Source organism: Massilia sp. PWRC2 (genome assembly GCF_049896725.1).
GTDB lineage: Bacteria > Pseudomonadota > Gammaproteobacteria > Burkholderiales > Burkholderiaceae_D > JAFCUW01.
Genome location: NZ_JAFCUW010000005.1, coordinates 271448 through 366297 on the forward strand (window position 1 = coordinate 271448; position 94850 = coordinate 366297).

General features: G+C 66.0%; 89 protein-coding genes, 1 tRNA gene and 1 pseudogene (1 of these 91 cut by a window edge). 50 read left to right on the forward strand and 41 right to left on the reverse strand.

The window, feature by feature from the left end:
• Together ACP7BZ_RS12485 and ACP7BZ_RS12490 are read right to left on the reverse strand one after the other, a co-directional pair.
• Positions 1-2882 (reverse strand): annotated as a pseudogene (locus ACP7BZ_RS12485) (DEAD/DEAH box helicase) (its annotated part extends 1485 nt beyond the left edge of the window); the annotation flags it as partial.
• A 52-nt stretch (positions 2883-2934) separates the two neighbouring features.
• Positions 2935-3234, reverse strand: coding sequence for a putative quinol monooxygenase (locus ACP7BZ_RS12490; protein WP_426113547.1), 300 nt, complete (start codon positions 3232-3234; stop codon positions 2935-2937).
• A 97-nt stretch (positions 3235-3331) separates the two neighbouring features.
• Here ACP7BZ_RS12490 and ACP7BZ_RS12495 point away from each other — a divergent pair, with 97 nt between their 5' ends.
• Positions 3332-3664, forward strand: coding sequence for a low molecular weight protein tyrosine phosphatase family protein (locus ACP7BZ_RS12495; protein WP_426113726.1), 333 nt, complete (start codon positions 3332-3334; stop codon positions 3662-3664).
• Between the two features lie 4 nt (positions 3665-3668).
• Positions 3669-4184: a GNAT family N-acetyltransferase gene (locus ACP7BZ_RS12500; RefSeq protein WP_426113549.1), complete on the forward strand. Its 516-nt coding sequence runs from the start codon at positions 3669-3671 to the stop codon at positions 4182-4184.
• 412 nt (positions 4185-4596) lie between these two features.
• Here the strand turns inward: ACP7BZ_RS12500 and ACP7BZ_RS12505 are convergent, their stop codons facing one another.
• Positions 4597-5559, reverse strand: a complete 963-nt coding sequence (locus ACP7BZ_RS12505) for a D-2-hydroxyacid dehydrogenase (RefSeq protein ID WP_426113551.1) — start codon at positions 5557-5559, stop codon at positions 4597-4599.
• Between the two features lie 17 nt (positions 5560-5576).
• The gene (locus ACP7BZ_RS12510) at positions 5577-6512 is read right to left on the reverse strand and encodes a LysR substrate-binding domain-containing protein (protein ID WP_426113553.1); all 936 of its coding nucleotides are present in this window, start codon (positions 6510-6512) and stop codon (positions 5577-5579) included.
• 145 nt (positions 6513-6657) lie between these two features.
• Between ACP7BZ_RS12510 and ACP7BZ_RS12515 the strand changes: the two genes are divergently transcribed.
• The 5 genes from ACP7BZ_RS12515 to ACP7BZ_RS12535 all read left to right on the forward strand — a co-directional run bounded on the left by ACP7BZ_RS12515 (position 6658) and on the right by ACP7BZ_RS12535 (position 13843).
• Positions 6658-6876, forward strand: a complete 219-nt coding sequence (locus ACP7BZ_RS12515; protein WP_426113555.1) for a hypothetical protein — start codon at positions 6658-6660, stop codon at positions 6874-6876.
• Positions 6873-7775 (forward strand): alpha/beta hydrolase, encoded by a 903-nt coding sequence (locus ACP7BZ_RS12520; protein ID WP_426113557.1) that lies wholly within the window; start codon positions 6873-6875, stop codon positions 7773-7775. Before ACP7BZ_RS12515 ends, ACP7BZ_RS12520 begins: the two co-directional genes overlap by 4 nt.
• A 258-nt stretch (positions 7776-8033) precedes the next feature.
• A complete protein-coding gene (locus tag ACP7BZ_RS12525; protein WP_426113559.1) occupies positions 8034-9230 on the forward strand; it encodes an efflux RND transporter periplasmic adaptor subunit in 1197 nt (398 codons plus the stop codon).
• Positions 9231-9232: 2 nt separating this feature from the next.
• Positions 9233-12430 carry an efflux RND transporter permease subunit gene (locus ACP7BZ_RS12530; RefSeq protein ID WP_426113561.1) on the forward strand — a complete coding sequence of 1066 codons (3198 nt, stop codon included), beginning with the start codon at positions 9233-9235 and terminating at the stop codon, positions 12428-12430.
• Complete coding sequence (locus ACP7BZ_RS12535; protein ID WP_426113563.1) at positions 12431-13843, forward strand: efflux transporter outer membrane subunit; 1413 nt, start codon at positions 12431-12433, stop codon at positions 13841-13843.
• Between the two features lie 157 nt (positions 13844-14000).
• Here ACP7BZ_RS12535 and ACP7BZ_RS12540 read toward each other — a convergent pair whose 3' ends face one another.
• On the reverse strand, positions 14001-14312 hold the full coding sequence (locus ACP7BZ_RS12540; protein WP_426113565.1) for a hypothetical protein: 312 nt from the start codon (positions 14310-14312) through the stop codon (positions 14001-14003).
• Positions 14313-14492: 180 nt separating this feature from the next.
• Between ACP7BZ_RS12540 and ligD the strand changes: the two genes are divergently transcribed.
• A complete protein-coding gene (gene ligD, locus ACP7BZ_RS12545) occupies positions 14493-17036 on the forward strand; it encodes a DNA ligase D (protein ID WP_426113567.1) in 2544 nt (847 codons plus the stop codon).
• On the opposite strand, the gene ACP7BZ_RS12550 is transcribed toward ligD, so the two are convergent.
• From ACP7BZ_RS12550 to ACP7BZ_RS12560, 3 genes are read right to left on the reverse strand one after another with little or no spacing between them, the layout of a single operon-like run.
• Entirely contained in the window at positions 16981-17301 is a 321-nt protein-coding gene (locus ACP7BZ_RS12550) for a hypothetical protein (RefSeq protein ID WP_426113569.1), read from the reverse strand. The genes ligD and ACP7BZ_RS12550 overlap by 56 nt on opposite strands.
• Before the next feature lie 42 nt (positions 17302-17343).
• Entirely contained in the window at positions 17344-18261 is a 918-nt protein-coding gene (locus ACP7BZ_RS12555) for a Ku protein (protein ID WP_426113571.1), read from the reverse strand.
• 38 nt (positions 18262-18299) lie between these two features.
• On the reverse strand, positions 18300-19271 hold the full coding sequence (locus ACP7BZ_RS12560; protein ID WP_426113573.1) for an SDR family oxidoreductase: 972 nt from the start codon (positions 19269-19271) through the stop codon (positions 18300-18302).
• A gap of 211 nt (positions 19272-19482) precedes the next feature.
• Here ACP7BZ_RS12560 and ACP7BZ_RS12565 point away from each other — a divergent pair, with 211 nt between their 5' ends.
• From ACP7BZ_RS12565 to ureG, 9 genes are all read left to right on the forward strand, one after another.
• Entirely contained in the window at positions 19483-20949 is a 1467-nt protein-coding gene (locus ACP7BZ_RS12565; protein WP_426113575.1) for a diguanylate cyclase, read from the forward strand.
• A gap of 10 nt (positions 20950-20959) precedes the next feature.
• Positions 20960-22687 (forward strand): SulP family inorganic anion transporter, encoded by a 1728-nt coding sequence (locus ACP7BZ_RS12570; RefSeq protein WP_426113577.1) that lies wholly within the window; start codon positions 20960-20962, stop codon positions 22685-22687.
• 153 nt (positions 22688-22840) lie between these two features.
• On the forward strand, positions 22841-23698 hold the full coding sequence (locus tag ACP7BZ_RS12575; protein WP_426113579.1) for an urease accessory protein UreD: 858 nt from the start codon (positions 22841-22843) through the stop codon (positions 23696-23698).
• Between the two features lie 29 nt (positions 23699-23727).
• A complete protein-coding gene (locus tag ACP7BZ_RS12580; protein ID WP_426113581.1) occupies positions 23728-24030 on the forward strand; it encodes an urease subunit gamma in 303 nt (100 codons plus the stop codon).
• Positions 24031-24058: 28 nt separating this feature from the next.
• Positions 24059-24364 (forward strand): urease subunit beta, encoded by a 306-nt coding sequence (locus ACP7BZ_RS12585; protein ID WP_426113728.1) that lies wholly within the window; start codon positions 24059-24061, stop codon positions 24362-24364.
• Positions 24364-26064, forward strand: coding sequence for an urease subunit alpha (gene ureC, locus ACP7BZ_RS12590; protein WP_426113583.1), 1701 nt, complete (start codon positions 24364-24366; stop codon positions 26062-26064). The genes ACP7BZ_RS12585 and ureC overlap by 1 nt, the downstream gene beginning before the upstream one ends.
• A gap of 12 nt (positions 26065-26076) precedes the next feature.
• Entirely contained in the window at positions 26077-26589 is a 513-nt protein-coding gene (ureE, locus tag ACP7BZ_RS12595) for an urease accessory protein UreE (RefSeq protein WP_426113585.1), read from the forward strand.
• A complete protein-coding gene (locus ACP7BZ_RS12600) occupies positions 26586-27251 on the forward strand; it encodes an urease accessory protein UreF (protein WP_426113587.1) in 666 nt (221 codons plus the stop codon). Before ureE ends, ACP7BZ_RS12600 begins: the two co-directional genes overlap by 4 nt.
• Before the next feature lie 26 nt (positions 27252-27277).
• The gene (gene ureG / locus ACP7BZ_RS12605) at positions 27278-27898 is read left to right on the forward strand and encodes an urease accessory protein UreG (protein ID WP_426113589.1); all 621 of its coding nucleotides are present in this window, start codon (positions 27278-27280) and stop codon (positions 27896-27898) included.
• 4 nt (positions 27899-27902) lie between these two features.
• On the opposite strand, the gene ACP7BZ_RS12610 is transcribed toward ureG, so the two are convergent.
• Both ACP7BZ_RS12610 and ACP7BZ_RS12615 read right to left on the reverse strand, forming a co-directional pair.
• The gene (locus ACP7BZ_RS12610) at positions 27903-28508 is read right to left on the reverse strand and encodes a 1-acyl-sn-glycerol-3-phosphate acyltransferase (RefSeq protein WP_426113591.1); all 606 of its coding nucleotides are present in this window, start codon (positions 28506-28508) and stop codon (positions 27903-27905) included.
• A gap of 142 nt (positions 28509-28650) precedes the next feature.
• On the reverse strand, positions 28651-29853 hold the full coding sequence (locus ACP7BZ_RS12615; protein ID WP_426113593.1) for a DUF1565 domain-containing protein: 1203 nt from the start codon (positions 29851-29853) through the stop codon (positions 28651-28653).
• 215 nt (positions 29854-30068) lie between these two features.
• Between ACP7BZ_RS12615 and ACP7BZ_RS12620 the strand changes: the two genes are divergently transcribed.
• Positions 30069-30902 (forward strand): aldo/keto reductase, encoded by an 834-nt coding sequence (locus ACP7BZ_RS12620; protein WP_426113595.1) that lies wholly within the window; start codon positions 30069-30071, stop codon positions 30900-30902.
• On the opposite strand, the gene ACP7BZ_RS12625 is transcribed toward ACP7BZ_RS12620, so the two are convergent.
• From ACP7BZ_RS12625 to ACP7BZ_RS12645, 5 genes are all read right to left on the reverse strand, one after another.
• Positions 30899-31669 carry a hypothetical protein gene (locus tag ACP7BZ_RS12625; RefSeq protein WP_426113597.1) on the reverse strand — a complete coding sequence of 257 codons (771 nt, stop codon included), beginning with the start codon at positions 31667-31669 and terminating at the stop codon, positions 30899-30901. The two genes, ACP7BZ_RS12620 and ACP7BZ_RS12625, sit on opposite strands and share 4 nt — an antisense overlap.
• Positions 31666-34383 carry an aminopeptidase N gene (pepN, locus tag ACP7BZ_RS12630; RefSeq protein WP_426113598.1) on the reverse strand — a complete coding sequence of 906 codons (2718 nt, stop codon included), beginning with the start codon at positions 34381-34383 and terminating at the stop codon, positions 31666-31668. Before pepN ends, ACP7BZ_RS12625 begins: the two co-directional genes overlap by 4 nt.
• Before the next feature lie 139 nt (positions 34384-34522).
• A complete protein-coding gene (locus tag ACP7BZ_RS12635) occupies positions 34523-35581 on the reverse strand; it encodes an alkene reductase (protein ID WP_426113600.1) in 1059 nt (352 codons plus the stop codon).
• Positions 35582-35592: 11 nt separating this feature from the next.
• Positions 35593-35898 (reverse strand): ArsR/SmtB family transcription factor, encoded by a 306-nt coding sequence (locus ACP7BZ_RS12640; protein WP_426113602.1) that lies wholly within the window; start codon positions 35896-35898, stop codon positions 35593-35595.
• A gap of 96 nt (positions 35899-35994) precedes the next feature.
• Positions 35995-36906 carry an EamA family transporter gene (locus tag ACP7BZ_RS12645; protein ID WP_426113730.1) on the reverse strand — a complete coding sequence of 304 codons (912 nt, stop codon included), beginning with the start codon at positions 36904-36906 and terminating at the stop codon, positions 35995-35997.
• 169 nt (positions 36907-37075) lie between these two features.
• Between ACP7BZ_RS12645 and sugE the strand changes: the two genes are divergently transcribed.
• Positions 37076-37396: a quaternary ammonium compound efflux SMR transporter SugE gene (sugE, locus tag ACP7BZ_RS12650; RefSeq protein ID WP_426113604.1), complete on the forward strand. Its 321-nt coding sequence runs from the start codon at positions 37076-37078 to the stop codon at positions 37394-37396.
• A 22-nt stretch (positions 37397-37418) separates the two neighbouring features.
• Here sugE and ACP7BZ_RS12655 read toward each other — a convergent pair whose 3' ends face one another.
• Both ACP7BZ_RS12655 and ACP7BZ_RS12660 read right to left on the reverse strand, forming a co-directional pair.
• Positions 37419-38102: a substrate-binding periplasmic protein gene (locus ACP7BZ_RS12655; protein ID WP_426113606.1), complete on the reverse strand. Its 684-nt coding sequence runs from the start codon at positions 38100-38102 to the stop codon at positions 37419-37421.
• Positions 38103-38290: 188 nt separating this feature from the next.
• Positions 38291-39265 (reverse strand): succinylglutamate desuccinylase, encoded by a 975-nt coding sequence (locus ACP7BZ_RS12660; RefSeq protein WP_426113608.1) that lies wholly within the window; start codon positions 39263-39265, stop codon positions 38291-38293.
• 126 nt (positions 39266-39391) lie between these two features.
• Between ACP7BZ_RS12660 and ACP7BZ_RS12665 the strand changes: the two genes are divergently transcribed.
• The gene (locus ACP7BZ_RS12665; protein WP_426113610.1) at positions 39392-40549 is read left to right on the forward strand and encodes an acyltransferase family protein; all 1158 of its coding nucleotides are present in this window, start codon (positions 39392-39394) and stop codon (positions 40547-40549) included.
• Here ACP7BZ_RS12665 and ACP7BZ_RS12670 read toward each other — a convergent pair.
• The 3 genes from ACP7BZ_RS12670 to ACP7BZ_RS12680 all read right to left on the reverse strand — a co-directional run bounded on the left by ACP7BZ_RS12670 (position 40546) and on the right by ACP7BZ_RS12680 (position 42684).
• Positions 40546-41034: a hypothetical protein gene (locus tag ACP7BZ_RS12670; protein ID WP_426113612.1), complete on the reverse strand. Its 489-nt coding sequence runs from the start codon at positions 41032-41034 to the stop codon at positions 40546-40548. The two genes, ACP7BZ_RS12665 and ACP7BZ_RS12670, sit on opposite strands and share 4 nt — an antisense overlap.
• Before the next feature lie 49 nt (positions 41035-41083).
• Positions 41084-41893: a pirin family protein gene (locus tag ACP7BZ_RS12675; RefSeq protein WP_426113732.1), complete on the reverse strand. Its 810-nt coding sequence runs from the start codon at positions 41891-41893 to the stop codon at positions 41084-41086.
• 191 nt (positions 41894-42084) lie between these two features.
• Positions 42085-42684, reverse strand: a complete 600-nt coding sequence (locus tag ACP7BZ_RS12680) for an FMN-dependent NADH-azoreductase (RefSeq protein WP_426113614.1) — start codon at positions 42682-42684, stop codon at positions 42085-42087.
• Positions 42685-42803: 119 nt separating this feature from the next.
• Here ACP7BZ_RS12680 and ACP7BZ_RS12685 point away from each other — a divergent pair, with 119 nt between their 5' ends.
• Complete coding sequence (locus ACP7BZ_RS12685) at positions 42804-43718, forward strand: LysR substrate-binding domain-containing protein (RefSeq protein WP_426113616.1); 915 nt, start codon at positions 42804-42806, stop codon at positions 43716-43718.
• A gap of 5 nt (positions 43719-43723) precedes the next feature.
• Here the strand turns inward: ACP7BZ_RS12685 and asd are convergent, their stop codons facing one another.
• From asd to ACP7BZ_RS12705, 4 genes are all read right to left on the reverse strand, one after another.
• Positions 43724-44581 carry an archaetidylserine decarboxylase gene (gene asd / locus ACP7BZ_RS12690; RefSeq protein WP_426113618.1) on the reverse strand — a complete coding sequence of 286 codons (858 nt, stop codon included), beginning with the start codon at positions 44579-44581 and terminating at the stop codon, positions 43724-43726.
• A 268-nt stretch (positions 44582-44849) separates the two neighbouring features.
• The gene (locus ACP7BZ_RS12695) at positions 44850-45143 is read right to left on the reverse strand and encodes a hypothetical protein (RefSeq protein WP_426113620.1); all 294 of its coding nucleotides are present in this window, start codon (positions 45141-45143) and stop codon (positions 44850-44852) included.
• Positions 45144-45194: 51 nt separating this feature from the next.
• Positions 45195-45848, reverse strand: a complete 654-nt coding sequence (locus ACP7BZ_RS12700; RefSeq protein WP_426113622.1) for an HD domain-containing protein — start codon at positions 45846-45848, stop codon at positions 45195-45197.
• A complete protein-coding gene (locus ACP7BZ_RS12705; RefSeq protein WP_426113624.1) occupies positions 45841-46569 on the reverse strand; it encodes a ribonuclease HI family protein in 729 nt (242 codons plus the stop codon). The genes ACP7BZ_RS12700 and ACP7BZ_RS12705 overlap by 8 nt, the downstream gene beginning before the upstream one ends.
• Positions 46570-46591: 22 nt before the next feature.
• Here ACP7BZ_RS12705 and ACP7BZ_RS12710 point away from each other — a divergent pair, with 22 nt between their 5' ends.
• Positions 46592-46765 (forward strand): hypothetical protein, encoded by a 174-nt coding sequence (locus tag ACP7BZ_RS12710; protein ID WP_426113626.1) that lies wholly within the window; start codon positions 46592-46594, stop codon positions 46763-46765.
• Between the two features lie 97 nt (positions 46766-46862).
• Here ACP7BZ_RS12710 and ACP7BZ_RS12715 read toward each other — a convergent pair whose 3' ends face one another.
• Together ACP7BZ_RS12715 and ACP7BZ_RS12720 are read right to left on the reverse strand one after the other, a co-directional pair.
• Positions 46863-47630, reverse strand: a complete 768-nt coding sequence (locus ACP7BZ_RS12715; protein ID WP_426113628.1) for a hypothetical protein — start codon at positions 47628-47630, stop codon at positions 46863-46865.
• A 134-nt stretch (positions 47631-47764) separates the two neighbouring features.
• Entirely contained in the window at positions 47765-48049 is a 285-nt protein-coding gene (locus ACP7BZ_RS12720) for a hypothetical protein (protein WP_426113630.1), read from the reverse strand.
• Positions 48050-48405: 356 nt separating this feature from the next.
• Between ACP7BZ_RS12720 and ACP7BZ_RS12725 the strand changes: the two genes are divergently transcribed.
• From ACP7BZ_RS12725 to ACP7BZ_RS12760, 8 genes are all read left to right on the forward strand, one after another.
• Positions 48406-51681 carry a penicillin-binding transpeptidase domain-containing protein gene (locus ACP7BZ_RS12725; RefSeq protein WP_426113632.1) on the forward strand — a complete coding sequence of 1092 codons (3276 nt, stop codon included), beginning with the start codon at positions 48406-48408 and terminating at the stop codon, positions 51679-51681.
• 81 nt (positions 51682-51762) lie between these two features.
• The gene (locus ACP7BZ_RS12730; protein ID WP_426113634.1) at positions 51763-53094 is read left to right on the forward strand and encodes a hypothetical protein; all 1332 of its coding nucleotides are present in this window, start codon (positions 51763-51765) and stop codon (positions 53092-53094) included.
• Entirely contained in the window at positions 53091-53684 is a 594-nt protein-coding gene (locus ACP7BZ_RS12735; RefSeq protein WP_426113636.1) for a hypothetical protein, read from the forward strand. The genes ACP7BZ_RS12730 and ACP7BZ_RS12735 overlap by 4 nt, the downstream gene beginning before the upstream one ends.
• Positions 53588-54850: a hypothetical protein gene (locus ACP7BZ_RS12740; RefSeq protein ID WP_426113638.1), complete on the forward strand. Its 1263-nt coding sequence runs from the start codon at positions 53588-53590 to the stop codon at positions 54848-54850. The genes ACP7BZ_RS12735 and ACP7BZ_RS12740 overlap by 97 nt, the downstream gene beginning before the upstream one ends.
• Positions 54847-55878 carry a hypothetical protein gene (locus ACP7BZ_RS12745; protein ID WP_426113640.1) on the forward strand — a complete coding sequence of 344 codons (1032 nt, stop codon included), beginning with the start codon at positions 54847-54849 and terminating at the stop codon, positions 55876-55878. Before ACP7BZ_RS12740 ends, ACP7BZ_RS12745 begins: the two co-directional genes overlap by 4 nt.
• Before the next feature lie 106 nt (positions 55879-55984).
• Positions 55985-58150 carry an SPFH domain-containing protein gene (locus ACP7BZ_RS12750; protein WP_426113642.1) on the forward strand — a complete coding sequence of 722 codons (2166 nt, stop codon included), beginning with the start codon at positions 55985-55987 and terminating at the stop codon, positions 58148-58150.
• Between the two features lie 33 nt (positions 58151-58183).
• A complete protein-coding gene (locus ACP7BZ_RS12755) occupies positions 58184-60493 on the forward strand; it encodes an SUMF1/EgtB/PvdO family nonheme iron enzyme (RefSeq protein ID WP_426113644.1) in 2310 nt (769 codons plus the stop codon).
• 34 nt (positions 60494-60527) lie between these two features.
• The gene (locus ACP7BZ_RS12760; protein ID WP_426113645.1) at positions 60528-61427 is read left to right on the forward strand and encodes a pirin family protein; all 900 of its coding nucleotides are present in this window, start codon (positions 60528-60530) and stop codon (positions 61425-61427) included.
• 162 nt (positions 61428-61589) lie between these two features.
• Here the strand turns inward: ACP7BZ_RS12760 and ACP7BZ_RS12765 are convergent, their stop codons facing one another.
• The 8 genes from ACP7BZ_RS12765 to ACP7BZ_RS12800 form a co-directional block, all read right to left on the reverse strand.
• A complete protein-coding gene (locus tag ACP7BZ_RS12765; RefSeq protein ID WP_426113647.1) occupies positions 61590-63137 on the reverse strand; it encodes an FHA domain-containing protein in 1548 nt (515 codons plus the stop codon).
• 100 nt (positions 63138-63237) lie between these two features.
• Entirely contained in the window at positions 63238-64233 is a 996-nt protein-coding gene (locus tag ACP7BZ_RS12770; protein ID WP_426113649.1) for a PP2C family protein-serine/threonine phosphatase, read from the reverse strand.
• A gap of 61 nt (positions 64234-64294) precedes the next feature.
• Entirely contained in the window at positions 64295-65548 is a 1254-nt protein-coding gene (locus ACP7BZ_RS12775) for an MFS transporter (RefSeq protein WP_426113651.1), read from the reverse strand.
• Positions 65549-65723: 175 nt separating this feature from the next.
• Positions 65724-66197, reverse strand: coding sequence for an SH3 domain-containing protein (locus ACP7BZ_RS12780; RefSeq protein ID WP_426113653.1), 474 nt, complete (start codon positions 66195-66197; stop codon positions 65724-65726).
• 9 nt (positions 66198-66206) lie between these two features.
• Positions 66207-67820, reverse strand: coding sequence for a hypothetical protein (locus ACP7BZ_RS12785; RefSeq protein ID WP_426113655.1), 1614 nt, complete (start codon positions 67818-67820; stop codon positions 66207-66209).
• Positions 67790-70192, reverse strand: a complete 2403-nt coding sequence (locus tag ACP7BZ_RS12790) for an FtsW/RodA/SpoVE family cell cycle protein (RefSeq protein WP_426113657.1) — start codon at positions 70190-70192, stop codon at positions 67790-67792. The genes ACP7BZ_RS12785 and ACP7BZ_RS12790 overlap by 31 nt, the downstream gene beginning before the upstream one ends.
• Positions 70189-71172 (reverse strand): protein kinase domain-containing protein, encoded by a 984-nt coding sequence (locus ACP7BZ_RS12795; protein ID WP_426113659.1) that lies wholly within the window; start codon positions 71170-71172, stop codon positions 70189-70191. The genes ACP7BZ_RS12790 and ACP7BZ_RS12795 overlap by 4 nt, the downstream gene beginning before the upstream one ends.
• A gap of 149 nt (positions 71173-71321) precedes the next feature.
• Positions 71322-71789, reverse strand: a complete 468-nt coding sequence (locus tag ACP7BZ_RS12800; protein ID WP_426113661.1) for a glycine zipper 2TM domain-containing protein — start codon at positions 71787-71789, stop codon at positions 71322-71324.
• Between the two features lie 259 nt (positions 71790-72048).
• Here ACP7BZ_RS12800 and ACP7BZ_RS12805 point away from each other — a divergent pair, with 259 nt between their 5' ends.
• Together ACP7BZ_RS12805 and ACP7BZ_RS12810 are read left to right on the forward strand one after the other, a co-directional pair.
• Positions 72049-73182 (forward strand): metallophosphoesterase, encoded by a 1134-nt coding sequence (locus tag ACP7BZ_RS12805; protein WP_426113663.1) that lies wholly within the window; start codon positions 72049-72051, stop codon positions 73180-73182.
• 87 nt (positions 73183-73269) lie between these two features.
• A complete protein-coding gene (locus ACP7BZ_RS12810; RefSeq protein ID WP_426113665.1) occupies positions 73270-74703 on the forward strand; it encodes a M20/M25/M40 family metallo-hydrolase in 1434 nt (477 codons plus the stop codon).
• A 93-nt stretch (positions 74704-74796) separates the two neighbouring features.
• On the opposite strand, the gene ACP7BZ_RS12815 is transcribed toward ACP7BZ_RS12810, so the two are convergent.
• Together ACP7BZ_RS12815 and ACP7BZ_RS12820 are read right to left on the reverse strand one after the other, a co-directional pair.
• The gene (locus tag ACP7BZ_RS12815; protein ID WP_426113667.1) at positions 74797-74988 is read right to left on the reverse strand and encodes a Thivi_2564 family membrane protein; all 192 of its coding nucleotides are present in this window, start codon (positions 74986-74988) and stop codon (positions 74797-74799) included.
• A 122-nt stretch (positions 74989-75110) separates the two neighbouring features.
• A complete protein-coding gene (locus ACP7BZ_RS12820) occupies positions 75111-75509 on the reverse strand; it encodes a DUF1566 domain-containing protein (RefSeq protein ID WP_426113669.1) in 399 nt (132 codons plus the stop codon).
• A gap of 362 nt (positions 75510-75871) precedes the next feature.
• Here ACP7BZ_RS12820 and ACP7BZ_RS12825 point away from each other — a divergent pair, with 362 nt between their 5' ends.
• Positions 75872-77155 (forward strand): VanZ family protein, encoded by a 1284-nt coding sequence (locus tag ACP7BZ_RS12825; RefSeq protein ID WP_426113671.1) that lies wholly within the window; start codon positions 75872-75874, stop codon positions 77153-77155.
• On the opposite strand, the gene ACP7BZ_RS12830 is transcribed toward ACP7BZ_RS12825, so the two are convergent.
• The gene (locus tag ACP7BZ_RS12830) at positions 77133-79547 is read right to left on the reverse strand and encodes a PAS domain-containing protein (protein ID WP_426113673.1); all 2415 of its coding nucleotides are present in this window, start codon (positions 79545-79547) and stop codon (positions 77133-77135) included. The genes ACP7BZ_RS12825 and ACP7BZ_RS12830 overlap by 23 nt on opposite strands.
• A gap of 311 nt (positions 79548-79858) precedes the next feature.
• Here ACP7BZ_RS12830 and ACP7BZ_RS12835 point away from each other — a divergent pair, with 311 nt between their 5' ends.
• The 3 genes from ACP7BZ_RS12835 (at position 79859) to ACP7BZ_RS12845 (ending at position 81695) form a co-directional block, all read left to right on the forward strand.
• Positions 79859-80314, forward strand: a complete 456-nt coding sequence (locus ACP7BZ_RS12835; protein ID WP_426113675.1) for a hypothetical protein — start codon at positions 79859-79861, stop codon at positions 80312-80314.
• Positions 80315-80732: 418 nt separating this feature from the next.
• Positions 80733-81179, forward strand: a complete 447-nt coding sequence (locus ACP7BZ_RS12840) for an SRPBCC family protein (RefSeq protein ID WP_426113677.1) — start codon at positions 80733-80735, stop codon at positions 81177-81179.
• A gap of 30 nt (positions 81180-81209) precedes the next feature.
• Complete coding sequence (locus ACP7BZ_RS12845; RefSeq protein ID WP_426113679.1) at positions 81210-81695, forward strand: VOC family protein; 486 nt, start codon at positions 81210-81212, stop codon at positions 81693-81695.
• Positions 81696-81901: 206 nt separating this feature from the next.
• Here ACP7BZ_RS12845 and ACP7BZ_RS12850 read toward each other — a convergent pair whose 3' ends face one another.
• A complete protein-coding gene (locus ACP7BZ_RS12850) occupies positions 81902-82831 on the reverse strand; it encodes a diguanylate cyclase domain-containing protein (RefSeq protein ID WP_426113681.1) in 930 nt (309 codons plus the stop codon).
• A gap of 537 nt (positions 82832-83368) precedes the next feature.
• Entirely contained in the window at positions 83369-84199 is an 831-nt protein-coding gene (locus ACP7BZ_RS12855) for a universal stress protein (protein ID WP_426113682.1), read from the reverse strand.
• A 302-nt stretch (positions 84200-84501) separates the two neighbouring features.
• On the opposite strand from ACP7BZ_RS12855, the gene ACP7BZ_RS12860 reads away from it, so the two are divergent.
• Positions 84502-84954 carry an Hsp20/alpha crystallin family protein gene (locus ACP7BZ_RS12860; RefSeq protein WP_426113684.1) on the forward strand — a complete coding sequence of 151 codons (453 nt, stop codon included), beginning with the start codon at positions 84502-84504 and terminating at the stop codon, positions 84952-84954.
• An 84-nt stretch (positions 84955-85038) separates the two neighbouring features.
• A complete protein-coding gene (locus ACP7BZ_RS12865) occupies positions 85039-85446 on the forward strand; it encodes a TraR/DksA family transcriptional regulator (protein ID WP_426113686.1) in 408 nt (135 codons plus the stop codon).
• Positions 85447-85754: 308 nt separating this feature from the next.
• On the opposite strand, the gene ACP7BZ_RS12870 is transcribed toward ACP7BZ_RS12865, so the two are convergent.
• Complete coding sequence (locus ACP7BZ_RS12870) at positions 85755-86225, reverse strand: universal stress protein (protein WP_426113688.1); 471 nt, start codon at positions 86223-86225, stop codon at positions 85755-85757.
• Positions 86226-86708: 483 nt separating this feature from the next.
• Between ACP7BZ_RS12870 and ACP7BZ_RS12875 the strand changes: the two genes are divergently transcribed.
• The gene (locus tag ACP7BZ_RS12875; RefSeq protein WP_426113690.1) at positions 86709-87128 is read left to right on the forward strand and encodes a universal stress protein; all 420 of its coding nucleotides are present in this window, start codon (positions 86709-86711) and stop codon (positions 87126-87128) included.
• A gap of 390 nt (positions 87129-87518) precedes the next feature.
• On the opposite strand, the gene ACP7BZ_RS12880 is transcribed toward ACP7BZ_RS12875, so the two are convergent.
• Positions 87519-87956, reverse strand: coding sequence for a universal stress protein (locus ACP7BZ_RS12880; RefSeq protein WP_426113692.1), 438 nt, complete (start codon positions 87954-87956; stop codon positions 87519-87521).
• A 196-nt stretch (positions 87957-88152) separates the two neighbouring features.
• Here ACP7BZ_RS12880 and ACP7BZ_RS12885 point away from each other — a divergent pair.
• The 11 genes from ACP7BZ_RS12885 (at position 88153) to ACP7BZ_RS12935 (ending at position 94751) form a co-directional block, all read left to right on the forward strand.
• A tRNA-Leu gene (locus ACP7BZ_RS12885) sits at positions 88153-88239 on the forward strand.
• A gap of 174 nt (positions 88240-88413) precedes the next feature.
• A complete protein-coding gene (locus tag ACP7BZ_RS12890) occupies positions 88414-89622 on the forward strand; it encodes a tyrosine-type recombinase/integrase (protein WP_426113693.1) in 1209 nt (402 codons plus the stop codon).
• Complete coding sequence (locus ACP7BZ_RS12895; RefSeq protein WP_426113695.1) at positions 89615-90226, forward strand: hypothetical protein; 612 nt, start codon at positions 89615-89617, stop codon at positions 90224-90226. Before ACP7BZ_RS12890 ends, ACP7BZ_RS12895 begins: the two co-directional genes overlap by 8 nt.
• Before the next feature lie 130 nt (positions 90227-90356).
• Entirely contained in the window at positions 90357-90581 is a 225-nt protein-coding gene (locus ACP7BZ_RS12900) for a helix-turn-helix transcriptional regulator (RefSeq protein WP_426113697.1), read from the forward strand.
• Positions 90582-90861: 280 nt separating this feature from the next.
• The gene (locus ACP7BZ_RS12905) at positions 90862-91260 is read left to right on the forward strand and encodes a hypothetical protein (protein WP_426113700.1); all 399 of its coding nucleotides are present in this window, start codon (positions 90862-90864) and stop codon (positions 91258-91260) included.
• Complete coding sequence (locus ACP7BZ_RS12910) at positions 91257-91484, forward strand: hypothetical protein (RefSeq protein ID WP_426113702.1); 228 nt, start codon at positions 91257-91259, stop codon at positions 91482-91484. The genes ACP7BZ_RS12905 and ACP7BZ_RS12910 overlap by 4 nt, the downstream gene beginning before the upstream one ends.
• The gene (locus tag ACP7BZ_RS12915; protein ID WP_426113704.1) at positions 91481-91846 is read left to right on the forward strand and encodes a hypothetical protein; all 366 of its coding nucleotides are present in this window, start codon (positions 91481-91483) and stop codon (positions 91844-91846) included. The genes ACP7BZ_RS12910 and ACP7BZ_RS12915 overlap by 4 nt, the downstream gene beginning before the upstream one ends.
• Complete coding sequence (locus ACP7BZ_RS12920) at positions 91843-92163, forward strand: hypothetical protein (RefSeq protein ID WP_426113707.1); 321 nt, start codon at positions 91843-91845, stop codon at positions 92161-92163. The genes ACP7BZ_RS12915 and ACP7BZ_RS12920 overlap by 4 nt, the downstream gene beginning before the upstream one ends.
• Positions 92160-93731, forward strand: a complete 1572-nt coding sequence (locus ACP7BZ_RS12925; RefSeq protein ID WP_426113709.1) for a YfjI family protein — start codon at positions 92160-92162, stop codon at positions 93729-93731. Before ACP7BZ_RS12920 ends, ACP7BZ_RS12925 begins: the two co-directional genes overlap by 4 nt.
• Positions 93732-93733: 2 nt before the next feature.
• Positions 93734-94237 (forward strand): hypothetical protein, encoded by a 504-nt coding sequence (locus ACP7BZ_RS12930; protein ID WP_426113711.1) that lies wholly within the window; start codon positions 93734-93736, stop codon positions 94235-94237.
• A gap of 151 nt (positions 94238-94388) precedes the next feature.
• The gene (locus tag ACP7BZ_RS12935; protein ID WP_426113713.1) at positions 94389-94751 is read left to right on the forward strand and encodes a hypothetical protein; all 363 of its coding nucleotides are present in this window, start codon (positions 94389-94391) and stop codon (positions 94749-94751) included.
• The last annotated feature ends 99 nt before the right edge of the window (positions 94752-94850 follow it).

The following is a 94850-nucleotide window of genomic DNA, read 5'->3' on the forward strand; positions in this document are numbered from 1 at the left end:
CCGTTCGAGTGCCACCCAGCAGTCGACGCCTGCGGCCTGCAGGCGGGTGGCGCGGCCGCCATCGGCCAGTTCGGCCAGCATCGAGCGCCAGCCGTCATTGGCCGCCGCTTCAGCGGCCGTGATCAGCGCCAGCGACACCAGCGCTTCCTGCATCTCGTCGACGCTGGCCGGCTGCGGCCACCCTTCGGTGGCCACGGCCTCGATGGCGGCGCTGTCGAGCGCGCCCAGATCGTCGGTCGACGCCGGGTCCAGCCAGCCGCGCCGCATGACGGCCTGGGTGCGGCGCTCTTCCAGCGGGGCGTCGTCGAGAAAAGCATAGGGACGGGCGTCGAGAATTTCCAGCGCCAGCGGGGACGGCGCCGGCAGGTCGCGCGTGACCAGCCGCACCTGCCCGGTCTCGATGCGGCGCAGCAGCGCCAGCCAGCCTTCGCTGTCCATCGCCTGGTGCAGGCAATCGTCGATGGTTTGATCGACCAGCGGGTGCCGCGGCAGTTCGCGCTCGCCGACGATGTTTTCCAGGCACGCGGCCTGGTCGGGGAAGACGGCGGCCAGCAGGTCGTCGCTTTTCATGCGCTGCAGCTGCGGCGCCACCTTGCGTCCGCCCGTAAAGCGCGGCAGCGCCAGCGCGGTGGTGGCATTCCAGCGCCAGCGCACCTTGAGCAGCGGAGCGTCGAGCAGGGCCTCGATCAGCACCTGTTCGGCACTGCCCGATTGCAGGTAGCGCCACACGGCGTCGAGCGCAAAACTGTGGCTGGTCGAGAGCGACAGGATGATGGCGTCTTCCGTGGCTGCTGCCTGCAGCTCGACATTGAAATTGCGGCAAAAGCGCTTGCGCAGCGCCAGTCCCCAGGCGCGGTTGATGCGGCTGCCGAACGGCGCGTGCAGTACCAGCTGCATGCCGCCGCTCTGGTCGAAAAAACGCTCCATCACCAGGGTGTCCTGGGTCGGCAGGGCGCCCAGGGTGGCGCGTGCGCGCGCGAGGTAGTCGACGATCTGGCTGGCGGCGTCGGTCTGCAGGCCGAGGTGCTGGCGCAGCGAGCCGATGGCGCGGTCGATTGCCGCCGCACCGTCGCCATCGCCGTTGTCATCGCCGCCAGCAAGTGCGCGTTCAACGTCGGCGCGCAGGCGTGCCACCCCCAGCGATAACTCGTCGCTGCGGCCGGGCGCTTCACCGAGCCAGAGCGGGATATTCGGCGGCGCCCCGCGGGCGTCTTCGACGCGCATTTTGCCGGCGTCGATGTTGAGGATGCGGTAGGACGTGTTCCCCAGCTGGAAAACGTCGCCGCTTAAACTCTCGACGGCAAAATCCTCGTTGACGGTGCCGACCGCGTGGCCCTGCGGCTCGAGCAGCACGCTGTAGTCGGCATTGTCGGGGATGGTGCCGCCCGAGGTGATGGCGGCGAGTTGACTGCCGCGCCGGCCGCGCAGGCTGGCGCTGGCGGCGTCGCGGTGCAGATAGGATCCGCGCTGGCCGACGCGGGTGGCGTAACCATCGGCGAGCATGCGCAGCACGGCGTCGTACTGCGCGCGCGCCAGCCCGGCATACGGGGCGGCGCCGCGCAGCATCGCGAACAGGGCGTCTTCGGACCACTCGCGGTTGGCCACTTCGGCGACGATGTGCTGGGCCAGCACGTCGAGCGGGGCCGGCGGCACGTGCAGGATATCGAGTTCGTCGCGGCCGACGCAGTCGAGCAGGGCGGCGCATTCGACCAGGTCGTCGCGCGAGGTCGGAAACAGGCGGCCCTTGGGCACGCCGCCCACCTGGTGGCCGGCGCGGCCGACCCGCTGCAGGAAGGCGGCGATACTGCGCGGCGAGCCGACCTGGCACACCAGGTCGACGTCGCCGATGTCGATCCCCAGTTCCAGCGAGGCGGTGGCAACGAGCACTTGCAGCTGGCCGCTTTTCAGGCGCTGCTCGGCGTCGAGGCGATATTGCTTTGCCAGGCTGCCGTGGTGGGCCGCCACCAGGTGCGCACCGAGACGCTCGCCCAGGTGGCGCGCCAGCCGTTCGGCCATGCGCCGCGTGTTGACAAAAATGAGGGTGGTACGGTGCAGCACCGCCAGTTCGGCCATGCGGTCGTAGACGCGCTCCCACACTTCATTGGCCATCACCGCTTCGAGCGGCACCGGTGGCAGTTCCAGCGCCAGGTCGCGTGCACGCACGTGGCCGACGTCGACGATGGCGCAATCGCGCCCTGGCCCGCCACCGACCAGAAACTCGGCGACGCGCGCGAGCGGCTTCTGGGTGGCTGACAGGGCGATGCGCACGGGGGGATGGCGCACAGGCTGTCGAGCCGCTGCAGGCTCAGTGCCAGATGGCTGCCACGCTTGCTGCCGGCGACGGCGTGGATTTCGTCGACGATCACGGTGCGCACAGTGGCCAGCATGGTGCGGCCGCTGGCGGACCCCAGCAGCACATACAGCGACTCGGGGGTGGTGACGAGGATGTGCGGGGCGCGCCGCTTCATGGCGTTGCGCTCGGCGCTGCTGCTGTCGCCGGTGCGCACGGCGCTGCGGATGCCGTGCGCCCGCGCGCCCATGGCGGACAGCTGCGCGGCGATGCCGGCCAGCGGCGCCTCCAGGTTCAGGCGGATATCGTTCGACAGCGCTTTTAAGGGACAGATGTAGAGCACGCGGGTCTGGTCGGGCAGCGGTGCCACGCTGCTCTCGCGTACCAGCGCATCGATCGCTGCAAGCAAGGCGGTGAGCGTTTTGCCGGAGCCGGTAGGAGCGGCCACCAGGGTGGCGCGCCCTGCCTGGATCAGCGGCCAGGCGCGCAGCTGCGCTTCGGTGGCGGCGGCAAAGGTGGCATTGAACCACGCTGCCACTGCGGGGTGGAAGTCGTGGACGGCGCTGCCTGGGAGGGTGACTGGAGGTTTCACAACAGAGCAGGTGGGGCCGAATCGGCCGCAGGCAAGCGCCGCCTGCGACTGTTTAAAACCCCGTCAGCACTGGCTGGGTGTGGGTGACGGTGGGCGGGCCGGCAAAAAAACCACCGACCAGCGCGCGCCAGCTTTGAAAATCGGCGCTCTGACGGAAGTGCACTTCATGGTCTTCCAGGGTGGCCCAACCGACCATCAGGACATACATGTCCGGCTCTTCGACGCGCTGTTCAATGCGCATGAACTGGCAGCCGCGCGCACGGCGAAACAGGGGCGCCGCTTCGGCGACGGCGCGCAGAAAATCTTCGCTGGTGCCGGGCTGGATGCGGATTTCGGCAAATTCAGTGACCATGGTAAGCCTCGATGGAAGTGAAAAATACCAGCTTAACACTTACCCGCTGATAAGATTGCGCACCCGGCAATTCGCCGTAGATCGTTGGCCATGCCCGTTGAAACGCGCCCTGTTTATATGCACGCAAAACCGCCTGCGCAGCCCGACCGCCGAGAGGGTGTTCGCTGCCTGGCCGGGCGTCGATACAGATTCGGCCGGGCTCGGCAACGATGCCGACGTGCCCTTGTCGCGCGAACAGATCGAATGGGCAACCGTCATTTTTGTGATGGAAAAAGCGCACCGGCGACGGCTGGCCTCGCGCTTTCGCCCTTACCTGAACGGCAAGCAGGTGATCTGCCTGGATATTCCCGACGACTACACTTACATGCAGCCGGCGCTGATCGACGTGCTGACAGCGAAGGCCGGTCGCTTTTTGCGGCCGTCAATATGAAGATATGCTGATTCTGGAATTTCCAAACGAAAAACATCGCGCTGCTTACGACGACCTGGTCCGTGCGTGGCGCCAGGCCGAAACGCCGACCGCACCGGGCAGGCTTTTTGCGGGAACAGACTTCGATGAATTCCTCTCGATCGTCCAGCGCGACCTGACCGCGTCCGGCCCCGCGAGCGTGCCGGCGCACCTGTTTTTTCTGGCCGATACCGACAGGGCGACCCTGTTCGGCGCCATCCAGATTCGCCACCATATCGATCATCCGACCGTGCGCGAGAGCGGGGGCCACATCGGTTACGGTATCTGTCCGGGTCAAAGGCGCAAGGGCTATGCGACGACAATGCTGGCCCTGGCGATCGTTGAAGCGAAGAAGATCGGACTCGGCCGGCTCCTGGTCACTTGCAGGGACACGAACTGGGGATCGCGGAAGGTCATTGAATCGAATGGTGGCGTGTTTGAACGCACGACGATCGATGAGCGGCAACTGGCGCGGCGCTACTGGATAAGCAATAAGCAATAACCCGTCACACCCGCCAGGGACGCGCACATGACAGCGACAGAGCGTTTAAAAATCAGTTTGTATGAAGGTGGCGCAGTCGGGTTTGACGGCCTGCTGTTCGACTCGCCCCGTGCCGCCGAATCAACCCTGCGGCGCTATGCGCTGAAGCGGCCGCCGCCGGTGCAGCAGGCTTTTACACCGTCGCGCGATTTTGAAAGAATCGGCCAGTTGCTTTATATGGTCCAGCGCCTCGGCCCTGGCGCTCCGCCTGACCAATTCGATCCGCAACTGGCCGTCGACCGCAGACCTGCGCTGGTACCGAGCGCGCGCTTAAAACGCCTGACTTTCTGGGGCCGCGATGCCAACGACGATGCGCTGGTGCGCGCCGTCTCACCCTGCATTTCAGACTGGTCGAGGTATTTGACTGAGACGCTCAGCTCACCACATTCTTCGGCGTCCCCGCCACGAACGCTTCGATATTATCGACCAGCATATCGGCAAGAATCTGCATGGCGCCCGCACTGGCCCACGCCACGTGCGGCGTCAAAATGAAATTCGCCTGATCGAGTTCGAGCAAGGCATTGCCATCGGCGGGCGGCTCCTTGGTCAGCACGTCGAAGCCGGCGCCACCGATGACGCCATCGCGCAGCGCCTGCGCCAGCGCCGCTTCGTCGACCAGGCCACCACGCGCGGTGTTGATCAACAGTGCCGTCGGCTTCATGGTCGCCAGTTCCGCCGCACCGATCATGTGGCGTGTCTGCGCCGTCAACGGCAGGTGCAGGCTGATGACGTCGGCCGTTTGCAGCAGCTCGGCCAGCGGCACACTGGTCACGCCAGCATCGGTGACGGCCGAGCGCGAGTTCACCACCACCTTCATGCCGAAGGCGCGGCCGATCTGCGCCACGCGCTGGCCGAGGGCGCCGTAACCGACGATGCCCAGTGTGCTGCCAGCCAGGTCGGTGATGGGATGATCGAACAGGCAAAATTGAGTGGCCGTTTGCCATTTGCCGGCGGCGACATCGGCGGCGTACGCAAGCAGATTGCGGCGCAGCGCCAGGATCAAACTAAAACAGTGTTCGGGCACCGACACCAGCGAATAATCGCGGATGTTCGATACCACGATGCCGCGCGCGCGACAGGCGGCCAGGTCGACGATGTCGGTGCCGGTGGCAGCCACCGCGATCATTTGAAGGTCCGGCAGGCGCGCCAGATCGGCTTCGCGCAGCGGCACTTTGTTGGTGATGGCGATGGTGGCGCCGTGCAGCCGGGACGCAGCGTCGACGGCGTCGGTGGCGGCAAATTCGCGCCACTGGTGGGCGAATGCCGGCGGCCGCACGGTCGCTTGCAGGCTCTCGCGGTCGAGGAAAACGATATGGTGTTTGACGATCTCGAGCATGGTGTATCCAGTGATGATCAGGCAGCCTGGCGAAGCGGCGCCTTCAGTTGAAATCCGGGGTGCGACAGAAACAGATCGGCCACCCATTCGACGAACACGCGCACCTTGGCCGACAGGTGGCGGTTTTGAGGATATACCACATGCACCGGCAGCGGTGAACTGGTCCAGTCTTCCAGCAGCAGTTCGAGGCTGCCGTCGAGGACGTGCGGATCGGTCGAATAACTGGGTAGCTGGATGATGCCCAGCCCCGCCAGTCCGGCATTTTTATACGCGGTCGAATCGTTGACGGCCAGCTGGCCGGCGAGCTTGACCACCAGCGCGTCGTCGCCGCGCTGGAAGTCCCAGTCGTAGACCTTGCCCGTCTTCGATGAAAAATAATTGACACCGATGTGGCCCGCGGCCAGCTCGCTGGGGTGGGCCGGCCGGCCGTAGCGGGCAATGTAGGCCGGGGTGGCGGCGGTGACGAAGTGCAGCACGCCAACCCGGCGCGCGATCAGGGTGGAGTCGGGCAAGTCGCCGCCGCGGATGGCGCAGTCGACCCCTTCTTCGATCAGATCGACGGCGCGGTCGCCGCAACCGAGGTCGAGCATGATGTCGGGGTAGCGGGCGAAAAAGTCGGGCAGGGCGGGGATCAGGATTTCATTGGCAACGCCGCTGGCGACATCGATGCGCAGGCGGCCGCTGGGACTGGCGCGGTTGCGCGAGAGCGATTCCTCGGCGTCGCGCACGTCGCCGAGAATGCGCAGGCAGCGCTCGTAATAGACAGCGCCATCGGAGGTCACGCTGACATGGCGCGTGGTGCGGTGCAGCAGCTTGACCGCCAGGGCGTTTTCCAGCGCCAGCACCAGCGTCGATACGCTTGCCTTGGGCAGTTGCATCTGCTCGGCTGCCTTGGTGAAACTGCCCGTGTCGACCACCTGGACGAAGACTTCCATTGCCTGTAGTTTGTTCATTTATTCCTCGCATTGTTCAAAAGGCTGAACAATCAATTCGCTTCTGCCCTATTTATCGGATTGTAGTCGATGTCTATACTGGCTGCACTGGATCAAAAGACCCGGCAATGAATTTACTGGAACAGATCAACGGGGAGCCGCGATCATGCGTTTTAAAGATGCTTTTGTTACCGGCCTGGCCCTGGTGCTGAGCCTGTCCACCCTGACCGGCATGGCTTATACGGAGCAATTCCAGCAGGCTGCGCGCTTCGAGGTGGGTGGTTTTGATGCACTCGCACATGATCTGTTCGACCATACCCAGCTTGCCAGTGGCGAGCTCGCAGGAGGCGACGCCGCCGACCCGCGCGCCGTGAGCAAGCAATGAATACACCGTCCAATGTCGTGGATTTTCCACAAGTGACGGTGCGTAACATGCAGGTCGGCGGCGCCGACGGCCTGCTCGCAGCGCGGCTCTACAGTGGTGCAGCCGCGCGCGGACCTTCGGGCAAAGCCATCAAGCACGACACGCTGATGGTGTTTTTCCACGGTGGCGGCTTTGTCAGCGGCAGTCTGGACGAGGGCGATGTGTTTCTGCATCACCTGTCGGCCGATGCGCCGCATCAGCTGGTACTGTCGTCGAGCTACACCCTGGCCACCGTCAAGCCGTTCCCGGCGGCGGTGGAAGACGCTCACGCGGTGCTGCTGTGGGCGAAGAAAAACAAGGCCAGCCTGGGCTGGAACGGCAAGCGCCTGGTGGTGGCGGGAATCGAAGCGGGCGCCAATCTGGCCGCCGTCTGCGCGCTGATGTCGCGCGACCGTGGCGGCCCCGAGCTGGCCGGCCAGATTCTCATCATGCCGATGCTCGACCCGGCCCTGACCACCTGCTCGATGCGCCAGCTGGCCCCTGCCGACGGGATGGATGCGGTTGCCAGCACCTGCGCCGCCAGTTACCGGGGCTATCTGCCCAATCCGGCTGACCGTACCCACCCGTACGCCTCGCCCCTGCAATCGAGTCGCCTGAAAAACTTGCCGCCCGCGCTGGTGCTGTCGGCCGAAGACGACCCTTTGCGCGACGAAGCTGAACAATATGCCGCCAAGCTGGCGGCCAATGGCGTGGCGACCACGCTCAAGCGGCTCTCGCCCGCGCCCCTGCAAGAAGCGGGCGCGCGCAATGACTGTGCCTGCAAGGCGGCTGCCCTGAACGAAATTGGTCGCTTCATGGCAGCGCTCGACGTTGCTGACCCCCTCGAGGAGACCGGCATGGCTCCCAACCCTCCCAGCTAAATTGACGCGCGCCCTGCGGGGCTGGACGTCCATCGATTGACCGTTGTGCCGGGCGTCGCCTTCGATGCCCGCTGCCGACCGTTCGGTGACAGTTAATTGTTGTCATATAAGCAAACTTGGCTGTTGCGCCAAATCCCGTTTGCCATTTTTTCGTTGTTATTTTAGCCATAATTTATTTGCACGCCTTGTTCGCACTATTTATCAGCATCAGCAGTCGTATGTATGCAGGTCCATTTTTACCAAACTAGGGAAAACAACATGAAAACCCCACACCACTTCAGCCGCCTGGCCCTCACGCCGATCGCCGTCGCGCTGGCCCTCGCCGGCGCCGTCACCCTGTCGGGCTGCGGCCCCGACACTCAGGCCAAGGCGCCCGATGCCGCCGCCGCCGGTGGTCCGCCCGTCACCGCCGCCGTGGTGGTCGAGCGCCAGGTCAGCGAGACCCAGGAGTTTTCCGGCCGCCTCGAGGCGGTCGAACGGGTCGACATCCGCGCCCGCGCCAGCGGTTTCATCACCGCCATCCTGTTTGAGCCGGGCAGCCTGGTGAAAAAGGGCGACGTCCTGTTTACCATCGATGCGCGGCCGTTCCAGGCTGAAGCGGACCGCGCTGAGGCGAGCGCTGTATCGGCGCGCGCCAAGGCCGATCTGGCGCGCCTCGAACTCAAGCGCGCCGAAGTGCTGCTGGCGGACAAGGCGATCGCCCAGCGCGAAGTCGACGAAAAAAATTCCAGCCTGAAGGAACTCGACGCCAACGCCCGCGCCGCCCAGGCCCAGCTTGAAGCGGCTCGCCTGAACCTGGCGTATACAAAAGTGACGTCGCCGATCAGCGGACGGGTGTCGAAAGCGGAAATCACCACCGGCAACCTGGTCGATGGCAGCGCCATCCTCACCTCGGTGGTGTCCAACAAAGATATCTATGCCAGCTTCGATGGCGACGAAGACACCTATCTGCGGGTGGCACGGGTCGCGCAAAAAGGCACCCCGGTGGTGGTCAAGATCGGCCTGTCGAACGAAGAAGGCTTCCCCCACACGGGTAAATTGCAGTTCGTCGACAACCGCCTGGACGCCGCCACCGGCAGCGTGCGCATGCGCGCCACCTTCGCCAATGCCGACAATACCCTGGTGCCTGGCCTGTTCGCCCGCGTGCAGCTGTCGGGCGACCCGGCCGCCAATACGCGCGCCACCCTGATCGCCGACCGCGCCATCAGCACCGACCAGAACCGCAAATTTGTCTACGTCGTCAAGGCCGACAACACCGCCGAATACCGTCCCGTCACCCTCGGCCCCATGATCGACGGCCTGCGCGTGGTGCGCGAGGGCGTCAAGCCCGGTGAAAAAATCGTCGTCAACGGCTTGCAGCGGGTGCGCCCCGGTGCGCCTATTTCGGCGCAGATCGTGCCGATGCAGGGTGACGCCAAAGTAGCCGCTGCGGCAGTGAACACGTCCAAGGAATAAGCATGAATTTCTCCAAATTTTTCATCGACCGGCCGATTTTTGCCGCCGTCCTGTCGGTCATCATCTTCGTCGCCGGGCTGCTGTCGATTTTTGCCCTGCCGGTGTCCGAGTATCCGGACGTGGTGCCGCCATCGGTGGTGGTGCGCGCCCAGTACCCGGGCGCCAATCCGAAGGTGATCGCCGAAACCGTGGCGGCCCCGCTGGAAGAGCAGATCAACGGCACCGAGGGCATGCTGTACATGTCGTCGCAATCGACTTCCGACGGCGCGCTGGCGCTGACGGTGACGTTCAAGGTTGGCACGAATATCGAGCAGGCCGAAACGCAGATCCAGAACCGCATCGCGCGCGCGCTGCCACGCCTGCCCGAAGAGGTGCGCCAGATCGGCGTCACCGCCGTCAAGGCTTCGCCTAACCTGACCATGGTGGTCCACCTGGTGTCGCCGAATGGCCGCTATGACGACGTCTACCTGCGTAACTACGCGGTGTTGAATGTCAAGGACCAGCTCGCTCGCATCAACGGCATGGGCGACGTCCAGCTGTTCGGCGCGGGCGACTACGCCATGCGCGTCTGGCTCGATCCGCAAAAAGTGGCCGCACGCGGCATGACCGCCAACGATGTGGTCAACGCCATCCGCGAGCAGAACGTCCAGGTCGCCGCCGGCGTGGTGGGCGCTTCGCCCGCCAAGGACGCCGAGTTCCAGATGACCGTCAATACCCAGGGTCGCCTGTCGACCATCGAGGAATTCGGCGGCATCATCGTGCGCACCGGCAGCGAAGGGGCCATCACCCAGCTGAAAGACGTCGCCCGCATCGAACTCGGTTCGAACTCGTACGCCCTGCGCTCCCTGCTGAACAACAAGTCGGCCGCCGCCATCGTCATTTTCGAGGCTCCGGGTTCGAACGCGCTGCAGCTCTCCGCCGATGTGCGGGCCAAGATGGCCGAGCTGAAAAAAGACTTCCCCGAAGGCGTCGATTTCAGCGTGGTGTATGACCCCACCCAGTTCGTGCGCGAATCGATCCGCGCCGTCATCCACACCCTGCTCGAAGCGGTGGCGCTGGTGGTGCTGGTGGTGATCGTGTTCCTGCAAACCTGGCGCGCTTCCATCATCCCGCTGGTGGCAGTGCCGGTATCGATCATCGGTACCTTTGCGGTGATGCTCGGTTTCGGCTTTTCGATCAACACCCTGTCGCTGTTTGGACTGGTGCTGGCGATCGGTATCGTCGTCGATGACGCCATCGTGGTGGTGGAAAACGTCGAGCGCAATATCGAAGGCGGCCTGTCGCCGCGCGACGCCACCGTGCAGGCGATGAAGGAAGTCAGTGGCCCCATCATCGCCATCGCCCTGGTGCTGTGCGCGGTGTTCGTGCCGATCGCTTTTGTGTCCGGCCTGACCGGCCAGTTCTACCGCCAGTTTGCGCTGACCATTGCGATTTCGACGGTGATCTCGGCATTTAGTTCGCTCACGCTCTCGCCTGCGCTGGCCGCTGCCCTGCTGCGCCGCCACGACGCGCCGAAAGACGCCCTCACACGCGGCATGGACAAGCTGTTTGGCGGCTTCTTCGGCTGGTTCAACCGCTTTTTCGGCCGCACTTCGATCAAGTATGAGCGTGGCGTCAATGGTGTCCTCAAGCGCAAGACGCTGTCGGTGGCGGTGTACCTGCTGCTGGGCGTGGGCGCCGTCTTCATGTTCAAGGCAGTGCCGGCCGGCTTTGTGCCCGCCCAGGACAAGCAGTACCTGATCGGCTTTGCCCAGCTGCCCGACGCCGCCACCATCAGCCGCACCGACAAGGTGATTCGCCAAATGTCGGAGATCGCCGCCAAGGTGCCCGGCGTCGATTCGTCGATCGCTTTCCCCGGCCTGTCGATCAATGGCTTTACCAATGCGCCCAATGCCGGCGTGGTGTTCTACTCGCTCAAACCATTCGAGGAGCGCACCGGCAAGGGCATGGACGGGCCGTCGATTGCCGCTGAAATCAACAAGCGCCTGGGCGGCATCCAGGACGCTTTCATCATGGTGGTGCCTCCACCACCGGTCAACGGCCTCGGTACCACCGGCGGCTTCAAGATGATGGTGGAAGACCGCGGCAACGTCGGCAACGATGAAATGTACAAGGCGATCCAGGCACTGCAAGGCAAGGCGTGGATGGACAAGAGCCTGGCCGGGGTCTACTCGAGCTTCCAGATCAATGTGCCGCAACTGTTCGCCGATGTCGACCGCACCAAGGCCAAGCAGCTTGGCGTGCCACTGTCGACCATCTACCAGACCTTGCAGATCAACCTCGGTTCGCTGTACGTCAACGACTTTAACCAGTTCGGCCGCACCTACCAGGTACGGGTACAGGCCGATGCGGCGTTTCGCTCCAAGCCGGAAGACATCGCCCAGTTAAAGGTCCGTAGTGACAAGGGTGAGATGATCCCGCTGTCGTCGCTGATGCGCGTGAAAGACAGTTATGGTCCGGACCGCGTGCAGCGCTACAACGCCTATGTGTCGGCTGACATCAATGGCGGCGCCGCGCCCGGCGTGTCGTCCGGCCAGGCGCAGGCGGCGATGGCAAAAATCGCCCGCGACGTGCTGCCCAAGGGGATCAGCTTCGAGTGGACCGAACTGACCTACCAGGATATTTTGTCCGGTAACACCATGGTCTACGTGTTCCCCCTGTGCGTGCTGCTGGTGTTCCTGGTGCTGGCGGCCCAGTACGAAAGCTGGACCCTGCCGCTGGCGGTGATCCTGATCGTGCCGATGTCGATCCTGTGCGCGCTGGTCGGTGTCAAGCTGACGGGCGGTGATAACAATATCTTTACCCAGATCGCCCTGTTCGTGCTGGTCGGGCTGGCGTCGAAAAACGCCATCCTGATCGTCGAATTTGCCCGCGAACTGGAAGACCATGGCCGCAGCGTGGTCGCCGCCGCCCTGGAAGCGTGTCACCAGCGTCTGCGGCCGATCCTGATGACCTCGATCGCCTTCATCATGGGCGTGCTGCCACTGGTGTTTTCGCACGGTGCTGGCGCCGAGATGCGTCACGCGATGGGGGTGGCGGTGTTTGCCGGCATGCTGGGGGTGACCTTCTTCGGCCTGTTCCTCACGCCGGTGTTTTATGTCTTGCTGCGCACCCTTGCGAAGCGTTTTGAGAAGTCGCCCAAGGCGGCGCCGGCGCACGACATCGTGCCGCTGGCCCCGCGCATTGAAGGAGTGCTGTAAATGAAGCTCAAGTTAACCCTACTGGCACTGGCATTGGTGCTGGCCGGCTGCTCGACGACGCCGGCCCTGCAGGCGCCGATGGTGCCGATGCCGAGCGCCTTCAAGGAAGCGGCCACCCCGCTCACTGCCATCGATGGCAGCGCCTGGAAAGTGGCGCAGCCCGCTGAAAACGTCGAACGCGGCCAGTGGTGGCTGGCCTTTCATGACGCCACCCTGAACGACTTGATCGCCCAGGCCGGTGAAGCCAATGCCAGTCTGGCAGTGGCCGCAGCGCGCGTCAAACAGGCGCGTGCCATCGCCGGTACCGCCAGCGCCGACCGCAGCGTGCAGGTCGGTGCGAATGTCAGCGGCCAGCGCGCCAAGAGCCAGACCATCGCCGCGGCCACCACCTATCAGGGGCAGCTGACGGCCAGCTACGAGGTCGACCTGTTCGGCCGCGTCAGTGCCAATGTCAGCGCGGCGCAGGCCGACAGCCAGGCGCAGGAAGCGACCTACCGTTCGGTGCTGCTGTCGCTGCAGGCCGACGTCGCCCAGACCTACTATCGCCTGCGCTCGCTTGACGCCGAACTGGCCACGCTGGCGCGTGCCAGCGATTTGCGCGTGCAAAGCGTGACGATCAACCAGAGCCGCTTCGACCATGGCGACATCGGCGAATTCGACCTGGTGCGTGCCAAGACCGAACTGGCCGCGGCCCGCGCCGAAGAAATCGGCTTGCAGCGCCAGCGCGTCAACCTCGAGCATGCGCTGGCGGTGTTGCTGGGCAAACCGGTGGCGGCCTTCAGCGCCGTTGTCAATCCGCTGTTCGATGCCAGCGCCCTGCCGCTGATTCCGGCCGGTCTGCCGTCGCAGCTGCTCGAGCGCCGGCCGGATGTGACCGCCGCCCAGCGCGCCATGGTGGCATCGAACGCGCGCATCGGCGTGGCCCGTTCGGCCATGTTCCCGGCGCTGGGTTTGTCGGCCGCCGGTGGCGGCGAGTCGGTGGCGTTGTCGAATGTGCTCAAGCTGAGCGGCCAGTCATGGTTGCTGGGGGCCTTGCTGTCGATGCCGGTCATCGATGGCGGCCGCAATAAAGCCAATATCGCCCGCAGCGAAGCGGTGCTGGAAGAATCGGTGGCGGCGTACCGGCAAAACGTGCTGGTGGCGTTTGCCGAGGTCGAGGATAACCTGGCCGGCCTGCGCATCCTCGCCAGCCAGGCCGAACAGGTTGACGCCGGCGTGGTGTATGCGCGCCGTTCGGCCGAGCTGGCACAAAAGCTGTACCAGGCGGGCCGCTCGAGCTACCTCGATCTGCTCGACGCCCAGCGCAATCTGGCCTCGGCCGAGCGCAATGCGGCGCAGCTGCGTGGCAACCAGGCCATCACCACGGTGGCGCTGGTGCGCGCGCTCGGTGGTGGCTGGGGTAAGGTGGAGTAAAAAAGCCAGCAAAAAAAGCCCGGCGCACAGGCGCCGGGCGGCTTGAAGCAACGATGTAGCAACGGTTTATATCAAATTTTGCCCTTGCGGCATCGCACTCATGGAGCGCGATGCCGTTTTTTTTCGCCTGCTTATTTTGCCAATTTACTTGGCCGGTTTATTTTGCCACTGCGGGGGTAGCGTTCTTGTCGGCGGTCGCTGCTGCCTTGTCGGCTTTCGCTTCAGCTTTGGCCTTGGCGACTTTCTTGTGGGCTTTGGCTTTGGTCTTGGCAGCGTCAGCGTGTGCAACGGCTTTGTCAGCGCTGGCATCGGCGGCGACTTTTTCCACTTTTTCGTCAGCCTTGGCGACGGCTTTTTGCTCTTTGGCCTGGGCGGTGGTGACCTTGGCGGCCGGGGCTGTGGCCGGGGTCTGGGCGAACGCAGCGGTGGCAAACAGGGAAGCGATGACGGTGGCGATCAGTTTGTTCATGGTAGTTCCTTCTGTAGTGGTTGTCGCTGCGGCTAGTTCCGCAGTCCTGAGCATAGAACGCGGTGGCGGCGTGGGCCGATGACGTCAATTACATTCCCTTACAAAGGTTCGCCAGCGAACGGTCGGCGCGTTGAGCCGGCACTACGATGGTTGTTCACCATTGACGATGCCCACCAAGCCATGACCGACGCCCTCGCACAGTACAAGGCAAAACGCAATTTTTCGCTGACCAGCGAACCGGCCGCTACCCATGCCGATCGCGCCGACGGCGCGCCGCTGGCCTTTGTCATCCAGAAGCACTGGGCCAGCCACCTCCATTATGACTTGCGGCTGGAACTCGATGGCACCCTGAAAAGCTGGGCGGTGCCGAAGGGGCCCAGCTATGACAGCCACGACAAGCGCATGGCGGTGCAGGTGGAAGACCATCCGCTGGCGTATGCCAGCTTCGAAGGCCGCATTGCCGCCCACCAGTATGGCGCTGGCGAGGTGATCATCTGGGACCGGGGCCGCTGGACCCCGCTGGGCGATCCCCGTGCGGGCCTGGCGACGGGCAACCTGAAATTCGAACTGCACGGCCACAAAATGCAGGGCAAATGGGCGCTGATTCGCATGAAGGGCAAGGATGAGCACAAGCCGGTGTGGCTGCTGATGAAGGAAAAAGACGAATTCGTGCGGCCGGCAGCCGCGTATTCGGTGGTTGACGCACTGCCTGACAGCGTGGCCAGCCTGCCTGTCGCTGCCGCTGCCACGGACGCCGCCCAAGCGGCCAGCGCGCCGCCGGCCGGCGCCGTCGAGTCCAGCCTGCCCGCGCACTGCAAGCCGCAGCTGGCCACCCTGGTCGAACAGGCGCCGGCCAATGGCGCCGACTGGGTGTTTGAAATCAAGTTCGATGGCTACCGCATGCTTGCGCGGGTGGAAGGGGGCAGCATCAAATTAATCACCCGCAATGGCAACGACTGGACGGACAGGATGCCCGCCTTGCGCGCCGAACTGGCGCGCATGCAGTTGCCCGATGGTTGGTACGACGGCGAAATCGTCGTCCATGATGCGCACGGCAAGCCCGATTTTGGCTTGTTGCAGGCCGCCTTCGATGGCAGCGGCAGCGCCCGACTGCTGTATGTTCTGTTCGATGTGCCGTATTTGCACGGCCACGATTTGCGTGCCTGCACGCTGGTGCAGCGGCGCGCGGCGCTGCACAATGTGCTCGACCATCTGCCATCGGCGGTGGTGCGCTTTAGCGAAGAATTCGGCAACGATCCGCAGGCGCTGCTGGCCGCCGCCTGTCGCCTCGGCCTCGAAGGGGTGATCGGCAAGCGCCGCGACGGGCCGTATGTGCAGCGGCGCTCGGCCGACTGGATCAAGCTCAAGTGCGGCAAGCGGCAGCAATTCGTCATTGGCGGCTACACCGATCCGCACGGCGCGCGCGTGGGCCTGGGCGCTTTGCTGCTCGGCACCTATGACGCAGACGGGGTGCTGCAGTATGCGGGCAATGTGGGCAGCGGTTTTAGTAGGGCGCTGCTCACACAGCTCAAGGACAAGCTGGCTGCCTGGGCGACGGCAGACAGTCCGTTTCCAGCGGGGGCAGTGGCCGGACGGCAGCCCCACTGGGTCAAGCCGATCCTGGTGTGCGAGGTCAGCTTTGCCGAATGGACCAGTGGCGGCGCCGTGCGGCACGCGGTGTTTCACGGACTGCGTGAAGCCAAACCGGCGACGGCGCTTGTGCGCGAGAAGGCGCAGCCAGTGGAGAACGGGGTGAGCAATAAGGCGAGCAAGAAGGTGAATCGCAAAGTCAGCAGCAAGGTACCGACGACCGCCACGACCCTGCCCGCGGGACTGGTCATCAGCCACGCCGAGCGCGTCATCGACGCGCAGTCGGGCGCCACCAAGGGCGAACTGCTTGACTATTACGCCCAGGTGGGCAAACTGATGATGGCGCAACTGCGGCAGCGCCCCGTCGCGCTGGTGCGGGCGCCGGCCGGCGTCGGCGGCGCACTGTTTTTTCAAAAGCACGCCGATGTCGCCAGGCTGCCAGGCGTGCGGCAGTTGCCGCAGGAATTAGATCCCGACCATCCACCGATGCTGGAAATTGCCGAAGCGGGCGGCCTGCTGGCGGCGGCGCAGTGGAATGTGGTCGAATTTCACAGCCAAAACGCGCTCGCTGTCCACTACGACACGCCCGATCGCATGGTGTTCGACCTCGATCCCGGCGCCGGCGTCGCCTGGCCGACCATGCAAGAGGCCGGCCAATTGATCAAGGCTTTCCTCGAGCAGCTGGGCTTGACCGCGTTCGTCAAAACCAGCGGCGGCAAGGGCTTGCACGTGGTGGTGCCGCTGCGTCCCCATGCCGGCTGGGACGACATCAAACATTTCAGCCGACAGATTGTGCAGCACATGGCGCAGACCCTGCCCCAGCGCTTCGCCCTGAAAAGCGGGCCGGACAACCGGGTTGGCAAGATTTTTATCGATTACCTGCGCAATGGCCGCGGTGCCACCACGGCGGCGGCCTGGTCGCTGCGCACGCGGCCGGGGCTGGGCGTTTCCGTACCGATCGGCTGGGATGAGCTGGCGCAGGTGAGGGCCGGCGACCAGTGGAACATCCGCAACGTGCAGGCGCGTCTCGTAACCGGCAATGCGCCGTGGGCGGACTACGGCCGCAGTGCTTGTACCGTCAAACGGCTGACGGCGGCGATGGCGCAACTGGGATTGAAGGCGGCCCGCCAGTAGGTGGGACCGGCGCGGCAGCAGTGCTTGCCTGACCCTGTCCGCTCTTGCGGATGCCGCGCAGATTGGTCAGGAACAGGCCGGCCTGCAGGGCGATCAGGGCCCAGGCGCCGTCGTGCAAGCCCCAGCTGATCCACAACACATTGCTGACGACGAAGGCAGCAAAGCCGCCGATGCGGCGGCCCTGGTGGTTCGAGCCGACCAGGAAGGCGGCCAACAGCGTCACCGCCATGGCCGGCCATTGCAGCAGGTCGATCCAGTCAGCCATGGGCAAGGATGATGGTCTGCAAGTATGACGATCTGCCGCCGATCATGCCGCAACCTTGCGCCGGCTGGCTGGCCTGGCCGGGCTTTTTTTCGCTGGCGCCGGCGCGGCGCTGTTTGGCAGCGCCGCTGTGGTCGGCGCGCGCGTGCGCACCGCCTTGGCGGCCGGCCGTTTGCCCAGGCTCTGCTGCAACAAGGCGACCAGGTCCACCACCTTGCCGGACGGCGCCGCCGGCGCTGAGGTGTCTGCTGCGGTGATGGTCCGGGTTTGCTTGGCCTTGATTTTTTTCTGCACCAGCGCCAGTACATCCTCGCGGTAACTGTCGTGGTAATGCGCCGGCTGCCAGGCTTCGCTCATGCCCTCGACCAGCGCCATGGCCATCTTGACTTCCTTGTCCGTCAGCGCCGCTTTTTTGGACCCTGCGGCCGGCAGTGCGAGCGCGTCGGTGGCGCCGATTTCGTCGGCGTAGCGCAGGGTTTGCAGGACGATGGCGTCGTCGATGCACAGCAGGGCGGCCAGATGCTGCTTGACGCGGAGGACGACGGTGGCGATGGCGATCTTGCCGGTCTGGCGCAGCGTTGCGCGCAGCAGCGCATAGACCTTGTCGCCGCCCTTGCCGGGCACCAGGTAATACGGCGTGCCGTAATACAGCAGCGGTACCGCGCCGCCATCGACAAAGGCGTGGATGTCGATGGCCCCGGTTTTTTCCGGATTGGCTGCGCGCAAGTCTTCGTCCGACAGCACCACGTAGCTGCCATCGCTCACTTCATAGCCTTTGACGATATCGCCCCAGGCCACTTCCTTGTTGGTGCTCTTGTTGTAGCGCTTGAAACCGACCGGCGAAAAATCGCGCCGGTCGAGCATGGTCAGGTCGAGTGCATGTGCCGACGTCGCCGCCACTATTTCCACGGGAATATGTACCAGGCCGAAACTGATGGCCCCCTTCCACAGACTTCTGGCCATCGCCACTCCTTCGCTTGGGTTGTATGCGCTTTATTTATTCACTCGCCGACCGAACCCGTCACCGGCAACACCACCCCGGTGATATAGCTCGAGCACACCGACGAGGCCAGAAACACGTATGCGGGCGACAGTTCTTCCGGCTGCGCCGGGCGCCGGTACGAAGTGGCAGCGCCGAACTGGGCGATGTCTTCGGCGCTCTGGTCGGCCGGATTGAGCGGGGTCCACACGGGACCGGGGGCGACCGCATTGACGCGGATACCCTGGTCGAGCAGGTTCGCGGCCAGCGCCATGGTGAAGCCGTGGATGGCGCCCTTGGTGGTGGAATAGTCGAGCAGGTGCTTGGCGCCTTTGAGGCCGGTGACCGAGCCGGTATTGACGATGGCGGCGCCGCGCTTGAGATAGGGCAGGGCGGCCTTGGCCATGTGAAAGTAACCGTAGACATTGGTGCGCATGGTTTCATCGAAGCGCTCTTCGGTGAGATCGAGCAGCGAGCTGGCATGTTCCTGGAAGGCGGCGTTATTGACCAGCACGTCCAGACGGCCAAAGGTGGCCACCACGTTGTCTACCGCCTGCTGGCAAAACGCCATGTCCTTGACATCGCCGGCGATGGTGATACAGCGGCGCCCCTCTGCTTCAATGCACCGCCCGGTCTCGTGGGCGTCTTCGTGCTCGTTCAAGTACAACACGGCGACATCGGCCCCTTCGCGGGCAAACAGCACGGCAACGGCGCGGCCGATACCGGAGTCGGCCCCGGTGACAATCGCCACCTGGCCCTGCAGCTTGCCGCTGCCCTTGTAGTGCTCGGCCATGAAGCGGGGTTTGAGCGTCATCTGCGCTTCCAGGCCCGGTTTGCTCAGGTGCTGCGCTGGCAGCGGCAGGCCGGGCTGATCGACCGGCCCCGTTTGCACGGCGCCGTGCGGCGCGCTGGCGGCGGCTGCGGCGGCGTCACGCTGGTCTTGCCGGCTCTGGATGGCTTTTTGCGTCTCAGCGACATTGTCTTCAATTGCCATGGTGCGGTTTCTCCTGAATGGTTGACATGCTCGATGACTTGCAGTATCTGGTGGCCTTGGCCTTCATTCGGTGCGCGTTCACACATAAGCGCGCAGTGAAGCGGCCAAGCCGCGTTCTGCTGCATGGTATCTGCCTGAGGTTTATGGCAAACTACGGCACGCGCATGGGCCGTCGCCATGCGCCGCCCATCGAATCACTCCAGGAGAACGTATGTCGGACCCGGGCGCTACCCGCCCCACCAGCGTGGGGCTGTTTCTCAACCCGGTGCCCGCGCGCCGCGTGCAGTTTCAGGCCGACAGTGGCAGCCAGTTCGGTCACCTGTTCGTCGCTGCCGACGCCGACGAAGCGCGCCGCCTGCTGGCACAACAGGCGGTCGATCTGTTGATCGTCGATCTGCAGCGCTTTGACCGCGCTATCGATCTGGCCTGCCTCGGTGAGCTGGTGCGCCAGCGCGGCGGCGGCGCGGTGCTGCTGTTGTGCTGCTGGGCGAGTGCCAGCTGGCTGACCGCATTGCGGCATTTCGGCCCCGTCGACTATCTGCTTGCGCCGGTCGAGAACGCGCTGCTCAATCGCCGTCTGGCGACCCTGTGCGCCGGTGCGCCGGCCGGCGACCACGACGCTGCCGAAGCGGCCGGCCTGCGCCAGCTGCTGGCCGTGCGCAGCAGCTTGCTGCAGGCGCTCAGCGCGATCGACGATCCCGCCGAGCTGGCCCCCGCGGTGTGCGCGGCGCTGCTGTGCATACCCGGGGTGGTGCACGTCGCCCTGTTCGAGGCGGGTGCACGCGGTGAACTGGCGCTGGCGGCGCAGTCGCCGTCGGCCACCATCGACCTGGCCCGCCTGCTGCAGAACGCCACGGCGCTGCTCGAGTCGCCCCTGCGCCCGGCCTTGCCGGCCTTGATGGCCGCCTGCGACGGCGAGCTCGCTTTGCTCGACGACCCCGCCCGCAGCGCCGATCCGGCGTTGCGCGACGCGCTGCGTGGCTGGAGCGTGGCGATGGCCGTGGGGGTGCCGCTGCCGGGCCGCGGACCGGGTGCACCGCTCGGTGCACTGAGCCTGCTGTTCGCGCCTGCCCAGCATTTTTCAAGCGACCAGCTGGCCACCTTCGAGGCGCTGGCGCGCGAAGTGAGCCTGGGCCTGCGACTGGCTGAACTGACGCGCGACGGCGAGCTGCTGCTGGCGCGCCTGACCGATCTGGCCACCACCGACGCCTTGACCGGCGTCGCCAACCGCCGTCGCGGCGAAGCGCTGCTCGAGCAGGAAATCAAGCGCGCGCGCCGCTATGGCACGGCGCTGGCGCTGCTGACGCTCGACATCGACCATTTCAAGGCCATCAACGACCGCTACGGCCACCCGGTCGGCGACGCTGCCTTGCGCATGCTGGCGCACACCGTGCGCAACGAGCTGCGTGCCAGCGACTGGCTGGCGCGCTCGGGCGGCGACGAATTCCAGATCGTCGCCACCCACACCAACGCCATCGACGGCCTCAAAATGGCCGAGAAAATCCGCCTGGCGGTGGGCGCGACGGTGTTCCCCGGCTGCGACCACCTGACGGTGAGCGTCGCCGTGGCCCAGGCCGGACCGGAAGAGGGCGCCGACGCCCTGATGGTGCGCGCTGCCGCCGCGCTGGCGCGCGCCAAGCGGGCCGGCCGCAATTGCGTCGAACTGGCGATGCAGTGAAGGCGCGCGCTTGAGCTGGCTGCTTGGCTGGGCACGGCCGTATCAACGGCGCCTGCTCGCCGGTGATGTCAGCGCCGGCATCATCGTCGCCATGATGATGGTGCCGCAGGCGATGGCCTACGCCATGGTGGCGGGACTGCCGCCGGTGGCCGGCCTGTACGCCAGCATCATCCCGCCCCTTTTATATGCGCTGTTCGGCACCAGCATGACGCAGTCGGTGGGGCCGATGGCGATCATCTCGCTGATGACAGCGGCCAGCCTGGCGCCGCTGGCGGTGCCTGGTTCGACCCTGTACGGCGTGCTGGCAGCGCAGCTGGCGCTGATGGCCGGCGCCGTGCTGCTGCTCAGCGGCTTGCTGCGGGTGGGTTTTCTGGCGAATTTTTTCTCGCGTCCGGTGATGAGTGGCTTCACGCTGGGCTCGGCCCTGCTGATCGCCTGGGGGCAGCTGCCGGCGCTGCTGGGCGCCAATGCGGCTGCCGCCAGCACCACGTATGGCGGCGTCAAGCTGCATCCGGCCAGCATGGTGTTGGGGATCGGCGCGGCGCTGCTGCTGTTATGGGCGCGGCGCGCGCTGGCAGGGCTGCTGCGCCGCGCCGGCCTGCCAGCGGGGGCCTGCGCCAGCCTGGCGCGGCTGGCGCCCATGCTGGTGGTGGTGGTCGGGGCGGCCCTGGTGGCGGCCGGCTTCGGCGCCGGCGTTACCACCATCGGCGCGGTCCCCTCGGGGCTGCCGTCGCTGAACCTGGCAACCGCATCGTCCTACTGGGGCGCGCTGCTGCAACCGGCGCTGCTGACGGCGTTCATGGTGTTCCTCATTTCGATGTCGTCGGCGCAGGCGCTGGCGCAGGCGCAGTCAGGCCGGGGTGTTGGCCACGGCGGTGGCGTCGCGCACAAGCCGCGCGCCAACCTGGAACTGGTGGGGCTGGGCGTGGCCAACCTGGGCAGCGCGCTGTCGGGTGGTTTTGCCGTCACCGGCAGCATGTCGCGCGGCGCCGTCAACCACGCCGCCGGTGCCAACACGCCGCTGGCGAGCATCATCAGCGCGCTGCTGCTCACGCTCACGCTGGTGCTGCCGCATGCCAGCGTGGCACTGGCGCTGGTGCCGATGCCGGTGCTGGCGGCGACCATCATGGTGGCGGTGCTGGGCATGCTTGAACTGGACACCTGGCGCGTGGCGCTGCGCTACGACCGCAGCGATGCCCTGGCGCTGGCCGGCACCGCCGGCGGCGTGCTGGTCGCGGGTGTCGAAGCGGGCGTCGTCATTGGCGTGCTGCTATCGATGGGCACCCTGATCTGGCGCGCCAGCCGGCCGCACATCGCGGTGCTGGGGCGGATCGCCGGCAGCGAGCATTTCAGGAACGTCGAGCGCTACCCCGGCGGCACCACGCCGGCGCTGCTGCTGCTGCGGGTCGACGCCTTTCTTTTCTTTGGCAATATCGACGCCGTCGCCGCCCGCATCGACGACGAAGTGGCGGCGCGCCCGGCCCTGCGCCACCTGGTGCTGGTGCTCTCGGCGGTCAATGCCATCGACACCTCGGCGCTGTTTGGCCTGGCGGACCTCAATGGCCAGCTGCGCGCGCGCGGCGTGCTGCTGCATCTGGCTGAAGTCAAGGGGCCGGTGATGGACCGCCTGAAGACGGCCGATCTGATGACTGCACTGAGTGGCCAGGTGTTTCTGAGCGCTGCCAATGCGTGGGATGCGCTGACGGCGCCGGCGCCGGCCTCCTCCTCCCCCTTGTAAGCATGGTGTGGCGCGCGCCAGGCAAGGGCGACTGGCAGCGCAGGGGGGGCTGTCCCACAGGTGCATCACTGACCGCCATTAGCACCAAGTCAGTGCGTTAACCGGCACCGCCACCGCGTCTGCGCTGGCACGCAACGTGCTAAATTGACTGTTATGCCAGAGTGTACATTGCCCCCTTGCGCCATCGCCCCCCGCCCCGCCGCGTGGCAGGCCAGCCTGCGCCTGCGCTTCGTCCGCGATGGCGGCGTCACCCGCCTGGTCGAGCGGCGCCACATGGGGCCCTTGCGCGTGCAAAAGGCGCTGTATCCGGAAGGCGCGGCCATCTGCCACGCCATCGTCGTCCACCCGCCCGGCGGCGTGGTCGGCGGCGACACCCTGGCCATCGATGTCGAGCTGGGCCCGGCTGCCCACGTGCTGCTGACCACCCCGGGTGCCGGCAAGTGGTACCGCGCCAACGGCAGGATCTCGCGCCAGACGGTGCAGCTGCGCGCGGGTGCCGGCGCCGCCGTCGAGTGGCTGCCGCAGGACACCATTTTTTTCAACGACGCCACCGTTCACCTCGAACATCACGTCGAGCTGGCCGAGGGTGCGCGCTACATCGGCGCCGAGCTGCTGTGCTTTGGCCGGCGCGCGTCTGGCGAGACCTTCAGCACCGGCGTGGTGCGTCAGCGCACCGAGATTCGCAGCGGCGGCAAGCTGGTATGGTGGGAGCAGGGCGCCATCGACGCCAGCGACCCCGCCGCCACCATGCACAGCCCGATTGGCCTGGGCGGCGCCAGCGTCTGCGCCACCCTGATCGGCGTCGGTGCGCCGCTGCCGGCGGCGCTGCTGGCGCAGATCCGCGCGCTCGATGGACGCCTCGCTGCCAGCCAGGTCAAGACGGTGTTCGTCGCCCGCCTGCTCGGTGACGACAGCGAGTCTGCGCGACGCATCATGACGGCGGCCTGGCAGCTCTTGCGGCCGCACCTGCTGGGCTGCGCGGCGCCGCTGCCGCGCATCTGGCAGACCTGATTGATTTGATCTTTATTATTGGACCGCCCATGGACCTGACTCCCCGCGAAAAAGACAAGCTGCTCATTTTTACCGCCGGCCTGCTGGCCGAGCGCCGCCTCGCGCGCGGCCTGAAACTGAACTATCCCGAAGCGGTGGCCCTGATCAGTGCCGCCATCATGGAAGGGGCGCGCGACGGCAAGAGCGTGGCCCAGCTGATGGCCGACGGCGCCACCATCCTCACGCGCGCGCAGGTCATGGACGGCATCGCCGAGATGATCCCGGATATCCAGGTCGAGGCCACGTTCCCCGATGGCAGCAAGCTGGTCACCGTGCACCACCCGATCCCCTGAAAGGTCCCTGATGACTTCATCTGATGCCATGATCCCCGGCCAGTACCTGTTCGAAGCGGGTGACATCGAACTCAATGCCGGTCGCGCCAGCGTCAGCGTGGTGGTGGCCAACAGCGGCGACCGGCCGATCCAGGTCGGCTCGCATTTCCATTTTTTCGAGGTCAACGCGGCCCTGCTGTTCGATCGTGCAGCCGCCCGCGGCATGCGCTTGAACATCGCCGCCGGCACCGCCGTGCGCTTCGAGCCGGGCCAGCAGCGCACCGTCGAACTGCTGGCACTGGCCGGCGCCCGCAAGGTGTACGGTTTTAACGCGCTCGTGATGGGGGATCTGTAATGGCCCGCATCAGCCGCGCGGCCTACGCCGAGATGTACGGCCCCACCGTCGGTGACCGCATCCGCCTGGCCGACACTGAACTGTTCATCGAGATCGAACGCGATTACGCCACCTATGGCGAAGAAGTCAAATTCGGTGGCGGCAAGACCATCCGCGATGGCATGGGCCAGTCGCAGCGCGTGCACGCCGACGTCATGGACACCGTCATCACGAATGCCGTCATCATCGACCACTGGGGCATCGTCAAGGCCGACATCGGCCTGAAAAACGGCCTGATCGCCGCCATCGGCAAGGCCGGTAACCCCGACATCCAGCCGGATGTGACGATGGCCATTGGCGGCGCCACCGAGATCATCGCCGGTGAAGGATCGATCGTCACCGCCGGCGGCGTCGACACCCACATCCATTTCATTTGTCCGCAGCAGATCGAAGAAGCCTTGATGAGCGGCGTAACCACCATGATCGGCGGCGGTACCGGGCCGGCGGTGGGCACGGCGGCCACTACCTGCACACCGGGACCGTGGCATCTGCATGCCATGCTGGCGGCGGCCGACGCCTTCCCGATGAACCTGGGCTTTCTGGGCAAGGGCAATGTCAGCCTGCCGCAACCCCTGGTCGAACAGGTGCTGGCGGGCGCGATTGGCCTGAAACTGCATGAGGACTGGGGCAGCACGCCGGCCGCCATCGATAACTGCCTGGCGGTGGCCGAGGCGATGGATGTGCAGGTGGCGATCCATTCCGACACCCTCAACGAAGCGGGTTTTCTGGAGAACACCCTGGCCGCCTTCAAGGGCCGCACCATCCACACCTTTCACACCGAAGGCGCCGGCGGTGGCCATGCGCCCGACATCATCGCCGCCGTCGGCCAGTCGAATGTGCTGCCGTCGTCGACCAATCCGACCCGGCCGTTCACCGTCAACACGCTCGACGAGCACCTCGACATGCTGATGGTGTGCCACCACCTCGACCCGGCGATTGCCGAAGATGTGGCGTTCGCCGAATCGCGCATCCGCCGCGAAACCATCGCCGCCGAAGACATCCTGCACGACATGGGCGCCATCTCGATGATGTCGTCCGACTCGCAGGCCATGGGCAGGGTCGGTGAGACCATCATGCGTACCTGGCAGAGCGCCCATAAAATGAAGCTGCAGCGCGGCGCGCTGGCGCCCGATGGCGAGCGCAATGACAATTTTCGGGTCAAACGGTATATCGCCAAGTACACCATCAACCCTGCCATCACCCACGGCATCGCGCACGTGGTCGGCTCCATCGAGGTGGGCAAGATCGCCGACCTGGTGCTGTGGAAGCCGGCCTTTTTTGGCGTCAAGCCGTCGCTGATCGTCAAGGGCGGCATGATCGCCGCCGCCCAGATGGGCGACCCCAATGCCTCGATTCCCACGCCGCAGCCGGTACACTACCGCCTGATGTTCGGCGCCTATGCTGGCGGCCTGAAAAAGTCGTTCACCTTTGTGTCGCAGGCAGCCTTCGATGCCGGCATCGGCGAGCAGCTGGGGCTGAGCAAAACCGTCATTGCGGTCCACTCGACACGCGGCCTGAGCAAGGCCGACATGATCCACAACAGCGCCACCCCGCACATGCAGGTCGATCCGGAAACCTATGAAGTACGCGCCGATGGCGAGCTGCTGGTGTGCGAAGCGGCGGCCGTGCTGCCGATGGCCCAACGTTATTTTCTGTTTTAGGATGCGCCACCGATGCTGACCTTTCACAGCAAGATCAAGAGCGCTGCGGCGCTCTACGGCACGCTCGTTCTGCCCTACGACCAGCGCGAAAAATGCCGCCTGCGCGCGCGCCTCGAATCGGGCGAAGAAGTGGCCATTTTTACCGTGCGCGGCACGCTGCTGCGCGATGGCGACCTGCTCACCGGTGAGCACGGCCAGGTGGTGCAGGTGCTGGCGGCGCTCGAGCCGACTTACGCCGTCCATTGCGACAGCGAGCACGCGCTGGTGCGCTGCGCTTACCACCTGGGCAATCGCCACACCCAGGTGGCGATCAGCGCCGGCGTGCTGCGCATGCGGGTCGATCCCGTGCTCAAGGAAATGGTCGAGGGCCTCGGCGCGCGCGTGCTGGCCGAGCGCGCCGTATTCGAGCCGGAGGCGGGGGCCTACGCCGGCGCACATGCGGGCGCTGGCCACAGTCACGCCAGCGACCTGCTGGCGCCAGTACCGCTGCGCCAGCGCATCCACCGCCCGGGCGACCCCGCTTGAACGCTGCGGCCCTGCTGCATTTGCTGCAGTTTGCCAGCCCGGCGCTGCCGATCGGCGGGTACAGCTATTCGCAGGGATTGGAAACGGCCATCGAGCGCGGCCTGGTGGTCGACGCGGCCAGTGCGCGTGCCTGGATTGCCGCTTACCTGGCGCTGGTGATGGCGCGCTGGGATGGGCCGCTGCTGTGGCGCCTGATGCGCGCGTTTGCAGCCGGCGACATGGCCACGGTGGCCTTGTGGAGTGAACGTTTTATCGCCTCGCGCGACTGCGCCGAACTGCGCGCCGAAACAATCCAGATGGGTTATTCGCTGACCCGGCTGCTCGACGAACTGGCGCTGGGCGCGGTGGCGCGGCTCGGGGCCGAAGTATCGCTGCCGACCGCCTTCGCCTGCGCCGTCGACGCCCTCGCCATCGATCACGGCGACGCCCTGGTCGCTTCGCTGTTTGCCTGGGCCGAAAACCAGGTGCTGGTGTGCGTCAAATCGGTGCCGCTGGGGCAGGTGGCCGGCCAGCGCCTGCTGCTGTCGCTGGCCCCCGACATCGAAGCGGCCGCCGCCGTCGCGCGCTCGTTGGCGGACGAAGAGATGTCGAACTGGGCGCCCGGTTTATCTATCCTGTCGATGCAACACGAAGTGCAGCACGGTCGGCTGTACCGATCTTGATCAACCATGTAGACGAAAGCACCATCATGACTTCCAATCCCCTGCGCGTCGGTATCGGCGGCCCGGTCGGCTCCGGCAAGACCGCCCTGTGCGAGATGCTGTGCAAGGCCATGCGCGATCAGTACGACATGGCCGTCATCACCAACGATATTTATACGCGCGAAGACATGGATATATTGCTGCGTGCCGGCGCGCTGCCGGCTGAGCGCCTGATGGGGGTGGAGACGGGCGGTTGCCCGCACACGGCGATCCGCGAAGACGCCTCCATCAACCTCGAAGCGATCGCCCGCATGCAGGCCGATTTTCCCCACCTCGACCTGATCTTGATCGAGTCGGGCGGCGACAACCTGGCCGCCACCTTCAGCCCGGAACTGTCTGACCTGACCCTGTACGTGATCGATGTGGCCGGCGGTGAAAAGATTCCGCGCAAGGGCGGACCGGGCATCACCCGCTCCGACCTGTTGATCATCAATAAGACCGATCTGGCGCCGCACGTGGGCGCCGACCTGGCGGTGATGGCGCGCGACGCCGCCGCCCAGCGCGGCGCGGGGCCGTTCATCTTCACCAATTTGCGCAGCGGTGAGGGGGTGGCGGCGGTGGTGGCGTTTATTCGCGAGCAGGGCTTGCTGGAGCTCGCTGCTACATGAGTGTTCAGCGCTGGCGCGGCGGCGCCAGCACGATCGGCGCCTCGCATGCGGGAAAGCGGCCATGGCGGCCCGCATAGGCGCGCGCGATGGCGGCCATGTCGGCGGCCTGGTCGCCAGTGAGCAGCAGGCTGTCGACCAGCCCCAGTTCCTTGTTGGGATAATCGATGTACACCAGCAGCAGCGGCACGCGGGCGGCGCGGGCCAAATGATAAAAGCCGCTGCGCCAGTGCGGCTTGTAGCCGCGCGTCGCTTCCGGGGTGATGGCGACCCAGCACCATGGCGCTGCCCGCATGGCGGCGGCCAGCCGTTCGGTGGCGCCGCTGCTGGTGGAACGCTCGACCGCCATGCCGCCCCAGTGGCGCATCAGCACCCCCAGCGGTCCCTTGAACAGGCTGTCCTTGCCCAGCCAGCGAAACGGCAGGCCGATCGCCCACTTGGTGAGCAGGCCGACGATAAAATCCCAGTTCGAGGTGTGCGGATAGACCACCAGCAGGCCGTGCGGCCCCGGCAGGGGCTTGAAGCGCACCTGCCAGCCGGCCAGGTGCAACAGGCGCAAGGCCGCGCGCTGGCGCCAGCCGGGCAGGGTCGCACTGAGCAGGTAATCGTTCATCGTCTCTCCCCCGCAAGCACGCGCACTGAGTGCAACCGGCGCCCGTGCTATGTGTTTCGGATATTGCAAATGGGAGCGTATTTTAACGATTCGACTTGTTGCACGCAAGAATGTTTGGCCCTGCCGATGCTGTGTTCAAGCGTTAATTTTGCGCCGCATGCTGAAGGGCGCCGATGTCGACCCCGCCAGCGCTGCTGCGGCGCACGCCGTTGAAATCGACCGGATGGGCATGCCTGAATTCACCTTTGCCGATGGCCGCCGAGGCCGCCGCCAGGCGCAGGTCGGGCATGCCCTGGCGGCGGTAGTCGATGAAGCCGGGGTCGGCCGTGACCGTGCCGACGTCGCGCATGCCTTTGGCCAGGCTCCAGTTGTCGCCCGTGTTACTGAACACCAGGTTGTTGCGGTACACATTGTTGTTGCCGGTCTGGCCCCGTTCGACGATGCCATCGACGTTGTCGTAGACGATGTTGTTGCTGACGTCAGTGAAATCGTTGATCCCAGGCTTGCCATAAAAATCGCCGCCACCGACCAGGATGCCCGTATGGGCGCCGGTGATCGTGTTGTTGAGCACGCGTACATGGTGGGCGTCGTGCCACAGGAAAATGCCGACATTGCCGCTGCGAAAAACGAGATTGTTGGCCACCAGCGCCGTGGTGTGAATGGCGATGCCCTGCGGCGACGGGCAATCGCTGTTGCCGATGTCATAGATTTTATTGCCGATGACTTCGCCTTCAACTCCCTTGAAATAGCTCTCGATGGTGATGCCGGCGCCTTCGCTGGCGGCACAGGGGGCGCCGTTGGCGAGGTGGTGGACCAGGTTGTGGCGCAGCGAATCGAAGGCGCCGGCGCTGTACAGTCCATTGTGCCAGCGCACGCCGCCCTGGTGGGCGCTGCCATCGATGTCAAAGCCGACGATGTCGACATAGCTGCCGCGGTTGTCCCAGGCGGTGGCGTTGACCGATTGCGGCGGCGGCACGATGCGGGCATGGCCGGGACGGCTGGCGATGTAATAGATGCGCTCGCTGGCGGTGCCGCTGGCGGTGGTCTTGAAACCCCCTGCATAATTACCCGGTGCGACGTGGATGGTGGTGCCGGGAAAGGCCACCTGGGCGGCCCGCTCGATGCTCAAAAACGGCGCCGACTGGCTGCCCAGATTGCTGTCCGAGCCATTGCTGGCGACGTACAGGTGGTAGGCAGTCGGTGGTGCCAGCGGCATCTCGGGCCCGGCCTGCGAGGCTGCGCCGGGGCTGCAGGCGGCCAGGGCGAACAGGGTCAGCGGAGTGAGCAGAGTCAGCAGAGTCAGCAGAGTCAGCAGGAAGCAGCGGCGGGGTGGAAGGGTGAGCATGGCAATTTTCCTGGTCAAGGGACGAACCGCCCAAGTTTGAACCAATCCAAACGCCGCGCATTGCGACTGGCGCAAGCTTGCGTCTGATCGCTAAAAATGACGCTGCGCTTGCGTGTTGGCACAACATCAAGCGAACGTTTAGGCTAGCGCTTATTTCGCGACCATCAACCATCAACCATCAACCATCAACCATCACCGATCATGAAGGAGGCGCCATGCGCAGATTGAGCATGCCCGGTGGCCGCAGCATTGCCGTGCTGGGCCAGGGCACCTGGAATATGGGCGAAGATCCCACCGAACAACAGCGCGAAGCCAATGCCTTGCGGCTCGGTCTCGATCTGGGTCTGGGCTTGATCGACACTGCCGAAATGTATGGCGAAGGCGGCGCCGAGCAGGTGGTGGCAGCGGCCCTGGCCGGCCGCCGCGATGAGGCCTACATCGTCAGCAAGGTCTATCCACACAACGCCGGCCTGCGCGCGGTGCAGCAGGCGTGCGAGCGCAGTTTGCGGCGCCTGAATACCGACCGCATCGATTTATATTTGCTGCACTGGCGCGGCGACGTCCCGCTGGCCGAGACCTTTGCCGGTTTCGCCGCGCTCAAGGCGGCCGGCAAGATCGTCGATTATGGCGTCAGCAATTTCGACCGCGACGACCTGGTCGAGGCGCACGCCAGCGCCGGTGGCGCAGCGCTGGCGGTCAACCAGGTGCTCTATAACCTGGCGCGCCGCGGCATCGAGTGGGATGTGCTGCCATGGTGCCGCCAGCAGCGCATGCCGCTGATGGCGTACAGCCCCCTCGAGCAGGGCGGCATGCTGGGCCACGCCACCCTGCGCGCGATCGCCTCGCTGCGCGGCGCCACCCCGGCCCAGGTGGCGCTGGCCTGGCTGCTGCGCCAGGACGGGGTGGTCGCCATTCCCAAGGCGGTCGAGGCGCGCCATGTGCGCGAAAACGCTGCCGCCCTGCAACTGCAACTGGGCAGCGAAGACCTGGCCGCGCTCGACGCCGCCTTTGCGCCACCACGGCGGGCGACGCCGCTGGCGATGCGCTAACTGGCGTTGATCAGGCTTACCCGCTGGCCGATGAGATAGAGCGGATTGGAGACCATGGCGGCGCCGCTGTAGGTGGCGTCATGGCCGCACTGGCCGCAGGTATGGCGGCGGTGCGCGCGGACGGCGAACGGTCCCAGGTCCAGGTGCGGATAACCGCAGCGCGCGCAGTCGACGCAGCCATCGGCGTGGGCCATGGCGGCCAGCGCCGGCGGCGTGACGTTCAGACGGGTGATGGCACTCTGGCGGAACAGGCCAGCCACGGCCAGCGCCAGCGCCGGCACGCTGGCCTCCACCCCGGCGCCGCGCACGTCGATGACGTCGCCGCGCAATGTCAGGCACAAGCGCTGTTGTCCCCCGGCCTGCTCCGGCGGTAGCGCCAGCAGCAGCGGCCCGCGCACCAGCTGCAGCGGCAGCGCCGCCGCGTGGCAGCGATCGTCGGCGCGCGCCAGGTCGGCCTTGACGCCCCAGTAGGTCTGGTGTGACACGCACCACCAGCGTGCGGCGCCATGGCGAAATTTACCGGCCGCGGTCAGCCGGCAGTCGACCAGGCCGGCGTCCAGATGCCCGCGCAGGCGGTTGTCGGCGACGGCGATGTGGCCGACGGTGGCGCTGGCGGACCAGGCGATGGCGTCGGTTTCACGCTCACCCGCGCCGGCAGCGGTTTCACGCTCACCGGCGCCGGCAGCGGTTTCACGCTCACCGGCGCCGGCAGCGGTTTGATGGCCGCAGCGCGCTGGATCGCCGCACAGCCCTTGATCGCCGCTCAACTTTTCGGCGCCCCCGTCGTCATCGCCCGGCTGATGCTCACGCAGCGCTGGTCTTCTTCGCGCAGCGTGAGCAGGGCGCGGCGGGTGCCGGCCGACAGTTGCGCAAAGCTGGCGCTGGAGGCGGCGCTGTCGAGCCGCTTGACGCTGGCCGCACTGCAGGTGGCCGGGATCATCTCGGTGTAGCTGCGCATGAACACGGGACCGGCCACCTTGTCGAGCTCCGCCAGGCTGGCCAGGCGGGCCGCGGCGGTCGCTTCACTGAGCGCCTTCTGCTCGACCGGATAAAGGCTGTAGATGGCCACCCGCACCTTGGAGAATGGCAGCGCGGTTTTCTGGTCCTGCACCCGGGCCAGCCATTCCTGCTTGGTGGCCGCATCGGGCCGCGAGATGGTGGCGGCCAGCGCCTGCGCCTGGCCGGCGTCGGATTTGTCGCGCAGCCGTTCGGCTGTGACCAGTGCTTCACTGCCTGCATAGGCGAAGCGGTTCAGGCGCGTGATCAGGCTCCAGCGCTGGTCCTGGCCGATCTCCAGTCCGGCCACCTTGAGCGAGCCGTCGAGCAGTCCGGCCAGCCGCGCCAGCGCGGCGCGGCTGCTGGCGTTGTTCACATAAAAGCTGAACCAGCGGCGCTGAAAATTGCTGTTGTCGCTGTGTGCTTCGATGGCGCGCCAGCTGGTCTCTTCCAGCTGCGTGCCGATCGCATTGGCGTAGGCCGGGGCGGCCTGCATGGCGTCGAGGTAGTGCTTGGCGCTGCCCAGCATGCCCAGCTCACTGCCCAGCAGCGTGTAGTCGCGTTCCTGCGGCGCGTTGGCCAGGGCAGTTTTGATAAAGTCATTGAGCGGCAGCTGGCCATCGCGCACGCCATCCCACAGGCTTTGCCACAGCATCGCGCGCAGCAGCGGATCGTCGACGCCGGCGACGCTGGCCTGGGCGGTGGCGAACGATTTTTTATCCAGCTGTACCTTGGCGAAGCCCCAGTCCTGGTAGTTCGGGTAGACCAGGTCGGGACAGGCGCTGCCGATGAGTGCCGGCACGGCGCTGACGGCGCCGCTGTAGGTGACGGCGGTGACGGCGGCGACGGCGAGCTTGCCGCCGCTTTGGCGGAAGGTGGCGATCTGCACGCGCTGTTCGCGCAGGGCAGGCAGGCTGGCCTTGGCCGATTGGGTCAGGCTAAAGCTGCTCACCTTGCCGGCGTTGCAGCGGTAGCTGGCGGCGATGGTGTTCACGCCCGCCTGGTAGAGCCACTGGCGGGTCCACGGGGTCAGGTCGCGGCCGGCCGCGTCGCCCAGGCTGCCGATAAAATCGTCGAGGCGGGCGTTCTTAAACGCGTATTTTTGCAGGTAGTTGTGAACGCCCGTGCGGAATACCTCATCGCCCAGCAGGTGACGCAGCTGCATCAGGGTGGACGCGCCTTTGGCATAGGTGATGGCGTCGATATTGTCGAAGGCGTTGGCGGTCGATGGCACTGGCACTTCGATCGGATGGGTGGCCAGCGACTGGTCGGTGGCATACGCCCCCTGTTTGGCGCCGCTGTAGAAGGACAGCCAGGCGTGCTTGAATTCGGTCGCTTCGGCCACCGCCATGGTGCCCATGAAGGACGCAAAACTCTCGTTGAGCCACAGGCCATTCCACCACTTCATGGTCACCAGGTCGCCGAACCACTGGTGTGCCATCTCGTGCATGATGGTGCCGGCCAGCCCCTCGCGCTGGGCTTGGGTGGTGGGTGGCTGGTGCAGGAAGCCGCGCTCGCCGAAGGTGACGGCGCCGGCGTTTTCCATGGCGCCGTAGAGGAAGTCCGGCACCAGCAGCTGATCGTATTTTTCCCACTGATAGGGCACGCCAAAATACTGCTCGAAGAAGGTCAAACCAGCCTTGGTGAACTTGAACCAGTCGCCCGGTTCCACCTGCGCGGCGACCGACTGGCGGGCGAACAGGCGCATCGGATAGGGCCCGCTATGGTCTTCCCACACCTTGTAAGGCCCCGCGTGCAGCGAAAAATTGTAAGGGCTGAGGACCTTGGAGACGGGGAAGCTCCAGCGGCGCGTGGCGGCGCTGGGGCTGCCAGTGCTATTGTCAGTGACCGCGCTGATGCTGCTTTCGCGGCGGGTCGACACCACCACCCAGTCGGCCGGCGCCGTCACGGTCAGCTCAAAGGTTGCCTTCAGGTCGGGTTGGTCGAACAGGGCGAACATCTGGTGGGCAGCGGCCGGCTCGAAGTGCGAATAGGTGTAGACCCTGCCATCGGCGGGATCGACCATGCGGTGCAGGCCTTCGCCGTTGGTGCTGTGGGCACGCGTGTACTGCACCACCACGCTGTTGCGGCCGGCGACCAGGTCGGCGCCGGCAATGGTGATGAAAAACTGGTTGTAGTCGGCGGCGACGGCCTTGCCGTTGACGGTGACGGCAGTCAGATTGGCCTTGTCCAGATCGATCGTCAGCGGCGCGCTGGCGTCGGTCAGGTCGAAATCGATGCGGCTGGTGGCGGCGAAATCGGCCTTGCCCGTCAGCGTAAAGTCGAGCACGTAGGCCACGTGCGAGACGCGCGCAGCGCGGGCGGCGGCATCCTGCTCGGTCAGATAGGTATTGACGGCGCGGCTGCTCACGACAGGGGCGGTGGCGGCCATGGCGCTGGAGGTGCTGAAGGTGCTCAATGTGCCTAAAGTGCTCAAGGCACCGAAGACGGCAAGGACGGCGAGGCGGCGGGCAAATGGGATCACGATGTTCCTTCGGCTGATGGTGCCAAAAGAATAGCATGGCATATTGCCGATGCACATCGCGAATTGATATGCATGTCGGCGACCAATTAAAAAGGGCACAGAGCGGCTGCCGCTCTGTGCCCTCGGTCATGCCGACAACTTACGCCTGCAGGGCAGGGTAGTCGGTGTAACCTTCAGCGCCCGAACCGTAGAACAGCTGCGGCCGTTGTGGGTTCATGGGGGCATCTTCCTGCAGGCGGCGCGGCAAGTCTGGATTGGCAATAAACAGTTTGCCGAAGGCGACGGCGTCGGCCTTGCCCTCGTTAATCAATTGCTCGGCCGATGCGCGCGTCATCGATTCGTTGGCGATGTAGACGCCGCCGAATGTTTCCTTGAGCAGGGGACCCAGGCTGTCGGCGCCGATCGCTTCGCGGGCGCAGATGAAGGCGATGTTGCGCGCCTTGAGTTGACGGGCGACGTAGCTGAAGGTGGCGGCCGGGTTCGAGTCACCCATGTCGTGGGCATCGCGGCGCGGCGCCAGGTGCATGCCGACCTTGCCGGCGCCCCATACGTCGATACATGCATCGGTAATCTCGAGCATCAGGCGGGCGCGGTTTTCGATCGAGCCACCGTACTGGTCGGTGCGGGTGTTGGTGCTGTCTTGCAGGAACTGGTCGAGCAGGTAGCCATTCGCACCGTGAATTTCGACGCCGTCAAAGCCGGCCAGCTTGGCGTTTTCGGCGCCCTTGCGGAATGCCGCCACCACGCCGGCGACCTCGGCCGTTTCCAGCGCGCGCGGCAGCGGGTAGGCGCGCTCGGGGCGCAGCAGGCTGACGTGGCCAGCGGCGGCGATGGCGCTGGGCGCCACCGGTGCATCTCCGCCGAGCAGGCTGGGGTCGGAGATGCGGCCGACGTGCCACAGTTGCAGGAATATCAGGCTGCCGGCCGCGTGGACGGCGTCGGTCACCACTTTCCAGCCGGCCACCTGTTCATCGGACCAGATGCCGGGGGTGTTTTCGTAGCCGACCCCTTGTGCGACCACCGAGGTCGCTTCCGACAGGATCAGGCCGGCGCTGGCGCGCTGCACATAGTAGTCGGCCATCAGGGCGTTCGGCACGCGGGCGCCACCGACGGCGCGGGCGCGGGTGAGCGGCGCCATGACGACGCGGTTGCGTAAAGTAAAGTCGCCGACGACGAGGGGTTCGAAAAGAGTGGTCATGGGTACAGCTCCTAAAGTCCGTGATGCAGTTGATTGAGAAAGGTCGTAATGACCGCTTCGTTACGTTTGTAATAGACCCATTGGCCGACCCGGTGGGCGCTGATCAGGCCCGCCTTTTGCAGGCTGGCCAGGTGCGCCGACACGGTCGACTGCGACAGGCCGCTGCGCTGGTCGATCAGGCCGGCACACACGCCCATCTCCAGCCCATGCACCTGGTGCGAAAAATAATGCTGTGGCTCTTTCAGCCACAATAAGATTTGCCGCCGCACGGGATTGGCTAGTGCTTTGTGAATGGCGTCAATGGCGTCGATATCCATGAGGTTTCCTGTATCGGGTTTCTACGAACCTAATATCGTTATTTTACGATATGTCCAGATTTTTTGCTGGAGGTGGCGCGTTTTACGTCCAGCCCCTCAGCGGCGCAGCATGGCCCACCAGCGTTCGCCGAACTGGTTTAAGGCCAGCCCGCCCAGCACCAGCAGGCCGGCGCCTATGGCCCAGCCATGCAGTGTTTCGCCCAGGATCAGGGCGGCGCTGAGCATGCCGGCGACCGGCACCAGCAGGGAAAACGGGGCGATGGTGGCTGTCGGGTATTTGCGCATCAGCATCGACCAGATGCCAAACCCCAGCAAGGTATTCGGATAGGACTGAAACAGCACCGCGCCCAGCGTGCGCCAGCTAAAATTGTGCGCCGCCAGCCGCCACGCCGCTTCGCCTTCGACCAGCCAGGACGCCAGCAACAGCGGCGGCGTCGCCACCAGCGCCGCCCACACCATCAGCGCCAGCGCATTGACGGGCGCCGCCGCCGCGCCAGGGCGGCTGGCGCCAGCCTTGCCCATCTGCTTGCTGGCGATATTTGCCACCGCCCACGACAGCCCGGCCAGCACCACCAGGGCGAAGCCGATCAGGGTGGCGCGCGCCTGCAGGTTGGCCGCCACCACGCCCATCCCCGCCAGCGCCACCAGCGCGCCCAGCAGTTGCGCCGCGCGCGGCCGCTCGCCCAGCAGCAGCACGGCCAGGCCGATGGTAAAAAACGCTTGCAACTGGACCACCAGCGACGCCAGGCCCGCTGGCAGTCCCAGCTTGATGCCGGTGAACAGCAGGGTGAACTGGATGGCGAACTGGAACAGGCCGAAGATCAGTACCAGGTGCAGCGAGGTGCGCGGCGGCTTGATCACCAGCACCAGCGGCAGCGCGGCAAACAGGAAGCGCAGGGCGGAAAACAGGATGGGCGGCAAATCGCGCAAGCCCAGCTTGATGACCACGAAGTTGCCACCCCAAATGGTGACGACGGCCAGCGCCATGCCGATGTCGCCGGCGCTCATGCTGTGCTTCATGCGCTATCCTTATTATTGCCCGAAGAACATTGATTATGGCTGAGATCGGAATTCGCCGTGCACGCCTGGCCGGCGCCCGCTTGCCCGCATCGGCACCCCGTGCTACGGTCGGGCCTGTCACGCTTTTCGCATGGCGCATGATTTTTCAGGAGCGGGTATGAGCTGGTTGTTGCTGGTGGTGGCGGGATTGCTGGAAGTGGCGTGGGCGGTCGGCCTCAAATACACCGAAGGGTTCACCCGGCTGGTGCCGTCGGGCTTGACGCTGGCGGCGATGGCGGCCAGTGTCGGCTTGCTGGGGCTGGCCTTACGCCACTTGCCGCTGGGAACAGCGTACGCGGTCTGGACCGGCATCGGCACCGTCGGCACGGCGATTTTCGGCATGCTGGTGCTGGGCGAGTCGGCCGGTGCACTGCGCCTGCTGTCGATCGGCTTGATCGTCGCCGGCATCGCCGGCCTCAAACTGCTTACGCCTGCCTGAACGGCGCAGCGCACCGGCCGTGTTAGCGGGCACTGGTCCAGCGCCCGCAGATGCGCCCGAGTTCGCCGCTCGCCTTGAGCGTGGCCAGGGCCGCCTCGATGGCCGGCGCCAGTGCCGGGCTGGCGCGATGGCTCACCCAGAAATACAGGGAGCCGGTCCCGAAGCGGGTTGGCAGCAGCGTCAGATGCTGGTCGAGTCCGGCGGTGCGCATGTAATACAACATGCTCGCTTCGTTCAAATAGGTGTAGCGGCCATGGCCGTGGATAGTCTTGCGTAAATTGGTGACGCTGTCGCCCGTGCTGTCATCGATTTCCATGCCGAGCGCTTTGAGTTCGTCGATATAGCCGGAACCGCGCGGGGTGTTCACCAGCGTCTTGGCGCGCGCCAGCTCGGCCAGGCTGGTCACAGTGCCATCGTCGCCGGCGGCGGCGGCCAGCCGGTAGACGGCGTCGTACAGGGGCACGCTGATGCGCACGGCGATGCGGCGCCGACCCGGTGAATCGACCAGCGCGCAGGCGGCCCAGACATCGCCGCGCGCCAGGCTGCTTTCAATGACTGCCAGCGAGCGCACCTGCTGGTGGCCGACGAAGCGGATCGCCGGATCGAGCCGCTCGATGGCCGCCAGCAGGTCAGCACAGATACCCTGCGGCTTGCCTTCGCCCGGTATCCACTTGGGCGCCACACTTTCCTGGGCAATGATAGGCACCGTCAACCGCGCCCGCGCGGGGCAGCAAGCCAGGCCAAGCAACATCAATACGCAACAGGCGCCGTCAGCAAATCGCATAACCCACCAGTTAAATCAGATGTTCATGATCTTCTCATATTAAAGAGCGCAAAAGTGCAATATTTTAGACACATTATTGTCGGTCTTGCGACACATTGTGCCGTGCCCTGTCAGTCCTTGGCAAACGCCGGGTTGGCGGTGGTCAGGTAATACCATTCCTGGTTGGCGCCCGCATTCACGTCCGGAAACAGGATGCGGCCGTCGAGTTCCGACCGCACCGAAGTGCCATCGGCGCGCGTGCCGATCACGGTACCGACGCGTACTTCGTCGAAACTGCGCCAGGTGCGGGCGAAGCTGTCGGCCTTGTCGAGTTTGTCATGGACGACCACCATCGACAGCGCTTCGATGTCGGCGGCGGCAACGGCCGCTGGCGCTGGCGCATCGATCAGGCCCAGGTGGGCCAGCGTATTGATGATGGCGCGGTAGCCCACCGCGGGCGCCTGCGGGTCGCGGTGCTGGCCGCATTCGAGCGTCAAGGCGTAGCCGCCGGTGCTGCGCATGAATTCGGTGGTGCCGACGCCGTAGCGCAGCACCGTTTGCAATTGCGACGCATCGCTCAGGCGGCGCTGCACGCCGGCGCCGTAAGTGGCCAGCCAGCCGTCGACAAAGCGGCGCACGCCGAGCCGCTTGGCCAGTGCGCGCTCCTGGTCAGCGTGCGCGAACGGCTGCAGGGGGCCATCGTTATTCGGCGGGCCGACCATGACGAACGGTTCGCTGTCAGCATTGAACGAGTGCAGGTCGAGCAGCACATCGTGCCGGGCCAGCAGGGGACAGAGCCAGTTGGCGATCCGGTCTTCGAAGTCTTGCGGGTCGTCGTTGGGGAACAGGTTGCGGTTCAGGTTGCGCTGGCCCGAGCGCTGTTCGAGCCGGTACGCCAGCGGGTTGGTGACCGGGACGAAGGTCACGCTGCCGCGGGCAATCACCAGTTCGCCGCTATCGATCTGCGCCATCACCCGTTCGATGGCGCGGGTACCGCAGGTTTCATTGCCGTGCACGGCGCCGGTGACGATCAGGCGCGCGCCCTTGTCCAGTCCCGTGTAGTTGATCGATTTGAATTGGAGGTCGCGCGGGCTGGGCTGGGTCATTGCGGGTCAACTTTACGTGGTGAGCTAGATCGCATATTTTAGCGGGAATCGCCGGCGTCGACGAGCGCGCCGTGGTCGGCTACAATCGCAGCTCCCCATGACCAGGGTCCGCCACCCTGTTCGCCCATGCCGCCGTCGCCGTTTTCGCCCCCGCCTGCTCCGCCGCGCCTGCACGGCCTCGACACCCTGCGCGCGCTGGCGGTGACCCTGGTGGTGCTGCACCACTACGTCCTGTTCGTCAGCGAGCGCGCCACCTTCGGCTGGCTCGGCGAGATCGGCTGGGTCGGCGTCGACCTGTTTTTTGCCCTGTCCGGCTACCTGATCGGCAACCAGATCTTTGCCGCCCTGGCTGGCCCTGGCCACTTTTCACTAACGCGTTTTTATGGCCGCCGCCTGCTGCGCACACTGCCGAATTTTTACGTGGTGCTGGCCCTGTACTACCTGTGGCCGTGGTTTGCCGACGGCGCCCCGTTGCTGCCGCTGTGGCGGTTTATATCGTTTACCCAGAATATCCTGCTGGTGCCGGGCAGCGCTTTTTCGCATGCCTGGTCGCTGTGCATCGAAGAGCAGTTTTATGTGGTGCTGCCGGTGCTGGCACTGGCGTTGGCGGCGCAGCGGCGCAGCCTGGCGCTGGGCTGGGCGGCGCTGGCGGCGGCCGTGCTGGTGGGCCTGGTGGCGCGCGGCTGCTTGTGGCGTCTGCATGTCAATGTCGACGCCAATGTCGGCGTCGGCGGCGCCGGTGCCGTGCAGGCGCAAGCGGCCTACTTCACCTACATCTACTATGCCTCCGTGTGCCGGCTCGACGAGCTGCTCGCCGGCGTGGCGCTGGCGCTGCTGAAAAATTTTCACCCGCTTCTGTGGCAGCGACTGACCCGCCATGGCGAGCTGGCGCTGGCGCTGGGCGCTGCCGTGCTGGCGCTGGCGGCCTGCTGGTTTCTCGCTGACCGCTATGATTTTGCCGTCACCGTCTTCGGCTACCCGCTGCTGGCGCTGGGCTTCGGTTTGCTGCTGCTGGCAGCGCTCGATCCATCGGCGCGCCTGGCGGCACGGCGCGTGCCCGGCTGCCAGCGCCTGGCGCTGTGGTCGTATGCCATCTACCTGGTGCACCGGCAAATCAGCGTGCTGGCGGCGCGACCGCTGGCAGCGGCCGGCTTTGGCGCCGAATCGCCGCTGGCGATTGTCATGCTGATGGGCTTGTCGCTGCTGGGCGGGGCGCTGCTCTACACGCTGGTGGAAGCGCCCTGCATGGCCTTGCGCGCGCGTTACCTGCCCTTGAAACGCTAAGGCGCGGGCAGGCGCTGCTGGTCGATCATATCGATGACGCCGAACGGCGCCTGCATCTGCCCTAAAAATTCCAGCACGGCGAAAGCACGCATCGATGGATTGCCAGCGCGACTGTCTTCAATTGCCCGGCGCAGTCCCGGCACCGCTTCGATCGTGTGCGGTGCATCGTAGGCGGCAATCAGCAGGGTGACCAGCGCGGTGGGGTCGCCGCGCCGCATCACCGCCTCGATCACGGCGATTAACGCGCGCTGCATGGCGGGGGTAGGGTGGCTGATATGGGCAAACACCAGCGGGGTGTTGGTGATGGCGTCGGCCAGGATGCGCTCGATTTTTTCCGCTTTGGTGTCGGAGGCGATGTCGAAATACGCGCGGTTCCAGCGCGTACTGGCGTAGGGGTGGCCGGGCGGGAAGCCATCGATGGTGTCGAAGCCGCAGATGCGGGACAGGTGGGCGAGGCCAGCGGCGAGCGTGTCGAGAAGGGGCATGGCGGCAGTGTAGCGCAAACGACGGGGGCGCTGGCCGCCCCCGGTCGGCTCAGCTTTGCGCGAGGCCTTCGAAGCGGCCAGCGCGGAAGTCTTCGACCGCCTGCTGCAGCTCGGCCTGGGTGTTCATGACGAACGGCCCGTACTGGGCGATCGGTTCGCCCAGCGGCCGGCCGGCAATCAGCAGCACCCGCAAGTCGCTGGCGGCGTGGATGCGCACACCGTCGGCGCCGGCGGGGTTGGCCAGGATGGCCATGCGGGTCGCTGGCACCGCTTTGCCTTCGACCACCGCTTCGCCACGGAACACATAGATAAACGCGTTGTGCCCTGCTGGCAGCTGCTGCTCGAAGCTGGCGCCGGCCGGCAGTGCGATGTCGAGGTACACCGGCTCGCTGCCGTCGCGGGTGACGGCACCGGCGACGCCATGGCTGCTGCCGGCGATCACCCGGACCACTGCGCCGCCCTGTGTTGTCACCTGCGGCAGCTGCTCGGCCGGGATGTCGCGGTACCACGGTTTGCTCATCTTGTCGCGCGCCGGCAGGTTCAGCCACAACTGGAAACCTTCCATCAAGCCCTCGTTCTGCTCGGGCATTTCCGAGTGCACCACGCCGCGCCCGGCCGTCATCCACTGCACGCCGCCATCGGTGATCAAGCCTTCATGGCCGGCGCTGTCCTTGTGGCGCATGCGGCCATGGATCATGTAAGAGATGGTCTCGAAACCGCGGTGCGGATGCTCGGGGAAGCCGGCGATGTAGTCGCCCGGCTTGTCGCTGCCGAAGGCGTCGAGCATCAGGAAGGGATCGAGGCGACGCTGCAGCGACTGCGTCAGCACCCGGTTGATGCGCACGCCGGCGCCATCCATCACGAACTGGCCGGCGATGAGCCGCTCGACGCCGCGCGGGGCCCGCACGCTGTAGGCGTGGGTGGCGAGGGTGCCGTTGTTGACGGGGTTTTGCACGGGGTTTTCCAAGGGGGGTTCCAAATTCGGCTCCTGTTACATACAAAAAAGGCGCCGCATCGACTGACCGGCGCCTTGCTGCCAGACGGCGGCGCTTACGCCAGCACGGCGGCGATCTGGGCGTCAGCGTCAGCCTGCGCCTGGGCGACGGCGTCAGGACCCATGCCGAGGCCTTCGCTGTACAGGAACGTCACATCGGTCATGCCGAGAAAACCGAGGAAGGTGCTCAGGTGCGGCACTTGCGAGTCGCTGGCGCCATTGCGGTGCACGCCGCCACGCGACAGGTTGACGTAGACTTTTTTTCCCGTCAACAGGCCTTCGGGGCCGTTGGCGCCGTAGCGGAAGGTCACGCCGGCACGGGCGATGGCGTCGAACCAGGTCTTGAGCTGGCTGGTGATGCCAAAGTTGTACATGGGCGCGCCGATGACGATGACGTCGGCTGCCTGCAGCTGGGCGATCAGAGCATCGTCGAGGGCCACGCGCGCAGCCTGCGCCGGCGAGCGCTGATCGGCCGGGGTGAACAGGGCGCCCAGGGTCGCTTCGTCGATCACCGGATGGGGTTCGCTGGCGAGGTCGCGGCGCACTACCGACGCACCGGCATTCGCAGCGACCAGGCCGGCAACGAGTTTGTCGCCCATGCGGGTCGATTCGGAACCGCTGCTGCGGGCGCTGGAATTAATTTGCAGAATGTTCATATAGTTTTCCTCAGTCAATTGTAGTTGTGGTGGAATTTGATGTAGGCCACTGTAGCAGTTCCATTTGACTCAAGATAGGCCGTAAAATGGATAACATTATCTCGCCAATGGAACAATCCATGATCGATCCGAATGATTTGCTGCTGTTTGCCCGCATCGCTGACACTGGCAGTTTTAGCAAGGCGGCAGTGCGCCTCAACTTGCCCAAGTCAACCGTCTCGCGCCGCATCGCGCTGCTTGAAGCGACCCTGGGCGAGCGGCTGCTCCAGCGCACCACGCGGCGCCTGGTGCTGACCGAATTTGGCGACAGCCTGCTCGAACACGCGCGCCAGGTAGCCCAGCAGGTCGAAGCGGTGGCGGCGCTGGCCGAGCACCGTCAGCAGGAACCGAGCGGCAAACTGCGGCTGTCGATGCCGAGCGACTTTGCCAATCTGGGCTTATCGGGCCTGCTGGCAGCTTTCATGGTGCGCTATCCGGCCATCACGCTCGAGCTGGACCTGTCGCCGCGGCGGGTCGACCTGGTGGCGGAAAACTTCGATGTCGCCATTCGCATGGGCGACCTGCCGGACGACGCCACGCTGGCGGCGCGCCGCATCACCTTCGAGCGCATCGGCTTGTATGCGGCGCCTGCCTATCTGGCCATGCGCGGCTTGCCGGAGTCGCCCGACGACCTCGAGCAGCACGACCTGTTGTGTCTGTTGAGCCGCAATGGCGGCGCCCATCCGTGGCAGCTCACGCGCGGCAAGGTGCAGTGGTCGCGGCCACTGCCGGCCAAGCTGACCGCCAATTCGCCGGACCTGCTGGCGCGTATTGCCTGCGCCGGCGCCGGTATCGCTGCCAGCTCTGACCTGTTCGCCACGCCCTATCTGAAAAAAGGCGAGCTGGTACGGGTACTGCCTGAATGGGATTTGCCGGCGGTGACGGGGTGGGCCGTGTTTCCTGGCAGGCGGCTGATGCCGGCCAAGACGCGGGCGTTTCTCGACATGATGCAGTCGCTGTCGTGCGAGGAAGCCAGAGCCAGGCTGCTCGCCTGAGCGTCCTATGTGGCGGCTGGCTGTGACCCCATCATCTCGCCCAGCCGGATCGGGCGTTCCGGTCCCCATGCCGGATTAAAAGCGATGGTATCGGCCTGGAACAGCATGACGATGGTCGAGCCGAGCAGGAAGCGGCCAAACTCGTCACCCTGTTTCAGTTCGATTTGCTGGTCGTCGTAGGTCCATTCGCACAGCCGCCCCGGGCGGGTGGCGTTGACCACGCCATGCCACACCGTTTGCATGCTGCCGACAATGGTGGCGCCTACCAGCACCAGCACGAACTGGCCATGCGCCTTCGATTCGAACACGCAGACCACCCGCTCGTTGCGGGCGAACAGTCCGGGAATGCCGCGCGCGGTGGTGGGGTTGACCGAGAACAGTGCGCCCGGCACATAGATCATGCGGATCAGGCGGCCGTCGCACGGCATGTGCAGGCGGTGGTAATCCTTCGGGCTCAGATACAGGTTGGCGAAGCTGCCATGCTGGAAGTGCGATGCCAGGCGGGCGTCGCCGCCAACCAGTTCGGTGGTGCTAAAGCGGTGGCCCTTGGCCTGAAAAATCTGGTGGTCATCGATGGCGCCGATCTGGCTGATGGCGCCGTCGACCGGGCAGACGAAGGCAGCGGCGGCCAGCGGGCGCACGCCGGCGCGCAGGGGGCGGGTAAAAAATTCGTTGAAGCTGCTGTAGCTGGCAATGTCGGGATTGACGGCTTCGCTCATGTCGACGCCGTACTTGGTGACGAACCATTTGATCAGATTGGTCGTCCACGCGCCACCTTTGGCGCCGGCCACGCGGCCGGCAAAGCTGGTGAGCGCCTGCTTTGGCAGCAGGTACTGCGGCAATACCTTGAGACGGTCGGACACGATGTCGCCCTTTCAACTTAAATGAGGGGCAATTATAGCGGGGTGGCGCCAGCGCGGGTAGTCAGGCGGGCGCGGGTCATGCGGGCTCAGGCCAGGCGCATCAGCACGGCGCCGCCGGCGACCACGCTAGGCAAGCACGGATTCATTCATGACGGCGGACCGGGCATCCTGAAAAAGCGTCCGGCTGCGTTGCCAATACCCGCCATGCCCCGGCATTGCTGGCATTGCCGGCATGGCTGCGGTATTGCGCGCTGCTGGCTGCGTTTTCTTAAAAACGCTTTGGTGACCGATTCCATCGGCCATAATGAAGCAGCGCTTCCCTGAGGTGGCTAGTCGACCGCAGTCGAGGCAGCGATACATGACCAGCTGACCAGCTGGCCGGTACCGGCGATGCCAGCGAGGGCAGCAGCAGGGCAGCAATGACAGCGGCGGCGGTTGCCACGGCCATGGTCATGAAGACGGTCTCAGAGCGCGCCTTGACGTTGGCGTTCCAGCCGGCGTGGAGAAAAGCGCCAGCGAGGACGGCGCCGAAGACGACCGGGTTGACCAGCGCTGCACTCATGGTGCACTTATGGCGCACTCATGGCGCACTCATGGCGCACTCATGGTCCACTCACGGCGCACGGCCCCACTCGAGGGCAAATTCATCCCTGAACGCCAGCAGCCGCGCCAGTCGCTGTCCGGCCAGTGCGCGGCCGGCAGCGGTCTGCATCAGCGCCGGCAGCCTGGCCAGCTTGACGACGATGTGATCGAGTGCATAGGCGCGGTCGTCCAGCGCGTGCGCCAGCGCGCTGCCCATCTGGCCGGCGATATAAAACAGCCGCGCCAGGCCGATCGCGCCGAGGCCGTCGAGGCGGTCGGCGTCCTGCACCAGGCGCGCTTCGAGCGTGCGCGCCGGCAGCGCCGCCGAAAAACTGTGCGCTTCGATGGCATGGGCGACGGCCTGCAGGCGCGCAGCGGGAAAGCCGGCGGCCGCCAGCGCGGCGACGGCGCGGGCGGCTGACAGGCGCGACGCAGTGGCCCGTTCAGGGTGGTTTTTCGGCAGGTTGACCAGGTCGTGCAGATAGCAGGCGGCCATGACGATCAGGGGATCAGCATCAGCATCGGCACCTGAACCGGCAGCCATCAGCGCCTCGGCATTGGTCCATACACGGTGCAGGTGATGGAGGTCGTGGGCGCCGTCGTTGTCATTCACAGAAGCGGCGCTGGCGATGGCGATCAGGACCGGCTGCCAGGCGGCCAGCGAGGGGGCGACGGCGTCACGCATCGGTGGCCTGGTGTGGCACGCCGGTCAAGCGTCGCGCTTGCTGCGACAGGGCATCGGCGGCGCCGTTGCGGTGGCGTGGAATCCAGCGCAGCGTTACCTGCGGCAGACCGGCCAGCAGTGCCTGCGCCACCTGCCGCAGCGGCGCCAGCGAGGCTGCCTGCGCACTGGCCGGGGCGCCGACGTCGTCGATCACCACCTTGCTGTCGCCATACACGGTGAGGCGGTCGGCGCCTGCTTCCAGCGCTGTTTCCAGCAGTGCGATCAGGGCGCGGTATTCCGCTTCGCTGCTGTTGCCATGGCCGGCCGCGCGCGACAGCGAGAACTGCTGGCCATCCGGTCCGGTCAGCAGGGCGCCGATGCCGCAGCGGCCCGGATTGGGCCAGGCCGAGCCATCGAACCAGCCGCGCCACGGGGTCAGGGTGCCATCGTGGTGATGCTGGCGGCGCGCCAGCACGGTTGCGCGCTGTCGCACGCGGGCGGCCGTCTTGTCCAGTTGCGTCTGCAGCACGGCGGCGCGCTGCGCCAGCATTGCCGGCAGCCTGGCCGCGCCACCGGCGGCGCTGCACAGGGTCGCCTGCAACGCCGCCTCGTAACTGCAGCCGTCGCGGGCGGCCAGCCGGCGGCTGGCGCTGCGCTCCCTGCGATAGGCGAGGGCGGCAAGCGCAGCGCATTGGTCGGGCAGGGCAGGCGCAGGCAAGGGTAGCAACACAGGCAAAGACATGGGCGAACAGACGGAGGAAGACATGGATGAAGACATGGGCGAAGACATGGACGAAGACACGGACAAAAAAATGACAAAAACACGCACAAAGACACGCACAAAGACACGCACAAAAACACGCACGAAGGCACCGCCGAAGCATAGCATTGCTGTCTACATTGCTGCTCTGCCGGCGCAACATTTTTCCGTTCATTGACGACAAAAAGGCAGGCCGCCGATCGTGCTGATCGGCGGCCTGCCTTGACGGTGTTGTCTCGTTATTGTCTCGTTACTGTCTCGTTGTGGTCTGGCTGTTAGTTGCGGCGCGGATTGTCCGGCCGCGCATCGCGGTTGTTCGGCACACCGTCACCGTCGCGGTCGCGGTCGACGCGATTGGGGACGCCATCGTGGTCGTTGTCGCGGCGGCCATTGTGTTCGAGGCGGTCGGGAATGCCGTCGCGGTCACGGTCGCGGCCATGTTCGAAGCGGTCGGGCACACCGTCGTGGTCGCGGTCACGGCCATCGCGCGACGTCCAGCGCGGCTGATCGAAGACCCAGCGGCCACCGCGTTCGATCCACTGCGGACGCGAATAGACATAGCCGGGGCGGTCGGCCACCCAGACGCCCTGCACCCACTCGTAGCGGTTGCCGTGCCAGTCCCAGTAACCGGGTTGCCACAGATAGCCATTGCGGCCGCTGGGGGCGCGCTCAAAGCGCGGTGGTGGTGGTGCCACCCGCACCTCGTCATAGCGGGTCGCTGCCACCACCGGGTACCAGCCGCCCTGCTGCAGGCGGTAGCCGCCGCCGTCGCGGATCCATTCGTTGGCGCGGTATTGATGGCCTTCGCGGGCCGGCTCCCAGTGACCGGCCATCCAGACGTGGCGGTGGCCGTCCCAGTTCCAGTAGCCGGGCGCCCAGGCGTAGCCGCGGCGTGCGGCCGGCACGGTTTCAAAGCGCGGCGTCGGCGGCGCGGTGTTGATGATCAGGCTCACGCCCGACTGGGCCAGCGCCGGCAGTGGCAACCAGGCGGCGGCGCTGACGGCGATCAGGGCGGCGATACTGATACTGAGAGTGCGTTTCATGAGGTGTCTCCGAGGATGTGTTCCAACGGCCTCAATATAGCAATCTCCCTTTGGCTTGCGCAGCGTTGAAGCAGAAACTTACAACTGAAACAGCTCGGTGCAGGTCGCCGCAGGTGCGTGCACATGCCCGCTTTTTAACCGCGCGGCGCCGCTGCCGCCCGCGCCAGTGCCCGTTCATCTGCCAGCGAACGCATTTTTTGCGCGGGCGTCAGGCGCCGTGCCGCCACCTTGACCACCGCTACGTGTGACGGGGTGGCGACGGCGGTCGCGCGCGGGGTTGCTGCTGTAGCCGCGGCCGCAGCCGCGGCCGCGGCAGAGGCAGCGGCGTCGGCCGTGTGCTGCGGCAGCATGCTGGCGCTGCCCACTGCCAGCGCGGCGGCGAGGGTAAACACGGCTTCGGCATGGTGCAGGATGTTCATGGCTGGCCTCTCAAGGTGGTCGGTGGATGCTTCACTGTAGGCAGCTGACCGGCAGCGCGCCAGCGCCGTGCGACAGACGGCAGATCGGACGCGCCGGAATGCGCATGGCGGCGACCAAATGCGGCTGCTGTTTCAGCGCCCCTCCGCTAAGCCCGTGCAGGCAGCGCAGCTGGACCGGCGCGCTGTTTTTAGGCTGTTTAAACGCTGCTTTAACGCTGTTTTAACGCTGTTTTAATTGAGTCAACGGCACCCCACAGGACACCATGGCAGGCGCGATTCGAACTTTTTTGCAGGCGGTCCGGGCCCACCGCGTGGCCTGGCGGCGATCGCGCAACCTGCAGCGCAGGGGGCCAGCGGTGCGCCCTTCAGTCAAGGCCGCCGCCGCAGTGGCTACTGCTGCCGCGCTGCGCCCGGCGCGCCTGCCGGCTGGCAGTGCCGCGTGGTGGATCAGTATGGCCGGCGTGCTGGCCGCCAGCGTCGGCGCCGTCGTCATCGTCCGCCATGCACACAGCCTGGCGCGCGCGGTCGAGCTCACCAGCGCGCCGGCGGCGGGTGTCGTGCGCCCGCTAGCAGCATTTCAGACCCTGCTACCGGGCGCCGCCCTGACGGTGCCGGCCGATGGCAGCATCGAGGTGCTGCAGCGCGGCAGTGCCAGCGTGCTGGTGCTGGGCGCCGGCACCCGCGCCGCGCCGCTGCTGCGCATCGACCTGTGCCAGCAGCTTGGCAGCGCCAGCCCGGCGGCGCGGCTCCCCATGGTGCCGCTGCGGATCGGCTACCCGTTCGCTGACGTCGTCCGCTGGGCTGGCGCCGGCGCCGCCCCCGCGCTGCGCGCAGTGGTACTCGGCAGCGCCGACAGTGCGATGCCGAAGGTGCGCATCAGCGGCAATCCCGGCGTGACCGGCGAACCCCTGCAGCTGCGCTGGGAGGGCGCCAGCGCCGCTACCAGCTGGGTTGGTGCCGCTGCCGCTGCCGATGCCAATGCTGGCAACGCCGGCGGCGAGCACGGCGCAGTTGCCTTCCATGGCGACGGCTGGCTGGTCTGGGGCGCAGCCGCGATCCACTTTCAGCGCCAGGGACAAGCGCCATCGGCGCCGGGCGGCGGTCGCTGTGGCGCCGGCCAGTTGCTGCTGCAAGTGGTGCGCGGCGGCGCCACTGGCACCACTGGCACCACTGGCGGCACTGGCGTTGGCGGCGCGCGCGGGCAAATCACGGCATATGCGCGCGACAAGGCGTCGGCGTCGCTGTCGGCCTGGCTGGCGCCGGGCGATTACCAGGTCGCTGGCGCCGCCGCCGCCGATCTGGAAGACCACGCCTTGTTCACGCAATTGCGCGCGCGCGGCATGCTGCGGCTGGGCGCCGGCGGGCTGGCCGAACTGGCGCCACGCGACCTGCCGGCGTGGCGCGCCGCACCGGCGCCGGCGCGCGCGGCCGAACTGGCCAGCTGGGACGCGGTGCAGTTCGATGACGGCGCCCGCAGGCTCTACAAGCACCTGTACCGCATGGCCGATGGCGCCTACCTGCGCGAACAGCTACGTATTTTTAATGGTGAGCAGCATCTGCTGGCATGGCGCCTGCCAGCGTCGGCCGCAGCGTCGGCCTGGCAGGCCGAAGTCGCTGGCGAGCGCGCCAGCATCAGTACTGCCATGCCGGCGGCGGCGACGCGCCTGTTTGCCGGCGTCGCCCCGGGCTGGCAACCCTGGCAGCGCATCGAACGCTGGCCGGCCGCCGCCGCCGCCGGAGCGGTGCGGCTGACCCTGAACGTCACGCCGGCTGCCGTTAATGCACCGATTGAACTGATGCTGATCGGCCGCGCCAGCGCCGTCACTGGTGCCGTCATCCGCCAGCGCCGCGCCGTCTGCGATGGCCGCGCTTGCGCTGGGACTGCTGCTGGCACTGGCACTGGCGCCGACGCCGCCCAGCTGCTGCTGCTCGATGTGTTGCCGGGCGCGCGCAGCGTGTCGCTGGCGGTGGCGCCGCTGGACATGGCCGCGCTGGCGCAGCCGGCCGACCAGCAGTACCGCCACCTGCGGGTCACTGACGGCCAGCTTGACTGGCAGCCACTGGCGAGCGCCGCGCCGGTGTCGCCAGCTGCCAGCACCGCCGCTTCAGCCGGCCCCGCCGGCCCCGCCGGTCCCGCCGGCCCCATCGCGCTGGTCGACCGCAACGGCGTCTCCCTGTGGGCCGATGGCGCCCCCAGTGCCGCTGCCAGCGCTGCCGGCCTGGCGCCGTTGCTGGGCTTGGGCGCCGATCACACCAGCAGTGTGGCCGGCATGCTGGCGCGCCTGCCGCCACCGGCGCCGGGCGCCGGCCACCATGCCCGCCTGAGCCTCGATCTGGCCCTGCAGGCGGCCAGCAACGGCGCCGTCGACTGCATCGGCATGCGTCACGGCCGCTGGGATGGCGTCAGCTGCACAGGGGCCCAGCCGGTGCCGCCCGGCCGCCATGCGGGCATGGTCATCATCGACGCCGAAAACGGCGACATCCTGGCCGCCGCCGGCGCCGGGGGCGTGGCCGTCAATGCCGCCAACTGGCTCGAGGTGCGCAATTTCGACCGCAGCGATCCGGCCCGCAGCCCGCTGCGTCTGCCCGCCCTGCAGCACGATGGCGGCGCCCACGCCAGCCCTGGCTCGACCTTCAAGGTGATCAGCGCGCTGGGCCTGGAGCAGGCGGCGCAGGGCGATGCCCGCCTCGACGCCCTGCTGGCCGGCCAGCCGCTGGCCGACATCAATCGCCTGGCGCGCCAGCACGGCTTTGCGTTCGATACCAGTGCCGCCATCTATCCCATGCAAGAGCGCAGCGCCCACATCACCAACTACCAGCGGCAAAGCCTGGAGCGCCACGCCGCCAATGGCCGGCTGGGGCTGGCGCAGGCGCTGACCTTCAGCCAAAACACCTGGTTTGCCTGGCTCGCTGAACTGAGCGACGGCAGCCTGTTTGGCCGTGCCGATGGCGGCGTGCCCGACCTGCAGGCGCTCGAGCCGGGCGCCCTCGATGCCGTGCGGCCGATTGTCGGCATGGCGCGCCGGCTGGGCTTTGGCACGGCGCTGCGCCTCGATGGCGGCCTGTTGCCAGCCGATTTTCGCTGGGGCCAGTGGGATGCCCTGCAGGCGAGCGCATCGAACATCGACCCGGTGCACAGCCGCCACGAACTGCGGCAGATGGCGATCGGCCTGCGCATGCAGGTCACGCCGCTGCAGATGGCGCTGGCCGCCGCCGCCGTCGGCCAGGGCAGTGTGGTGGTACCGCGCCTGCTGCTGGCACTGGACCAGCGCGCGGCCAGGCCAGCGGCCGCGCAGGCGCTCGGCGTGCGCCTCGAGCGCATCCGCGCCGGCATGAAAGGGGTGGTCGATGTCGGCACCGCCGCCAGCGCCTTTGCCGATGTGCGCCTCGCTGGCGTGCGGCGCGGTCTGTTTGGCAAAACCGGTACCGCCCCCACCGGCGACGGCAGCGCCGCCACGGTCTGGTTCACCGGCTGGCTGGAAGCGGGCAGCCTGCCAGGGCAGACGCACCGGCTGGCGCTGGCGGCGTTTGTCAGCCACTCGGCGGGCAGCGGCGGCGAACATGCGGCGCCGATGATCGCTGCGGTGCTGGCGGCCAGCGCCGGCGAGAAGCCCAAACAGAGGGGTAAATAGGGGGCTGACGTGCGGCTGCCCGGGCGCCAATCTGTGGCATGATTTCCATGCGCCCGTCATGGGCATTGGAACGGGGAAGGTATGCGTCTGCCGGGAACACGGTATCAGGAACACGGCTGGGAACTGGTGCGAAAACTGTTGGGGCAGTGTTCGTTGCAGGCCTGCGCCGCTGGCCTGCCCGCACGGATTGTCAACGTCAACGTTAACAACAGCGCCAGCGCCGCGCTGGCGGACTGCCTGGACGACTACATCGAGCGTTGCAGCGGCGCCTTGCGCGCCAGCGCCCGCCAGCCACGCGCCGCCGCCGATGGCAACAGCTATGGCGAGAGCGTGCTGGAACTGGCGCTGGCGCTGCTGTGCGAGCTGCAGGCGCGGCCAGCCGACTGGCACGCCCTGGCGGCGGCGCTTGGCGCCGACGCGGCCCGTCTGGGCCATTTCTGGCAGCAGCCCGGCGGCGAGGCCATGCTGCGCAAAAAATTCAACGATATGTATGCGCTCCTGCGCGACAAGGTCGATTGCGACAATTACATCGTCGCCTGCGGCCGCCCGTGCAGCGCCAACCGCATGTACGCTTACCGCATGCTCGACACCGCATATGCCGACATTGCCCGCCTGTTCGACAGCTGGCGCGAGGCGCCCGAGCAGGTGGCGGCGATTCTAGGGCGCGCCGTCGATGCCGCTGCCGCCCCCATTGAAGTGCGCCAGATGAAGTCGATCGGCGACTGCCAGGCGGCGTGGCTGATCGCCTGGAGCGCCTCGCGCGAGCGCTTCACCGGTGCCGCTGGCCCGCTGCACACCCACTCGAAGCGTTTTGCCAATTTAAAAAACAGCCCCGATAAAATCGCCGCCATGCTGGCGGAAATCGGCGACTATGAACAACTGTCGGCCAACGGCGACGGCCCGTGGCAGCAGGATGCCGCCGACGCCAGCGCCTGGCTGGACGATCTGGCGCGGGTGTTGGACGACGCGGTCGATGATGACGGCGATGGCGGGCGCGTGCTGGCCCGGCCCGCCGCCGCCGCCGCTGCCGATGCCGATGCCGATGCCGATGGCGCCGACCACAGTGCAGCGCGCAGCGCACTTTCAGCGCCCCCCAGCTACGTTTCAGTGGCGCTGCTGGCCGGCGACGCTGCTCTCTGGGCGGCGCGGGCGATGGCCGGCTGTTCGCTGCCGGTGCAGCTGGCGGTCTATTTGAAGCTGGTCGGGGCACGCGACGACTGCTACCGGGCCGAATGGCTCGACGGCGTCAGCGGCGAGCTGCCCACCATGGCCCAGCTGGCGGCCCTCGACGGCGTCTCGCTGCCAACCCTGCGCAAGCGGCGCGACAGTGCCATCGCGGCGCTGCAGGCCGGTACGCAGGCCGGGCCGCGGCCGGGCGGCGGCACCGATGAACCAATCAGGAGAGCACAGTGAACAAGCGGGTAAGCGATTCATCCACCCTGGCGCGCAAGCTCGCTGGCGCGGCGCTGCTGGCGCGCCGCGTCGACGGTGATTATCTGGTGCTCAGTGACGCCACCTTGTGTGCGGCCATCGATGGCAGCTGCCCCTTGCGCAGCGCCGAAGCGCAGGCGCTGGCGGGCTCGCCGTTGACTTTGCGGCGCCTGCGCCTGCTGGCCGATGGCATGCGGGCGACGCCGTGGAGCGCCAGCGCCGGCATGCTGCGCGCTGCCGCCAGCGCTGACAGTTCGATGGCAGTCCTCGAGACCGACGACGGCCACTGGGCGCTGCACTTTGTTTTGCAGGATGGCCAGTGGCAGCTGGTGCTCAAGCTCGACGCCGCCGCGCCGTTTGCCGCCCGCCTGCTCGCTGGCGACGGCGCGCCCTTCATCGAAGTGCGCGACGGCGCCGGCGGCCTGCTGCTGCAGGGACGCCTCGATGGCGACGGCGAATGCGAACAGGCGTGGCCATGCGCGCTGGCGCCAGCCTTGCATTTCCAGCAGCACGGGGCGCGCTTTACGGTGACGCCGGTGACCCTGGTGGCGCCGGCGGGGCCGGCGCGATGATCGAGCTGGCCAGCCGCTGGTGGCAGCGCTCGCGCCGCGCCGCGCCGCCCGACAATGCAGCGCTGGGCGAGAGCGTGCTGGCCATCGCGGTGCCCGCTGCCAGCGTGCAGGGCAGCGCCTGCGATGCGGTGCTGATCGCCGGTGGCGGCCGCAGCCGCCGCAGCAGCGCTGCGGCGCCGCTGGCGCCCGAGCCGGACGAGACGGCCTGGCTGTTTCACCCCGGTCCCTACCACTGCGTGCTGCGGCCCTTTGCCGCCGCCCCCGAGCTGGGACTGCAGCTGTGCTTTGTCATCGATGGGTCTGACCCGCGGCTGGCGCAGCAGCGCTTTGACCTTTACCTGGCCAGCGAAGTGCAGGGCAGCGCGGTGGTTCTGGCGCTGGCGCCGTTTTGCGCCGCCCTCGAAGCGGCGCTGCAGCAGCAATTGACGCAAGGACAGCTGGAGCTGCCGCCTTGCACCAGCGTGGCCGAATGGAACCGCTTTCGCGCTGGCCTGAACCGCCTGCTGTACCAGCGCTTTGGCGTGACGCTCGACGATTGCCTGCCGGTCGATCTCGGTGACCGCATTGATTTTGCCGCCATGCTGGCCGCGCGCGTTGCCAGTGCACCAAAAGCGCAGCAGGATGCCGAAGTGGCGCCTGCAGCGGCGCCAGCACAATCACAATCACCAGCACCAGCACCAGCACCAGCACCAGCGCCGGCCGCCGTCGACGCCGCGGCCCTGCGCCGCCTGTTCCTCGAGCTGCCGTGCCTGACGGCCGCGCTGCGCGCCGCCGTGCTGCAAGATGAGACGATGGCGGCGAACACGGCGCAAACTGCGGCGCTCGATGGGTCCCCGCAATTCCGCCGCCAGCAGGCACTGTGGCGTCGTCTTGACCTGGTTAACTTGCAGGTCAGCACCATGCCGGCGCTGGCGCTCGCTGCGCCCGGGCTGGCGCTCGGCCGCAGCGAGCAGGCGCGGCGTGCCCGCCACAGCCAGCGCGCCTGCGCTGCGCTCGACGATGGCTGGGCGCTGCTGGCCCGGCTGGACGGCACTCCCCGCCGCGCCGCCGACACTGCCGCCGCTGCCAGCGACGACGCCGAGCGCATCGTCGCCAACCTCGAATTCGATCTGCAGGAACGGCGCGCGATTGCCGCGCCGGACAGCGGCGAGATGGCAGCGTCATGAGCGCCGCCGCACCTGTACCATCGGCCAGCGCCAGCGTGTGCAGCGTCCTGGCCGATGGCAGCACGCTGACGGTGACGGCCACGCGCCGCCCGCGCGCCAACCGCGCCGACATCAAGTGCAGCGTGCCGGCCTCGCCGGCACTGGCCGCGCGCCTGCAGCAGGTGCTGCAACTGGCGCGTCTGACCGAAGCGCGCTTCGACAGTCGCGATCAGGTGGTGGTCAGTTTTGATGCCACCCCTGCCGATCTGGAGCGCGACTGGGAACTGCCAGCAGTGCTGGCCGACCGCCTGGTGCGTGGCCTGTATCAGCCACGCAAAGCGGTGTGGGCAAATGGCTGGTCGGACCACTGGCAGCTTGGCCGCATCGATGGCAGCGCGCTCGCCGCTACCGATGCGCCAGACGTACCGGCGGGGACGCTGGTGGGCGGGCCTGACGGCCTGGCTCACCTGGGCATGTTGACCGGCCGGCCCGACCAGGCCGGGGCGGTATCGAGCGCACGCACCTGGTTCCCGCTGCACAGCGGTGGCGTCAACGACAGCCTGTGCTGGGTCGAGGTCAGCGTCTATCCGCTGCTTGCTGGCGCCGCTGAAGAAGAAGAGTGCATCGCCGTGCCGGGGCTCGATGTGCTGGGGCAGACAGCGGTGCGGGCGACGCTGGCGGCGGCGCGCCGCTTCGACCCCTATGGCAGTGGGCGCTGGAACAGCGTGGTGCGCTTCGGCGCGTCGCGCTTCCAGGGCAATTCGTGGCAACTGGCGGCGGTGATGGCCGATCGGCTGGCGCGCGGGCGCGAATTCGTGCCGCGCGGGCGCATCCTGGCCAGCGGCTGTTCGGCCGACTGGCAAAGCGGCCGCGTCGACACCGTCGAGGCGCGCGAGGCCAAGCTGGCGCTGCTGCTGGCGCAGGCGGTGACGGGGGACCGCCTGCTGTTGCCGGCGGCGTGGGAGGCGGCACTGCCAGCCGGCTTTGTCGAAGCGCTCGCCGCCAGCGGCGCCAGTGTCGCCTGTGTCGAACGCATTGGCATGATTTGAAACTCGTCCCTGCGCGCGCCCTGCTAGAATCGGAGGGCGGCGCGGGCAATGCAGGGCAGGGCAAGCCTGCTTCGATAGCGCCAACTGATGAACCGGGAGCAGGTATATGCAGATGTTTGGAATGGGCGGCGCCAAGTGTCCCCGCTGTGAGCACAAGAATGCCGGCACGGCCGCTTACTGCGCGCAGTGCGGCCTGCTGCTGGGCGCGCCCCGCAATGCGCCCGTGCTGGTCGATAATCGCTGGATCGCCGGCGCTGACGAACTGGCGGTGTTCTTCGGTGTGCAGGCGCTAGCGGGCCTGTTTGTCAAGACCTTGCGGGTACCGGCCACCACCCGCGCCTATATTCTTCAGGGTGGCGCCGCCACCGAGGTGCCGCAGGGCGACTACGAGATCGAAGGTTTTTTTAGCCGCTTGAACAACCTGCTGCGCGACGACCACGCCGAAATCCTGATCACCCGCAGCACCCCGGTGGTGCTGGTGTTTGCCTTCGACGAGCTGGCCAGCGCCGAGCACCTGGCGCTGTCGGTGCAGCTGTCGGTGAGCGTGCAGATCGAACAGGTGGCCGCGTTTGCGCGCCACTTCATGACCATGCCGGGTACCGTCAGCAGCGCGCAACTGGTCGAACTGCTGGCGCCGTCGGTGCGCCAGCTGGCCGCCGAATTCATCGCCGGCCAGTCACTGCGCGACATGAGCCGCAATGGCGCGCTGCGCGCCCAGTTTGACGAACGCCTGCAGGGCGGCCTGCAGCAGCGCCTGGCGCTGTATGGGCTGGCGGTGGTGCAGGTCGACACCCTCAGTCTGAAACACGATAAATTCGACGCCCACCGTGCCCGCATCGGCAGCCTGTGGCTGCTGGCCGACGAGCGCAACGTCGAACTCGAACATGCGGGCCACCTCGACGCACTGTATGACGACGGCGAGTGGCAAAAAATCCGCCGCGCCGAAGCCGACAGCCGGCTGCGTTACCGGCGCGCCGAACTGGCGCAGGACGATGCCATCGACAAGGCCGAACTGTCGCTGCAAAACAGCGAACGCCTGCAGGCGGTGCGCGCGCGTGAAATCGAACTGTACTCGCGCATCGTCGAAGCGAAAAACCGCCAGCAGGCCATCGCCGCCGGTGCCGGCGAAGTGCTCGCTGAACTCGAACACGAGCAGGCGCAGAAAAACGCCGCGCGTGGCGATGTCGCTGCCGACTGGGCCCATTCGCGTCACATCGCCCAGATCCGCATGCGCACCGAACTGGAATTGTCGCAGCAGCAGGCGGTGGAAAGCCGCCAGCTGGCGCAGCAGCGCTTTTCGCACCAGCTGTTGCAGCAGCAGATCGGCAACAAGGTGGCGCAAGCGCTGCTGATCGAAGATGAAACGGCCAAGCGCAATGAACTGGCGCGCCTGCGCCAGGCGCGCCAGAGTGCCGACGGTCGCCAGGCGGCCATCGAGCACGAGCAGCACATTGCGCGCCACCAGGCGCTGGCGCTGGTCAATGCCGCCCATGCGCGCGAGGCGGCGCGCCTGCAGGAATGGGAAGACCAGCTGGCGCAGGAGCGCGCGCGCGAACTGGCGCGCAGCAGCGGCGCCCAGGACGCCCTCAGCCAGCACGAAAAACTGCTGCGTACCATCGCCGCCGACGATCTGCACAGCCGCAACGCCGACCAGCGCATGCTGGCCATCGAACAGGCCCGCCACCAGCAGGGACAAGACAGCCAGGAAGCCCAGTGGCAGCAAGAGCTGCGCCGCATCGGCGCGCAGCGCGAAGCGCGCTTTGCCGAGCTGACCCAGCAGGCCGACCTGGCGCGCCTGGAGATCGCCCGCGCCGACAGCCTTGGCGCCATGAGCGACACTGCCAAGCTGGCGCTGGCCGGTGCCGCCAATGCAGCGGTGCTGGCCGATTACCTCAAAACCCAGGTCCACGCCGGCATGGGCGCCGACCAGCTGGCGGCACTGGCGGCGGTGGTGGGCGCCACCAATAGCGTCACGCCGCAGGAAGCGCTGCGGCTGGCCGACCTCCGCGAGCAGCGCGACAGCGCGCGCCGCGAGCGTGACATCGACAAGGACCGCCAGCACCAGCTCGAGCTGATCAAGCTGCAGAATGATGTCAACAAGGCGGCGCTGGCGGCGCAGTCGCAGCTGGGGATCGGCGTCGCCGGCGGCGGCGCTGCTCCTGCCGTTGCTGCGGCCGCGCCTGGCGCGGACGTGCCGCGCTGCCCGCACGGCCATCCGGTGCGCGCCGGTGAGCGCTTTTGCGGCCACTGCGGCGCCGCCCTGGGAGCGTAACAGGCCACGATGTCAGCGCCGCCGCCCACCCCGATGCCGTCCGCCCGCGACAAGTTGCGCGAGCTGCGCGCGCTGCATGAAGATGGCCTGCTCAGCCAGCAGGAGTTCGACAGCCGCCGCAACGCCATCCTCGACGCTGCATATGCACCGACGGCGCCACCTGCAGCGTCAGCCACAGCGTCAGCAAGGGCGGCGCCGGCAGCTGATTCTTTTGGGATGGCGCGCCCGGGCACCGAGCTCGGTCTGATGGTGGGCCAGGAAATCGGCCCGCAGCAGCGCCGCTACCGGCTCGAACGCCTGATCGCCCAGGGTGGCATGGGCCAGGTGTGGCAGGCGCTCGATCTGGCCACCCACCAGGAACTCGGTCACAGCGCGTCGGTGGCAGTGAAAATCCTGCCACCCCAGCTGACCGTCAGCGCCACCCATGCGCGCCTGCTGCTGGAGGAGGCGACCCAGGCGCGCCGGCTGGCGCATGAGCACATTGTGCGGGTCTACGAATGGGCCCAGGACCCGGCCACTTCCAGCTATTTTTTGATCATGGAATGCCTCGAGGGCGAAGACCTCGACAGCCTGCTGGCGCGCGAGACGCGCATGCCCTTCGACCGTGCGCTCGGTCTGCTCGAACCGGTCGCCGGCGCGCTCGCCTATGCGTGGGACAAGCACCGGCTGGTGCACCGCGATATCAAGCCGGGCAATGTGTTCGTCACCAGCAGCGGCGACGTCAAGCTGCTCGACTTTGGCATCGCCGCGCGCGCGCGCTCGTCGGCCAGCAGCATTGGCCTGGAAGCGCCGGCCGATTCCGGTACCGCCGGCTACCGCGCGCCGGAAGCCGGTGTGCACCAGCGCAAACCGGCGCCCACCCAGGATGTCTATGGGGTGGCGGTGATGCTGTACCAGATGCTGGAAGGGCGCCTGCCATTCGATGGCCCGCGCGACCCTGCCAGCACGCTGACGCCAGCGCGTCCGCCCGGTCTGAACGATGCCCAGTGGCGCCTGCTGCAGACGGGCTTTGCCATCGATGCGGCGCGGCGCCCCGCCAGCGTGCAGAAATTGCTGGTGCAGCTGCGCGCCGCAGGCAGCGCGCCAGCGTCGTCGTCGGCGGCGGCAGCAGCAGCGGCAATGGCGCCGGCAGCGGTGCGGCCGGCCGCCAGTGCCGTCGAACTGGCCGCCGCCAGCCAGCGCGAACAGCTGCGCGCGCAACAGCAAGCGCAGCGCACGCTGGAAGCGGCGGCCGCCGTCCAGCAAGCCAATCGCGAGCGGCGCGAACAGGAAAAAGCCCAGCGCCTGCTGCTCGACGCCGCCCGCAGCGAGCGCAAGGAAGCGCTGCGCCGCCAGCTGCTCGAACGGCGCGCGCTCGATGCCGAGACAGCGCGCATCGAGCGCGAAGAGGCGCACAGGAAGGCGCTGCAAGCCAGAGCGGCAGCGGCCTACCGCCAGGAACAGCAGCGTGCGCGCGCCGAGGTGGCCGCCCGCGTGCAGGCCGAACTGGCGGCGCTACTGCCGTCAGCATCGAGCCCGGTGGCCGACAGTGAGGGGGTGCTGCGCGACCGCTTTCTCGATGGCTCGGCGGTGGCGCCCGACCTGGTGCTCATACCCACCGGGCGCTTTCAAATGGGTTCGCCCGAGCATGAGCGCAAGAAGGCGATCGACGCCGGCTCGCAGCAGTCGTGGGTCGAGCGCGAAACGCCGCAGCGCTGGGTCGGCATCGAAAAGCCCATCGCCATGGGCCGCTTTCCCATTACCGTCGGCCAGTGGCGCCTGTTTGTTGCCGCCAGCGGCTGGCAGGCGCCGGCCCAATTCAATTGGGCCGAGCCGGGTTTTCGCCAGGCTGACGATCACCCGGTGGTGGGCGTGAGCTGGCATGACGCCGTCGCCTACGCCGCCTGGCTGTCAAGCATGACGGGCCAGCGCTACCGCCTGCCCAGCGAAGCCGAATGGGAATACGCCTGCCGCGCCGGCACCCGCAGCGCGTTTAGTTTTGGCGACTCCATCAGTACCGATCTGGCCAACTACGACGGCAACTTCAGCTACAACGACAGCCCGAAAGGGGTGTACCGCAAGGGCACCACAGCGGTCACGCAATTCCCGCCCAACCAGTGGGGGCTGTACGACATGCACGGCAATGTGTGGGAATGGGTGCAGGACGTGGTGCACGATAATTACCAGGGCGCGCCCAATACCGGCCGCGCGTGGGAAGATGGCGGCGATCCGGGACGGCGCATCTTGCGCGGCGGCTCGTGGCTGTACAATCCGCGTTATCTGCGTTCGAGCCTGCGCAACGGCTTTTCGGCCACGCGCAGCAACGGCATCATCGGCTTTCGGCTGGCGCGCGAGCTCCTTTAAGGGCGCGCCACCCACACTTTTTTCAGGCACCCACATGAGCATCGCACATTACCTCAAAGCGCACGACAAGGACCTCGGCGGCGGCTTCACCGTGCGCCGCCTGCTGCCGGCAGCGGCCATGCAGTCGGTTGGGCCGTTCATTTTTTTCGACCATTTCGGCCCCATCGATGCCGATGCGGCCGCCAACCACGATGTGCGGCCGCATCCGCACATTGGCCTGGCCACCGTCACCTATCTGTATGAAGGGGCGATGATGCACCGCGATAGCGTCGGCTCGGTGCAGCGCATCGAGCCCGGTGCCGTCAACTGGATGACGGCCGGCAGCGGCATCGTCCACTCCGAGCGCACCCCGGCCGACCTGTTGGGCAAGCCGCGCCGCAGCCATGGCCTGCAGTTGTGGGCGGCGCTGCCGCAAGCGCACGAGGAGGTGGCACCCTCGTTCAGTCACACACCGGCGGTCGACATTCCCACAGTAGCCCTCGATGGTGCCAGCGTGCGCGTGCTGATCGGCAGCGCCTTCGGCCGCAGCTCGCCGGTGCCGACCTTTAGCGAGACGCTCTACCTCGATATCGCGCTGGAGGATTGCGCCGAAGTGCTGCTGACCGATCTGCCACAGCAGGCCGCTCTTTACGTGGTGCAGGGCACGCTGCTGGTCGATGGCGCTGCGCTGGCGCCGGCCACCATGGCAGTGCTCGAAGAGGGCCGCGCTGCTGGCAGCAGCACGCGCTTGCGTGCCGTGGGAAGCGTAAAATTGGTGGTGATCGGCGGCGCCCCGCTCGACGGCCCCCGTTATATCTTCTGGAATTTTGTATCGTCGAGCAAGGAGCGCCTGGCGCAGGCGGCCGACGACTGGGAACAGCAGCGTTATGCCATGGTGCCGGGCGAGACGGAGTTTATTCCGTTACCGAAAATGGTAGCCAAGCCGCTGCGCTGAATCGATGCACGTGTGCAGTGGCGTGCTCAACGTTGTGATGGAGGCGTCATGCACATCCCGCCCAAGCTGCACATTCCCATGACCGTGTTCACCCTGCTGGCCATCATGCTGGCGGGTTTTGCGCTGATTTTCCTGGTGCTGGCACCGTAAAGGTACGCCAGCTCAGGCCGTATGCAAGTCGCCCGTCATGGCCTGCTGCAGCTGGCCGGCGGCGGTGCGGATGATCCACGACTCTGGATACGGTTCGCCGGCAAAGCGCACGTGGCGGGCACAGCCGCCCAGGCGGTCCAGTTGCGCGCCCGGCGCCAGCGCCGTTTCGACGCCGCTGGCAGGGTCAAGGTGCCAGAAACCGCCATCGCGGTGAAACAGCAGCGGCATGGCCGCCGCGCGCGGCGCGCAGGCGCTGGCCGCCAGCGGAAAGCCGGGGTGGCGGCCGGGCGCCATCAGGTAAAAACTCTCGGCACAGTCGCCCTGGTCGAGGCGGTGCAAGATCACTGCGTGCGGCAGCAGCGCCGTCACGCACAGCACCACCACGCCCTTGATGCTGGCGGTCAGTTCAATTTTCATGCCCAGCCGCAGCGGCACCGCAGCGTGCTTGCCGGGCCAGACGCCGTCGAGCAGGATGCCGTAGCGCGACACATCTTCGATCTCGAAGCCCCGTTCGCCCCGGCGCAACAACGCATGGCGGCCCGACAGGCGCCGCGTCAGGCCGCCCGTCTCCTGGCCGGCATCGCCGAAATGGGCCAGCAGCACGTCGCCTTCGGGATCGTACTGTTCCCACCGTCCCAGCACGCATTCATCGAGGGCGAACAGGCGCAGCTGGCGCTGGTCGCCGCAGTCCGGGGCGGCATTGACCAGGCAGGCGGCAGTCAGCGGACACGGATGGGGCGCGGCGTTCGCTGGCAGGTCAATTTCAATCAAGTCTTCGTCCCAGGCGATGCTGGCACAGCCCAGGTCGACCTTGCCGATGGCGTCCAGATTGAGCTGGGCGATCGAGGCATTGCGCGCCAGCACCTCGATATCGAGGCGGCCGCTGCTGCTGCCGTTGAGTTTGGCGATCGAGCCGTCGTCAGCCACCACCCGCACATTTTTATGGGTGGCCAGGAAAGTCTGGTGGATGTCGGTCAGGCTGGCATCGGCGCGCGGCACCAGCAGCAGCATGGTGCAGACCCAGCGGCGCGCCGGCTGACCGTCGTTGCCGCCGCTGTTGACACTCATGCTGGTCAGTTCGACATCGATCTGGTACTGGCCGTGTTCCTTGTCGCGCGAAGAAAATTCGATGAACAGGGGCCGCCATTCGCCGCGCGTGGTGCGCTCGAGCTTGTGGGTGGCGCCACCGCCGGCCATCAGGGCCGAGCGCAGGCGCATGCTCAGCAGGGGGGCGGCGCCCGGCGCCATGCCGCGCAATTCCACCTTGATCGCTTGCCTGCCACCGGCGGCGCGCGGATCGAAGCCGCTCACGTGCAGGTAACAGCGGGCGGCGGTGGGCAGGGTCATGCCGACCGCTGCGGCGGTGGCCACGGTGGTGGTCGCCATGGCGCCACTGCGCGTCGCCCGCGCCGCGCTGACCAGCTCAAAACTGCCGGGCGCGGCTGCCGCCGCTGCCACCGCAGTCACTGCTACCTGCGCATGGCCGGCCGCGCACACTGGGTCGCCGGGCAAGACCCAGAGCGTGCAATGCGGGTGGTCGACGTTGCTGCACTTGTTCATGACGGCGTTATAAATTCCTCAGGTTTGCCAGCTTACCCCCAAACGGTGCAGTTACGGCAAAGCAATACATTTGCAGTGTAACATTTGTTTCCATGCGAACTTAATTTTTCTCCATCGATGCATACGTATGATCATCATTGTGGTTGCCGCTGTTGCTCGCAGCGGACAGCGGCCGGATGACGATGGCTGTCAGATTGTCCAAATGTAAATTGTCGGGTGGATGGTGGCCGAGCGCAGAAAACAGCCGCTCCACCATGGCGTTGGCGTCGGTTTCTCCCAGCAAGGCCGGCCAGCTGTTGACCCACGCTTGCGGCGCCGCGCACGACCAGAAGCCGTCGGTGGCCAGCAGATAACTGGCGTGCGCACGCAGTGTCAGCGCGCGGCGGTCGGGCAGGTGGCGCAAAAACGGCGGCAGCCGTTCGCTGCTGAGCGGATACAGACCGTCGGCCAGCGTCGACGGGTCGGCAAACGCGTTGCCCAGTACAAAAGCCTGGGCGATTTGCGGGCGGTGTTCGCCGTGCACCTGCTGCCACCATTCAGCGGCCTGCAGCACCCCGGCCATGGCAAATGCGGTGGCCGGCACATGGTCAACGGTGAGCACGCTGATGCTGTCGTGGCCCAGTTCATACAACCGCGAGTCGCCCACGTGGTACAGCATGGGCGCCTGGCCGGGGGCGATTTCCAGCAGGGTGAGGGTGGTGCCGGGGCGCCGCGAGGGCGGCCGCACGGCGCCAGCCTGGCTGGCAAAATCGGCCTGCAGGCGGGTGTGCAGGGCGTCGAGGTCGGCGCACACCTCGGCCAGCGTCGACCATGCGGGCAGCGCCAGCAGGCCGGCGACGACCGCCTCGGCTGCCTCGCGGCCATGGCCGTGCCCCCCCATGCCGTCGAGCACCGCCACGCGCAGGTGGCCGGCCGGCCAGTTTGCCAGCTGGGTATCTTGCAGTTGCTGGCCGTGCAGAAAGCGGGCACGGCCGGTGGCGTCGATCAGCAGGAAATTGTCCTGGTTTTCAAGGGGCGTGGCAGGGTCGGCGCTGGCGCGCGAGGCGGCGGCGATGTCGAAGTGCTGACCAAAATCTAAGGGGGGTAAGGCAGGCATCGGGCTGTCCTGGAAGGCGAAGCCACAGCTTAACAAGGATTGGTTCCTGCTAAAGGCCCGATTAGAGGGGGTTTTCCCGCTTGCCCAGCCACAGCGCGATGGCGTTGACGATCACGCAGGCACCAGCAACTGCCAGCGCCGCCTGCACGCCGAGATGGTCGGCCAGGCGTCCCCACACCAGGCTGCCGACGGTATAGCCGCCGGCCATGACGAACAGGTAAATCGACAAGGTGCGCGCCCGTATGTGGATGGGGAATGAGGACTGCGCGGCAGCATTCAGGGTCGACACCACTGCCGACCAGGCCATGCCGCCACACAGCACCAGCGACAGCAGCACCGGTAGCGAGCGCACACAGGCCATGGCGATCAGCATCACGCCATAGACCAGCAGCGCGCAGCTGAGCAGGCAGCGGCGGTCGTAGCGGCAGCGCAGGCTGGGCAGCAGGAAGGCCGCCAGCACGGCGCCGCAACCGAGCGCGCCCATCAGGGTGCCGAACACGCTCGAATTCATGTGCAGCACGTCGCGTACGAATACCGGCAGCAGGCTGGCAAAGGCGATCGTGGCAAAGAACACCGTGCACACGTTGCACAGGATGTGGCGGTAGCGCGGGCAGCCGAAGGCGCAGGCCAGGCCCGCCTTGAGGCTGTCGGCAAAGCCAATGCTGGCGATCACGGCCGGCCGGCCTTCGCGCCACCACGACCAGTACACCGTCAGCAAACCAATGAAGGAGATGGCATTGACGAAAAACAGCACGCCGGGGCCGATCCAGCTGAACAGCACGCCACCGAGGGCGGGACCGATGACGGCGGCGACGTTGTAGCTGAAGTTGTTGAGGGTGGCGGCCGCTTCCACTTCATCGGGCTCGACCAAGCCGGATATGGCCGCCTGCCAGGCCGGCCACATGAAAGCCGAACCGGCGCCCAGGCAAAACGTCAGCGCCAGCACCGGGCTGGCCGAGACGTGGCCGGTCAGCACCAGGCCGGCCAGGGTGCAGGCGCACAGGGCCATGAACAGATTGCAGTAAAACAGGAAGCGGGGGCGGTCGACGGCATCGGCCACCACCCCGGCGATCAGCGCGAACAGAAAGATCGGTACGTAACTGGCGGTCTGCACCAGCGAAGTGGTCGAGGCCGAATGCGACATCGAAGCGATCATCCAGGCCGAAGCGAAGGTCTGGATCCAAGAGCCGAGATTGGAGAGCAGGTTGGCGCACCACAGGTGGCGGTAACGCACGTGGCGCAACGGCTGCGTCAGGGGGACCTTATGACGCACGGTACGCGCGGGCAGGGGGGCGGTGGCGCTGTCTTTGGACATGCACCCGAGTCTACGGTGCGGGCGCGACACTGGTCAATGCTTGATGGAATTAATTGTGACTGTCGGGTATGAACGTTGTAGCGCGGCCATGTCGAAACGCCATGCAGCTTGGCGTGCTGCTATCGAATAAACCAATCATATGAATGATAATGACCATGGCATGGCGGTGCGATCCTCAGCGTTGGCGCGCGTGCGCTTCTTCTGCGCGCCGCAACCACAGGCTGCTGACCCAGCCGTCGAGCTGGCGCTGGCCGATGCTGGCGCGCACCTGCCACCAGTCGCCTGCGCGCACGCCGGTGGTGGTGACCGTTGCGCCGGCCGGCACCAGCGCCAGGCGCGCGCCATCGATGCTGGCGCTGGCGCGCAGATTGAGGTCGTCGAAGGCGCGGTAGCTGGTGCGCTGATACGTCGGTGGCGTACTCGCAGCGGCGCTGCGCGCGGCGGCTTGACCGGCCAGCTGTGCTGGCGCTGGCGCCGTGGTCGGTGGCGCCAGCGCCAGTAGCGCACTGCCGATGCCCCAGCTGCCCGCCGCCACCAGCGTGATCGCTTTCAGATTGGGGCGGCGCCACCAGTGTGCTGGCGTGCAGACCGAGGCCAGCGCCAATGTCAGCACGAAGGCGGCGGCGAAGATGGCAAACAGGTAGCCCATGTGCCTGCCTCAGGCGTCGAAACGCAGCACGTAGTGACCGGCCACCAGGTGGTGCCCGGGCGGCAGCAGATACGGCGCGGCGCCGTCGAGGGTGGCGACGAAATCTAGCCGGGCGTCGAGGTGATAGAGCGCCTGGGTGGCAGCGAGCCGGCCGATCTGAAAGCCGCCGGCGGTGGCCTCGAAACTGAAGGCATTGCGCGACAGGCCGATCCGGTCGGCGCTGGCGCTGTCATCGGTGAGCCCAGCGGCGCTGCGCACGAAACGGGGCGAGTCGAGCACGCGCAGGGCCGCCAGCATGGGGGCGCCACGGCCGAACACAAAGCGGGCGCCGCCGGGTACCGGTAATCCCGGCGGGTTCGACAGCCTGGGCTGCGCCGGCAAGATCAGCAGCGCGCAATAGCGCTCGGCCATGGCGGCGGCGACGCTGGCCAGGCCGATGCTGGCGCCATCCATCGGGCTGAAGCTCGACGGTACGCTGATCGCTTCGCGGCCGGCGGCGGTGATCGCCATCAGCGCATCGTTGCCATCGACGGCAAAGCGGATCACCGCTTCGACCCCGGGCGCGGCCACCGCCAGCTGTTCGTCAAAACCAATTTCGAGGGCGGCGGCGCCGGTTTCGCGGTAGCGCGACAGGCGCGGCAGGGCCAGCGCGGCCAGCGTCACGCGCTGGCCGGCCAGCGGTGCATACGTGGCATCGGCGCTGTCAAGCGCGCCAGCGCCGCGCGCGGTCGCGGGCGCCGCCGCCAGTGGCAGCGCGGTGGCGTCGCTCGCTGCCGGTACCTCGGCGCTGCTCGCTGCCGCTGTCTCTGCGCCGCGCTGCTTCCAGACTGTGGCGGCACGCGCGGGCGCGCCTGCGCTGGCGGCGCTCGCAATCGGCGCACGCGCCGGCGCCGGCGCCCCCAGCCGGGTCACCTTGAGCAGCAGGCGGCGCGCCGGCGTCAAGCCAGCCTTCGAGCGGATTACGTAGTAGCCGCCCAGCGGATCGAAACTGCAGTCGAAGGCTTGCTTGGGCCGCACTTGCACTTCGAGGGGAGCGTCGGCGCCGTCGTTGATCAACAGGATGGCCGGTTCACCGTTGCTGCCACCGGCAGCATCGGCAGCATCGGCAGCATCGGTAGCAGCGGCACCCACCAGCGCCAGCCGCTGGTTCTGGTAGATCGGGCACCGTGTCTGCCAGATCGCGCTGTCGCTGGAGGTGGCGACCTGGTAGAGCACCGCTTCGCCGGCCGCTGGCAGATAGACGGCGTGGCCGAAGCGCACTTCGACCTGGCCCGCTGCGAGCGACTCGGCGCCGACGACGTCGTAGCGCACTTCGTCGTTGCCGAGCAGGTCGCCGAAATCCTTCTGGTGCAGCGCCGCTAGCGAAGCGGCCAGGTCGCGCACGCGCGCGCCGCGCGTGAGGTGGCGGTCATCGTCGACGTCGTCCTGCGGCAGCATCAGGGTGATGTGCGAAAAGCAGCGGGTGGCAGCGCGCCCGCGCTGCTCGCGTGGCGAGCGCTCGAGCAGGTCGCGCAGCAGCGGGCGGCGCGCAAACAGCGCCAGGCCGGGCGCCTGCCACAAGGCTTCGGCATTAAAGACGTCGGCCACCTTGCCTAGCACTTCGTGTTGTACGTAGACGGGCATGATTGCATCTCCTCGAAAGTTTGCGCGCTGATCGCAGTAAACGCTAGCAGGGGGCAGATGAAAAACAGCAGGTGGCTGCCGCCCGCCGACAGAAAGCTCATGGGCTGGCCCATGATGGGAAAGATCGATAGATTGGTGCCCCATGACAGCAGCAGGTGACCGAGCACGAAGGCGGCGCCGCCGCACAGGGCAAAGCAGCAGAAGCGCCCCAGCCAGGCCTGGCGAAAGTCACGCGCTGCCTGCGCCGCCGCATGGGCGCGCGCCGCCACCTGCAGCACCCCAGTGAGGAACAGCGCCTGCAGCAGCCACAGGACGAGGGCCGCCGCCAGGCCGTGGCGGTAGAGGAAAAACGCCGGCGCGAAATCGTCCTGGACCTGGGGGATGCGCAGGGCGGCGCCGCCATCCTGGCCCAGGCTGGCCACGCCCAGCAGATGATCTTCACCCCACCAGCCGCCGGCGGCAATCGCGCGCGCGCCTTGCAGCAGTTGCTGGCCCGTGTGCGGGTGGCTGGCCGGGTCGAGCCAGACCAGGAAGCGGTCGGCATAAAAACTCCAGCCGGCCACTTCGCCAGCGCCGGCGAGGCGCAGCCAGACGATGGCCGCCACAGCCGCCAGCGCCAGAGCGCCGATGGCCGCCACCGCCAGGCGGCTGCGCGCACTCAAGGCCCAGGCAAAGGCCAGCGCCGTGCTCCACACCAGCAGCAGGATCAGCGGCGAGTAATCATCGACTTCCAGCAGCGCCAGCATCAGCAGGGCGGCAAACAGCAGCGCCGGCGCCGCCAGCCGGCACCAGCGCCACAACGGGTGGCTGTGGACCGGCATGGCCACGGCCAGCGGCTGATACCAGCCCATGCCGATCGCCAGGCAGTGCGCCGCCAGCGCGCACAAGGCGAGCTTGGCCAGTTCGACCGGCTGCAGGTCGAATACCCCGGTTTCGTCACCGAACAGCACCTGGGCCGCCAGCGCCAGCAGGGCCACCCCGGCCAGCAGCAGCAGCAGCCATTCGAGGCGGCCCTGGCTGATCAAGCCCGGCCGGCCCAGCCAGCGCAGGCGCAGGTGGGCGCCCACCCCCAGGCCGATTGCCAGCAGGGCAGTGCTTTTCTGGTAGTGGCGCAGCCACGACGATTCTTGCGCCGCCAGTCCCAGGTCGAGCTGGGCCAGCAGACCGATGGCCAGCAGCAGCGCGGCGGCGGCGCTGGCCAGCTGCAGGCGTGCCGGCAGCAGCAGTAACGAAAACAGGGCGGCGCAGCCGAGCAGCACCGACCAGCCGACGCCGGGCGCCGTGCCGGCACGCTGCAGCAGCAGCGCGCCAAGGCCGGCGATGGCCAGCAGGGCGCTGGCGGCGGCGCCGCTGGCCAGCGCCAGGCTGGTGGCGCCCGCTTCGAACGGCCAGCGGCCACGCTGCCAGGCCTGCGCCAGCCACACCACCAAGGCGGCGCACAACGCTGCGGCAATACCCCAGGCGGACCCGCCCGGCAGCTGCCACAGCGTGCGCGTGCGCCATTGCCAGCGCACTGCTGACGGTAAGGGCGCGGCGCTGTCCTGTGCATACAGGGCGACGTGGCCGAGCGGGCGCAAGCTCAGGGTGGCGCCATCGACATGGGCGGCAAAGCGGGTGTGGCCAGCGACGATCGACGTTACAGCATCGAGGCCGTCGGCGCCATCGAGCCACTGGCGCTGCTGCGCCAGGGCGAAGCTGGCGCCGCTGGCCGGCATCATGGTGACGCCGCTACCGGCCAGCAGCAGGCGGCCGTGGTCGATGGCCAGCCCGGCGAGCGCCGCGTCGATACCGGCGATACCGAGCCGGTTGCCGCAATACAGATTGCCGCCAAAGACCAGCGGCCGCGCCAGCGCCAGCGCCGCGGGCAGCAGCCGGTTCCACCAGCCTAGCGCCCGCGCTGCCAGCGTGGCGTCGGGGCAGGCTGGCTGGGCGGCACCGGCGCGCAGCAGTTGCGCACCATCGTACTGCCAGCTGCCGCCAGCGCCGTGAAAGCCGATGCTTTGTTCGCCGGCGTGGTCAACCACGAAGCGCGCCGTGCCCAGCGCAAAAGCGTCACCGGTTGCCAGCGCGATGGCGCCACTGCGCTGGTCGATGCCGCCGCGCTGGATCAGCAGCTGGCGGCTGGCGCTGGCGTTGGCCAGCGACCAGCGGCCGTCGGCGTCGCGCTGCAGATCGAGGTGGGCGCGGTCGGCCTGGGGCGCGGCCAGTTCGCGCGCGCCCAGCGTGAGCTGCTGGCCCGGCGCCAGGCGGATGTCGATGCGTTCGGGTGAGGCCAGCGCCGGCGTCCGGGCGAGCGTCAACCACTGCAGGGCGCACAGCAGCGCCAGCGCCAGGCCGACGACGGCCAGCCGTGCAGGTAGCGGGGCCTTCATGCGATGGCCTGCTCGCGCGCCCGCCTGGCTGGCGCCATTGCGGCGGCCAGCAGGCGGGCAATCGCCAGCGCATGCGGCGGCCGCGCCGCTGGCTGCGGTGCCAGCAGGGTGCGCAGCAGCAGCAGCGCATGGCCAGCTGCGCCGCGTGCGGGCAAATCGTCACAGTGGCGCACGAACAGCGCCGCTTCGTCATCGGCCAGGGTGTGGCAGGCTGCGGGCTGGTTTGCCAGACCGTGCTGCTGGCGCCAGGCCTGGGCCGCATCGATGCAAAAGCGCAGTGGCACGCCACCCGTGATCAGGTAGTACAACAGGGCGCCCAGCGTAAAATAATCGGTGGCGGCGCAGGTGACGTACCCGCTGCCGTCGTGGCCGGCCGTGGCCGCCCACAGCTGTTCCGGCGCCTGCCAGTGGGGAGTGCCGGCATAGGGATGGGGAGCGCGGTCGGCCAGCGCCCGGCTGGTACCGAAATCGGCCAGCTTGAGGGTGGTGTCGCGTGCGCCTCTGCTGAGCAACAGGTTCGAGGGTTTCAGGTCGAGGTGGCGGCGGCCGTACTGGTGCACCTTGGCCAGCGCCTGGTTGACCTGGCCGATCCACACCAGGGCCTGCAGCGGATCGACCGTGCTGCCGGCGGCGCGGCGGCATGCGACCCAGGCGCCAAGATCGCCGCCGAGCAGCTCGAGCGCCAGCACCGGCAGGCCGGCGTCGACGCCGCTGTCGAGCAGGCGCACGATGTGGCGGCCGTCCCACGGCGCCAGCTGGCGCAGGAAGGCCAGTTCGTCGTGGGCACCGTCGATCCAGCGCTGGCGCTGGTCAGGGACGGCCTGCACCATCTGCGCCTGGTTGACAAATTTGAGGGCCACCGCCGGCCCGGCCGGCAAGCGGGCGGCGCGCCATACCAGGCCGTAAGCGGAACTGGCCAGCGGCGCGTCGAGCCGGTAGCTGTGTGACGCCAGTGTAATAATGGTTCCTGCTGCCAGCATGGCTTCCCGCTTCACGACCGGTTGTGGACACGGCGTGTGCCGTCCGCAAAGGCTTAGCAGGGGGCTGCAGCAATATCGGTCAGTAAAGCAACAATGGGACAGGCGCGCGCCCATCCCATTGTTACTTCATTGCAGTGGCAGCCGGTCGATCAGCGGTGATGACCGCCATGGCCCCAGCCGCCGTGGTGACCGCCGTAATAGCCGCCACCGCCGTAGCCGCCGCCCACATACACCACCGCCGATGGCTGGTTGTAGTAGTAGGTGGGTGCCGGCGCGTAATATACCGGCCGCTGTTCCACATAAACGGGGGCCGGCTCGTAATAGCGGGCGCGGTCATCGTAGTAGGCGCTGCGGTTGTCGACATAGCCGCCATTGCTGTAGCTTACGTTGCTGTAACCACGGTTGTCATACCGGTCATTGGTCTGGATCGAATTACCCACCGCCGCGCCCAGCACGCCGCCGATCAGGGCGCCGTTGCGGTCATGGGTGCTGTTACCGATGGCCGCGCCGATGACGGCGCCGGCGACCGTGTTAAAGCCACGGTCCTGGGCCATGGCCGTCGACGAGACGGCCGTTGCGGCCAAGAGCAGGGCGCCTACGAATTTTTTATTCAACATGGCGATTTTCCTTTTGCCCCAGGCTCGATCAGGTTGATCAACAAACGCCGGGCATGAGTTCACTATAGCGACCGCCGCCAGCAGTGCTATTGTTAATACAGACGCTTACATCTGCGGCGGCTGTGTAACAAAGCGCTGTAACAAAGCTGTGCAACAATCGAGCCCAGCGCGACCGGGCACCCGCTGTGTTTCCGCGCGCCGCCTTGCAGAGGCGCACTTGCTCCCCATCTGTTGACCTTCTTCATAGCCAAAGCCTGCCATGCCCCGTCGTGCTTTTTATAAACTGCTCGCCCTGGCGGCGCTCTTGCATCTCTATCTGGGGCTGCGCCTGCTGCCCGCGATGGCCCTCGGCCAGGCGGCGCTGGCGGCCGCCATCGGCTTGTTGCTGGTGTCGTCGGTGCTGGTACCCACCGGGCTGATCGTCTCGAGCCTGCGGCGCGCGCACTGGACGACACCGCTGACCTGGGCCGCGCTATTGTCGATGGGACTGTTTTCCTCGCTGCTGCTGCTGACCGTGGCGCGCGATCTGCTGCTGCTCGTGCTGACGCTGGCCGGCGTTGCCGATCCCGCCGTGCTGCGGCTGTCGGCCTTCGCCGCGCCACTACTGGCGCTGGCGCTGACGGCCCTTGGTCTGGTCAACGCGCGCCGGCTGGCGCGCGTGGTGACGGTGGAAGTGCCGATTGCCGGCTTGCCGGCAGCACTGCATGGCTACACCATCGTGCAGTTGTCCGATATCCATGTCGGCCCCACCATCAAGCGCGCCTACCTGGAAGCGATCGTCGCCCGCGCCAATGCCCTGCGCGGCGACGCCATCGCCATCACCGGTGACCTGGTCGACGGCAGCGTGGCGCAACTGGCCGAGCACACGGCGCCGCTGGCCCAGCTGGTGGCCCGCGACGGCGTGTTTTTCGTCACTGGCAACCATGAATACTATTCGGGCGCGCAGGCGTGGATCAGCGAACTGCGCCGGCTGGGTTTGACCGTGCTGATGAACGAACACGTCCTGCGCGAGCGCGCCGGCGCCGTCGTCATGATCGCCGGTGTGGCCGATTTTCATGCCCACCATTTCGACGTCAGCCACCGCAGCGATCCGCACCAGGCTGCCGCCGGCGCGCCCGCCGGCATCAGCGCGCGCATCCTGCTGGCGCACCAGCCGCGCAGCGCCCTTGAGGCGGTCGATGCCGGTTTCCACCTGCAACTGTCCGGCCACACCCACGGCGGCCAGTTCTTCCCATGGAATCTGCTGGTGCCCCTGCAGCAGCCCTACGTGGCCGGCTTGCGCCAGCTGCGCAGCCTGTGGGTCTATACCAGCCGCGGCACCGGCTACTGGGGACCGCCAAAGCGGCTCGGCGCGCCATCTGAAATCACCCGCGTGCGGCTGGTGGCGGCGTAAGGGCACAGCACTGGCCGGCAGCGCGGTGGCGCCGCTATACTGTTGTTCGTCAGTATTTTTTAACCACCCACTTGTTGAAGGAACCGCATGAACCGTTCTTGCCGCCGCCTGTCCCTTTCCCTGATTGCCCTTGCCGTCGCCGGCACCGCCAGCGCGGCTGCGCCCGGTAACGATGGTGTGGCCCTGGGCAAGATTCGCGATAGCGCCCTGGCCAGCGACTGGGCCTATGAACGGCTGGCCGACATGACCGATCTGATCGGCCCGCGCCTGTCCGGTTCGGCCGGCGCCAGCGCCGCCGTGGTGCAAGTGGCCGAGGCGATGCGCCAACTCGGCGCCAGGGTCACCCTGCAGCCGGTCAAGGTGCCGCACTGGGTGCGCGGCCTCGAGACGGCCACGCTGGTCGATTACGCCGGCCGTCCAGCCGGACTGAGCCAGAAGGTGGTACTGACCGCGCTGGGCGGCTCCGGCGCCACCCCGGCCGCCGGCCTGCGCGCCCAGGTACTGGTGCTGCACGACCTCGACGAACTCAAGGCGCGTGTCGCCGAAGTGAAGGGCCGCATCGTGCTGTTCGACGTCGCCTTCGACCAGCGCATGGCCGATCACGGCATGGCCGGCCAGGCGTACGGCCAGGGCGTGCTGTACCGCGGCATGGGGACCAGGCTGGCGGCGCAGATGGGCGCGGCGGCGGTGCTGGTGCGCTCGGTGGGCGGCGCCGATTTCCGCCTGCCGCACACCGGCTCGTCCGGTTTGCAGGACGGCGCCCGCATTCCTGCTGCTGCCGTCGCCGCCGAGGATGCCATGCTGATGACGCGTCTGGCTGCGCGCGGTCCCTTGACCATGGAACTGGTGCTGACCCCGCAGATCCTGGCCGATGCCGACAGTTTTAATGTGATTGCCGATCTGCCTGGCCTGGACAAGGCCGACGAAGTGGTGGTGGTGTCAGGCCACCTCGATTCCTGGGATCTGGCCACCGGCGCCAATGACGATGCCACCGGCGTCGTCAGTGCGATGGCGGTGCTGGAGACGCTCAAGAAACTCGATTATCAACCGCGCCGCACCATCCGCATGATTGCCTGGATGAACGAGGAAAACGGCACGCGCGGTGCCCAGGCGTATGTAGAGGCGAACCGGGCGCTGGTGGCGAAACACGTGGCGGCCATCGAAAATGACGAAGGTTCGGGGCGCGTGTTCGGCATGCGCACCAGTATTCCGGTGGCATCGATGGTGCACTTCGCCGGCCTGCGCGCCGCCTTGCTGCCGATGGGGGCGGCCGGTCTGCAGCGTACCGATGTGCTGGGCACGGGCGATTTGAGCGGCCTCGAGCGCGCTGGCGTGCCCAGTTTCTCGCCGCTGATCGATGACTCGACCTATTTTAATTATCACCACACCGCTGCCGATACCTTCGACAAGGTCAAGCCGGAAGAGCTGCGCCGGCATGTGGCGGTGATGGCCACCACCGCCTGGTACCTGGCGAATATGAACGAGCCGATCGGCCGTACGCCGCCAGCGCCGGCCCGCTGAACGGCGCAATGGCGTAAAAAAACCCGGCGTGCCGGGTTTTTTGCTTTGTACTGCAGCTGCTGGCATGGCGCCCGCAAGGACTGCCTGCGCGGACTATATGTTCAGCCGTGGCAGGTAACCGGCGGGCACGATGCCAAACACCGACAGCACGATCAAGATCAGCAGGATGATAAACAGCACGCGCACGATCTGCGCGACAGGCGAGGGCAGCGGCAGCATGCTGACCAGCCACCAGATAAGGCCGAAGATGACCAGGTAAATGATCAGGGTAACAAGAACGTTCATGAATTTTCCTCTGCAGCGTGGGATGAAGTTGTCGGATTGGACATAGCCATCATGCCCCAGCCATCCAGAGGCCACTGTTCGCCAAAGCACATATGATTGAAAAATCTTGCCATTCGAGCAGCTTACTGTTCGGAATGGTGTGCGCCTGCCCAACTGACGGCGATGCGGCGCACGGAGCGGGCACGGCCGTGGAACTGGCGGCCATACATGGTCTGGATGCCGCTGGAAAAATTCTGGCCCCAGACCAGCTGCGAGCGCGTCTCTGACTGCTCGGCCGACCAGTACCAGACGCGCAAGAACAGCTCCTTCAGGTTGGCGTGCAACAGCGATAACTCGCGCCGGCTGGGCAAGTCACCACCGCGGTTGATGGCCCAGGCGCGCGCGGCCGACCAGGTGACGTCGTCGATGTCGCCGTCCAGCAAAACCAGGTGATGGTCGGGCGCGCCATTCTTGCCCAGGATGAGACCGGCGTAGACCTCGCCGTCCGGCAAGGATTGCTTGATTGACTCATGGCTACTCATACATTTCTCCAGCGGTGAATCCGGCAATGGATCAGACAGCCATGACGGCCGGAAGTTGCGCCCAATGGTGACCGCTGCGCGCAAAGCTAATCTGGATCAAAGGAGGGCGCTGTCGGCGCCGCGCACGGGCGCGCACGCGCCGGCGCGGTCTTCTCTGGCAGGGCGGGCGAGGTCGCGTAAAATTGGGGTTGCGGTTGCGGTTGCGGTTGCGGTTCCGTGAGCCGGCGGCTGAAGTTGTCCGCTGCGCTGTGCTGTGCTTGCCTGGGCCTTGGGTGCGGGAAAGATGCGACAGCACCCTGCGCTGCCAGTTCCCCCCTCAAGCAGGTGCCTGCAGCCCCTTTTTTGTTCGTTCCCTCACTGCCATGCTCCGACTCACCCTCCTGTTCCTGATCCTGATTGTGTATGGCAGCCTGTACCCGTTCACTGAATGGACGCCGGCGCGCACGCCGCTGTTTGCCTTTCTGTTGCAGTGGCCGGTGCACATTCCCCGCGCCGACCTGGTGCAGAACGTGCTGGCGTACGCGCCGTTTGGGCTGTTTCTGGGCCTGTACCGGCTGCGCCGGCCGGGCGCACGCGCCGCTGCCGCGCTGCGCTGGACCGTCGAGGCGGGCTTTTTACTCAGTTTGACCATGGAATGCCTGCAGCAGTTCGAACCGGTGCGCACGGCGTCGACCGCCGACATCGCCATGAACGTGCTCGGCAGCGCTGCCGGCGCCGTACTGGCGCTGATTCTGGCAGCCACGCCGCTGCCGCCGGCGTGGTCGGCGGCGCGCCACCCGGGTTTGCTGATCGCCCGTCTGCATGACTGGCGGCAGCGCTGCTTCTACGGTGGCACCCTGCCCAATCTGGGGCTGGCGGCAGTGGCGCTGTGGGTGCTCTCCCAGACCAGCCCGCTGGTGCCCGCCTTCGACCTGGCCTACCTGGGCCACAAGCTGGTCGTGCTGGCCTGGCAGCTGCGCGCGGCGGCGCATGCGGCGCTGGCGCCGCTGCTGGTCGTTGCCGCCCAGCTCGTCGCGCTCGGTCTGCTCATGCGCACCGTGCTGCGGCCACGGCCAGAGCAGCGCTACGGCGACGGCGTGTTCGCCGCCATGCTGGCGCTGGTGTTCGCCGTCAAGCTGCTGATGGTGGGGCGCTACCTGGTGCTCTCCGATGTGGCCGGCGCTGCCATCGCGCTGGCCGTGCTGGCCGTGCTGCAGCGCGATCGACGCAGCGGCCGCCGGCGCGCGGCCCTGGCCGGCAGTGTGCTGCTGGTGGCCGGCTTCATTGTCGGCGAATCGCTGGTCGGTGATGGTGGCGGCCTGCACCCGTTCAACTGGGTGCCCCTGTCAGGGCAGATGCGTTCGCTGACGGGGCTGGAAAACATCCTCGAACTGTTCTGGCCATTTTTTGCGCTGGCGTATTTCGTCCGCTGGCTCACGGCCGCCGGGCGCCGCTTCCAGGTCATGATGCTCGGGGCGCTGCTGGTGCTGGCGCTGGTGTTTCAGCTCGAATGGATGCAGCAGGCCTTGCCGGGACGCTACGGCGACATCACCCAGGTGTTGCTGGCTGTGTGCGGCTGGCTGCTGCCGTGGAGCTTCCGCTCGGCTGACTTTCAACGAGCCGCACGGCGCGCCAGCGCGGCCGTCACGCCGGTGGCGATACCTTGAAGGCATCCAGCAGGTGTTCGCTGGCTGCCAGCCGCGCCTGCAGCTCGTGCTGGGTGGTATTGTCGAGCACCATGCCAAACACGCCGATGACCTTGCCGTGGCGATCGCGGTCGGGCAGGTAGTGCACCTGCAGCTTGGCGGGGGCACCGGCAATCGTATTGTCCAGTTCGAACGACACCTCGGCGCCGGCCAGCGCCTGCTCGATCTGTACGCGGACGGTTTCAAAGGCGCTGTGTCCGAACACGTCGCTGATGGTCTTGCCGGCGAGGGCATCGGGCGGCAGGTTGAACCAGCGCTGGTAGCTTTTGTTGGTGAAGCGGTAGCGGAAGTCGCGGTCGATGTAGGACACCAGCACAGGCAAGTTGTTGGCGATCAGGCGCAGCCGTTTCTCGCTCTGGCGCAGCGCCTCGCGCGCCGCCTGGCGTGCTGAAATGTCCTGGATAAATACATGGGCCAGGTAACCATCGTCGGTCAGTTCGCTCTTGAGTGACAGTTCCACCGGCAGCTGGCGGCCGTCGCGATGGCTGGCGCGCAGCTCGATGCGGTGGTTGAGGGCATTGTCACGGCCGCTGTCGTCCATCGCAGCTGCCAGTTTGGCGTGGTCGGCGGTATGCAGAATCAGGCTGGCAAGGTGGCGGCCGTGCGCCTCGTCTGCAGTCCAGCCGAACAGCCGCGCGGCCTGGGCATTCCAGTCGGTGATCAGGCCGTGCTCGTCGAGGGCGACGAAGGCGTCGTTGCAGCCCTCCAGGATGCGCGCCGTGCGCCGCTGGGCGCGGCCCAGCGCCGTTACCAGCGGACGCACCAGGCGGCGCAGGATCAGGGTGCCGCCGGCGACCACCGCCGCCAGCACCAGCAGCAGTTGCAGTACGCGCCCGCGCAAGGGGGCGTACAGCGACTCGACTGCCGAGGTCACCCCCAGAGCGAGGCCGAAATTGCTCACTGGCGTGTAGGCCGAGATGATGCTGGCGCTGTCGGTGGTATCGTTGACGATCCCTGTACCGCTGACGCCGCCAAGGGCCAGCGCCAGGCTGCCGGCCACGCTGCCGGGGTCGGCCTGCATCGGCTGCAGCAGGAAGCTGCGCTGAAAGCGCGTCGGACCACAGGCGAAGCTGGCCTCGGCCGCCGGCACGCCGCTGGCGACCACGCTGCACAGCGCGGTGTCGGTGGTGGCACCCGATTCCTGTACCTCGGCGAGCAGCGCATGGATGCGCGGCAAGCGCGTCTCTACCACCAGCACGCCCACCGTGCGGCCATGGTCGACGATGTCATTGCGCGTTTCCAGTACGTAGCCATCGGCCCAGAACAAAATGGCGCCACCGCCGCTGCCTTGCAGGATATGTTTGACGGTGGCATCACGGATGCTCAGGATGCCGGCGGAAAAGAGTACGGTGCCGTTGGCGGAGAGGAACTGGGCGCCCGTCACCTGCTCGTCAAAATAGCGTTCGGCCAGCTGCGACAGGGAAGCCGTGGCGGCGCGATCGACCGCCCCAGCCTGGCTGCTCAGCCTGGTCATTGCCGAGCGCACGCTGGTGCGCGCGACGATCACTTTCGGATACCACAGGTTCGATTCGATTTCGTTGGCGATCGAGGCGGCGGTGGTGTGGGTGGTCAGCAGCAGGTTGCTGGCGGTCGCTTCTTCGAAACTGCTGCGTAGCACGGCAAAGCCGGCCACCCCGCCGATCACGGCAACAAAGGCGAACAGCACAGCGGAGCGGCGGTTGATGCGGGCTTCGGTGTGGTCGTCCGTGCGCGCCGCTGCCGCCGGGTACAGCAGCGACCATAGCCCCACCGCGCACACGCACAGCACCACTGCGGTCAGTGGCAGCAGGCGGTTGAAGCCAGCCAGGCGGTACAGGTCCTGCAGGCCGAGGGCGTGGCCGATCAAGGCCGCCACGCCGATCATCGCCACCATGGCGGCGGCAGCGCCACCGACACTGGCACGCAAGCCGGGCCGCGGGCTCAACTGGCAGGCAAGGGCGACGCCGATCATCAGCATGGCGAGCGCGCCGTTGGGTGAGGTGCGGCCCGGGTGCGGGATGGCGGCGCTGGGGCGCGCCCCTGCAGCGGCCAGGTCGATCCCCAGCGCGATGTCAAATACGGTTTCCACAATGAAGCCGAGCGGCAGCAGCGTCAGCACCAGCAGGCACAGCAGCACGCTGGCGCGGCGCGCCGCCGCCATTTGCCGCCACGGCACCTCGAGCACGGCGATGGCGTAGCCGGCGCAGGCCATCATCGCCATGTTGAGCAGGCCCATGCGTTCGCCACCGGGCAGCATGTCGTACAACGTCGACAGGCCAGGCGCGCGCCCCAGCAGCAGCAGCACTGCGACAGCGACGACCAGCATGCCGCAGATACGGGAGGTAGGGTAGCGCTGCACGTAAAGGCCGCTCAAAACGTGGGTGAAGCGCTATTGTTACCGAAGATCAATAGACTGGCAATCCTCATTGCCGCAGCGGCCAGTGCGTTCAGTGCGGCTGGGGCGGCGTCAGCGCCCATGCTTTGTTGATAGATACCAATTGTGTAGGATCGATCCCACACAGACGCGGTCGCCTGTCCGGTTGGCATATTGGCTCAGTTGGTTATTCTGGTGGTCCCGAGTCACACGGCTCGAGCATGCCGTCATCATCCCGCGGTGCCGTATGGTGCTCAACGAGAGCGCCGACCAGGGATCGCCCATCCGGGCCAACTCACAGGAGAAACTCCATGCGCACTACTTTGACCACCAGCTTGCTTGCAAGCGCTTTGCTGACCGCCACCTTGTCCACTGCGGCGTTCGCTCAAACTACCAAACAGCCCACCACCACGCCGGGTACGGCGCCAGCGCCGGGCAGTGCCATGCCGGATGCCGGCATGGTCACGCCGCCGGTGGCTGGCAGTGCCGCTGCCAGCGGGGTGATTGATCAGTCGCCGAACGGCGTGAACGGTATGAATGGTTTGAACGGCAGCGCCGGCGCCAGCGGTAGTGCCGGCACCAATGGCATGACGGGTTCGTCGACCTCTGGCAGCACGGCCGCCGGTGCGAACAGCGGCACCATGATGCCGCCAGCGCCCGATGCCATGCAAGGGGGCGCCAAGGCAGGTGCCGCTGGTAGCACTGGTGTTACCGATGGCAGCACCAGCAAATCGGGCAAGAAAAGCAAAACCGACAAAAAGAATTGATTTGTCGCGCAGTGTGCATCGTTTGTACAGTTTGTACAGTTTGTACAGTTTGTACAGTTTGTACAGTTTGTACAGTTTGTACAGTTTGTACAGTTTGTACAGTTTACACGGTTTAGTGAGCCGCTCCAAGCCGCCATCGCCAGCCTCGGGGCAGGCGGGGCGGTAATCGCACCGGCGCGCGCCTGTTGCGCTCGCCCCTCGCGCTTCGGCGCGCGTGACGCCACTGTGTCGTGCAAACGACATGGTGGCGTTGTGTTGTCTGCTGCAAGGGCCGCTCATGCCGGCTGGTTTTTTATCGGTAAGGTGCGCACAGGTCCGCGCCAACGGCGTAGCATCTGAGGTCGCTGGCCGTACTGGCCGCAGCAGCCAGGCAAGTGATCCTGCATGCGGCGCCATTCGTCACTGAAGGGATAAACTGATGAGCACAGGGACCATCCACCTGCACCGCGTACTGCGCGCCAGACCAGAGCGCATCTACCGCGCATTTCTCGACGCCGACGCCATGTCAAAATGGTTGCCGCCCTGCGGCTTCACCTGCAAGGTTGACCACATGGACGCCCGCGTGGGCGGCAGCTACAAGATGCTGTTTACTAATTTTTCGACCGGGCAAAGTCACTCGTTTGGCGGCGCCTACCGCGAACTGCAGCCCTACCAAAAGATTCGTTATACGGACAGCTTCGACGATCCCGCACTGCCCGGTGAGATGCAGACCACGGTAACCTTGCGGCCGGTGGCCGGCGGCACCGATGTCAGCATCGCGCAGGAAGGCGTGCCGGCCTCGATTCCCATCGAAATGTGTTACCTCGGCTGGCAGGAGTCGCTGGAACAGCTGGCCCGGCTGGTTGAGCCGGAACTGGGGCAGTAGGCCTGCAGCCGGCAGCGCCAGCAGATCATTATGCGCAGCAAGAATATGGTGTGCCTGTGGTACGACGGTGGCGCCCTCGAGGCCGCCACCTTTTACGCCAGCACCTTTGCCGACAGTGCCGTCCACGCCGTGCAGCGGGCGCCGCTCGATTACCCGTCGGGCAAGCAGGGCGACGTGCTGACGGTGGAATTTACCGTGATGGGGATACCCTGCATGGGGCTCAATGGCGGCCCCGGCTTTCCTCATAGCGTGGCGTTTTCCTTTCAGGTGGCAACCAGTGACCAGGCCGAGACGGACCGCCTGTGGGATGCCATCGTCACCAATGGTGGCGCGGAGAATGCCTGCGGCTGGTGCCGCGATCGCTGGGGCCTGTCAGGGCAGATCACGCCGCACGCGCTCAGCGATGCCATCAGCAACAGCAACCCAGCGGTGGCCCGGGCCGCGTTCGCCGCCATGATGCAGATGCGCAAAATCGACATTGCCGCCATCGAGGCGGCGGTGGCGGCGGTGCAGTGACGGTGCCGGCGCCGGTGCCGGTGCGCCCCGCAGCGGCAGAAGACGGGCGCCGCTGCGGTGGCCCAGGAGCGGAACCGCTGGGGTGGCGATGGAGCGGCGCCCCTGCTGCGGCTCAGGTGCGGCGCCACCTGCGGTGGCTAAGGAGCGGCGTCCCTGCGGTGGTTTACGCGCGGTGCCGCTGCGGTGGTGTAAGAGCGGCGCGGGGCTTACGCGGGGCGCTCCGGCGCCAGCGGCGCGCTGTTGCGCGCGCAGTTGCGCCCGCTGCGTTTGGCCGCGTACATGGCCTGGTCTGCCTTGCTGAGCAATTGTTCTGGGGAATCGCCGTCGCGCGGGAAAACGGCCACGCCCACGCTGGCCGATAACTGTACCTGGCGCTGCGCCAGCGCCACTGGCTGGTGGGCGGCGTCGATCAGGCGGCCAATCAGCGAGGCTAGCAGCAATTCATCTTGCAGCGCGGGCAGCACGGCGACAAATTCATCGCCGCCGAAGCGTGCCAGGGTGTCCGACATGCGCAGCGCCTTTTGCAGTCGCTGCGCGATGATGGCCAGCAACTGGTCGCCGGCCGCGTGGCCGAGTTCGTCGTTGATGGCCTTAAAGCCGTCCAGATCGATGAATGCCGCCGCTACTTGGCCGCCGTCGGCCCGGGCGCGGGCGATGGCGCGGCTCAGGCGCTCGTGCAACAGCAGGCGGTTGGGCAAACCCGTGAGTGCGTCAAAATTGCTGCGCTGTTCCAGCAGCTGGCGCTGTTGACTGGCAGTGGTGATGTCGGCGAATACGGCGACGTAGTGATGGGGCTGGCCCGCAGCATCGGGGACGGTACTGATGCTGATCCGCTCAGCGTAATCGCTACCATCCTTGCGGCGGTTCCATGCCTCGCCCTGCCAGTGACCGTCGCGCATGATGGCATCCCACATGGCGCGATAAAACGCCGGCCCCTGGCGTCCCGACTTGAGCAGGCGCGGATTGTGGCCTAGCACTTCATCCGCGCGATAACCGGTGATGGCGCTGAAGGCGTCGTTGACCGCCAGAATGTTACCGTCGAGGCTGGTAATCATGATGCCGTCGCGGCTGTAATAGAAAACTGAGGCGGCCAGGGCTTGCATGGCGTCGGCATCGACGGCAGGGGAGACTGGCAAGGCTGAAGGAGCCTGAACCGCGTGGTGCGAGTTTGTGGACATGACCGGACACGGGCACCGTCAATGGGCGAAGCCTCCATCATAGCGAGGCAGGTCAGTGGCGTCGAGACGATGGCGCGCCGGTGCAAAGGGGTTTATGCCCATTTTGAGGTAGATCAAATTGGCCATGTAAATGCGCGCAGCGATCATCGTTTTTGTCCGGGCGTCTTGCTCAAACGGGATGCCAAGCGTTGGCAATTTTGATGTGCCTCACCCGGTTTTACAGCGCCGGTCGAGCGCCGATCAATATATTGGCTGGCCCCCCAGCCGTCGAGCAGTCAGCCCGTGGATTGTTGCGCGGCTAGTGCCAACAGCCGGGCCGGCAGCTGCAGACCCGCAGTACCTCCGTCGCCAACGATGCGATGCAGACGCTGGCCCGCTCGCGCGGCTTGATGCTGGCGTGCTGAAGATGGCATGGCGTTATTGCAGCTGCCACTGGCGACAGCGCCACCTGCCTGCATTGGCATACACCGACACTCCCGGCCCTGTGCTGCCGTACTAATGGGACATCAGCACCGGTGCCGTCATACTTTCCAGAATCGTCTCGGTGACGCCACCGAGCATGATTTCGCGGAAGCGCGAGTGGCCGTAGGCGCCCATGACGATGAGATCGGCTTGCAGATCGGCGGCCGCGGATAGCAGTTGCTCGCCAGCGCGGATTGGCGTGGTGCTGGCGCGCACGGTACAGCGCACGCCATGGCGCGCCAGGTACAAGGCCAGGTCGGCACCGGGTTCGTGGCCGGCGGCGGGCGCCGGGTTAAACACCACCACCGAAATCAGGGCGGCGCGGCGCAACAGGGGCAGGGCGTTGAACACCGCATGGGTTGCCTCGAGGCCGCCGTCCCACGCCAGCAAGATCTTGCTGCCAACGGTGGGAAAACTGGCGGCGTAGGGCAGGATTAGCACGGGGCGGCCGCCATCGAGCACGACCTGTTCTGGCAGCGCGCCGACCAGGTGGCTGGAGGCTGGTTCGTCGAGGTCGGTCTGGCTCAATACCATCAGATCGGCATAGCGTGCCTGCAAGGCCAGGCCGCCGGCCGGATCGTCTTCCATCAGGCGGCGCTCGACGCTGGCGACACCTGCGCTGGCGGCGATGGCCTCGAAGCGCGCCAGCGCTGCTTCGTTGCGTTGGGCAATGGCACTCGCTTCAGACGGCGCCAGCATGGCCAGCTCGAGCGTCACTTCGCGGCCCGCATAGCGCGACACGCCAGAAAAAGCGCTGCCGATCAGGTGGCTGTCGAACTGCACTGCCAGCTGCGCTGCATGGCGCATGCGCGCCTCGGCGTGGCGCGAGGAATCGACATGGACGACGATGGTCTTATAGGACATTTTTCGGCTCGCTGTGGATTGGGTAGCACCAGCGTACGGCGGCGCGCGCGCGCGGTCCAGCGCTAGCTGGCGCTGGGCGGTGCTAGTTTTGGCATTTTTGAGGCAGATCAAAAGTCGCCAGCCTTCCTTTCAAGCGGCCTCAACACAGCCATCGCGCCGCTTGCCGCCGTCCTGGCGCACACTTGATCTAGCGCATACCGTGCGGTGATTCAGGGCGGGTAGGATATATACAAGCAGACCGGCCGTCTTCGATGATCCTGGCCTGCGCCCAATGTTTCTGCACTCACCGATGGAGACTCACCATGGCCCACTCTCAATCATTGACGCGCTTCGATCCCATTGCACGCATGCTCAGCGCCGACCCTTTTCGCAATATCGATGACTTTTTTACTTCCATGCGCATGCCCGCGCTGTTCAGCGGGGCCGAACTCACCCCGCTGATCCGCATGGACGTGACTGAATCGGAACAGTCGTACAAGGTCACGGCTGACCTGCCTGGCGTCAAGAAGGATGACATCAAGGTCAACATCAATGGCAACCAGGTATCCATTTCCGCGCAGACGGAAAGCCGCACCGAGCAGGCCAGCGCCAACCTGCTGTGCGCCGAACGTTCGGTGGGGCAATACTATCGCAGTTTCACGCTACCGCAGGCGGTCGACGATAGCCAGGCGCAGGCGCAATTGAATGACGGCGTGCTCGAGCTGACCCTGCCCAAAAAATCGGCTGGCAGCACCAAATCGCTGACCATCCAATGAGGGCGCCTTTGCCGCAGCAGGGCTGCCTGCGATGTCATCTACAGCGCGGTGTTCGGTGCGGCTTTAATGGGAGCAAGCACCGGCATGCGTAAGCTGACATCGGCTGATCTCACTGAAATCGAAGAGCGCTTGCGTGGCATGCGTATCGCGCTGCTCGAAGCGGTGCGCGAGAGGCGGGCGCAGGGTGGCGGGCAGATGCACTGTGCTGGCAGTGTTCAGCGTGCGCCGCCGGGAGCCCTCAGTGCCGCCTTCGGCGACGTCAATGCCGCCTTTAACGACGCCTTGACCCAAGATGAGATCGCCATGCTGCAACACGAACTCGAAGAGCTGCGCGCGATTGACGACGCGCTCAAGCGGATTGAATTTGGCGTCGGTGGCCTGTGCACCCATTGTGGCGTGCAAATCCCTCTGGGACGCCTGCGGGCCGTGCCTGCAGCGGCCACCTGCATTGCGTGCGCTGCGCTGGTGCAGCGTGAGAGTCGATCCGGCTAGTCCGGCGCCGCAGCTGGCGTCGCTGTTGGCTTAGTTGATCGTTCAGTCGCTAGTTCAGTTGCCAGCGCAGTTGTTGGCGCAGTTGTTGGCGCAGTTGTTCGCTCAGCTGCTAGCTCGGTTGCTCGCTTCGCTGCTGTTCTTGTTGCTGGCTTGCTTGCTGGCTTGGTTGCTGGCCTACTTACTGCCTTAGTTGCTTGCTCCACAGTCAGTCGCGCTGCTGCCACCGCTGACTGTGATCGCTGCAAGTCGACTTTACGGGGGGCAACGGCAAGGCGAATGCGGACGCTGTAGCGGCTGTTCTCGCCCCCTTACGGTTGTTCGTCGGCGGCTGATGGCACTCCTGGGTGCAGCACCAATACGGGGATCGTTGATTCTGCCACCATTTTTTGCGTTTGACTGCCTGCCAGCAGGCGGCTCAGGCCGTGTCGGCCGTGCGAGGCCATGACGACCACGTCGCATTGCTGCGTGCGCGCAGTGTCGGTCAACGCTGTGTGCACCGAGTGTGATAGCACCGTGATGGCCCTGCATGGCACGCCAGCCGCTGTGGCCGCGGCGCACACGCGCTCCGCATGGACACGGGCGGCATCGACCGCCAGGCGTGTTTCGCCCACCACATCGATGGTCAGGGCTGCCTCCGACGGTGGCATCACCAGCGCCGGCTGGGCGACGGCGACGGCGACAAGTTCGCTGTGCCACTGGCGCGCCAGATCAATCGCCAGCGGTATTACCAGGTCGGACAGGGGTGAGCCATCAGTGGGCAGGAGGATGCGTTGATACATGGTGTATTCCTTGGTGGTGCGCCGGCACGGCCGGCATTTTTTGCCGTGCCGAGCGCAATTAATTATGCTGCGGTGAGCGCTAGCGCGACGCTGCCGTCACAGCGAAGCGCGCGGATCATGTCGCACGAATTGTCGAAGTGCGTGCTGCAGAACCTCATGGCCAACTGATGCTGTGAACCAGGATGCGGATTACTGCGATGACAGACGGTGATGGCGCTGCCGTCTTAACATACCATTGCGCATGCCACTGTGCCGCCCGCGCAGCGACGATGGATGCCAGTGTTGCCGTGTTGAAGTCCATCTCACTTGATGCACCTCAATTATTTGCTAAGCGCTCCCCTTCATCCTTTGCCTGCAGGGCTTGCGCGATGATGAAAGCATGCTTGTTCGGCACGCGGAACGCGCTCTTCCTCGCTTCTCTTGTATCGTATCCCCTGGTAGTTCACCTTTGTAGTCTAATCAATCCAACCAAACGGCGGCGCCATGTTCAAACACATCCTGATGCCTGTGGACGGCACCCTCACCATGTTGCCGGGGGTGCGCCGCTGCCTGCGCATGGCGCTCGAGATGGCTGCACGGGTGGAGGCCATCCACGTGGTGGCTCCGGCGGGCAGCAACGCTGCTGTCGACGCTCGTAGCGGCGCGGGCACCGCCCACACCCGCGCCGCGCAGATCATGCAGCTGGTCGAGCGCGAGGCCCGCGAGCAGGGTGTGGCATGCACGACGGCGATTATCGAAGGGGCCATGCCGTGGCAGGAAATTGTCGCCGCCGCGCGCGCTGGCGGTGCCGACCTGATCTGTATGAGTTCGCACGGTCGCAGCGCGCCGTCCGGCGCAGCCCTCGGAAGCCAGACGGCGCAGGTACTCCTGCATGCGCCGGTCGCGGTGCTGGTATTGCGTTGAGTTTGCCTGGCGACGCAGGCTGGGCTGCACTGCGCCGCCCGCGCAGCGGCCCGTTCGGGCCGGGCGGCATGCGCTTAGCATGATCGCTGCCGGTGCCGGCGCGCCTGTTGAGAGGCCCACCTGCGGCAGCCTTGAAAGGCAAGCTCGAAGAAACGACCTCAAATAAACGACCTCAAATAAACGACTTCAAATAAACGACTTCAATTAAACGACTTCAATTAAACGACCTCAAACAAACGACCTCAAACAAACGACCTGAAACAAACGGCCCTGCAAGGTACTGCGTCGCCTGCGGTCGACATTGCTCGCCACTGCCAACGAGCGCGTGTCCTCACATTGATTGCGAGGGGCGCCCGATGGGCGCGCGAGCAGCACCATGCCAGCAGAATTTCAACGGTAGACCAACACCGGAATGGTGCTGTTGACGAGCACCTTTTGGGTCTCGCTCCCCAGCAGCAGCCCCTTCCACCCCTTGCGTCCGTGCGAGGCCATCACCACAAGGTCGCACGCGTGCGCATGGGCGGTGTCGATGATGGCTTGCCACGGGTCGTCCGAGGTGCCGGTCTCGACTGTGCTGCTGACGCCGGCGTCGGCAGCGGCCTTGCTGACAAAGGCCAGGTCGTCGTCGGCGCGGGCCTGGGCGCTCTGGCGAAAGCGCTCTGCGGTGTCTTCCAGCATGTCAGGATCGAGCGACACGGTGTGAAAGCGGGGCATCACGCTCAGGCCGATAACTTCTGCGCCCAGTTTGCTGGCCAAGGTCATACCGGCGAGCACCGCCTGCTGCGATAGCTCGGAACCGTCAGTGGGAATGAGGATGCGGGTGAACATGGTGCACTCCATTTCAAGAGTCAGGTTTTAGTCTGGCTGCCTGTTCGCAGTGCTCGTTGAGCTGTCTCAAACGAATGCCTGCCGCTGACGATCCACTCTTGCTGAGTGTGCTTGCGGCCGGCCCCGAACCAGCGTTGCGGGTCGACCTTCCCGGGGTGGTATCGACGTTGTCGCTTGTGCTAAACTACGGCCCGCTGCCCGGATGGTGAAACTGGTAGACACCCGAGACTTAAAATCTCGTGCCAGTAATGGCGTGCCGGTTCGATTCCGGCTCCGGGCACCAATAGACAGTGTTATAGAGCAGCATGCAGTATCAAAACCCGCCTCTGTCATAGGAGAGCGGGTTTTTTGTTGTGTTAAGCTGTGGCACTGAACATCACCGAAGGTTAGCGATTTCACGGTACTTCTGACGGTACTTTGATTTAGCGCCATTTTGATACCGTCACCGGAGTAGGCCATGCCGCTCAACGCAACGTTTGTCGACAAGGTAAAGCCGGGGCCGGCCGCCGCCGGCGACAAGCACGCGGACGGTGGCGGCCTCTACCTGCTGGTCAAGCAGTCGATCAAGAGTGTCAGCAAGTACTGGCGTCTTGATTATCGTTTTGATGGGAAGCGCAAGACCCTGGCGCTGGGCGTCTACCCAACGGTATCGCTAGCCAAGGCACGCAAACGGCGCGAGGACGCGCGCGAACTACTGGACGAGGGTATTGACCCTGCCGAGGCGAAAGCGTCTGAGAAGCTCAGTAAGGCCCGTGATGCGAACAGCACGTTTGAGATGGTCGCGCGGACCTGGCTTGCGAAGACGTCGACCACGCGCGTTGCAAGCACACAGGAGAAAAACACGACCTGGCTTGAGCGAAATATCTTTCCGGAGATTGGCCCAATGCCGATTGCTGCCATCGGCCCCCGCGACGTGCTGGCCGCTCTGGCAAAAATTGAGGCCCGCGGCGCGATTGAGTCGGCCCACAAAATAAAGCAGCTCTGTGGCCAGGTATTCCGATTTGCCGTGGCCACCGGCCAGGCCGAGCGGGACGTAACGGCCGATCTTCGCGGCGCCCTCGCTGCGATTCCGCGCACCCACTACGCTGCCATCACTGAGCCCAGCGCCGCCGGCGCCCTGATGCGTGCCATTCATGCCTATGCAGGCCATCCGTTCGCAGTTGCGGCCTTAAAGCTGTCTCCACTGGTATTCGTGCGCCCGGGCGAGCTCCGTTCGGCTGAGTGGTGCGAGATCGACCTGGCGGCGGCAGAGTGGCGGATACCCGGCGTGAAGATGAAGATGAAAGCCGATCACCTGGTGCCGCTGTCGCGCCAGGCGGTGGCCGTGTTCCGCGAAATGGACGCGGTGACTGGTGGCGGCAAGTACGTTTTTCCCAGCATCCGGACCGCCGACCGGTGCATGAGCGAGAACACAGTCAACGCCGCCATTCGCAACCTTGGCTACACCAAAGAACAGATGACCGCGCACGGCTTTCGCGCCATGGCTAGGACGATTATGGACGAGGTGCTGGGCGAGCGGGTCGACCTAATTGAACACCAGCTGGCGCACCAGGTGAAAGATGTGAACGGGCGCGCTTACAACCGGATGGCGCACCTGCCGGCCCGGCGCGAAATGATGCAGCGGTGGGCAGATTACCTAGACGAATTGATGCTAAATAATGAGTGACGAAATTGTAAACTTTCCTGCTGGCACGCTGGCTGACGAATCGAAGATGGACAAACTTCGCGGTAGATTTTCGGCGGAATTTTTGAATGATCTTACCGAGCGGATCATAACTGGTTTAGGAGGCGGCGTTGAAGAACGCTTCCGTGTCGAGATTGCGAAAGTGAGGGCGGCTAATCACGATCCAATTTTCATGGAGATCCTCATGGCACGTAAAAACATGCTCCTTGATGATGCAATCCGACATATTGGAAAAATGGTAGAGGTTAGCGAAGCGGACGATGGTGAAATTGATCGCCTGAAAGCTGGGGTTCGGCTCTTGGATCAGTTGCTTGAGTATCATGATGAAAAGTCGTCTGCAGTCGCAAAGTCGGGCGGCGATGGGCGAGCAGCCAAAATAAAGGCACTCGAGGATGAAACAATACGTCTTTATAAATTAGGGCCAGACGGCGATGCGTGGCCTACCGGCAAAAGTCATGCCCCGACTGCTGCACTCGAAATCACGCCAAAGGTTGTAGCATTTTCAAAAGGACGTGGGAACCTCTTGCGCACCACAACAAAACCCCTGGAATGGATTAGGGCGCATCTGAAAGCGGTTAAAAAATAACCCCAGCTAAGCACAAGCCGCTCTCTGCAAAGCATAAGTACCGGCCAACTTAGTTGCCGACCTAGCGTAGAAAATTCTTCCGATAAATGATGAGCCCATCGCACTATGCCGTGCCATTAAGGGGTGAATCATGTCACAAAGAGTTATCCGCATCAGCGAGCTGGCCACGACGCCAGCCACCACCACAAAGCCTGCAAAAAAGGGCAAACTTCCCGTCAGTCCAGCGACCATCTGGCGCTGGGTTCGCGAAGGTAAATTTCCAAAACCGTTCAAGCTGGGCGAGTCCGTCACGGTCTGGGACGCTGCCGAGGTGGACGCCTTCATTGCCGGCCGCTCCCAGCAGGCAGCCCAGTGAGCGCCGCGATTCGCGTGCGACGCGATGATACGAAAAAACGCTTGACGTTCCTCAATGGATGGCCCGATACTAGTTTTCCGGTGCTCAAAACACCACGTACAGCGGCAAAGTCACCCCGAAAGTCAGTGGCATTTTTTACGTCTATTGGTTTTGCTCCAATGGGCGGGAGTGCGGCTAATAAAAGACCCGTAAGGGAAATATGCCCGCCGCCTGTACGCGGTTTTGAGCTCCTGCCCACCTGTCTCAAAAACAGGCCCGTCTCACGTACAGGAGCAAGACAATGACCAAGCACGCCCAAGGTACGCTCGTACCTTCCCCGGCCCCACACCAGCAAGAACAACTCTCAGCACAACGCAAAGCGAACGACGCCGCCGCTTGCGCCGTCATGCTCGACATCATGAGCCCAGCCTGGCCCCCATCCGCCGGCGGCGCCCAGGTGGCCACCAGTGCACTTTCGGTTGACCAGCTCATGCAAGCCGCGTTCTTCAACGGCCGCACCCCGCGCAGCGGCGAGTACAAAGCCGGCACCCGCGCAGTTCTCGAAAATCGCATCGAGCGGAAAGACATCATCCCGCCGTACCAGGCCGGCACCACCGAGGCCGATGCCTACTTTTCCGGCATCGAAGAGGGCAAGTCCATCTGGCGCGCAGCTGTCGCCAAGATCGGCGGCCAAGCATGATGACCCCAATTAAGTCCATATTGGTCGACACCGTTACAGCTTCTGACTTGGCGGACGACATCATCAACGCGGTCGAGATACTGGGCGATCTGCTCAACCTTGCATTACGTGAATGCATCAATTCTGATGATGCTGGCAATGCAGAGTCAGCCATTCGCGCTGCGCGGCGCTACGCCGAAGACGTGCATGCGATCGCAACTGGCCTCGTACGAGGTGCAGCATGAGCGCGCGCAACCCTGAATTTAAAAATGTCGACCGTCCGGCCTACGAACTGCCGGCGCTATTGCAACGACTCGGCACCGTCTCATTCCACGCAGCGCATACGGCTGAACAACGACAAATCGCGGAGGCGGCACGCGACCATGCGCAAAATCTGCAGAGCAATATCGCAGCTGGTATTGATTCTATTGGCCATTTGCTTTATTCGTCCGCCCTCGGCGATACGCCTCCTAACGCTGACCGGCTCCAGCACATCGGCCTTTTAATCTCACACCTCGCCGTGCAGCTGGAGCACTCAATTGATGCGGCCGGCGAGATGGACATGTTCCTTGACTGGAAGACAGAAAAAAATGGGGCCGCTAAATGACGAACCCACTCCATGTGCTTGAGACGATGGCCGATGCTGGCATGCAGCCGGTGCGCCGCGAGGTATGGCTAGGCCTGGGCTTCCGGCCACCGAAGCGCAACGCGATCGAGCTTGATCCGGCGCGTCTGCCCAGCTTTACCGAGTGCTGGCCGGTGGTTGGTCTGGACGTCATCCTGGTCTACCACGGCAACGCCACGCGTTACGGGACCTTGCGTGACCTAAGCCATCGCCTGTACGGCGCCAGCCCGCGCCGCCTGCAGTTGATTGACCTCGATGCTGGGCGTATTGCTTTCCTTAAATTGATGGGGGTTTCATGAATGCAATGACCGATGTAAAAAAATTCGCTGGCGAGCCGGCAGCACCAGACCTGGAAACAACAAGGAAATTTGTGAAGGAATCAGTAGCCAAGGCTGCAAAGGCGGCCTGGCCACCACTTGAACCCCTCGCCAGGACATCGGAACCGGTGCCGTACCCGGCGGAAGCATTGCCCGCCGTGCTGCTGGCGGCCGTGCGGGAGGTGCAGAGCTTCACCAAGGCACCGGAGGCGATGGTGGCATGCTCTGCTCTGGCAACGCTCAGTTTGGCCGCCCAGGCCCACTACGATGTTTCGAGGGCGGAACGACTGACGGGTCCGGTGAGCCTATATTTTCTGGTCATCGCGGAAAGCGGCGAGCGGAAGTCCACTTGCGACGGTTTGCTTAGCCGGGTGCTGCACGATTACGAGACACAGCAGCAACACGATGCAAGGGTCGAAGTCAAATGCTACGAGGCCGATCATTCAGCGTGGGAGGCCATCCGGTCCGGCATTCTCGAATCAATCAAGCAAGCGGCCAAGAGCGCCAAGGACACCAGTCAATCGGAACTGGCGCTGCGAAGGCATGAGGAAATGAAGCCGGCGCCGCCGCGCGTGCCGCGGCTGATCTACAGCGACTTCACGCCGGAGGCCCTGACCTACTCCCTTTCCACAAAATGGCCGTCTGGCGCCGTGATCTCGTCGGAGGCTGGCTCCGTTTTTGGTAGTCACGGAATGGGTAAGGACTCGCAGTTGCGCACTCTGGCCATCCTGAATCAGTTATGGGATGCCTCGAAACTGACGTTCGACCGACGCGGCGAATCGTATGTCGTCGACGGTGCCAGGCTCACGATGTCGCTGCAGGTGCAGGAGTCAGCGCTGATGGACTTCATCGGCCGCACGGGCACGCTGGCGCGCGGCACCGGCTTCCTTGCAAGGTTCCTTGTCGCCAGGCCTCAATCGACGCAGGGAACGCGCCTTTTCACTGAGCCACCTTCGAACATGCCGGCGCTGGCCCAATTCCACGATCGCATTTTGGGTATCTTGGAAGCGCCGGTACCGATCAATGAGCGCGGTGGGCTGGAGCCGCAAATGCTGGCGCTGGCGCCGGAGGCAAAGGCCGCTTGGGTACGGTTCCATGATGAGATCGAGCGTGGGCTGGGCAAAGGCGGCGAGCTGCAGGACGTGCGCGATGTGGCCAGCAAGATCGCCGACAACGCCGCCCGGCTGGCCGCGCTGTTCCATGTAATCGACGCGGGGATCGGCGCCATCTCGGCCGAACACTTCGAGTCCGCCAGCATCGTAACAGCGTGGCACCTGAACGAGGCGCTGCGATTCTTCGGCGAGCTTTCGTTGCCGAGCGGTCTGGCAGATGCCGGCATGCTGGAGGACTGGCTGCTGAACTACTGCAAGATGAACGCCACCGATACCGTCTCGACGCGCACGGTCGCGCAGTATGGCCCCTCCCGGCTACGCGACAAGACCAGCCTGACCGCCGCTGTCGACGAGCTTATCGGGCACGGCCGCGCAGTCCTGATCACCGCCGGCCGCAAGCGTGAAATTCAAATTAATCCTGAACTTCTGGGGGGCTGATCATGGCACTGGCAGATTTGATGAAAAAAGGATTTATCACCTCTGCTACTGCTACTTTGGCTACAGTTGATGCGAAATCCAATGTAAACGCGCCATCTGTAGCGGCAGTAGCGAAAGTAGCAGCAATCGAAGATCAAATACGGAGAGCCGCATTTTCACCTGTAGCAGTTGTAGCGGTAGCAGGCAGGCATATACAAAATCCAGCCTCCGAGGATTGGCGCGAAAAACTGGTCTCTGAATTTATGGAGGTGGACGGCTTGACCCGTCAGCAGGCGCAGGCCATGGCCGCCATATCGGTGCGACCTCGCACGCCGGCGGAGTGGGTCGAGATGTTTGCCGACCTGGATGCCCTGATCAACGCCTACTGCAGCAGCACCATGGTTAGTGACGAAGCGCGGCAGCACATGCGCGCTTCAAGCTACTCGCGGAGCTTGGCCAGCATCCCCCACGCCATCGACTGGTTTCGATCGCAACTGCGAGCCCTGGAAGCCGACCGCACCGGGTAAATGAGCACGCGGCGTGCACGTAGCGTGTACGCCGCGTAGTACCAACACTCCACGCACCGAGCACGAATCGTGCGCACATCATTCAATCTAAATTGCCCTGGTCCTTGGCGGGCAGTCGTACGCGCGCCGCCAGCGCTAGGCAGGAGAAACCATGAACCGCAACAACCGTCTGTACACCATCGACGCCAATGGAGAAAAGCACTTCACCGCGGCCGGCCTGCTGCTCCAATTCTGGGTACTGTCGGAGGGCTCTGGCCCGGCCCTATCTGACGACGAGCGGCGGCATGCCCGTTACGTGGTCGACAGCGTAATCGATACCTGGCACGACGCCGGGGCCATGCCAGCGTCTCATGGAAGCCTTCCGCGACGCCTCCCTAGTGGCATCCCAGCCAGTCAGATGAACGACGGCCAATTGATGCAGGTAATCGACACGATCGAGGAGGCCTGCGCTGCAGTTGGCGCCGCGCTGGTGTTCGAGATCATCTACCCGCTTCATTCGGCGTCGGCTCACTAGCACCACACCATGAGCCTGCAATCCGAAGTCATCCTGCAGATCATCGCCGAGGTCGACCGCATCGACGCCCACGACCATGCGAAGCACTCGCTCAAGCGT

Coding starts and splice junctions, on each gene's coding strand:
- ACP7BZ_RS12895 (WP_426113695.1), top strand. CDS start 89,615: ATGAGTGACGAAATTGTAAACTTTCCTGCTGGCACGCTGGCTGACGAA.
- ACP7BZ_RS12505 (WP_426113551.1), bottom strand. CDS start 5,559: ATGCTCGAGATCGTCAAACACCATATCGTTTTCCTCGACCGCGAGAGC.
- ACP7BZ_RS12810 (WP_426113665.1), top strand. CDS start 73,270: ATGAACCGTTCTTGCCGCCGCCTGTCCCTTTCCCTGATTGCCCTTGCC.
- ACP7BZ_RS12520 (WP_426113557.1), top strand. CDS start 6,873: ATGAATACACCGTCCAATGTCGTGGATTTTCCACAAGTGACGGTGCGT.
- ACP7BZ_RS12720 (WP_426113630.1), bottom strand. CDS start 48,049: ATGAACATCCTGCACCATGCCGAAGCCGTGTTTACCCTCGCCGCCGCG.
- ACP7BZ_RS12565 (WP_426113575.1), top strand. CDS start 19,483: ATGTCGGACCCGGGCGCTACCCGCCCCACCAGCGTGGGGCTGTTTCTC.
- ACP7BZ_RS12925 (WP_426113709.1), top strand. CDS start 92,160: ATGAATGCAATGACCGATGTAAAAAAATTCGCTGGCGAGCCGGCAGCA.
- sugE (WP_426113604.1), top strand. CDS start 37,076: ATGAGCTGGTTGTTGCTGGTGGTGGCGGGATTGCTGGAAGTGGCGTGG.
- ACP7BZ_RS12490 (WP_426113547.1), bottom strand. CDS start 3,234: ATGGTCACTGAATTTGCCGAAATCCGCATCCAGCCCGGCACCAGCGAA.
- ACP7BZ_RS12870 (WP_426113688.1), bottom strand. CDS start 86,225: ATGTATCAACGCATCCTCCTGCCCACTGATGGCTCACCCCTGTCCGAC.
- ACP7BZ_RS12640 (WP_426113602.1), bottom strand. CDS start 35,898: ATGGATATCGACGCCATTGACGCCATTCACAAAGCACTAGCCAATCCC.
- ACP7BZ_RS12620 (WP_426113595.1), top strand. CDS start 30,069: ATGCGCAGATTGAGCATGCCCGGTGGCCGCAGCATTGCCGTGCTGGGC.
- ACP7BZ_RS12820 (WP_426113669.1), bottom strand. CDS start 75,509: ATGAGTAGCCATGAGTCAATCAAGCAATCCTTGCCGGACGGCGAGGTC.
- ACP7BZ_RS12670 (WP_426113612.1), bottom strand. CDS start 41,034: ATGCCCCTTCTCGACACGCTCGCCGCTGGCCTCGCCCACCTGTCCCGC.
- ACP7BZ_RS12560 (WP_426113573.1), bottom strand. CDS start 19,271: ATGGCAATTGAAGACAATGTCGCTGAGACGCAAAAAGCCATCCAGAGC.
- ACP7BZ_RS12745 (WP_426113640.1), top strand. CDS start 54,847: ATGAGCGCCGCCGCACCTGTACCATCGGCCAGCGCCAGCGTGTGCAGC.
- ACP7BZ_RS12800 (WP_426113661.1), bottom strand. CDS start 71,789: ATGTTGAATAAAAAATTCGTAGGCGCCCTGCTCTTGGCCGCAACGGCC.
- ACP7BZ_RS12770 (WP_426113649.1), bottom strand. CDS start 64,233: ATGCCTGCCTTACCCCCCTTAGATTTTGGTCAGCACTTCGACATCGCC.
- ACP7BZ_RS12510 (WP_426113553.1), bottom strand. CDS start 6,512: ATGAACAAACTACAGGCAATGGAAGTCTTCGTCCAGGTGGTCGACACG.
- ACP7BZ_RS12930 (WP_426113711.1), top strand. CDS start 93,734: ATGGCACTGGCAGATTTGATGAAAAAAGGATTTATCACCTCTGCTACT.
- ACP7BZ_RS12550 (WP_426113569.1), bottom strand. CDS start 17,301: ATGGCTGACTGGATCGACCTGCTGCAATGGCCGGCCATGGCGGTGACG.
- ACP7BZ_RS12865 (WP_426113686.1), top strand. CDS start 85,039: ATGCGTAAGCTGACATCGGCTGATCTCACTGAAATCGAAGAGCGCTTG.
- ligD (WP_426113567.1), top strand. CDS start 14,493: ATGACCGACGCCCTCGCACAGTACAAGGCAAAACGCAATTTTTCGCTG.
- ACP7BZ_RS12785 (WP_426113655.1), bottom strand. CDS start 67,820: ATGCCCGTCTACGTACAACACGAAGTGCTAGGCAAGGTGGCCGACGTC.
- ACP7BZ_RS12610 (WP_426113591.1), bottom strand. CDS start 28,508: ATGAACGATTACCTGCTCAGTGCGACCCTGCCCGGCTGGCGCCAGCGC.
- ACP7BZ_RS12675 (WP_426113732.1), bottom strand. CDS start 41,893: ATGGATGGCGCCGGCGTGCGCATCAACCGGGTGCTGACGCAGTCGCTG.
- ACP7BZ_RS12805 (WP_426113663.1), top strand. CDS start 72,049: ATGCCCCGTCGTGCTTTTTATAAACTGCTCGCCCTGGCGGCGCTCTTG.
- ACP7BZ_RS12900 (WP_426113697.1), top strand. CDS start 90,357: ATGTCACAAAGAGTTATCCGCATCAGCGAGCTGGCCACGACGCCAGCC.
- ureG (WP_426113589.1), top strand. CDS start 27,278: ATGACTTCCAATCCCCTGCGCGTCGGTATCGGCGGCCCGGTCGGCTCC.
- ACP7BZ_RS12750 (WP_426113642.1), top strand. CDS start 55,985: ATGCAGATGTTTGGAATGGGCGGCGCCAAGTGTCCCCGCTGTGAGCAC.
- ACP7BZ_RS12875 (WP_426113690.1), top strand. CDS start 86,709: ATGTTCAAACACATCCTGATGCCTGTGGACGGCACCCTCACCATGTTG.
- ACP7BZ_RS12905 (WP_426113700.1), top strand. CDS start 90,862: ATGACCAAGCACGCCCAAGGTACGCTCGTACCTTCCCCGGCCCCACAC.
- ACP7BZ_RS12500 (WP_426113549.1), top strand. CDS start 3,669: ATGCTGATTCTGGAATTTCCAAACGAAAAACATCGCGCTGCTTACGAC.
- ACP7BZ_RS12920 (WP_426113707.1), top strand. CDS start 91,843: ATGACGAACCCACTCCATGTGCTTGAGACGATGGCCGATGCTGGCATG.
- ACP7BZ_RS12890 (WP_426113693.1), top strand. CDS start 88,414: ATGCCGCTCAACGCAACGTTTGTCGACAAGGTAAAGCCGGGGCCGGCC.
- ACP7BZ_RS12705 (WP_426113624.1), bottom strand. CDS start 46,569: ATGTCTTTGCCTGTGTTGCTACCCTTGCCTGCGCCTGCCCTGCCCGAC.
- ACP7BZ_RS12790 (WP_426113657.1), bottom strand. CDS start 70,192: ATGAAGGCCCCGCTACCTGCACGGCTGGCCGTCGTCGGCCTGGCGCTG.
- ACP7BZ_RS12795 (WP_426113659.1), bottom strand. CDS start 71,172: ATGCTGGCAGCAGGAACCATTATTACACTGGCGTCACACAGCTACCGG.
- ACP7BZ_RS12740 (WP_426113638.1), top strand. CDS start 53,588: ATGCGCGCTGGCGCCAGCCTTGCATTTCCAGCAGCACGGGGCGCGCTT.
- ACP7BZ_RS12755 (WP_426113644.1), top strand. CDS start 58,184: ATGCCGTCCGCCCGCGACAAGTTGCGCGAGCTGCGCGCGCTGCATGAA.
- ACP7BZ_RS12575 (WP_426113579.1), top strand. CDS start 22,841: ATGCCAGAGTGTACATTGCCCCCTTGCGCCATCGCCCCCCGCCCCGCC.
- ACP7BZ_RS12700 (WP_426113622.1), bottom strand. CDS start 45,848: ATGCGTGACGCCGTCGCCCCCTCGCTGGCCGCCTGGCAGCCGGTCCTG.
- ACP7BZ_RS12585 (WP_426113728.1), top strand. CDS start 24,059: ATGATCCCCGGCCAGTACCTGTTCGAAGCGGGTGACATCGAACTCAAT.
- ACP7BZ_RS12915 (WP_426113704.1), top strand. CDS start 91,481: ATGAGCGCGCGCAACCCTGAATTTAAAAATGTCGACCGTCCGGCCTAC.
- ACP7BZ_RS12540 (WP_426113565.1), bottom strand. CDS start 14,312: ATGAACAAACTGATCGCCACCGTCATCGCTTCCCTGTTTGCCACCGCT.
- ACP7BZ_RS12710 (WP_426113626.1), top strand. CDS start 46,592: ATGGATGAAGACATGGGCGAAGACATGGACGAAGACACGGACAAAAAA.
- ACP7BZ_RS12530 (WP_426113561.1), top strand. CDS start 9,233: ATGAATTTCTCCAAATTTTTCATCGACCGGCCGATTTTTGCCGCCGTC.
- ACP7BZ_RS12765 (WP_426113647.1), bottom strand. CDS start 63,137: ATGAACAAGTGCAGCAACGTCGACCACCCGCATTGCACGCTCTGGGTC.
- ACP7BZ_RS12615 (WP_426113593.1), bottom strand. CDS start 29,853: ATGCTCACCCTTCCACCCCGCCGCTGCTTCCTGCTGACTCTGCTGACT.
- ureE (WP_426113585.1), top strand. CDS start 26,077: ATGCTGACCTTTCACAGCAAGATCAAGAGCGCTGCGGCGCTCTACGGC.
- ACP7BZ_RS12685 (WP_426113616.1), top strand. CDS start 42,804: ATGATCGATCCGAATGATTTGCTGCTGTTTGCCCGCATCGCTGACACT.
- ACP7BZ_RS12855 (WP_426113682.1), bottom strand. CDS start 84,199: ATGTCCTATAAGACCATCGTCGTCCATGTCGATTCCTCGCGCCACGCC.
- ACP7BZ_RS12555 (WP_426113571.1), bottom strand. CDS start 18,261: ATGGCCAGAAGTCTGTGGAAGGGGGCCATCAGTTTCGGCCTGGTACAT.
- ACP7BZ_RS12860 (WP_426113684.1), top strand. CDS start 84,502: ATGGCCCACTCTCAATCATTGACGCGCTTCGATCCCATTGCACGCATG.
- ACP7BZ_RS12730 (WP_426113634.1), top strand. CDS start 51,763: ATGCGTCTGCCGGGAACACGGTATCAGGAACACGGCTGGGAACTGGTG.
- ACP7BZ_RS12695 (WP_426113620.1), bottom strand. CDS start 45,143: ATGAGTGCAGCGCTGGTCAACCCGGTCGTCTTCGGCGCCGTCCTCGCT.
- ureC (WP_426113583.1), top strand. CDS start 24,364: ATGGCCCGCATCAGCCGCGCGGCCTACGCCGAGATGTACGGCCCCACC.
- ACP7BZ_RS12665 (WP_426113610.1), top strand. CDS start 39,392: ATGCCGCCGTCGCCGTTTTCGCCCCCGCCTGCTCCGCCGCGCCTGCAC.
- ACP7BZ_RS12635 (WP_426113600.1), bottom strand. CDS start 35,581: ATGACCACTCTTTTCGAACCCCTCGTCGTCGGCGACTTTACTTTACGC.
- ACP7BZ_RS12645 (WP_426113730.1), bottom strand. CDS start 36,906: ATGAGCGCCGGCGACATCGGCATGGCGCTGGCCGTCGTCACCATTTGG.
- ACP7BZ_RS12515 (WP_426113555.1), top strand. CDS start 6,658: ATGCGTTTTAAAGATGCTTTTGTTACCGGCCTGGCCCTGGTGCTGAGC.
- ACP7BZ_RS12715 (WP_426113628.1), bottom strand. CDS start 47,630: ATGAAACGCACTCTCAGTATCAGTATCGCCGCCCTGATCGCCGTCAGC.
- ACP7BZ_RS12840 (WP_426113677.1), top strand. CDS start 80,733: ATGAGCACAGGGACCATCCACCTGCACCGCGTACTGCGCGCCAGACCA.
- ACP7BZ_RS12815 (WP_426113667.1), bottom strand. CDS start 74,988: ATGAACGTTCTTGTTACCCTGATCATTTACCTGGTCATCTTCGGCCTT.
- ACP7BZ_RS12910 (WP_426113702.1), top strand. CDS start 91,257: ATGATGACCCCAATTAAGTCCATATTGGTCGACACCGTTACAGCTTCT.
- ACP7BZ_RS12775 (WP_426113651.1), bottom strand. CDS start 65,548: ATGTCCAAAGACAGCGCCACCGCCCCCCTGCCCGCGCGTACCGTGCGT.
- ACP7BZ_RS12680 (WP_426113614.1), bottom strand. CDS start 42,684: ATGAACATTCTGCAAATTAATTCCAGCGCCCGCAGCAGCGGTTCCGAA.
- ACP7BZ_RS12760 (WP_426113645.1), top strand. CDS start 60,528: ATGAGCATCGCACATTACCTCAAAGCGCACGACAAGGACCTCGGCGGC.
- ACP7BZ_RS12825 (WP_426113671.1), top strand. CDS start 75,872: ATGCTCCGACTCACCCTCCTGTTCCTGATCCTGATTGTGTATGGCAGC.
- ACP7BZ_RS12845 (WP_426113679.1), top strand. CDS start 81,210: ATGCGCAGCAAGAATATGGTGTGCCTGTGGTACGACGGTGGCGCCCTC.
- ACP7BZ_RS12780 (WP_426113653.1), bottom strand. CDS start 66,197: ATGGGCTACCTGTTTGCCATCTTCGCCGCCGCCTTCGTGCTGACATTG.
- ACP7BZ_RS12835 (WP_426113675.1), top strand. CDS start 79,859: ATGCGCACTACTTTGACCACCAGCTTGCTTGCAAGCGCTTTGCTGACC.
- ACP7BZ_RS12580 (WP_426113581.1), top strand. CDS start 23,728: ATGGACCTGACTCCCCGCGAAAAAGACAAGCTGCTCATTTTTACCGCC.
- ACP7BZ_RS12525 (WP_426113559.1), top strand. CDS start 8,034: ATGAAAACCCCACACCACTTCAGCCGCCTGGCCCTCACGCCGATCGCC.
- ACP7BZ_RS12880 (WP_426113692.1), bottom strand. CDS start 87,956: ATGTTCACCCGCATCCTCATTCCCACTGACGGTTCCGAGCTATCGCAG.
- ACP7BZ_RS12660 (WP_426113608.1), bottom strand. CDS start 39,265: ATGACCCAGCCCAGCCCGCGCGACCTCCAATTCAAATCGATCAACTAC.
- ACP7BZ_RS12535 (WP_426113563.1), top strand. CDS start 12,431: ATGAAGCTCAAGTTAACCCTACTGGCACTGGCATTGGTGCTGGCCGGC.
- ACP7BZ_RS12935 (WP_426113713.1), top strand. CDS start 94,389: ATGAACCGCAACAACCGTCTGTACACCATCGACGCCAATGGAGAAAAG.